Here is a 99,381-nt window from a genome sequence, read left to right as displayed (position 1 = left end):
CGCCACCATGCACAACCTCGCCATGGCAGGGTGAAACAGCAGGTCAGCCATCACCCAGCCATGCCCGCCGCCAAGCCTTCTGCAACACCCTTTAGACCCGCAGGTGACAGGACGCCGACGTAAGGCGGACTATTGAAGGTCTGTACTCGGCTGGCGACGCCAGTCCCATCCGGGGTGACGGTCCACCAGCGTGAGGAAGTCCCTGGCCGGCAGGATCTCGTGGTGGTTGGTGTCGACAAGACCGTCCACGCCAGGCAGGACGTCGCGGAGGAAGACCCGGGCCGCGTCCATGGACTGGCACGACACATAGACCGCGTACGGTTCACCGATTCGGCTCCTCACCTGCTCGAGCTCCTCCGGCTCGTAGTCCGCCAGGATCCCGCCCGATAAGTCGATGTCATACGAGTACCCGTGCTGGTGCAGCCTTTCGTCGCCCGTCACGGGATCCGGCACGAGCTCAAGGGAACGGATTCGCCCTTCGAGCGACGGGCGTCGCTCCGCGGGGACAAGAACGATCACGGATGGCCAGGACACGCGTCCACCTCCCCCGCGACCGTAGTCGAGCGATCCCCTCGGGTCGCCCAATTTCCCGTCCAGCGGGGACGGCTCTTTGTCAACCGCCCGCCCTTCCGCCACTGCTGGACCACAGCGAGTCCCTGCCCCTCAGGGTGAGGCCGCCACAGGCAGGTCCGGCTGCTGTGGCCGCCGCCCCGGTGCCGTCCGTACGGTGAGCACCAGGGTGAGGCCGCCGCCGGGTGTTTCCTCGGCGTGCAGTGTGCCGCCGATGGCCTCGGTGAAGCCGCGTGCTACCGCGAGGCCGAGGCCGACACCGGCGCCGCGGGGCGCGTCGCCGTAGCGCTGGAAGGGTTCGAAGATGCGGTCCTTGGCCTCGTCCGGTACGCCGGGCCCGCGGTCGACGACCCGTACCTCGACGCGGTCGGCGAGAGCGCTCGCGGACACCAGGACCTTCTGACCGGCAGGGCTGTACTTGACGGCGTTCTCGACGACGTTGGCGACGGCCCGCTCCAGCAGGCCCCGGTCGACATGGACCATGGGCAGCGTCTCGGGGATGTCCAGTTCGACGCTCTCCTCGGGCACCCCGCCGAGCGCCATGGGCACGACCTCGTCGAGGTCGGTCTCGCGGATGATCGGGGTGACCGTGCCGGTTTGCAGCCGGGACATGTCGAGCAGGTTGCCGACCACGTGGTCGAGCCGGTCCGCGCCCTCCTCGATGGCCTCCAGCAGCTCGGACTGGTCCTCTTCGGACCACTCGACGTCCTCGGAGCGCAGTGACGACACGGCGGCCTTGATGCCGGCGAGCGGGGTGCGCAGGTCGTGGCTGACGGCGGCGAGCAGGGCGGTCCGTATGCGGTTGCCCTCGGCCAGTTCCTTGGCGCGGTCGGCCTCGAGCCGCAGGCGCTGGCGGTCCAGGACGACGGCGGCCTGCGCGGCGAACGCGGCCAGCACCCGGCGGTCGGAGGCGGGCAGCACGCGGCCGCGCAGGGACAGGGCCATGTGATCACCGACCGGGACGTCGACGTCCGCGTCCTCGGGATTCTCGGCGGGCCGGGGGCCCACGCTGCCTGCGCAGGACCAGGGGGCCGTCTCGCCGGTCCGTTCCAGCAGGGCCACCGACTCCATGCCGAAGGTCTCGCGGACCCGTTCCAGCAGCGCCTCCAGCGTGGTCTCGCCGCGCAGGACGTTCCCCGCGAGGAAGGAAAGGATCTCCGCCTCGGCACGCAGCCGCGCCGCCAGGTGGGTGCGGCGGGCCGCGAGGTCCACCACCGACGCGACCGACACGGCGACCCCGACGAAGACCGCGATGGCGACGATGTTCTTCGGGTCGGCGATCGTCAGGGTGTGGACGGGCGGTGTGAAGTACCAGTTGAGCAGCAGGGAGCCCACCATCGCGGAGGCCAGCGCCGGGAAGAGCCCGCCCAACAGGGCCGCCGCCACCGTCAGTGTCAGGAAGAGCAGCATGTCGTTGGCGAGGCCGACGTCCGGGGCGGCAGTGGTGAGGAGCTCGGTCAGGAGTGCGGGGCCCGCTACGCCGACGAGCCAGCCCCCTATGACCCGGGAGCGTCCCAGGCGTGCTCCGCGCGGCAGGGACAGTCCGCGTCCCTTGCCCGCCTCGTCGTGGGTGATGAGGTGGACGTCGAGGTCGGGGCCGGAGTCCCGGGCCACCGTCGCTCCGACGCCGGGCCCGAAGACGTACTGCCATCCCTTGCGCCGGGAGACACCGAGGACGATCTGCGTGGCGTTCACCCCGCGTGCGAAATCCAGCAGGGCCGCAGGTATGTCCTCCCCGACGACCTGGTGGAAGGTGCCGCCGAGGTCCTCGACCAGCGTGCGCTGGACGGCCAGTTCCTTCGGGGAGGCGGCGGTGAGGCCGTCGCTGCGGGAGATGTAGACGGCCATGACCTCGCCGCCGGCGCCCTTCTCGGCGAGCCGGGCGGCACGCCGTATCAGGGTGCGGCCTTCGGGGCCGCCGGTCAGGCCGACGACGATGCGCTCGCGCGAGCCCCAGATGGCCGAGACCTCGTGTTCGCTGCGGTACTGGGTGAGGTAGGCGTCGACCCGGTCGGCCACCCACAGCAGCGCCAGCTCGCGCAGGGCGTTCAGGTTGCCGGGCCTGAAGTAGTTGGAGAGGGCGGCGTCGACCTTGTCCGGCTTGTAGATGTTGCCGTGCGCCATGCGTCGGCGCAGGGCTTCCGGGGACATGTCGACCAGCTCGATCTGCTGAGCACGTCGTACCACCTCGTCCGGCACGGTCTCACGTTGCCGCACACCGGTGATCGACTCGACGACGTCCCCCAGTGACTCCAGGTGCTGGATGTTGACGGTCGATATCACGTCGATGCCGGCCGCCAGCAGTTCCTCGATGTCCTGCCAGCGCTTGGTGTTGCGGGAGCCGGGGACGTTGGTGTGGGCCAGTTCGTCCACCAGGGCGACGGCGGGAGCGCGCCGCAGGACGGCGTCCACGTCCATCTCCGTGAAGGTGCCGCCCCGGTAGTCGATCTCCTTGCGAGGGATCTGTTCCAGGCCGTGCAGCATCACCTCGGTGCGCGGCCGGTGGTGGTGTTCCACGAACGCGACCACGCAGTCGGTGCCCCGCTCGATACGGCGGTGTGCCTCGGAGAGCATGGCGTAGGTCTTGCCGACGCCGGGGGCGGCGCCGAGGTAGATCCGGAGCTTGCCGCGTGCCATGTCATCCCTCGAAGCGGTAGCCCATGCCGGGCTCGGTGATCAGATAGCGGGGGTGGGAGGGGTCCGTCTCCAGTTTGCGGCGCAGCTGGGCCATGTACACGCGCAGGTAGTTGGTCTTGCTGCGCTGCGAGACACCCCAGATCTCCTGGAGGAGGTGCTTCTGCGTGATCAGCCGACCCGGACTGGTCACCAGGATCTCCAGCAGGTGCCACTCGGTCGGGGTCAGCCGTACGTCCTGCCCGTCCCTGACGACCTTCTTGGCGATCAGGTCGATGCTGAAGTCCGTCGTCTTGACGAGCATCGCCCCGGGCGCGCGCGGGGTGTCATCGGTACGGCGGACCGCGGCGCGCAGCCGGGCCAGCAGCTCGTCGATGCTGAACGGCTTGGTGATGTAGTCGTCGGCGCCGGCGTCGAGCGCGGCCACTTTCTCGTCCGACGCCTGCCGGGCGGACAGGACCAGGATCGGGACCCGGCTCCAGCCCCGCAGCGCTTTGATGATGTCGACGCCGTCCATGTCGGGCAGACCGAGGTCGAGCAGTACGGCGTCGGGCTGACGCGCGGCGGCCAGACGCAGGGCCGTGGCGCCGTCTGGGGCTGCGTCCACACCGTAGTCACGTGCCTGCAAGCTGATGACGAGGGCCCGTACGAGCTGCGGGTCGTCCTCCACCACGAGCACCCGGGTCATGGGTGTGTGCCTCTCCTCTTGTACGGACTTCACGGTGGCGGAAGCCGGCGGAGGAGGAAGGTTTTCGTCTCCGTCGGCTCCCGCTCCTTCAGCTCGTCAGCCCTTGGCCACGAGGTCCTTGAGCGCGATGTTGAGTGCGAGCACGTTGACCCGGGGCTCGCCGATGAAGCCGAGGGCGCGGCCCTCGGTGTGGTCGTCGACGAGCTTCTGCACCTGGGCGACGGTGAGGCCGTTGCGTTCGGCGACGCGGCGGACCTGGAGGTCCGCATAGGCCGGGGAAATGTCCGGGTCGAGACCGGAGCCCGAGGACGTCACGGCGTCGGCCGGGACCTGGGACGGCTTGACCTCGTGGCCGGGGGTGGAGTTGTCCTTGACGACCTTCCCCTTGGCCTCCTCCACCGACTTGACGAGCTTCTGGTTGTCGGCGGACAGGTTGGTGGCGCCCGAAAGGAGCAGCTTGTACTGGGTGTTGACCGAGTTCTCGCCGAGCCCGTTCGCCGGGCGCGGCTGGAAGTAGTCCTGGCTGTAGCCCTGTTGCCCGATCAGGGACGAGCCGACGACCCTGCCGTCCGCCTTGACCTCGGAGCCGTTCGCCTTGCCGGGGAACAGCCCCTGGGCGACGCCGGTGACGACCAGCGGGTAGATGACGCCGGTGACCAGGGTCAGCACGAGGATGGCGCGCAGGCCCGCTCCGAGCAACCGGGCGGTGTTCACAACGGAGTTGTTCATGGCTCTCAGCCGATCCCGGGGATGAGGGAGATGAGCAGGTCGATGAGCTTGATGCCGATGAACGGGGCGATCAGCCCGCCCAGCCCGTAGATCGTCAGGTTCCGCCGCAGCATCCGGTCAGCGCTGACCGGCCGGTACCGCACTCCCTTCAGGGACAGCGGTACCAGCGCGATGATGATCAGCGCGTTGAAAATGACGGCCGACAGGATCGCGGAGGCCTGTGAGGACAGGCCCATGATGTTGAGCTTGTCCAGGCCTGGGTAGACCGCGGCAAACAGCGCGGGGATGATCGCGAAGTACTTCGCGACGTCATTGGCGATGGAGAACGTCGTCAACGCGCCCCGGGTGATCAGGAGTTGCTTGCCGATCTCGACGATCTCGATGAGCTTGGTCGGGTCGGAGTCGAGGTCGACCATGTTGCCGGCCTCCTTCGCGGCCGACGTGCCCGTGTTCATCGCCACGCCGACGTCCGCCTGGGCCAGGGCCGGGGCGTCGTTGGTGCCGTCGCCGGTCATCGCGACGAGCTTGCCGCCCGCCTGCTCGCGCTTGATGAGCGCCATCTTGTCCTCGGGGGTGGCCTCGGCGAGGAAGTCGTCGACACCGGCCTCCTCGGCGATCGCCTTCGCGGTCAGCGGGTTGTCGCCCGTGATCATGATCGTCTTGATGCCCATCCGGCGCAGTTCCTCGAACCGCTCCCGCATGCCGTCCTTGACCACGTCCTTCAGGTGAATGACGCCCAGGACGCGGGCGCCCCGCTCGTCGTCCACCGCGACCAGCAGCGGGGTCCCGCCCGCCTCGGAGATGCGCTGGGCGATCCGGTCGGCGTCGTCCGTGACCGTGCCGCCCTGATCCTCGACCCAGGCGATGACCGAGGCCGTGGCCCCCTTGCGGATCTTGCGGCCGTCGACGTCGACACCCGACATGCGGGTCTGGGCGGTGAACTCGATCCACTCGCCGCCGACGAGCTCGCCCTGGTGGCGCTCGCGCAGCCCGTACTTCTCCTTCGCCAGGACGACGACCGAGCGGCCCTCGGGCGTCTCGTCGGCCAGTGACGACATCTGGGCGGCATCCGCGACCTCCGCCTCCGTCGTGCCGCCCACCGGGAGGAACTCGGCGGCCTGCCGGTTGCCGAGGGTGATGGTGCCGGTCTTGTCGAGCAGCAGCGTGGAGACGTCACCGGCGGCCTCGACCGCCCGGCCCGACATGGCCAGCACGTTGCGCTGCACCAGCCGGTCCATGCCGGCGATGCCGATCGCGGACAGCAGCGCGCCGATAGTGGTCGGTATCAGGCAGACCAGCAGAGCGATCAGCACGACCATCGTCAGGTGGGTGCCCGCGTAGCCGGCGAACGGCGGCAGCGTGGCCACCGCGAGCAGGAAGACAATGGTGAGCGACGCCAGCAGGATGTTCAGGGCGATCTCGTTGGGCGTCTTCTGCCGTGCGGCGCCCTCGACCAGGTTGATCATCCGGTCGATGAAGGTCTCGCCCGGCTTCGTCGTGATCCTGATGACGATCCGGTCGGACAGCACCTTCGTGCCGCCGGTGACGGCCGAGCGGTCGCCGCCGGACTCGCGGATGACCGGGGCCGACTCACCGGTGATCGCCGACTCGTCGACCGACGCGACCCCCTCGACGACGTCCCCGTCGCCCGGGATGATGTCGCCGGCTTCGCACACCACCAGGTCGCCGACACGCAGCTCCGTACCCGGCACCCGCTCTTCGGTGTCCCCCACGAGACGGCGGGCGACGGTGTCGGTCTTGGCTTTGCGCAGGGTGTCGGCCTGAGCCTTGCCGCGGCCCTCGGCGACCGCCTCGGCCAGGTTGGCGAAGATCACGGTCAGCCAGAGCCAGGCGCTGATCGTCCAGCCGAACCAGTCGCCCGGGTCCTTGAAAGAGAACACCGTCGTCAGCACGGAGCCGACCAGCACGACGAACATGACGGGCGACTTGACCATCACCCGCGGGTCGAGCTTGCGGAAGGCGTCCGGCAGCGACTTCACCAGCTGCCTGGGATCGAACAGGCCGGCAGCGACCCGGCCCTCCGTGGGCCCGGTGGGTACATCGCTGTGCGGCGCCCGGGTGGGAGTGGTGGCGGTGGACATGGAGTCCTCTCGCTTCTCTGCACGGGTGGTCATGACGCCAGCCCCTCGGCGAGCGGGCCCAGGGCGAGGGCGGGGAAGTACGTGAGACCGGTGATGATCAGGATCGCGCCCACCAGCAGGCCGGTGAACAGCGGCTTCTCGGTGCGCAGGGTGCCCGCGGTCACGGGGACCGGCTTCTGCTCGGCGAGGGAGCCGGCCAGCGCCAGCACGAAGACCATGGGCAGGAAGCGGCCCAGCAGCATCGCGAGTCCGGTCATGGTGTTGAACCAGTCGGTGTTCGCGTTCAGTCCGGCGAAGGCCGAGCCGTTGTTGTTCGACGCGGACGTGAAGGCGTAGAGCACCTCGGAGAAGCCGTGCGCGCCGGAATTCAGCATCGAGTGCGGCGGGGTCGGCAGAGCCATGGAGACAGCGGTGAAGACGAGCACCAGCGCCGGCGTGATGAGGATGTAGCAGGCGGCCAGCTTCATCTCGCGGGTGCCGATCTTCTTGCCCAGGTATTCCGGAGTCCGGCCGACCATCAGGCCGGCGATGAACACCGCGATGACCGCCATGATCAGCATGCCGTAGAGGCCGGAGCCGACCCCGCCGGGCGCGATCTCGCCCAGCATCATGCCGAGCATGGTGATGCCGCCGCCCAGACCGGTGAAAGAAGAGTGGAAGGAGTCCACCGCGCCGGTCGAGGTGAGCGTGGTCGACACCGCGAAGATCGAGGACGCGCCGACGCCGAAGCGCACCTCCTTGCCTTCGTAGGCCCCGCCCGCGGCTTGGAGCGCTGGACCGTGGTGGGCGAACTCGGTCCACATCATCAGGGCCACGAAGCCCAGCCAGATGGTGAACATCGTGGCGAGGATGGCGTATCCCTGCTTCACCGAGCCGACCATGACCCCGAAGGTGCGGGTCAGCGAAAACGGGATCACCAGCAGCAGGAAGATCTCGAAGAGGTTGGTGAAGGGCGTCGGGTTCTCGAAGGGATGCGCGGAGTTGGCGTTGAAGTAGCCGCCGCCATTGGTGCCGATCTCCTTGATGGCCTCCTGCGAGGCGACCGCGCCGCCGTTCCACTGCTGCGAGCCGCCCATGAACTGCCCGACCTCGTGGATGCCGGAGAAGTTCTGGATGACACCGCACGCCACCAGCACGACCGCGGCGATCGCCGCCGCCGGCACCAGGATCCGCAGCGTGCCGCGCACCAAGTCGGACCAGAAGTTGCCGAGGTCGCCGGTGCGCGAGCGGGCGAAGCCGCGCACCAGTGCCACGGCGACAGCCATGCCGACTGCTGCGGAGACGAAGTTCTGTACGGCGAGACCGGCGGTCTGCACGACGTGCCCCATGGTCTGCTCGCCGTAGTACGACTGCCAGTTGGTGTTGGTCACGAACGACACGGCCGTGTTGAACGACTGTGCCGGGTTGACCGAGGAGAAATCCAGCGAGCCGGGCAGGACACCCTGGAGCCGCATCAGCAGATAGAGGAACAGGACACCGACGGCCGAGAAGGCGAGCACGCCGCGCACATACGCGGACCAGGTCATCCCGGCATCAGGGTTGGCACCGATGCCCTTGTAGACCCACTTCTCGACGCGCCAGTGCTTGTCGGAGGAGTAGACCCTGGCCATGTAGTTGCCAAGGGGGATGTAGGCGAGAGCCAGCGCGGCTATGAGCGCGAGCAGCTGGAGCACGCCGGCAAGGACGGGACCCATGAGGCTCAGAACCTCTCCGGGAAGATCAGGGCGAGGACGAGATAGCCCAGAAGGGAGACGGCCACCACCAGGCCGACGACGTTCTCGGTGGTCACAGCTTCGTCACCCCCTTGGCGACGAGAGCCACCAGTGCGAACGCCGCGAGCACGGCGACGACGAAGGCCAGATCGGCCATCGCGAACTCCTGGAGTGAGGTTCGGGTGAAACGGACGATTAGAGGAAAGCGCCTCTTCGGCCGGTTCGGGTCCGCCCTTGACGGCTCTCATACGGCGGGACCCACGGCTTTGACGGAACTCTGACGCGGCCTGGCTTCAGAGGAGCCGGAAGCGGAGCCGGCACATCACCGCGTCCGTCTCCCGCCGTACGGCGTGCGCGACGACCACGCCCCGCTGGTTCTGCAGCAGTCGCTGCCACGGCGGCTCCGGCTCGGTCTCCGCGATCAATATGGTGACGCGCGTGCCCGGCTCGGCGGCGGCCACCCCACGGACGTACGCAGCGATCGGACGCCCCAGGCTGCGCCGCTCGCTCGACAGCCGGACCAGAGGCACACCGGGATCCCCATTCCGCCCGGGAGCGCTCCATGGCGTGCATGTGAGCCCGGCCCTCGGGGTCCGGGTAGAGACGGCCACCGCACGCACCTCGTCGCCGAGGGTGGCGGCCGCCGTGAGTGCCTCCGAGATCAGCCTGGACAGGGACGAGACGGAAAAATCACCAGTGAGCATTCACGGCGCAGGTGTCGGTCCGCTGCGTGCCGGCGTCTCCCAACGGCTCCTACTGCGGGACGCCCTGCGGGCAGCGTCGAGATCGACCCCGAGGCCCTGGTGCGCCATCCACAGCTGTGGTTCCGCCTGGACGAAGGTGCACGGAAGTCCGCTGCCGACGGCTTGCTGCTGTGTGGTGTCACCGCCATGCGGCGCGTCTCGCGAAGCGTGGAGCGCGAGACCGCCCGCGCCGTGTTCGAGGCATCCGGTCTGAGTGAGGGCCGACGTGTTCCCCGCACCCCTCCTGCGCTCTGCTCCCTGGGCCCCGGCGCTCACGGCAACGGCAGCGGCCGGGGTGCAGGGCCGGTAAATCATCTCGAAGAGACCGGCCGCGATCAGGGCCCATGCGGCATGAGCCACACTCGACTCGGTGAGGAACCCGGCGGTTCCCAGGGCGGCCGTGAGCAGGAACGGGCCGTACTGGATGCGCCGGAGACCGTGCGCGGGGTCGCCGAAGTGCGACATCGCGTCCTGTTCCCTTTCGGCCGACGGTCCGCCGCGCTTCCCGGGCGGAGGTGACAGGCTCATCCGCCGACGTGAATGCTGGGACGGCGGTCGGGGTCGGGCTCATTGCGGCGGATGATCTCGCGGGTGACCGGGGCGGTGTCACCGCGGCCGAGGAGGAAGTAACGGATCATGTGCACCAGGGGGCTGCCTTCGGCCCAGGCGAAGTAACACTGCGGTCGCACGCCGGTGGCGTTGCGCAGCGCGAGAAGGATGGCGGCGATGGCGTTGGGGGCGGCCGGCGCCTCGGCGCGCAGAACGCGGTAGCCGTCGACTTCGACGCCGTGCACGGTGAGCGTTTCGCTGAAGTCGGACGGGTCGACCACGTCGATCTCCAGGAAGATCACGTCAGCCGGGCCCGGTACCGGGTTGGTGCCACGCTGTTCGCGTTCCTTGGCGCTGTACTCGGCGAAGTCGCCGGCCTGACGGCGGTTGGCGATGATGTTGATGGACTCGTCGTGGGCGAGGGTGTCGGCGATGAACCGGCGAGCGGCCTCGTCGAAGACGATGCGGTCGGCGCGCAGCTCGGTGGTGCGCGAGACGCGGGAGATCAGCGACACGATGATGATGCCCAAGATGAAGAAGCCGGAGATGGCGATGCCGTCGGGCTTGTCGACGATGTTGGCCACAAGGGCGTAGAGCAGGACCGCGGTGAGCAGGGCGAAGCCGACCGTGCTCACGCGGCGACGGTTGCGCGCCGTGAAGACCGTTACGGCGAAGGCGCCGGAGACCATCATCGCCAGGATCCCGGTGGCGTAGGCGCCGGCCTGGGCGTCGACGTCGGCGTCGAAGGCGATGGTGATCAGGATGCACAGAGCCGTGTAGACGATGACGACCGGACGCACCGCGCGTCCCCACTCGGGGGCCATGCCGTAGTCCGGCAGGTAGCGGGGAACGATGTTGATCAGCCCTGCCATGGCGGAGGCGCCGGCGAACCACAGGATGAGGATGGTGCTGATGTCGTAGGCGGTGCCGAACGCCTCACTGACATGCTCGTGGGCGAGCCAGGCCAGCGCCCGGCCGTTGGCGGCACCGCCGGGCTCGAACTCCTTCTCCGGGATGAGGACGGTGGTCACGAAGCTGGCGGCCAGCAGGTAGACGCTCATGATCACAGCGGCCGTGGTCAGAAGCCGGCGGGCGTTGCGGATCCTGGCGCGCAGCCGCTGCTCGGCGTCGGCACCCTCGGCCGCCACGAGCGGCATCATGCTCACACCGGTCTCAAAGCCCGACAGGCCCAGCACCAGCAGCGGGAAGGCCAGCAGTGCCGGACCGGCGAGGTCACCAAAGCCGCCTCCGCCGTCGACCAGCGCGTCGGTCCAGGCCGACAGTGCGCCGTCCGTCGTGAACACATGGACCAGTCCCACACCGATGACCACCGCGTTGAGCACCAGGAAGACGGCGACCAGCGGGATGGCGACACTGACCGCCTCACTGAACCCGAGCAGGAAAACACCTCCCAGGATCAGCAGCAGCCCCACGGTCAGTGCGACCTCGTGGCCGTGGAGGACGGAGGGGAAGAAGGGGTTCTCCACCACGTGTACGGAGGCGTCCGCCGTAGACAGCGTGATGGTGATGATCCACGAGGTGGCCACGAACCCGAGCAAAACCAGAACGAACAGCTTGCCCCACCAGAACGGCAGCAGATCCTCCAGCATGGCCACCGATCCTGCGCCGTGCGGGCTCTCCTTGGCCACCTTCCGGTACATCGGCAGCATCCCCAGCAGCGTCAACGCCACGATCAGCAGCGTCGCCAGAGGAGAGACGGCCCCGGCGGCCAAAGCGGCGATCGCCGGCACGTAGGCCAGACTGGAGAAGTAGTCGACTCCGGTCAGGCACATCACCTTCCACCAGGCATGCGGCTCGGCATGACTCTCACCGGCCGCCGGCCCCACCGGCTGCACCTGGTGACGCAGCAGCCACCGCGCCGCCTTGCCTGTCGGCTGCGTCCGCTGAGCTGGACTGTCCACCGACTCCGGCATTACCGGCCGGTTGCCACCACTCATGTCCCCCATACCCTTCCTTGTCCGACCACCGAATCGGTCGCGGCAGCGGCCACCCTGACGACACCGCAACGATCACCGAGTATGCGGCCTCCCGCCCCGTCATCCAGCACCGAGGCACGTATGAGCCAGCCGGCGGAAGAGCGTCCTTGTTTGTACGGTGCGCACCCGCCGCATCCTTCCTTGACGCCATGTCAAGGGGAAACGCGCCGCCTTCACCGGGCCCGCTCCACACCGATGAACGGTGGAAGGCCATCGAGCGGCCGGGCGGGGCGCCCCGCGGGAGTCCCACTCGCACCTGTGCGACGACTGCAAGCAGCGCACTGGCACCGCTGATCGCCAAGCTGATCACCTCCAGCTTGAGCATCAGGAGCATGGCCAGGCCGTGCCCGATCAGGAGGCTGGCGGTATCTGGCTCTCCGCTTCGGCGGGTGACGCGACCGGACCCGGCTGTCAGTGGCGCTGCGAGGCTGAACGGATGCAGTGAGCTTCTTCGCGCGAGTGAGAGGCGAGTGACACGGCGCCGCGCGAAGCCCCGGTTCGGCGCCCGCCGCCAAAACGCACTCCGTGACCGCAGCCGACGTGCCCGAGGGAACGCTCGGCATCCGCTCGTGCCCGGGTCGCTTTCAGGACCTGCACCTTCGCGAGGCGGTGCGGTCGCACAGGCCCGTAGCCCCGCGCCCGACGAAGTCGCCGAGGCCGCCGTGACGATCGGCGAAGACAAGCCCGATGACTTTCGGTGGCCCGCGGCGGCCACAGCGGAGCTTCCGCAGATCGCGCTGCAGCCCCAACCGCATGACGTCAATCGCCAAAGCCGTCCTCACCCTGGAGCGGCAACGCTGAAGACGCTCAGTGTTCTGACGAGCAAGGGCGACGAGACGGAGGTTCCGCAGCACCCCCGCCAGCCCGGTGGCCCCGTCCTCACCTTCGCTTCTTCACCCCCGGTTGCGTCCGGCTCGGCCTGCCCGCTTGGCGACAACAGGCCCGATCTGTGTTGACTACTCGCCCATTGGTGACCGGCATTGACGAACGGCTTGTGGCCCTGCGGAGCATCACCGCAGGCGCGGGGCCGACTCGCCTGACCCGACGCCTGGCTGCGTCGCGTCGGAATTTCCCCGACCGAAATGAACAACGCTCCTGGCCGGCCGGAGTTCCACGAACCGGAAGGTAGTCCTCGGCCCGACTCCGCCACCGCGTTATCGATGTCAAGGTCGAACCGCCGCAGTCCACCTCCGTCCGGCACTGCCCTGTCACCTGCCTGGCGCCGTCGTACCGGCAGTTCCGCGCACTGTTCCTGCCAATGGCTCGTTGGGACACGCGAGACACCGATCGGCTCACTGCGGCAGACGGTAAGGGCCCGGCGTCCCGAAGCCGGGATGCCGGGCCCTTACCAAGCCGCGCGATCAGGCGGGCCGGATGTTCTCCGCCTGCGGGCCCTTCTGGCCCTGCGTGATGTCGAACTCGACCTTCTGACCCTCCTGCAGCTCGCGGTAACCCTGGCTGGCGATGTTGGAGTAGTGGGCGAAGACGTCGGGACCGCCACCCTCCTGCTCGATGAAGCCGAAGCCCTTCTCGCTGTTGAACCACTTCACAGTGCCCTTGGCCATGACTGTCTCCTTCGAGGGAAACCGGGCCCGCACCCTGCGCGCCCGGGAGGTGATCGCCCTGGTCCGGAGAGGCGCTGAACAGCAAGAACGCCCGTGATGGCGATCACGGGCGAACGAAACTTCGGAACCACGACTGCTGATCACAACGCTATAACGGCATGACGGAAGCCGCTAGCGGAAACGCGCCAGCATCCAGCCCGGAACGAAGGGCTGGATCGCCCGTGAGGCTCGACCGACGGTGATCAAGCAGTTTCGCACCCTTCTTCTGCACAAGGCGGCGAGGCATGGCCTCCCCGCCGCCGACTGTTACCGGGTGGGCCTCACCGATCATGTGTGACCGGCCCCTCCCCACACGAACGAGGATCAGGTCGCCTGGGCCATGCGCTGCCAGGCGGCGAGCTTGGCCACGTCGACGCCTTCGCGCTCAAGGAGATCGAAGACAAGGCGGCGGACGATGGCGAGGTAGGTCGGCACTGCCTGCTCCAGGCGGGCGCGGCCGGTGTCGGTGAGGACCGCGCGTCGTGCGGCGCCTGTTCGGGGAGGATCAGACCGTCCACCGGCTGGGCCTGCACGGCGCGCCCGAGAACCGGCGGGGACACGTGGCACAGGCCGGCCAGGCCCCCGAGCTTCATGGTGTGGTCGGGGGCGTTGCTCAGCGACAACAGGATGAACTGCCCGTGACGAATTCGCCACCGTGGAAGTAGAGCAGCCCGGGCAAGTCACCATCGTGGCCTTCGGGTGTGTAGATCCGCACCGGAACTTCCGGGGCGTCCTCCGGCCCGGGCACGATGGTGTCCCAGCGTCTCGAGGAAAATGCCCGCCGGAGCCGCCGACCGCGAGGCCCCGACCACGACCGGGATGCCGAGCCGAACCCCGTCATGAACAGCGCACGGCGGCGGGAAAGCCCAGCGCAATATCGATGGCGCCCCAAAAACGCACGCGTTGGTGGGCAGCGCGTTCTCGACGCTCCGCTTCAGTAAGCAGGCGTTCGACCTCGGCCCGAACAGGCGTCACGTGTCCCTGCGAGTCACCTTGCGTGTCGTTTCCAGCCACGCGCCCAAGAATCCCACCGACACATCCGCGGTCGATGACAAGCCGACACGTTTATCCGGTGCGGCGTGGTTTCGTGCCGACCTTGTGGTGGGTGGGACGGCCGGATGCCTGAACCGCTCCGGGATCGGTGGAGGCTCTATGTGTTGACTCCAGCCTCCGGTTGGGGCTGAAGTTGAACGTAGTGGTTTGTCTCGTACTCGTGGGGCGGGATGTCGCCGGTCGCGCTGTGGAGCCGTTGGTTGTTGAACCATTCAACCCATTCCGCGGTGGCGAGTTCGACGTCGGCGAGGCCGCGCCTTGCCACTCGCAGTCCGGACCGGCACTCCATTTTCCGGTGCATCGCGTGCGTCAGAACCAGTCGTGGCGCTCATGCCAGTCCTCAGATCCAGTGAGACTCGCGGGACAGCTTTCGGTCCTAGGCAGGCATTCAGGGAGTGATTCAAGGGTGGTGTCAGTGTCCGACACGCTTCCGATGTGCCGACAGGGTGGGCCACCCAGTCGGGACCCCATCGTGGGCGACTACTACTGTTCTGGATTGAGCTCCCCGTATCCCGGGGAATGGATCACCACATCGCATGCACCCCTGGCGTGGGTGCTGCCGTGCGCGCGCCCGCGGCTGCGCAGTCGCCGCCGCGGGCGTCCCAGCCGTCCCTGATCCAGGACTGGTTCCTGATCCAGGACTGGTTCCTGATGCTTCCGGCGCGGTCACCGGTGCGGAACGTATCGCCCCGGGAGAGGCGGCCGACATCCCCTTCTCCTTCCGTGAGCAGACGGCCGCAGTGAGGGGCAGGGAACGCTGCCCCTGGGCGGGGTCAGTGGTGATGCCTGTCGACTGCCCGGAAGCTGCCGACAAGCGCGAACGGCACCACGGCTCCATCGAGAACCACTGTTCCGGGGATTGCGTTGCTGGAGTCTCCGCGCCCGATAGTCGCAATTGCAGCACCGTTGTCGCATGTAATCCCGGTGAAGAATTCGACCCTACTGCCAGTTTCGTTCCGGACGTTGAAGCTGGTCGCCGGACTACTGATTACAGCGATGCACTCACCCCCCTCGACCGAATACATTCGCTCATTGACATAGACCCGTCCGTGATCATCCGAACGGTCGCCGTACCTCGTCCGCCCGTTCCCTCCGGTCTGGCCGTCGCCGCCCGTCTGGCCGTCTCCTCCCATGTCTCCTCCTTGAGGCAAGGAGGCAGCAGCCTCTTGCACCGACGGGGCGGACGCGGAATTTGAAGCCGCCGCATAGTCCACGGTGGTTACAGCCACGACGGTGACGCCCACCGACAATGCGATCCCTACCACGGTACGCGTTCGCATTCCACTTCTCCCTCTCGCAGGCATTTCGCTTCTCCATCTCTCAGGGATGCCAGCCGACCCGGCCGCCTACGAATAAACCTACTCACGCCGAATTCTGTCGCCACTTCAGAAATCCATGAGGGAGACCAGAAAGGGGCCGATCGGGCGTTCAAGAGTTCGGAAGGGGAAATGTGACGAATCGTCACAAAGCAAGATGAGAAGCGACTTGGCTACAAGGCTGAGCCATAAGAGGGAAACCACTGACACCCCGTCACACTTCTGCGCGCGTGTCGGGCATTGACAATGCTCCGCGCGACGACACGGACGCCGCTCTCGGACATCGGGATCTGCCCTGGTCAGCGCCTCACAGCAGGAAGCCTAGCGGGCGCACACGCTCGCCAGGGGACAGACTTGCCTAAGCCCGCCGCAGAAGGACCGGAACGCGGCCGGTTCAGACACGCCCACCGCAGCCGCAGCAAGGGGAAGGCAGCGATCAGGGCCATGGCACCCCAGGTGGCCGGCGACAAGGCAAGACTGGGCCGCGCGCCCTGGGATGACGCGGTGTTCTGCTCGAGATCGGGCGAGCCACAGAGGCCAAGGGCACCTCTCACGGACGTCTGGCCCGAACGCGGTGGCCGAGGAGCAAGAAAGGCTCTGGGCCACTTCGTGGGCTCTGCCGCAAGGCCCGCGGACACTTCCCCAACCCAGACGAAGGCCGCCTTCACGTAAATAACAAGGTTAGGGTGGGATTGTTAACGAATGGGTGTTACTGGGGTAGTTGGGGCTACCGGCGGGCTGCTGAGAGGCGGCCGCCGAAGGTGATGTTGAAAGCGTTCAGAGCGGTCTTCCAGCGCATGGTCCAGCGGGCCTGGCCGCGGCCGGTGGCTTCGAGCGACACGATCGCCATGTAGACGCACTTCAACGCGGCCTGCTCCATCCTGTGCTCCGTATCAGAGGCATAGAACCAGCGCGAAGGCCGTGGTTGTGAGTTTGGGGTGTCAAGGGCGTCCTGCGGGATGCGTTTGCGGAAGTGTCATGCTTCCGGGCGGAGTTGTAAGCGTGTCTGACCGCGCGGGGCGACGCGCTGTTCGAGTTATGCGATGCGCTGTTGCGCACGGACGGGCCGGTGCGGACGCTGGTCGATCTGGCGCTCGCGCCGGAACACCGCCGCGGTCACGGCGCCCTCTATAGCGGCCTCAACAACGGACGGATCGACGTCGCCCGGCTTCGTGGCGCGCTGGCGGGGGTGCCGCTGCCGAGGGCTGCGGCCGGACGCCAACACCTGCCCCGACCGGTCCTTCTGCCACACCTTCGGCCGAGGTGAGGGCTAGCACCAGATGATCCCAGGCTGGCCGTACTCGATCGTCGCCCCACTGGAGACCGGTCGGACGTCGTGGACGGCGGTGCGACGCGGTCCGCATGGAGCCAGGTGCGGACGTTGCCGCGGTGACCACGGTCCAGCTCCGCGAGCTGCTCGAGCGGCTCGTCGCCGCCGGTCAAGGGAAGCCGGGCGACCCCGAAGTCTTGGTCGTGCTGGACGCCGGATACGACACACCTCGCATCGCGCACTTGTTGAACGACCTGCCCGTCGAGATCCTTGGCCGGTTCCGCTCCGACCGTGTGATGCGCCGGCCCACACCAACGGCGGGTCTGCGACCCCAAGGGCGGCCGACCGCCCAAGCATGGCGCGAGTTCGTCTTCGGCGATCCCGCCACCTGGGGGGCACCGAGCAGGCCGTGACCGTCACCGAGACCGGCCTCTACGGCAAAGCGACCACGCAGGCGCGGGAACGGCTGCACCCGAGGCTGACCCGGCGGGCGGCCTGGCTCGACCACCACGGACCGCTGCCCATCATCGAGGGCACCGTCATCCGCCTGAACGTGGAGAAGCCGCCCAGTGGCGGGGCGAACAAGCCGGCCCGGCTGTGGTGGTCGGGCACCGCCGCCACCAAACCGACGTCGACCGCTGCCGGCAGTCCTTCCGCCGCCGCTTCGACCTGGAGCACACGTTCCGCCTGTTCAAGCAGACGCTTGGATGGACCAAGCCCCGTCTCCGCAGCTCGGAGGCAGCCGACCGATGGACATGGCTGGTGATCGCCGCCTACGCCCAGCTGCGGCTCGCCCACCCGCTGGCCACCGACCTACGGCGGCCCTGGGAGAAACCGGCACCGCCGAACAAACTCACGCCCGCCCGGGTCCGCAGGGGGTTCGGAAACCCGCGTGTGAAGACCAGCTCCCCGGCCGGTGCACCGAAACCGTCCCGGCCCGGCCCCGGTCGACCGCTCGGCTCGAAGAACCGCCGCCCAGCCACCTGGCACGACGTGGAACGTGTCCTCGCCACCGGCGAGGCATACAGCCGCCCCGTACACCACAAGAAGGGATCAAGCCCCGCCGAACCCAATAGGCGAACACCAACTGCCCATACGCTGCCACGATGCGTCCATGGATGCCGAGAACCTCAGCGGGCTTCAAGTGGACCGCGCGGATCCATCGGACTGGCCCGCGTTAGCCAAGATCGATTCCATCGCGACAGCAGGCGACCACACAAGACAGGACAGCATCCGGCGCTGGTGCGAACAGTCGCCCCACACTCGGGGCACTTCGGATTCGTCCTGCTCCCGCCGCTGGGTCGCCGAACGCTCGCTTGCGTGGATCATGCAGGCCCGACGGCATGCCCGGGAATGCGACCGGCTCGTCCAGCACGCAGAGCCTCCCATCACCTGGGCCGCGATCACCCTGATGACCCGCCGTCTCACCCACAAAACCGTCCGACAGAGGGACACGGCCACCCCGGCCGCGACGGCGGCCGCCGCCTGACCGGCAACGGATGCGAAACCCTTAGGCGAGGGGTCCGGCTGCAGCCCTCGATCAAGTTCCGACGTACTTGTCGAAGGCGCTGAGCATCTTGGAAGAACACGGGTGGGGGACCCCCGGTTCAGGGCATCACACCCATGCACCAAGTGGCCGATGGCATGCACTCCGCCACCGTCCACGCCACCATGCCAGAAACCACTGACACATCGCCCGCAGAGACGGTTCCGCACGCACGACGGATGCTCGATGTCGGCGTCTGCTGCACGCCGGATGAGACCTCCGCCGCCGATGCCGCACAAGGGCATCACTGCACCATGATCTCCTCGCCGATGGCCTGCTGGCGGGCGGCGGTGAGGACCAGGCTCGCGGCCGCGGCGTCCTGCACCGCCACACCAACAGATTTGTAGAGGGTGATCTGGTCGGTCGAGGCACGTCCCGGTTTACTGCCGACGACGAGTTCACCCAGCTCGGCGTGCACGTGCTCGGCCGTGATCAGGCCATCGTGGATCGGGATCAGCAGGTCGTTGCTGCCGGCGGGGAAGGGGGCGAGCGCTGCCTGCCGCGATTCGACGCATACAAGCGCCTGGGCGACCGTGGCATCGTCGACCTCGCGTCCGGCTGGGTTGTACCCCACTGAGGCGATGTGCACCCCGGGCGCCAGCCAGGAGCGGCGGATCACCGGTTCGAGGGAGTGGGTGGTCGCGGCGGCGATGTCAGCGCCGTCGAGCGCCTCGGCGTAGGTGGACACCGCCCGGACGTCTGTCTCCAGTACGGACGACAGTTCCTCGGCCAGAACGGTTGCCTTCGCCGGGTCCCGGCCGGCCACGCGGATCTGCCGAATCGGGCGGACCCGGCACATGGCGCGGGCGTGGGACCGGGCCTGAACGCCGGTGCCCAGGACCGCCAGCACCGAAGCGTCCTCGCGGGCCAGCAGCCGCGCGGACAGCGCCGAGCAGGCGCCGGTCCGCGCCGCGGTGATGGCCGTACCGTCCAGCAACGCCGCAGGCTCGCCGGTGTCCGGATCGAACATGACGATCAGCGCCTGGTGGGTCGGCAGCAGTGTCCCGGCATTACGCGGGAACAGGGAGACCAGCTTGCTCATGAGCGCCCCAGCCGACGGCACGAAGCCGGGCATGGCCGCCAGGAACCCGTCCCGTTCGGGTACCAGGGCGGCGACGCGGTCGGGGGCCGACGCGTGGCCCGCACTGAGGTCTGCCATCGCCGCGGCCAAGGCATCGATCAGGATGTCCACATCGAGCAGAGCCTCGACCTGCGATCGCCCGAGAACGAGCATGCGACGCAACCTCCCGAACGCGGTCATCCGGCCGACGACCGCTCCGCCGAAGCTTTGACCGCCGAACCCAACTCCCCGACTCCGACACGCCGTCTTACGCGGCACATCCATCTCCGCGCGCTTCAGCACATCGGCATGTACGCCGCCACCGAGAGGCATCGCGGTGGCGGCGGCCACGGCTGAGGGGAGGCCGAGCTGGTAGGCGCGCGAGCAGGAAGGCGGTGAAGCCGATCCAGCGCCCGGCGGTCGGATGGTCGGCCACCAGGTCGCCGGGAGGGCCATGGCCGCGTTTGCGAGCGCCCCGAAGGCGGTCCTCACCATCAGGTACCCGCCGACGAACTCGATGGTGCGTGCGGCCGGGGTCCAGCCGGAGGACTGCCGGCCGATCCCGCCTCCCCACTGAGCGCCACGAGCAGGAGCAGCAGCGGAAGGTCCGACGATCTCCAGCGCTTCGTTGACGACCCCGGCCGCAGGGGGGAACGTCGGTCTATTCGATTCGCCACGGCGCCGAGCATGTGCTCAGCGTCGTCTCCCCTCCGCCGACCCGTGGCGCAGCTGGGCCGCTGAGGGTCCGGCAGCACGGACTCGCGATTGCCCTCTGGGGCGGTGCCGGCCGTACCGTTGCTGCTCGCTGACCACAGCAATAGGCGGCGCCGCCGCGCGACTGGGCGGCAAAGATCAGGAAGCGGGGAGCGGCCACGTGGACAGCACGTGGGTGGTGGGTTCGGGGGAACCTGTGCTTGGTTCGACCGTGATGGCCAGCGAAGCGGCGGTACCGGGCGGGGGGAGCGCCACGGCCTGGATGCCGGGTTTGGCGGGGATGAGCCCGGCGGAGCGGACTTTGTCCGAGGGAGCGGCGGTGTACCACAACTGGTAAGTCCTCCCCGAGGGCAGGGGAGCCAGATCTTGGCAGAAGTACGCGGCCTGGTTCAGTCGGCGTGAGACCGTGAGGGTGCCGTAGCCGCCGTAAGGGATGCGCTTCTTGACGAAGGTCGTGTCGGGGGCCGCGAGAAGCCCGGCGAGGTCGGTGGCGCGGCTCTGGGCTTCCTGGCGAGTCTCTTGTCCGTCCTGGTGCTGCCAGACCGCGATGCCACCGAACGCGGCGGCCGCGGCGAGACTGGCAGCCAGGGCGACACGCAGCAGCCGTGGCCCGGACCGCCGGGCGCGATGCTCCTCTGCCTGAGGCGGGGGCCCCGGCGGGAACTGGGAGGCCCGGGCCGCCTCGCCAAGGACACGTTTCTTCAGACTCGGCGGCGGGGTGCGGGCCACCGCGAGGGCGAGCCAGGCGGCCGCCTCCTGTTGGCGTGCGGTCTCGTGGGCGCAGTCGGGGCAGTCCGCGACGTGCCGCCGGAACCTCTCCCGCTCATCCCTGCTCAGGGCGTCCGCAGCGTAGGCTCCCGTGAGGTCGTGAGAGTCGTCGCTCGTTCTTCTCATAGCGGGGCTCCCAGACAATGCCGCAGGCGACTCAGCGCGGCGCGCAGGCGGCTCTTTACGGTGCCCAGCGGCAGTGAGAGCGCTGAAGCGACCTCGACATGGGTCAGGCCCCGGTAGTAGGCGAGCATCACAGGCTGCCGGAGCTCGGGGTCCAGCTTGTTCAAGCAGGAACGGACCTGTTCCCATTCCACGAGCCTCTCCACAGCTTCCGCGACGGCGTCGAAGGCGGGAGTCGATTCGTGCTGGGAGACGAAGCGCTCGCGCTCGGCGGACCTTCGCGCGGTGCGGACGCAGTCCACGGCGCGATGGTGGGCGATGGTCATCATCCAGGTCATGGCGTGCCCACTCTCGGGCCGGTAGCGGGGGGCGGTCTGCCAGACCTCCAGCATGACCTCCTGGGCGACCTCTTCGGCACGGGCCGGGTCCTGCAGAACCTGGCACGCCATTCCGTAGATCGGGCCGGCGACCGCGTCGTACAACCGGGCGAAGGCGTCCTGGCTGCCGGCGGCCACGGACACCAGCAGGCGGTCCGTCTCGGATGTGCCGATGTGCCGGGCCCCGGGGGCCTGTCGCTGCGCCACACCCTCTCCCGCCTGCATGTCCGCCCCGGCCCCCCGCCGGGCTCACCTCTCCCCCTTCCCAGTCTGTGAGGCCCGGCTGTCGTCCGCATCCGGCACCGGGGCGGAACCGGCTGTCCAGGAATCCGGTAGCGGCCTGTTCGGGCCTGCGGTGCTGGTGCGGCCGGCCCCGGCTTGATCCTCCTTGTACTGGTGGCGCGCCGGCGGGCCCTGCCACGACACGGGCGGTGCGGAGCGGGCGGCTCCCGAGGCGGCGGTGGCCGGCTGACCCGAGTCGAGTACGTCGTCGCCGTAGAGGGCCCGTACCCAGTTGTCCTGGTAGACCGTCTCGAGGTAGCGCTCGCCGAGGTCGGGGGCGATGGCCACCGCGGTCAGGGCACGCGTGTCATGCTGAGCCAGCCAGCGCATCGCGCCGCTGACCACCGTGCCGGTTGAGCCACCGAACAGGAAGCCACGTCGGGCCAGGCGCTGGCAGACACGAATGCTGTCCGCTTCCTCGACGTGCACCGCCTCATCGACAACGGACTCGTCGAGCAGCGGAGGGCGGACACTCATGCCCAGGCCGGGCAGCATCCGGCGTCCCGGAGCGCCGCCGAAGGTCACCGAGCCGACGCTGTCCACTGCGACGATCCGGACCGGCCGGTGCCATTCCCGGAAGTAGCGCGCGCAGCCCATCAGCGTCCCGGTGGTGCCTGCCCCGACGAACAACACGTCCAGCCGCGGGAACGAGCGGGCAATCGCCGGTGCCGTCCTGAGATAGTGCGCCCTCCAATTGCCCGGATTGGTGTACTGGCTGAGCCACACGTACCGGTCGTCCAGGGCAGTCAGCATACGGACGTAGTCGATGCGGGCACCGAGGAATCCGCCGTCGGGGCTCGGCTCTGTGACGACGTGCACATGGGCGCCCAGAGCCTCCATCAGCAGCCTGGTCGACAGATTGCACCGGGAGTCCGTCACACACAGGAACCGGTAGTCCTTGCTGGCCGCGAGCATGCTGAGCGCCACACCCATGTTTCCGGACGAGGACTCGAGCAGGACCGACTGGGGCGTCAGGGCCCCCGCCTGCTCGGCGGCCTCCACCATCTCGGTCGCGGGCTTCAGCTTGATCGAGCCGGCGAAGTTGAAGCCCTCGCACTTCAGATAGATCCGACGGCCCAACACCGGCCCTAGGTCGACGTACAGATCCTCCTCGTTGAAGGTGTAGGGAACGGATATGACTGGCACGGTGGCCTCCGCAGGTTGAAGAGTGGCCCGGGCCGGATGGTGTTCATCCGTACCTGCGCAGCTCATGGAAGAAGCCGTCGACGACCTGCAGGTCTCCGGAACCGGCCACCTCGTCGTAGACGAACTTGCCGACCGCAAGGTCGAGCACACCGAGACCGAAGGGTGAGAACACCACCGTCCGGTCCGCCGGCGGCGTGACGCGTCCGGCCAGCACGCTTTCCAGTGTCCCGGTCAGGAAGTCACGGTTGCCCGTGCGGCGTTCGGCGAGGTGGAGCGAGGTTTCGGCCCTCAGACAGTGCTCGGCGTCGTCGACGATGTTGGCCGAGGCGAGCACGATCTCCGGAGCCAGGTCGCGCAGCGACACGTGCAGGACGAGCGGACGGTGTGCGAACCACGACGGATCGTGGACGTGCGGCCGGCCGGCGACCGTGGCGAAGACCACCAGGTCGCTGCTGCGGATCAAGTGCTCGGCGCTGTCGTGCACGGCGATCCAGCCGGTGGCGCCCGACTGCTCGAGGTAGCAACGGAAACCGGCAGCACTGTCGGCGGACACGTCGCACACGCCGATGGTGTCGAAGGACCAGCCGGTGCCGGCGAGGAAGGTGTGGATGTAGCGGGCGATCAGGCCCGTCCCGACAAACCCGATGTGCGCCGGGCGCGGTCGGCCGCGGCTGAGCCGGTCCGCCGCCAGTGCCGCCGAGGCGGCCGTCCTCGTGGCGCTGATGATCGAGGCTTCCATGCAGGCGAACGGGTAGCCGGTGTCGTGGTCATTGAGGATGAGCACCGCCGCGGCCCTCGGGAGGCCGTCCGCCACGTTCTGCGGAAAACTGGAGATCCACTTCACCCCGTCCACCCGTCCCTCTCCGCCGATCGAGGCGGGCAGCGCGATGATCCGGGACGACGGGCGGTCGGGGAAACGCAGGAACACGGACGGGGGATTCACCGACTCTCCGGCGGCGTGCAACCGGTAGGCGGCCTCGACCAGCTTCACGATCTGGTGCTCGCGCCCCTGCAGTGCCTGCTGAACCTGGGCACCCGAGATCACCGCGAAGGGTGGCACGGTGACCGGCCCGGCCGGTGGGGGCTGCTGTGCGGTGGAATGGGTGAAGGTCATGCGGTGGTCACCTCCACGGTCGGCGAGCAGTCGGCCAGGCGCACCGCGTCCGTCATCGCGACGAGCACCTCGCGCAGCCCCTCGTATGGCTCCCTGCTGTGCGCCGTGCGGACGTTGTCGACGAGCATCAGGTCACCGGCCTGCCACGCCTCGCTCACGGTGTGGGACTGGTAGACGCCGTTCAGCAGTCGCACGGTGCCCTCGCCGATCGGTGCGCCGTCCCCGTAGCGGGTGTTGAAGGGCAGTCCGTGGGGGCCGTAGATGTCCACCAGGTACTCGCGTATCTCGGGAGCCAGCGTCCACTCGTTGAGGAACGCGATCTGGTTGAACCAGCAAGCCCGGCCAGTGACCGGGTGGCGCACCACGGCGCTGCGGCGCTGCCGGGTCCGCAGCCCGCCGTCGGGTCGCCACTCGAAGTCGATCGCAGCCGCGCGGCAGTAGCTCTCGACCGCGCCGCGGTCGTCAGTGCCGAAGGCGTCGGCGATGGACGCCCCGATCTCGTCGTTGTAGCTGCGGGTGAGCAGCCAGCCGTCCCGCAGGAACCGTTCGACGAGGTCGGAGGGCAGCGCGTGCAGCACGGTCGGGGCGTCGGCCAGCGCGGTCGCCCCGCCGGCGGTGGGAGCGGTGAGGCAGGCGAACATCATCAGGCCGGGGAACGTCAGGGTGTAGCTGAGTTCGTGGTGCATGCACATCTGCTGGTTCGGCGGCCACTTCGAGGAGGAGTACACGCCTTCGGAGTAGGTCCGCCGGGATGCGAAGGACTCCTTCTCGGTCATCAGACCGTCGGCCAGCCGCCGGAAGACGGCTTCGGTCTCGGCCTGGCCTCCCAGCCCGAGGCCGCGGACCAGGAGCGAACCGTGTTCGGCGACGACGGCGCGCAGCGCGTCCCGGTGTTCGGCTGCCCAGTTCGCCGCATCGCTGGTGGCGCCGACACGCGGTTCGGCATACAGGATCGGGGGTTTGCCGGGCCGCAGGTCGACACCTGGCAGCGTCATGGGGGACGAGGACGGCATCTCGGTCTCCTTTCGTCGCAATTCAGGAGGGAGCCGGCGCTCCCGCGCGCGGCACCGCCTGCGCCGCCTCGGTCGGACGGGTGGTGTCGTCGACCAGACGGGCCAGGTCGGCCAGGACCGGGTGGCGCGTGAGGTCGGTGATGTCCACCGCACGATCCAGGGCGATCGCGAGCCGCACGGCCGCGAGAGAGGTGCCGCCTCGGTCGAAGAAGTGGTCGTGCCGGCGGATCCCGTGCACCGGGACGTCGAGCACCTCGGCCCAGGTGGCGGCCAGCCGCCGCTCGGTCGGTGTGCGCGGCGCGTCACGGTCCTCATCGACCGCGTCGGGGGCGGTGGCGTCGGAGCTTACGAGGGGTGCGGTGGCGCCGAGCTGTGCGGCGAGTGCGGTCAGCGCCTTCCTGTCGACCTTGCCGTTGGCGGTCACCGGCAGACTGTCCTGCCAGTGGAAGTCCGACGGCACCATGTACGCGGGCAGCGACTCACCCAGTCGGTCTCTGAGGACGCCGTTGTCCAGCGGGACCTGACCGGAGTAGAAGGCCACGAGACGGCCGCCCTGACCGGCTCCGGCGACGGCCACCACCGCACCCTCGCGGACACCGGGCACCCGCAGCAGGGCGCTCTCGACCTCACCGATCTCGATCCGGAACCCGCGGATCTTGACCTGGGTGTCCCGGCGGCCGAGGAACTCCAGCTTGCCTCCGGGAAGCCAGCGGCCGTAGTCGCCGCCCCGGTAGAGCCGTCGGCCCTCGTGGTGCGGATCCGCCAGGAACGCCTGCCGGGTGCGCTCGGGGTCGTTGACGTAACCCCGGCCCACGCACACCCCGGAGAAGACGATCGCACCGGGGGCGCCGAGCGGCACCGGTGACAGGTGCTCGTCGACCACGTAGACGTGCACGTTGTTGATGGGGCGACCGAGCGGTACCCGATCGGTGTCCGGTACCCGGTCCATCACCTCATGGTTGGTGTCGTCCGAGGTCTCGGTGAGCCCGTACGCGTTGACGAGCTTGATACCGGGCTGGGACGCGAACCAGCGCCGTACGAGCTCCTTCTTCAGTGCCTCGCCCGTGACCGACACGTACCGCAGGTCCGGTAGCTCGCGCGGGTCCCGCTCGAGGTAGGACGCGACCGTCTCGAGGTACGACGGCACGACCTGCAGCACCCCGACCCCGCCCCGGGCGATCGTGTCGACGAACCGCGGGACGTCCAGGATCGCCTCCTGTTCCACGAGCAGGGTTTGCCCGCCGACCATGAGCGCGGCAGCCAGCTGCCACAGCGAGATGTCGAAGCACTGGGGCGCGCTCTGGGCGACCACCTGCCACTCGTCGATCCTCAGGTCGTCGATCTTGGCGTGCAGGTGGTTGAGCAGGCCCGCGTGCTCGCACATGGCTCCCTTGGGCTCTCCGGTGGAGCCGGACGTGAAGTAGATGTAGGCGAGCTGGTCCGGTGCGACGTCGACGCCGAGGTCACGGTCCGAATGGCCCTCCGCATAGGCCGCGTCCACTGAGAGCGCCGGGGCCGCGCGCAGCGTGTGGAGGGCCCGGTTGAGCATGGCGGTGCTGCCCGGCTCGGTCAGCACGAGTCCGCACCCGGCACGGGTCAGCATGGCCGCGATGCGGTCGGCCGGGAAGTGCGGCTCGATGGGCAGGTACACCCCACCGGCCTTGAGGACCGCGAGGACGGCGGCCACCCAGTCCAGGTTCCGCTCGGTCACCACCGCGACGACGTCTTCGCGGCGCAGCCCCCGCGCGAGCAGCGCCCGCCCCAACTGGTTGGCCCGGGCGTTGAGCTGCCGGTAGCTCCACCGCCGGTCACCGCATACGGCCGCGACGGCGTCAGGGCGCGCCCTGACGCGCTGTTCGAACAGCTCGTGGAAGCGGTGGTCGGGCAGCTCCCGGCGGGCTCCCGCGAGTCCCTCGATCTGGAAGCGGCGTTCCTGGGCGGAGACCAGGCTCTGCCCGCTGTGCGCGGCGTCCGGATCGGCAGCGATCAGCCCGAGCGCGGTGAGGTGGTAGCCCGCGATCCTGGCGACGCAGTCAGCGTCGAGCGCGTCGGTCCGGTACCGCGTCCGCAGTGTGAGCCGACCGCCGCGCCGCTGGACCCCCACCCGCACTACGGCATCCTCGACGAGCTCCCCTCCGTCGTCGGTGGGATCGAAGAGGGCCTCGGTCGACGGTCCGGGCAGGCCCAGCTCACGCCGGAGACCCTCAACCGGGAAGTCCTTGTGCAGCAGCAATTCCGCCTCGGCCCGGTGGGTGTGCAGCACCAGCGTCCGCCAGGACGGGGCTTCGGTGGTCAGTCGGCAGGGCAGAGGCCCGCTTCCCGCCACGGCCACGTAACCGGTCGTGACCTCATGCTCGCCCGACAGAGCGGCGAGCACCTTGGCGTGCGCTGCCAGCAGCACCGATCCGAGCGGTACCGCCAGATCGTCCGCCAGGCGGCTCAACACGGCCAGCAGGTCCTCGGGGAGCATCGCGTCGTGCTCGGCGACGCCGGTCACCGGGTCGGCGGTCCACCGAGGGACCGTGGTAACCCCGCCGGCGGTGAGTACGCGCCGCCAGAACTCCCGGTCGGCTTCCACGGGCGTTCCCATGCGCCCTACCTCCCCTCACCCTCGCTGTGCGAGCTGAGCGGCCTGGCCGGATTCCCGCCCCACCGCGCGTCCTGCGGGATGACCTCCCCCTTCATGAGGAAGGAGTCAGGGGCTAGCACCGCACCGTCACCCACCGTCACGCCGTAGTGGACGAAGGCGCCGACGCCAAGGGTGCAGCCGGAGCCGATCGTGCTGCGGTCGGACTTGAAGGTGCCGTCCTCCTGCGAGTGGCATTGGATGACGCTGCCCGAGTTGAGCGTGCAGCCGTCCCCGATCGTGGCCATGGCCCGCTCGGTCAGGTAGCAGCCGTCGTCGAAGACCCGGCTGCCGAGCCGGGCCCCCAGCAGCCGCCAGATCATGTTCTTGAACGGGGTGCCGTCGAAAATCCGGAGGTACGTCTCCGACGGCACCTTCCAGTAGCGCTCGCGCTGCCAGAAGCGCTGGTCGTAGATGGAGCACAACAGCGGCTTCAGGGGCGCGAAGGCCGTGACGACGCGTTCGACGAGCACGAAGTAGGCGAGGGTGAACACGACAGCGAAAACGTCGGCCAGCGCGATCGATGCAGCGCCGAACGAACCGTAGAACTCCGCGGCTCCCGAGGTGAGCAGGAAGATTCCGCAGGTGTAGATCCACCGCGTCAGCAAGTACCACCCCATGGTGGCGACGTTGTGTCTGTTCTTGGCGGCGAGGCCGCGCCGCAGCTCGTCGGGGCTCTTGAACCGGTCGAACCTGCTGTCCCGGAGAACGGACCGGGGTATCTCGAAGCTGGGCGAGCCCAGCAGCCCGACGCCTTCGCGGACCTCACCGTCGACCGGCACCATGACCTTCGTCGCGAGGAGGCAGTTGTCACCCGTCCTGCCCCGCGTCGGGTACGCGATTCTGTTCCCGAGGAAGTTGTGCGGCCCGATCGACACCTGGGACACGCGAAAAGCGGTGCTGGAGAAGTCGGCGTTCATGATCGAGAGCCCGTCGGCGACCATGGTCCCGCGCCCGACCGCGCTCAGGAACGGCGTCTCGTGCTTCATCTCCGTGCCGAAGTTCGACCCGGTCTGCTCGACCTGGGAAAGCCTGTACCCCAGGTACCGCAGGTAGTGGACGATCGCGGAGCTGTCTCCGAACAAGCGCTTGAGGAACCGCCAGTTGGTGAGGAGCGCGATCGTCCGGTGCACGCCGTGGTGAAAGCCGTACAGACAGTAGACCCGGCCCGGCGTGATGGTCCGGCCGAGCAGACGGGGAACAGTGGACAGGACGAGGAGACCGGCGGGCACGGCACCGAAGACGAGCGCGGAGGAGATCACCAGGGCGTCGCGGTAGAACGTCCAGTCGGCGAAGACCGCGGGCCCCGGCTCCAGAGCTGTGCTGAGCTGGGGGACCCCGACAAGCAGCGCGAACAGGCCACCGACCGCCAGCGGCACGTACAGCACCAGCACGGCCAGCATTTGCAGAACACTGTGGACCGCCCTGCGCACCGCACCGCAGTGGGCCGCCCCCACCGCCTGGAAGTCCACATCGGTCCGATGTGCCGGAGACCCGTGCCAGTGCTCGCCGCCGGGCACCGCCTGCCCGCGGTGCAGCGAGGACGCGTGCCCGAGTTGAGCCCCGTCACCCAGCGAGGTGTCGATGTCGATCACCGTGGACTCGCTGACCAGCACATTCCTCCCGAGAGCGACCGGGCCGATTTGGATCACTCCGGTGTGGGCCCGGTAGCAGGCGAAGGACGAGTCCTTGCTGATGACCGTGCCGTCACCGATGGCGAGCAGGTCGGTGCACACGGGCACGCTCCGGGACAGGATTACGACTCCCCGCCCGACCTTCGCGCCCAGCGCCCTCAGGTAGAGCAGGTAGAGCGGCGAACCGCTGAACAGCACCAATGGATCCGACCGGACCAGCGTCTTGACGACCCAGAAGCGGACGTACGCAAGGCTCCAGACAGGGATCTCCCGAGGCTTCCACCGGCCGATGAGTGTCCACTTCGCGAGGACGGGAAGGGCGCACAGCCCCAGGAAGGCCGCACCGCCGAAGAGCGCCGACCTCAGGTACACATCGACGATGCCGGCTCCGGCGGAGATCCACTCGTAGCCTCGTGCGGCGGCGAGGGCGATGACATAGGAGTACCCGAGAAAGGCCAAGAACTGCAGTGCGCCGCACAGGACGTACTGCGGCATGCTCGCCGGGAGCCGGGCCGGAACCGGGGGCGGGGCCGGCGCCAGGAAGGACTCCGGGGCCGGGGCCCGGGTCGACGGCTTGAGCGGGGCAGCGGCCGGGTCGTCCGTAAGGGCCTGCGCCAGGCTCCTGATCGTCGGGTGCCGATAGACGTCCTTCATCGAGACCGACGGCAGGTCCGTCCGCTTCCGGACCCGGGCGCAGAAGTGCGCCATCACCAGCGAATCGGCGCCCAGTTCATTGAAGAAGTGACCGTCGACCGGCACCTGCTCGGTGCGCACGACGTCGGCCAGCATCGCGCTGAGGATTCCCTCGATCTCGGCCGGGTCACCGTACCCGTCCAGGACGGCCGTGGAATCCTCCGAAGAGGAGGGCAATGTTTCCACTGGCTTGTCCGCCATGTCCGGCTCCGTGGATCGTTTCGGAGAAGTGCGGAACCCCACAGACTTGATTCGGCGCCGGAACGGAGACGGATCTCCGCACATACGCATTTCTGGACCGTTCTCGAGTGACGTCGTACGTTGACCACGTGGTGACGGACATCGCTGGCGGCGGGATGGTGTCGCTGTGGCTCGTCGACGCGCTGCATCTGGGGGAAGGCGCGGCTCGTCTAGCTCCGGGCGTGCTCGAGGCGGCGGAGCGACGACGTGCGGCTGCCTTCGGCTGGCCTGAGGATCGTCGGCGCTACGTCGTTGCTCATGTGGCGGCGCGGGTGCTGCTGGGTGCTCGTCTGGGAGTCACCGCCGCCGCGGTGCGGTTGGTTCGAGAACCCTGCCCTTCCTGCGGTGCCCCGCATGGGAAGCCTGCGGTGCGCGGCGGAGGCGCGCACTTCTCGCTGTCCCGCAGTGGCGATGTCGTGTTGATCGGGATCGCCGATGTGCCAGTGGGTGTGGACATCGAACAGGTTCCTCGGCCTGATGTGGTCCCGGAGCTCTCGTCCTGCCTGCACCCGAGGGAAACGGCGGAGTTGGCCGCTGAATCCGACCTCACCAGACCGGTGGCTTTCGCCCGCGCCTGGGCACGCAAGGAGGCATACCTCAAGGGAATCGGTACCGGCCTCTCGCGAGATTTGGCATGGGACTACGTCGGTGCCGGCCCGAGGCCCGGCACTGAGGGCCTGCGGGGTTGGGCGCTCGGGGATGTGGCGGTGCCGGAGGGGTACGCGGGAGCATTCGCATTCTGGGCAGGCCCAGAGGTGGGCGCAGAGGGGCCCGGGAGGAGACACCGCGGCGGCCCCTGGTCGCTTGCCCATGGTGAAGGTCTTGCCGCCGCTCGTACTGCGGGCCCCCTTGCCGAGCGGACAACTCCTGGTGGGTGAGCAGGCATGCCAGTGTACGTACAGCACCAGGCTGCACAGCTGCTGGGCGGCCACCTGCAGGCCCAGCCGTATCCCCGGGTGTGACACCTGGGGCCTGTGGTGCGTTGTAAGCAATGAGCCGCAGGTCGGCTCCCGTGAGTCCCGCTTCCCCTGCAAGCGGTGCTCGTGCGGGGGCGGGCAGGCACGCCCCCCGTTGCCTACCTGCCCCCGCGCACAGTTCGGCCAACTCGCAACAATCGCGGCCTGGGACCGGGGAGGCCGGAGAAGTCGGCTTACCTGTGGAGCGGGCGGGTGGGTCAGCAGCACTTTGCGTGATCTCAAGGACCATCGCTTCGGCATCGGCCTGGCTCACGGCAGACGCGTGATCGTCGCCGCGATCTCCTCGTTGCCGGTGGGAGCGGCGCGCTGTACCCGGGGGCGACTCGGGTAGATCTCAGGACTCTTACCGAAGAACAAACTTTCACTGTGCTGCGCCGCTACTCCCAGGAGACAACATCAAGTGCGTGAGGTCGCCCGGCAAGTGTGCTCCCCCGGCTCGCTGCCGAACCCAGGGCCCCTGGGCCGGTCCGACCCCCATGGGGAGCGTCGTCGACCCGCCCCTGCAGAAGGAGTCCCACGAACTACGCCGCCCACATACGCGCCCCACCCGCTCCCCCGGCAAAACCCTAAGGCCCGCAGAGCGGGTCAGGCGATCGACGGCTCATCACAGATCCAACGTGGGTCCGCTCAAGGGGCCGCGGGGGAAGTCGGCCGGTGGTGTGTCGGGGATCAGGTGGGAAAGTTCGAATGCGGTGGGACGCACCTCGGCGGCCAAAAGCAGCAGCCACAGCGGCTGACGGTTCAGTCCCGTCACGGTCGTGCGGCGGCCCGGGGCGCTGTCGTGCGGCGCAGGGGCGAAGAGGAAGTTGAGGTTGGTGACGTCCATGAAGGCCGTGCCAGTCAGGTCCCATTGCACGTCGGTCACCTGCGGCGGCAGGGCGTCGACGGTGGCTCGAAGCGGGGGCAGGGTGTCGAAGTCGATCTCTCCGCTCGGGGAGATGCGTGCGGACGTGCCGTCGATCGTGGTCGTGATGCTCATGCGGGGGGGCGCCCCCCTTTCGGGGGTTGCGAGCCCAAAGGCGAAGCACCCCCTTAGCAGGGGATGAACGACGATGGCGGGGGCCGAGTGCCCGGGGTGGCGGCAACGCCCGACTTCCCAAAAGTCCGGCACCCGCAGGCGGCCGGTCGGTCTCGTTGTCCACCCACCGTCCCACAGTTCGCCCCATAACTGCGACCGGTCAGCACCGGGACTTCGATGAGCGGGCCGACGACGCCGGACAGGGCCTGGCCGGAGGTGACGCCGAAGGTGGCGATGGCGACCGCGATGGCCAGCTCGAAGTTGTTGCCCGCCGCGGTGAAGGCAAGGGTCGCGGTGCGGTCGTAGGCCAGGCCCAGGCCCTTGCCAAGCAGGAACGTGCCGAAGAACATGACCGCGAAGTAGACAAGCAGCGGCAGCGCGATCCTGGCGACATCCAGCGGCTGCGAGGTGATGGTCTTCCCCTGGAGAGCGAAGAGGATGACGATCGTGAACAGCAGCCCGTACAGCGCCCACGGTCCGATCTTCGGCAGGAACTGCTGCTCGTAGTCGGCGCGGCCGAGCTTCTGCTCGCCCAGGCGGCGGGTGAGGAAGCCGGCGGCGAGCGGGATGCCGAGGAAGATGACCACGTTCAGCGCGATCTTCCACATGGAGATGTCCAGGTGCTCGCCGTCCCCGAGGCCGAGCCAGCCGGGCAGCAGGTCGAGGTAGAACCAGCCCAGCAGACCGAAGGCGAGGACCTGGAAGACCGAGTTCAGGGCGACGAGGACGGCGGCGGCCTCGCGGTCACCGCACGCGAGGTCGTTCCAGATGATCACCATGGCGATGCAACGGGCCAGGCCCACGATGATCAGGCCGGTGCGGTACTCGGGCAGGTCCGGCAGGAAGATCCACGCGAGCGCGAACATGACCGCCGGGCCGACGATCCAGTTGATGACCAGAGACGACGCCATGAGCTTGTGGTCGCCGGTGACGGCGTCGAGCCGGTCGTAGCGGACCTTCGCCAGCACCGGGTACATCATGATCAGCAGACCGAGCGCGATCGGCAGGGAGATGCCGCCGATCTCCACCTGCGCGAGGGCGTCGTTCAGCCCCGGGATGAGCCGACCGAACCCGAGGCCGACGGCCATGGCGAGCAGGATCCACACCGCGAGGTAGCGGTCGAGGGTGGAGAGCTTCTTGACGATCGAGTCGTCCCCGGCCACCTCAGCGCTCTGGGCGCGGGTCGTGGTGGGCTCGGTGGAGGTCACGGGCAGGCCCTCTTGTTCTCGGCGGCGGTGCAGGCGGAGTCGGCGAGTTCGGCGAACTGGTCCGACAGGCCGGCCAGGACGTCGGGCTTGAGCTTGTAGTAGGTGAAGCGGCCGCACGGCTCGGTCTCCACCAGCCCGGCCTCGCGCAGAACCTTCATGTGGTTGGACAGGTTGGTCTGCTTGGCCCCGGTCTCCTCCACCAGGTGCGTCGTGCACAGCGTCTCGCGCGCCAGCAGGGTCACGATCTGCAGCCGGAGCGGATCGCCCAGCGCCCGGATCACATCAGGATCGACTGAAGTCAGCATGCGTTGATACTGTCACATCACTGTTCGCTGATACCAGCGGATACTGATGTCATGGGTGGCGTGCAGCCGCCGCGAGACGAGAGAGCCCCTCATGCCCGAGAGCCCCGGCACGAAGCCGTCCGTCCTGTTCGTCTGCGTCCACAACGCCGGCCGCTCCCAGATGGCCGCCGCGTGGCTGACCCACCTGGCCGGGGACCGCGTCGAGGTCCGCTCCGCCGGCTCCAACCCGGGCGAGCAGGTCAACCCGGCCGCCGTCGCCGCGATGGCCGAGGTCAACATCGACATCTCCGCCGAGGTCCCGAAGATCCTCACCGTGGACGCGGTGAGGAAGTCCGACGTGTGCATCACCATGGGCTGCGGCGACACCTGCCCCGTCTTCCCCGGCAAGCGCTACCTCGACTGGAAGCTCGACGACCCGGCCGGCCAGGGCGTCGAGGCCGTCCGCCCGATCCGCGACGAGATCAAGAACCTGGTCGAGGGCCTGATCGCCGAGATCGCCCCGGCCAAGCCGGAGGCGACCGCGTGAGCGAGATACGCGACGTCGTCATCATCGACTCCGCTCCCCCCAGCCGCTCGATCCAGCCTTGAACGCTACGGAGACCGAGAAGGGCGTCGGGCTGCGACTCCCAGGCCTGGTTGGCACCGGCAGGAGCAGGGCCCTTGTCCCGGGCCCTGCTGACGTACGAACACCGCAGCGTTGGAATACGTGCCTGGTACCGGCTCCCCGCACCGACTTCTCCTCCACCGACATCCCCCTGGCCGCACCGCCGTGAGGGGGCTCGCTGCGGTGGCATCGCACATGCTGCGCACACGACTTGCTCGGCAGTCGGGCACCGGCCTGGGCGGGCAGTCAACATTGCCTCCACCATCAGCATGCCGACGGAGTCGTTCACTCCCCTGCACATCGATCCTGTGGAACGGCACGTCCTTGAAACCGTCTTGCTCGCCACGGCGGGGAGGGCGCTACCGAAACGATCGCGTACGGGCAGACGGCCGTAGCCCTGGGGTGGGAAGCCGTCGTCGTGGAAGCGGCGCTGCGGGACATCGACATGGGCAGCTGGCGCGACCGCACACTCGCCGCGGTCGCCGCCGATGACGAGGCCGGGCTCGGCATGTGGATGACGGACCCGGATGCAACGCCGCACGGTGGCGAGTCGGTAGCTCAACTGTGCCGTCAAGGTCGCCTCCTGGCTGAAGGCACCGCCACCGAATAGAACAGGTTCTCGCCGTGGTCGAGCAGGGTGTGGCGCGCGCGGCCGTAGTGCATGCGCTGGACGCACCGCTGCCGTCGTTCTAGCGCATTGATGTTCCCCCCTTGTCCAGCGTCCAGCTCAGCGACCGGGCAGGACGCTGGAATCTGCGGATGGGGACCATTTCTGCTGATGAAAATGCGCGAAGACGACGGACTGTGAACACGCTCCGGGAGGAGGCGCAGTTCGCATTACTCGATCAGCGCTGAAGCCGAAACGATTCGCCCGACAGTTCCTCCGGTGGCAGGCGGTACGGCGTTCCGGGTGAGGGCCGAGCGCCCGGGGGCTCACACGGAACACGAGACTCGATGGCAGAAGGCTCCCTGCGAGGGGACGCCGTCTGCTCCCGGTCCCGGCCGCCCCAAGGGCGTTTCCGAGGTCTTCGTCGTTCCAACCAGCGCATCATCGCGCGCAAGTCCTGCGCGTCCTGGGCTGTGCCGTTCTCGTCCTGGCCGTCGCCGGGGTTACCGCTCTCGGCGGAAGCGCCCCGTCGGAGCGGCCAGTGGAACAGCCGTTCCGGCGCAGTACCGAGTCTCAGAGGAACCCGTCGTCACAAGTGGAGGTCGGCTTCGCCCACGACGCGGATGCCCGTCTCCTCCCCCGGACTGACCGGCAGAGGCCCCGCGACCCGGATGGCGATCGGGGTGTCGTGCCCCTCGACGGATACGGTGACCATGGCGTCGTGGCCGTAGTAGCAGATTTCGGTCACCGTGCCCTTGACCGCGTCGCGGGAGTCCACGTCGGCCAAGCGGAGTTGTTCTGGGCGGAGCAGGACCGTGCCGGCGTGGAGTCCGGTGGGCGGGGTCGCGAGGCGTACGGGGCCCAGGGCGGTCAGGGCCGTGCCGTCGGTGTCGACGGTGCCGGGGAGCAGTACGGCGTCGCCGACGAAGTCGGCGATCCAGGGGTCGGCTGGGCGGTTGTAGAGGTCCTGCGGGGTGGCGCATTGGGCGACCTGGCCATCGCGTACGACGGCGACGAGGTCGGCCGTGGACAGGGCCTCCTGCTGGTCGTGGGTGACAAGGACGGCGGTGGCGCCGGTAGCGCGCAGCGCGGCCCGTACGTCTGCCCGCACTCCCGTCCGCAGTGCGTTGTCGAGGGCATTGAACGGCTCGTCCAGGAGCACGAGTTGGGGGCGCGGGGCGAGCGCGCGGGCCAGAGCGATGCGTTGCTGCTGGCCGCCGGACAGCTCGTGCGGCATGCGGTCGCCGTATCCGGCGAGGCCGACCAGCTGCAGCATCTCCTCGGTGCGGCGGCGTCGTTCGGCCCGGTCGGTGCCGGTCAGCCCGAAGGCGACATTGCGGGCGACGCTCAGGTGCGGGAAGAGGGCGCCCTCCTGGGGCACGATGCCGATGTGGCGGCGCTCCGGTGGCAAGTGGACGCCGGGGCCGCCGAGGAGGCGGTCGCCGAGGCGGACGGTGCCCGCGTCGGCCTGCAGGAAGCCGGCGATGATCCGCAGAAGGGTGGTCTTGCCGCAGCCGGAGGGACCCAGGACCGCGGCCAGCGCGCCTGGGGGGACGGTGAGTTCGAGTCCGCGCAGGACCGGCTCTCCGGTGCCGTAGGACTTGGTGAGCCCTTCGATGTGCAGTGCGTTCATGTCCGGTGCCTGCCTAGGAGGTATGCGGGGATGGCGGCCAGCAGGATCAGTGCGGCGGCATAGGGGGCGGCGGCCGCGAAGGATCCGGCACCGGTCTCCGTCCACAGCCGGGTGGCGAGGGTGTCCATGCCGGTGGGGCGCAGTAGGAGGGTCGCGGGGAGTTCCTTCATGCAGACCACGAAGGTGAGCGCGGCTCCGGCGGCCACCCCGGGCGCGGCCAGCGGCACGGTGACCTCGCGCAGCACCTGCCACGGCCGTCGTCCCAGCGAGCGGCCCACGTCCTCCAGGACGGGCGGCGACTGAAGCACGGCCGCGCGGGTGGCGGCCACCGCAATGGGCAGGAAGAGGACCGCGTACGCGCAGATCAGCAGCGGAAGTCGCTGGTACAGCGGGTAGGCGTAGCGCACGGCGAAGAAGACCAGCGCGAGGGCGACCGTGATGCCGGGCAGCGCGTGTCCGGCGTACGCCGCCTGCTCCAGCAGACGTGCTCCGCGGCCCTGGTACCGAGCGGCGATCACCCCGACCGGCAGAGCGAGGACCGTGGTGAGGCCCGCGCCCGCCGCCGCGACCCCGAACGTGGCCCAGGCGGTCTCCGTGAGAGTGCCCAGGTCCCAGGTGGCCGAGCTGCCGACGGCCAGCCAGTACCCGAGTGTGCCCAGCGGGAAGGCCACGGCGACGGCCGTCACCACCCCGCACCACAGCAGGGCGAGGGGCCGCCACCGGCCGAGGGCGACCGGAACTGGCGGCCGGGCGGTGCCCGTTCCGGTCCTGGCGTGACCGGCCCGGCCGCGCGTGCGGGCCTCTGCGGCGACCAGCGCGATCGTGATCACCACGAGGACGACGCTGAGCGCGGCGGCCGGGGTGCGGTCGAAGGAGGCGCGGTAGGACGTGTGGATGGCCCGGGTGAAGGTGTCGTACCGCATCAGTGAAACCGCGCCGAAGTCGGAGAGCACGTACAGCGCGACCAGGAGGGCGCCGCCCGCCGCGGCCGGGCGCAACTGCGGCAAGGTGACACGGAGGAACGCACCCAGCGGGCCGTGCCCGAGGGAGCGGGCGGCCTCCTCCTGGGCCGGGTCGATGCCCCGCAGTGCGGCGGCGACCGGCAGATGGACGTACGGGAAGCTGACCAGCGTGAGCGCGAGTGCGGCGCCGCCGAAGCCGGCGAGGTCCGGCTCGGCCGACAGCCAGGCGAAGGCGGCGACATAGCTGGGCACGGCCAGTGGCAGCGAGGCCAGCGCCGACCAGAAGCGGGCCCCGGGCAGTCGGGTGCGGACGGTGAGCCAGGCCAGCGAGACGCCCAGCACCAGGCAGGCCGCCACGACCACGACGGTCAGACCGAGGCTGCGGCCGAGCAGGTCCAGGGTGCGCTCGTCGGCGACGACGTCCCAGGCGAAGGCAGGACCGCGTTCCAGGGCACGCACGGCGAGATAGCCGAGGGGCAGCAGGGCGAAGAGGGCCGCGACGCAGGCGGGGACAAGCAGGACCAGGGGCGGCCTGGCGCCCGGCACGCGGAGCGAACGCGGTGCACGGGCGGCTGTTGCGCCCTCGCGCCCGGCCGGGACGGGGGCTCCGGCCGGGCGCGAGGTGGGCGATGTGGGCACGGCGGGTCAGACCAGTCCGACGTCCTGGAGCATGGCCAGCGTCTCTCGGAGGGATTCCAGCTTGCCGAGGTCGATTTCGGGGGACTCCAGGGACTCGAACGGCGGCAGGTCCTCGACCTTGCTGGTGACGCCGGCGGCCAGCGGGTACTCCTTCGTCTCGTCCGCGAAGTAGGTCTGCGCCTCCTTCGACAGCAGGTAGTCCACGGCCTTCTGCGCCGTCGCGCTCTGCCCGCTGTCCTTGAGGATGCCGGCGCCGGCGACGTTGATCAGCGCGCCGGGGTCCTTGCCGGGCAGGAACTTGAGCTTCGCGCTGACCTTGTCCTCGCCCTTCTCCGCGACGCGCTCGTACCAGTAATAGTGGTTGACCAGTCCGAGCTCGACCTCGCCGGCCTCGACGGCGTCCAGGGTGGCGAGGTTGTGGGCGTAGGTCTTGGCGCCGTTCGTCTTCAGGTCCTCCAGCCATTTGCGGGTGGTGTCATCGCCCTTGAGGACCCGCATGCCGGTGACGAACGCCTGGAACGAGGCGTTGGTGGGCGCGAAGCCGACCTTGCCCTTCCACTCCGGCTTCACCACGTCGAAGACGCTGTCCGGGACCTTGTCCTCGGTGACCTTGTCCGGGTTGTACGCGATCACGCGGACGCGCCCCGAGAGGCCGACCCAGTCGCCGTCGGAGCCGCGGTAGGCGTCGTCGACCTCGTCGAGGGTCGCCTGCGGGAGCTTCTGCAGCATGCCTTCCCTGGACAGGGCACCGAGCGCGCCGGCGTCCTGGGAGAAGAACAGCCCGGCCTTGGTGCGGTCGCCCTCCTCCAGGATCTGGGCGGCGAGTTCCGCGCTGTCGCCGTAGCGCACCTCGACCTTGGCGCCGACGGCCTCCTCCAGCTTGTCCAAAAGTGGCTTGACCAGCTTCTCGTTGCGACCGGAGTAGATGACGAGGGAGGAGTCGCCGCTCCGGCCCGCGTCTTCCTTGTCCTCGGAGCCGCACGCGGCGAGGGCGGGGAACAGCAAACCGGCCGCGACCAGCGCGGTGATCCGACGAGCCGTGGGGCGTCGCATGGTGTGTGCCTTCCTACGGGGCTCGCCTGCACGCCGCCGGTCCTGTCGGTGGAGAGCGATGGGCGAAGCGATCCTGTGACCTTGCCGTGGCTTGTTTACGACCATGCTATGAATAAGGTAAACCTTGCCTAATCGTCAAGGGTTGTTAAAGCGGACGTTGCCGCGGAAAGGGCGCGCCCCGTGCTCCACCTCTCCGGATCCCTCCCGGCACCTGCCGTCCCCGACTCACCCTCCGCACCGTGGCCGAAAACCGTTCCGTTCGCGCGCGGACTCGCGGCGTACGGCGACCGCGTCGCGCTCATCACCGCGGACGGGGAGATGTCGTACCGCGAACTGGCCGAGCGGGTGGCCGCCACCGCCGAGCGCCTCGGGCCCGTACGGCGGCTGGTGCTGCTGGCCGGCGCCAACCGGACCGACGCGCTCGTCACGCACCTGGCCGCCCTGTCCGCCGGCCACCCCGTCCTGCTGGTCCCGGGAGACAGCGACAGCACGATCCGCTCGCTGACCGAGGCGTACTCCCCCGACGTCGTGGCCCGTCCACACGCCGACGGGACCTGGACCCTCGACGAGCGGCACCCCACGAGTGCCCACACCCTGCACCCGGACCTGGCCCTGCTGTTGAGCACCTCCGGCTCGACCGGTTCACCCAAGCTCGTACGTCTCTCCCACGACAACCTCCAGGCCAACGCCGAGTCCATAGCCACCTACCTCGGCATCGACGACACCGACCGGGCCGCCACCACCCTGCCCATGCACTACTGCTACGGCCTGTCCGTCATCCACAGCCACCTGCTGCGCGGCGCCGGACTCGTCCTCACCGAACGGTCGGTGTCCGACGCCGCCTTCTGGGAGGAGTTCCGCACCGCTCGCGGCACCTCGCTTTCCGGAGTGCCGTACACCTTCGATCTGCTCGACCGGGTCGGGTTCGAGCAGATGGAACTGCCCCACCTGCGCCGCGTCACCCAGGCCGGGGGTCGACTCGCGCCGGAACGCGTCGCCCGGTACGCCGAGCTGGGCCGCCGCTCAGGCTGGCAGCTGTTCGTGATGTACGGCCAGACCGAGGCCACAGCCCGCATGGCCTACCTCCCGCCGCAGCTCGCCGCCGAACGCCCCGAGGCCATCGGCGTCCCGATACCCGGCGGCTCCTTCCGGCTGCAGCCTGTCGATGGCCATGGTCCGGATGTCGGTGAACTGGTCTACTCGGGACGAAATGTGATGCTCGGTTACGCCGAGAGCCCTGCCGATCTCGCCCTCGGCCGGATCGTGGAGGACCTGCACACCGGGGACCTCGCCCGGCGCACGCCCGACGGGCTGTACGAGATTGTGGGCCGCCGCAGCCGCTTCGTGAAGATCCTCGGCCTGCGGATCGACCCGCAGCAAATCGAGACCCTGCTGGAGGAACACGGCGTCGCCGCGTACTGCGCGGGGGACGGGGAGACCCTCGCCGTCACCGCGCTCGGGGAGGCGGGCGGGGAAGGCGGCATCCGGCGGCTGATTGCGCACGACTGCGGACTCCCGGCCCGCACGATACGGGTACGGGCCATGGCCGAACTGCCCCGGCTGGCCTCGGGCAAGCCCGACTACGAGGCCGTACGACAACTGACGCGCCCCTCCGCGCAGGCGGCGCCCGACCCGGGGGAGGATCTGGTCCGCCTGTACGCGGAGATCCTCGACCGCGCCGACGTCACCGAGGAGAGCAGCTTCGTCAGCCTGGGTGGCGACTCCCTGTCCTACGTCGAGATGTCCCTGCGCCTGGAGGAGGCGCTGGGCCACCTGCCCGCCGACTGGCACACCAGAGCCATCCGCCAACTGCGGCCCCTGGCCGCACCCCTGGGGCAGCGCCCGGGCGCACAGGACGGATCGGTGCCAGGGCGGGACAAGGGCATCCGTGGCGCACTGCGGACCTGGACGAGTGCGCACTCCTGGCGGACCCGCCGCACCCTGGAGACAGGCGTCGTCCTGCGCGCCGTTGGGATCGTCCTCATCGTCGGCTCACACATCCGGATCTTCGACATCAAGGGCTTCGCCCATATCCTCCTCGGCGTGGCGGGCTACAACTTCGCCCGCTTCCTCCTGACCGACACCACACGCCACGAGCGCATACGGCGCCTGTGGCGCAGCATCGCCCGCATCGCCCTGCCGAGCATGGCATGGATCACCGGCGCCGTACTCCTGACCGACTTCTACGACCCCGCCAACGCCCTGCTGCTCAACACCCTCCTCGACCAGGGCAACGACCGCTTCGACTGGGCCTACTGGTTCGTGGAGGCCCTCGTCTACTTCCTGGTCGCCCTGGCCCTCCTCATGGCCGTACCGCTGCTGGACCGGCTGGAACGGCGTTACACCTTCGGGGTACCCCTGACACTCATGGCTGTCGGCCTGGTCGGCCGCTACGACCTGCCCGGCCTGGCGTCCCTCCGGCCCCAGCTGAGTCCCACCGTGGTCTTCTGGCTGTTCGCGCTGGGCTGGGCGGCCGCCCGGGCACACACCGTGCGGCAACGGGCCCTACTGACGACGGTGCTGCTCCTCACCGTGCCCGGCCTCTTCCCGGACCAGCCCCTGCGCACAGCCCTCGTGATCGCCGGGCTCGCACTGCTGATCTGGGTACCGACTCTGCCCAGCCTCGGCCCTGTCAGCGCGCTCACGGGCCTCCTGGCGAGCAGTTCCCTGTACATCTACCTGACGCACTATCAGGTCTACCCCTACCTCCAAGAGGACTTCCCGCTCACCGCCCTGTTCGCCTCACTGGCGGTCGGCGTCGGCTACGCGACGGTCGTCACCCGCGTGGCGCGTGTGGCGTAGAGGGCGATCTTCTTCTGGAGGTTGTCGTCGTGCGGAGCGCGCCCGACGACGGTGCTCGCCGCCGGCACTGCGGCGGCCTCCGGGAGGACGCCGACACGGCACACACTGGTGGCGTTAGGAACACGCACGGCCACACATCCCCACATGATCTCGCTGAGTGTGGGCTGTGACGTCCCCGACGCAGAAGCTCAGCCGGCTGTCGTGGCCAGGGCCTCCTCGGCCTGGCGGACGCGCCACTCCTCGACCCTCTCCTGCTGCTGGCGGGCTCGTTCGAGCAGCGTGTCGAGCCGGGCCGGGTCCAGGCGCTCGTCGACGGCGCTGAGCCGGCGCAGGGTCTGCCAGCCGGCCGCCTTCCCCTCGACTCCCAGCCGCAGGGCTTCGAGGTCCAGTACGGTGCCGAGCGGGGAGGGGCGTACCAGGTGGCCGTTGGGCTTAAGCCGTCCCAGCCTCTCGCCCGCCCAGCCCGCGCACACCTTGTAGCGGCGCACGGGGACGCCAAGGTCTCGCATGATGTCCAGCAGCGCTTTCCGGTCCTGGGCGATCTCGGCCGCTACGGGTTCGATCGCGCGGCCGAGCGCGGAACCGCGGGCGGTGCGCGCCAGGTGGGTGGCGCGTTCGGTGCCGGCCGTGGCGCCGGCGAGGTGGTCGTTGAGCGCTTCGTCCGGTGGGGCGGCGCTGGGCGACGCCGGAATTCGGAAAGGCGTTCATCTGCGGTCTCCTCGGGTTGCCGAGCCTGCCGGTATGCGAGCGGTGGATCAGCGCGGAGCCGGGCATCACCGGGGGTTCAGTCCGGGCCGCGGGGGAGGTAGTAGGTCTGTCTGAGGAACGCGGCCATGTCCTGCAGGGCCTGTCTGTATCCGGCTTTGTATTGCGCGTCGACATCTGTCCGGCGGCTTTCGGCCTCCGCCCAGGAGTCGAGGTGCCAAGCGATGAGCAGGTGGTTGCGGTACAGGGCGCCGTGCCTTCCGCCGAGGGCGGCTCGCGCGCGGTCCTCGTCCCAGTCCTCCAGGTCGCCGGTGTCGAAGGCAAGTAGTTGATCGTCGGTCTGCGGCACCGTTTCCCTCCTCGGGTCGGTCCCCGCCGTCACGGGTACCGCGGCAGCTTCCCGGAATGTTCGAATCAGCCAAGTCCGTGCCACTCTCGCGGTGACGGCTCACCGCTTGCACCTACCGACCGATGAGTCCCCCTGTCATGCCCCTCGTGAACGCTCGTCCGTGCAACCGGGCACGGACGTCGTTCCGCGTTGTACCGGGCCCGCCCGGGTACCCGGGCGGGCGTGGAGATCCGGGTAACCCCGGCAGGCGTCGCGGCCCGGCTCGGAAGCACCCATTGGAGCGGCCATGTCGAAGACCATCAAGGACCAGACCGTCGAGCAGCTCGGTGGAGGCAGCAGCATCCTGGTGCGGCAACGCCGTGAGCACGAGGAGATGGACCGGCTGATGGAGCAGTACCTGACCATGGACGACCTTCACCAGCGGGAACAGGTCCTGAAGCAGGTGGTGCAGCTGGTCTTCAGCCATGCCTTCGCCGAAGAGACGGTGCTGTGGCCCGCGGTACGAGCCTCGGTCCCGGACGGCGAGGAACTTACGGCCCGGGTCGAGGAAGAACATCAGCAGATCAATGATCTCGTTGCGGACATCGAGCGCCTTCCTGCCGGCGATCCCAGGCGGAAGGACAAGGTGCAGCGGGCCTTCGCGCTGATACGGCAGGACATCAGGGATGAGGAAGACCTCCTCCTCCCCCGGGTGCAGGAGACGATGAACACCGCCCGACTGCGCACACTCGGCACCACCTGGGCGGCGGTACGACAGACCGCCCCGACGCATCCGCACCCCGTCATCCCCCGCCGGCCTCCCGGGAACGCCCTGCTGGGTGTCCCGCTGAGCCTCTACGACCGCGTGCGAGACGCTCTCGGCATCGGCAGCTCCGCGTCACGACAACCTCATCATGAGGGAACCACTCCTTCGGAGTGATGCGCCGGTCGGCCAGCTGCTTGCACAGACTGTTGGAGATCAGCCGTGCGACGACCAGGCACGCGCCGTCGCGCGCTTGTGGAGGCTGTCGGCCGGCACTCGGCTGTCGGCTCCATGAGCCCCTTGGAAGGTCGGCCCGGCAAGCGAGCCCCGGGCTCGATCACTCGGGCGCGCGCTGGCCGTAGTCCCGCCGGCAAGTTGTTTGTCGCCGCCCGCGAGGGGTGACCCGGTCGCAGTCACCGGCGGAAAGGACAAGCGATGAGCGCGCAGTTCCCCGTGGACGACGAACCTCGACGTGAAAAGGCGGCGGAATTGCCCGACGACGATGTCGTCGCGATTCTCCTGCGGCAGCATTCCCGCGTCAGGGCTTTGTTCGGAGAGGTACGGGGGGCCGAGGGGGCCCGCAAGCAGGATGCCTCCAACGAGCTGCGGGCTCTGCTGGCCGTCCAGGAGACGGCCGAAGAGATGATCGCGCGCCCTGCTGCGAAGGACACCGCGGGCGAGGGCGAGGCCCACGCCCGTAATGCGGAGGAACAGAAGGCGAGCAAGGTGCTGGCCGAGCTGGAGAAGATGGACCTCTCCAGTCAGGAGTTCGACGTTCGGTTCCCGCAGTTCCAGCAGGACGTGCTCGCCCACGCCGGACGCGAGGAGGCGGTGGAGTTCCCGGCCCTGGAATCCGGTTGCACCCCAGAGCAGCGGCAGACCACGGGCAGGCGCCTCCTGACGGCCGAAAGGGCGGCTCCCACGCATCCGCACCCCACCACTGCCGGTTCGCCCGTGGCTAGTCACTCTCCTGCGCAGCACCTTTCGGATCGGACACAAGCGGCGCTGCCGACAGGCAGCGGTGACAGCGGAATCTTGTTGAACCTCCACAAGGCGGCCGTGTGAGCGACGCCGCCCCTCCGCATCGCTTGACTCGACCGTCAGCCAGGTCAGCATCGGTCCGGGCGCCGCCGAACCTGCAAACGCCTACACGAGCGCTGCAACTGGGAAAAGAACCTCGCATCCCAGCCTGACGAGGCGTCAGCGAAGTCAGCATCAGGTCAGCAAGAGTCCTGTCACAGCCACCCACAGAGAGCCACACCGTGGAATCGCCAACCGCACGAACCTGAGCCAGCCGGCTGTCTGGACGCCTTCCGGCAAGCAGGTTGAGATAGCGAGAATGGCCCGACCGCCTTCCGCCCCGCGGCCACCAATGCTGACGCGTTTCCGCAGGTCAGCGTGCCCTCCCCCGCGGCTTCAACGGCACCGGCGGCAGTTCCGGTGCGGGCAATGGTGCCCCGTCGTACCCCTTCACCTCTCCGAACCGGGAGCCTTCCATCCAGTCCCGACGCGCCTGCTCGATCTCCCCCTGTGTCCGCCCGATCCAGTTCCAGAACATGATCAGTTCCTCCTCGAACGGTTCGCCGCCCAGGAGCATCAGGCTCGCGTCCGATTCCGCCCTCAGGGGCAGCTCGCTGCGGCCGCAGCCGAGGTAGAGCATGGAGCCGGGCAGGACGGGGACGCCGTCGACGTGGGCCTCGCCGGACATGGACAGGACGGCGTACTCGAAGTCCGGTTCGAGGGGGAGGCGGACGTCCGCGCCTCGGGCCAGCGTCAGGTCGGCACCGACGATCGGGGTGTACGCGGTGCCGGGTGAGGTCGCCCCGTCGAGGTCGCCGAGGATCAGCGTGGCCGTGAGGCCGGGTGCCGTGACGACCGGCAGATCGGCGTGGTGTTCGAAGCGCGGGTCGGTGTGGCGGTGACTGTCGGGGAGCGCGACCCACAACTGCGCGCCGTGCAGGAAGCGGGCGTGCGAGCGCGGGCTCTCCTCGGAGTGGCTGATCGCCCGGCCGGAGGTCATCAGTCCCAGTTCGCGCGGGCGGATCGTCTGGAGGCTGCCGGTGGAGTCGCGGTGCAGCACCTCCCCCTCGTGCAGCCAGCTCACGGTCTGCAGACCCATGTGGGGGTGCGGCGGAACCTGCATGCCGGGCTCGTCGGCGATGTCGTCGGGACCGTAGTGGTCGACGAAGCACCAGGCCCCGACCATGCGGCGGCCGAGGTTGGGCAGCAGTCGGCGGACCTCGCTGGACTCGCCCAGTTTCACTCGGCGAGGGCTGAGGAGTTCACGCACCGGCTCCGCCACCACGAAGCCACGGCCGCCGCACAGGGAGGGGGCCGCTTCGCGCTCAAGATTGCTCATGGCGCACAACCTAGTCCGGCGCACGGGCCTGCGTCAGCGTCATGTTCGGGCCGTGGCGCGAGGGCGCGTCGCGGGCACTCCACAAGACAGTAGCCATGTACATAGTAGCCATGTACTGTATTCGGCATGAGCGACGGTTACGAGGGCGCGACGCCCGGGTTCCTGGTGTGGCGGCTGTCGATGAAGTGGCGGGTCGCGGTCGACCGCGCGGTGGCCCCGCTCGGCCTCACGCACGCGCAGTACTCGCTGGTCGCCTCACTGCACGGCATGCAGCGCTCCGGCGAACGGCCCAGCCAGCGCCGCCTCGCCGACCGCACCGGACTCGAACCGCTCTATGTGTCGAAGCTGGCCCGCGCTCTGGAGACGGCCGGCCTCCTGGAGCGCACCCGGGACCCACGGGACCCGCGCGCGGTGCAGCTCGCCCTCACCGAGCAGGGCCGTGCCGTCACCCGGCGGGCGATCGAGGTCGTCCACGGGCTCCTCGGGCAGCTCCTCGATCCGCTCGGCGGCCTCGGCAGCGCGCGTACCCGGGAATTCACACGCGAGCTGACGGCCCTGCTCGACGCACCTCTTGATCCCTTCAGCGAGAACGAGACGGAGCAGCCATGACCATCACCACGCCCCTCGCCGACCCCCGCGTCATCGCCCTGGCCCACTACGCCGGCCGGGCTCTCCTGGAGAACGTCCTGGCCCGGCACGGCATCACCTTCCAGCAGTCGGTCACCCTCCGGCTCGCCGCCCTCGCCGACGGCCCGGTCGCGCGCGAGCGGCTCGTCGACGGCGTCGCCGGCGCGCTGAAGATCGACGCGTCGGAGGTGCACGGCGTGCTCGACCGGCTGATCGACGCGCAGTTGCTGGCCCCGGACGGGGCGTCGGAGGTTCGGATCACGGACGCCGGGCGGGATCTGTATGCCACGACCTCCGGCGAGACGGCTCCCGTCACCGCCCGGATCTACGACGGCATCCCGGCGGAGGACCTGGCCGTCACGGGCCGGGTGCTGAGCCTGATCACCGAGCGGGCCGGTGCCGAGCTGGCCGCCCTCACCCGCTAGCTCCGAACCCCGTCCGGCCAGTGGAATATCCGGCCGCCGGGCCCGGTTGTCGGCCTCGAAGGAGGCACCGAGTGAACACGACCCAGGACACCACGTACTACGCCCACGGGACCCCGGCCGAGCGCTGGGAGCGCGCGCGGCTGTTCTTCGACGCCAAGGACTACGCCGCCGCCGCGCGTGTCCTGATCGGGCTGGTGGAGGAGGTGCCCGAGCAGACCGGGCCCCGGCTGCTCCTGGCGCGTTCCTACTACCACTCCGCTCAACTGCACCGCGCCGAGAGCGAGTTGCGGACGATCGTCGAGCGGGACCCCGTGGAGCACTACGCCCGGCTGATGCTGGGCCGCACGCTCCAGCGGCAGAACCGGCACGAGGAGGCGGAGTCGCACCTGCGGATCGCCTCGGCGCTCGCGGGTGACTTCGAGCAGCGCTGACCCGCCGCGCACCTGACGATGCCCCGCTCCGTGCGGAGCCGGGCGTCGTCGTCGGTCCCGCTACGAGACCGGCGTCCTGTACGACCGCCGTCCCCGCCGGTGGGCGATCTCCCCGAGCAGGATGTCGACGGCGAGGAAGGCCGCCAGCGGGATGCCGAACAGCGGCAGGAAATACCCGAGTACGGCGACGCCCGCCAGCAGCGGCACCAGGATCTGGGGCGGAACCTGCTGCCAGGCGCCGCGCGGGATCGGACGACCGAACGAGGCGCCCCGGCCCCGCTGCCACCACATGCGGTAGCCCAAGACGATCAGCAGGATCAGGGAGGCCGCGAGCAGCATCAGGGCGATCTGGTTGGCCAGGCCGAACATGACTCCGGTGTGCAGGTCGATGCCCCACCGGGTGAGCTTCGCGAGCACCGGATGATCCGCGAAGCGCACCACGTCGGTGACCTCGCCGTCGGCCGGGTCGATCGCGACGGCGTCCTGCTTGGTGGGCCAGCTGCGCTGCACCTGCTTGACCACGTACGCCGAGTCCGCATCCGCGGGCGGCACGATCTCCACCGGGTCGCCCAGCCCCTCGGCCCGCGCCGCCGACAGGACCTTGTCCAGACCCACCCCGTGCGCGGCGTCGCCCGCCTGCCCGGCGGCGGAGCCGTGGCCGGCGTGTTCACCGCCGGCGGCCGCCGACACCGACGGGGTGGCCTGGCCGAGCGAGGTCCGCAGCTCGTCGATGGTGGCCCCGGCATAGGCGGACCAGGTCAGGCCGGTCGCCGAGATGCAGAAGAACCCGATCGCCGCCCATGCGCCGACGGTGCCGTGCAGTCCGAGGGTGCGGCGCCGGCCCTTCGTCCCCCGAACCTTGCCCAGCGCGCGGCGCCGGGAGAACCACAGCACCAGCCCGCCCGCCGAGATCACCCACAGCCAGCTGGCCGCCAGTTCGCCGTACAGCCGCCCCTGCTCCCCCAGGTGCAGGTCCCGGTGGAACTCGTCGATCCAGGTGCGCAGCGGCAGCGCGCCGGTCGAGCCGTACTGTTCGAGAGCGCCGCGCACCTTCGCGGTGTACGGGTCGACGAACACGGCGAGCGCGTGGCCCTCGCCGACGCCCGGGACTCCGGACAGCATCACCCTGGTCGTGGCGTCGGCCTCGGGTGAGGGGCGCACGGCCGAGACGGTGCCCTCGGGGTGGGCCTTGCGGGCGGCGGCCACCTGCTCGCTGATCGGCAGCTTCTTCTCGCCGACGGGGACGGTCAGTTCGTGGTCGTACACGAGCTTCTCGGCCTGGAAGGAGCCGGCGTACAGCAGGCCGGTGACGGCGGCGACGAGGAGGAACGGCGCCACCAGCACCCCGGCGTAGAAGTGCAGACGGAGGATCAGCGGGCGCAGGGTGGCCCAGCCGCTCTTCGGCGGCGCCGGGGCGGCCGGCTGCGGGGCCTCGTCCGTGGTGGTCGAGGGGGCGGTGGTCATCGGCGGGCTTCTCCGGGTACGTCTTCTGGGCCGTTGCGGTGTGAGCGGTGGCCGTTGCGGTGCAGTAGTCGGGGCGGCGGGGCGTTCAGTTCCCGGGGAACATGCGTGACGTGCATCACATAGAGGTGGAGGGTGTCGTGCCATCCTGACGCGATGGGAACGACGGGCGATCGCGCACCCCTGGCCGAGCGGGTCGGGCAACTCCTCGACGGGGGACTCCCGTTGACCATTGTCGCGGCCGGCGACCCTGTGCTGCGGCAGGGCACGGAGCCGTACGACGGTCAGCTGGAGCCCGCCCTGCTGGCCCGGTTCATCGAGGCGCTGCGGGTCACCATGCGCGCGGCACCCGGGGTCGGTCTGGCGGCGCCGCAAGTCGGTGTGCCGCTCAGGATCGCGGTGATCGAGGATCCGGCGCCGGTGCCGGAGGAGGTGCGGCTGGCGCGCGGGCGGGTGCCGCAGCCGTTCCGTGTGCTGGTCAATCCCTCCTACGAGCCGGTCGGGGACGCGCGGGCCGCGTTCTTCGAGGGCTGCCTGAGCGTCCCGGGCTGGCAGGCGGTGGTGGCGCGGCCCGCCGAGGTGCGGCTGACCGGGCAGGACGAGCACGGACGGGCACTGGACGAGGTGTTCAGGGGCTGGCCGGCACGGATCGTGCAGCACGAGACGGATCACCTCGACGGCGTCCTCTATGTGGACCGTGCCGAGTCGCGTTCACTGTCGTCCAACCAGGCGATGGCGGAGCGCTGGGCCCAGTCGACACCTCAGGAGGCGGCGCGGGCACTGGGCTTCGAGCTGCCGTAGCCCGGGCAGGCCGTCCGGCCGAAATTCGGAGGCGCTCGGCGCGGTGCCTCCGTTACCGTGGCCGCATGTCTACGCCCCGAATTTCCTAGCCGAGGACCCACTTCCACGCCACCCGTGTGTCCTCTTGCTTGTTCGGAGCGTTTTCTCATGATCACCGTTCGTGATGTCGACGTGCGCGTGGGCGCGCGTCTGCTGCTGTCCGGCGTCTCCTTCCACGTCTCCCCCGGCGACCGCATCGGCCTGGTCGGCCGCAACGGCGCCGGGAAGACGACCCTGTTGCACACCCTGGCGGGCGAACTGCGGCCCGCGGCCGGCTCTGTCGTCCGCGCGGCCGGTGTCGGGCATCTCCCCCAGGACTCCCGCGCCGCCGACCAGTCGGTCACCGTCAGCGACCGGCTCCTGTCCGCGCGCGGTCTGGACCTGGCCGTGCGGGCGCTGCGCGGCGCCGAGGCCGCCATGGCCGACGGGACGGAGCGGTCGATGAACGCCTATGTGCGGGCCGAGGCCGAGTTCCAGGCCCGCGGCGGGTACGCGGCCGAGGCGGATGCCGCCCGGGTCGCCGCCGGGCTCGGCCTGCCCACCGCCCTGATGGACCGGCCGCTCAGCGCTCTGTCGGGCGGTCAGCGTCGGCGCGTGGAACTGGCCCGCATCCTGTTCGCCGGGCACGGCACCCTGCTGCTGGACGAGCCGACGAACCACCTCGACGCGGCCTCGATCGCCTGGCTGCGCACCTTCCTGACGAGTCATCAGGGCGGCCTGGTGATGATCAGCCACGACACGTCACTGCTGGCCGGCACCGTGAACCGGGTCTTCCATCTGGATCCGGGGCGGGCCGCGCTCGACCTCCACAACACCGGCTGGGACACCTACCTGGCGCAGCGGGAGGCCGACGAGCGGCGACGGGCACGCGAGCGGGCGAACGCCGAACGCAAGGCGGCAGCGCTGCACGCCCAGGCCGGCAAGATGCGGGCCCGGGTGTCGACCGCGGTGGCCGCGCGGAACATGGCACGTCGTGCGGACCGGCTGCTCTCCGACCTCGAACCGGCCCGGCGCACCGAGAAGACGGCCAGGATCCGGCTCCCCGAGCCGGCGCCCTGCGGCCGCATCCCGCTCGGCGCGGTGAGCCTGAGCAGGTCGTACGGCGGTCAGCACGTACTGCGGGGTGTCGACCTGGCCGTGGACCGGGGCAGCCGGCTGGTGGTGCTCGGTCCCAACGGCGCCGGGAAGACCACCCTGTTGCGCGTCCTCGCCGGCCAGGACAGGCCCGACGGCGGCCGGGTGGTCCACGGGCACGGTCTGCGCCTGGGCTACTTCGCGCAGGAACACGACACCCTGGACCCGCGGTCGACGGTCTTCGAGCACCTGGCCGGTGCCGCCCCGCATCTCACCGACGGTGAAGTCCGCCAGGTCCTGGGCGCGTTCCTGTTCACCGGCGACGACGCCGGCAAGCCGGTCGGCGTCCTGTCCGGCGGCGAGAAGACCCGGCTCGCCCTGGCGGGTCTGGTGCACTCGGGCGCGAACGTCCTGCTCCTCGACGAACCCACCAACAACCTGGACCCGGCCTCCCGGGCCGAGGTCCTGGCAGCGGTGGGCACCTACCCGGGCGCGATCGTGATGGTCACGCACGACGAGGGCGCCGTGGACGCGCTGCGGCCGGACCGGGTGCTGCTGCTGCCGGAGGCCGAGGAGGACCTGTGGGACGACGACTACCGGGAGCTGGTGGTGCCCGCGCACGCGTGAGGCCGGCCGGCGCCGCTCGGGCGCCGGCCGGTGCGCGGGTCAGGCGTCCCGGTACGCCTCCAGCAGCCGCAGCCACACCTCGCTGATCGTCGGGTAGGACGGGACGGCGTGCCACAGGCGGCTGACCGGGACCTGGCCGGCGACCGCGATGGTCGCGGAGTGGATGAGTTCGCCGACGCCGGGCCCGACGAGGGTGACGCCGCGCAGGATCTCTTCCTCGAGGTCGACGACCATGCGGGCGCGGCCCTGGTAGCCGTCGGCGTACAGGCCGGCCCCGGCGACGGTGGACAGGTCCACGTCGACGGCTTTCACCCGGTGACCCGCCTGTTCCGCCTCGGCCAGGGACAGGCCCACGGCCGCCGCCTCCGGGTCGGTGAAGACGACCTGGGGGACGGCCGCGTGGTCGGCCGTCGCGGCGTGGGCGCCCCAGGGCTCGACGACGGAGGGCTCCCCCGTGGCGCGTGCGGCGATGGCCGCGCCGGCGATGCGGGCCTGGTATTTGCCCTGGTGGGTGAGGAGGGCACGGTGGTTCACGTCGCCGACGGCGTACAGCCAGTCGTGGCCGGACACGCGAAGGCTGTCGTCGACCGGTAGCCAGGAGCCGGGGTCGAGGCCGATCGACTCAAGCCCGATGTCGTCGGTGCGCGGGGCGCGGCCGGTGGCGAAGAGGATCTCGTCGGCCTCGATGCGCTCGCCCGTGCCGGTGACGACCACGACCGTCCCGTTCTCCCGCGTCACCGACTCCACGGACGTGCCCGTACGGACGTCCGCGCCGGCCTCAGTGAGCGCTTCGGCGATCAGTTCCCCGGCGAAGGGCTCCATCCGGGGCAGCAGGCCCTTGCCGCGGACCAGCAGGGTGACCTTCGAGCCGAGGGCCTGCCACACGGTGGCCATCTCGGTGGCGACGACGCCGCCGCCGATCACGATCAGCCGGCCGGGCACCGTCTTGGAGCTGGTGGCCTCCCGGCTGGTCCACGGCTTGACGGCGTCGAGCCCGGGCAGGCCGGGCAGGGCGGCGCGGCTGCCGGTGCAGACGGCGACGGCGTGCCGGGCGGTCAGGACGCGCTCGCCGCCGTCGGGTGCGGTGACCGTCACCGTGCGGGGGCCGGTCAGACGCCCGTGGCCGCGGTACAGGTCGGCGCCGATGGAGTCGAGCCATCCGACCTGGCCGTCGTCCTTCCAGTCCGAGGTGTAGTAGTCCCGGTGGGCGAGGACCGCGGCCGCGTCGAGGGGGCCCTGGACCGACTGGCGCAGGCCCGGCACGCGGCGGGAGTCCGCGCGGGCGATGACCGGCCGCAGCAGGGCCTTGCTGGGCATGCACGCCCAGTAGGAGCACTCGCCGCCGACCAGCTCGCTCTCCACGACCGCGGTGGTCAGTCCGGCGGCCCGGGTGCGGTCGGCGACGTTCTCCCCCACGGGCCCGGCCCCTAGCACCACGACGTCGTACGCGTTGGTTTCCGTTTCCGTCATGGGGTCAGTCTGGTGGGTGGTGTGCGCCCTGGCCACATGGGTAGGGGCGCGGAATACGTGTCCGGTCGGCCGTGTTGTGCCGACGGCTTGACCCCACACCAGGAAGAGGGATGTACGCCATGAGCAGCACCGTGGAGCTCACCAAGGAGAACTTCGACCAGACGGTCACGGACAACGAGTTCGTCCTGATCGACTTCTGGGCCGACTGGTGCGGGCCGTGCAAGCAGTTCGCCCCGGTGTACGAGAAGGCGGCCGGGGAGAACCCGGACCTGGTGTTCGGCAAGGTGGACACCGAGGCGCAGCCCGAGCTGGCCGCGGCCTTCGGTATCCAGTCCATTCCCACGCTGATGATCGTCCGTGACCAGGTCGCCGTGTTCGCGCAGCCGGGCGCCCTGCCCGAGGCCGCCCTGACGGACGTCATCGGGCAGGCCCGCAACCTCGACATGGACGAGGTCCGCAAGGCGGTCGCCGAGCAGCAGGCGCAGCAGCCGGCCGAGTGAGCCGGCCGGGGGCCCGGACGACCGGGCCCTCCGGGCCGGCCTCCCGTGCACGGGGCGCGGGAGCTCTAGAAGGGATACGGGGCGACGTCTCCGCGCACCGTCGTCCAGCGCAGTTCGGTGAAGGCCTCCAGATTGGCCTCACCTCCGAAGCGCGCGCCGGTGCCGGAGGCGGCGACTCCGCCGAAGGGCGCAACGGCCTCGTCGTTCACGGTCTGGTCGTTGATGTGGACGATGCCGGTCGCGATGCGCTCGGCCAGGTCGAGGCCGCGGGCCGGGTCCCTGGTGACGATGCCCAGGGAGAGGCCGTAGGGGCTCTGCGCGGCCAGGGCCGCCGCCTCGTCGGTGGTGCTGAAGGAGCGGACGGGCGCCACCGGGCCGAAGACCTCCTCCGTGTAGGCGGGGGTGCGGTCGTCGACGTGGGCGAGGACCGTCGGCCGGTAGAAGAGCCTGTCGTGGGTGCCCCCGGCGGCGAGCTTCGCGCCCGCGGCCGTGCTGGCCTCGACCAGGCCGCTGATCTTGGCGAGCTGGCCCGAGTCGATGATGGGGCCCAGGTGGACCTGACCCCGGTACGGGTCACCGACCGCGAGTGAGTCCGCCTTCGCGGCCAGCCGCTCGACGTACTCGTCGTAGAGGGACGCGTGCACCAGATGGCGCCCGGTGGTCATGCAGATCTGGCCCTGGTGGAAGAACGAACCCCAGGCGGCCGTGGATATCACGGCGTCGAGATCGGCGTCCTCCAGCACGATCATGGCCGAGTTGCCGCCCAGTTCCAGGTGGGCCCGCTTGAGGTGACGGCCGGCGGCCTCGCCCACGGCCCGTCCGGCGGCGGTGGAGCCGGTGAACGAGATGATCGGCACGCGCGGGTCGGCGACCAGGGCCTGTCCGGCGTCCGGGCCGCCGGGCAGCACGTGGAGCAGGTCCTCCGGCAGGCCCGCGGCGGCGAAGACCGCGGCCAGGGACAGCCCTCCGCAGACGGCCGTGCGCGGGTCCGGCTTCAGCAGGACGGCGTTGCCCAGCGCCAGCGCCGGTGCGACGGAGCGGATGGACAGGATCAGGGGCGCGTTGAACGGCGAGATCACGCCCACGACGCCGGCCGGGACGCGGCGCGTGTACGACAGGCGCGGCGCCTCGCTGGGCAGCACCTGTCCGGCCGGGCGGGAGGCGAGCGCGGCGGCCTCGTAGCACTCCTGGGCTGCGACGTGCAGCTCGAAGTCGGCCTTGCCGGGGACGGAACCCGATTCGCGGACGAGCCATTCGCGCAGTTCGGCGGCGTGCGCGGTGAACAGGTCGCCGGCCTTGCGGAGCACGGCGGCACGGGCGAAGTGCGGGGTGCGGGCCCACGCGGTCTGGGCGGTGGCGGCCCGTCCGGCGGCGGCCTCGACGTCCTCGGGGCCGGCGAGGGCGAGCGTGCCGAGGGCTTGGCCGGTGGCGGGCTCGGTGACGGTGTACCCGGGCCCCGCGAGGCTGCGGGGCTGCCAGGTCTTCGTGTCGAGCAACGGCATGACGGCTCTCCGATCGATCGGTCACCGGCTGACGGGCGAGCGGAACTCCCGTGCGTGCGCGGCCGGTTCGGCGGTCACATGGCGGAACGCGCCGAGCGGGCGCGGCGGTGCGCCGCGGCCCGCGCAGGAACGCGCCCCCGTTTTGTTGAGCATGCAACATCCTAGCCGTGCCGCGCACGCGGACGGGACCGCCCGCCGATCGCCTTGCGTCTATCGCCGAGGGACATCGGGCGTACGTCTGACGCTCGCCCTCTCCCGGATGGCGGCCGGCGACTGCCGTCCGGCACCTGGCAACTGACGGAGGGTCACAAACGCCCGGTCAGCTCGATTCGCGGTGCAGCACGGTCGCCCCCAGCACCTTGTGCGTCTCGGGCTCGGTGGCGGGATTGCGCACCGCCCGGTCGACCAGTTCGGCGAGTTCGCGCCCGGACGGCAGCCGCAGGCGGACCGTGCTGAGCCGGGGCCGCAGCAGCCGCCCGAGCACCAGGTCGTCGGCCCCGATCACGGCCGTCTCCTCGGGGATGCGGATGCCCTCGTCCAGCAGGGCACGCATCAGCAGCATCGCGTACTCGTCGTTGTAGGTGAACACCGCGTCCAGGCCCAGCGCGCGCCAGCGGGCGGCGAGACGCGCGGCGGCCTCCTCGTCGTAGGCGAGGGGCAGTTCGGTCACCGTGGCCTCGGTGCCGCGCACCGACTGGCGCACGCCGTCGAGGCGGGGTGCGGAGAACGCCTCGAGGCCGGGCTCCTGAGGGACGACGACGCCGATCCGGCGTCTGCCGCGGTCGTAGAGGTGGGCGCCCGCGCTGTGGCCGACGACGTCGTGGTCCATGAGCAGCGCGTGCGCGCCCTCGATGGTCTCGGGGCCGAGGGTGACCACGGCTCGCGCTCCGGAGCGCTTGAGCACCGCCACCCCGCGCGGGCCTAGCCCGGAGCCGGGCACGAGCACGGCCACGGGCCGCAACTCGGCCCAGACCCGGGCGGCTTCGTCGCCGTGCGGGCCGCCGGTGCCGTGCTGCACGACCGTGTAGTCCAGGGCGGCGAGCGACCCCTGGAGGTCGGCGAGGAAGCGGCTGTAGAGCGGGCCGACCGGGAAGGTCGGCGCGGGGATCAGGACCATACGGCTGTGCCCGGCGCGCAGACTGCGGGCCGCGGCGTGGGGCACGTAACCGAGTTCCTTCGCGGCCTCGTGCACACGGCGGCGGGTGGGTTCGCTGATCCGTACGGCGCTGGTGTTGTTGAGGACGTAGGAGACGGTCGCGCGCGAGACGCCGGCCAGGCGGGCCACATCGGCGCTCGTGGGCACGGAGCGCGACGGTGCGGGGGACGGGGGCGCGGGCGTTTTCGGTATCTGCACCATGACGTAGGGCATCTTGGCAGAAGCCCCAATGCGCCCGTCCGGCGGGGGAGTTGTGAGAAACCCGTGAGCGCTCACGGGTTACGGGGGGTGTCTAACGGCAGGCGGTGCCCGTGCCCGTGACCCGGTCGACCAGGTCGACCCACGCGGCCTCCAGCCGGGCCATGGGGATCCCGCACTGCCTGGTCAGATGGTGGATCAGGGCCGGGTCCAGCTGGCCCATCAGCGCGTGGGAGAGAAGATCGCAGTCGGCGTCGGGGACGGCCTGGCGCAGCAGCATCTCGATGTGGTGCCGCAGCACGCGGCGGGCGGGTGCGACGAAGCGGCGGTTCGCGCCGGGCTCGGCCGCCAGCTGCAGCTCCAGGTCGTCGGCGGAGCGGCGCAGCATGGCGCAGCCGAACGCCCGCAGCCGCTCCACGGGCGGCGCTCCGGGTCCGAGCGGCGGCGGGCCGCCGAGGAAGGCGGCCTGGAACTTCTTCTCCGAGTGGTCGAGCAGTGCCGTCAGCAGGCCGGTACGGTCGCCGAACCTGCGGAAGACGGTGCCCTTGCCGACACAGGCCTCGGCGGCCACGGCCTCCATCGTGACCGCCTCCGCGCCGCGCTCCGCCACCAGCCTCCCCGCGGCCTCCAGCAGCCGGGCGCGATTGCGCGCCGCGTCGGCCCGCAGGCACGGCTCGTCACCCTCCAGGGCGGTGCCGAGCTGAAGCAGCTCGGGATGGTCGACGGGCTCCTGGGGCGTCGGGAAGGGGGGCGGGGCGGTGGACATGAAGCCAGCGTAAAGCATCGGGAACAAAACTGGACCGGGGTCCGTTTAGGATGCTAGAAAGTTAAACGGACCCCGGTCCGGATCGTCATCAGTGTCTCAGAGCAGTGCCTCAGATGTGGGAGTCAGCATGTCCGTTCGTATCGTCGCCCTCGTCGGCAGCCTCCGCGCCGGTTCGCACAACCGTCAGCTCGCCGAGGCGGCCGTCAAGCTCGCTCCCGAAGGGGCCGAGGTGGACCTGTTCGAGGGTCTGGCCGAGATCCCCTTCTACAACGAGGACATCGACGTGGAGGGCAGCGTCCCGGCCGCCGCCGCGCGGCTGCGTGCGGCCGCGAACGCCGCCGACGGCCTGATCCTTTTCACCCCCGAGTACAACGGCACCATCCCGGCCGTGCTGAAAAACGCCATCGACTGGCTGTCCCGCCCGTACGGTGCCGGTGCCCTCAACGGCAAGCCGGTCGCCGTGGTCGGCACCGCGTTCGGCCAGTACGGCGGTGTCTGGGCGCACGACGAGACCCGCAAGTCCGTCGGCGTGGCCGGCGGCAAGGTCCTTGAGGACGTCAAGCTGTCCATCCCCGGTTCGATGACCCGCTTCGCCGAGACGCACCCGGCCGACGACGCCGAGGTCGCCGAGCAGCTGACCGAGGTCATCGCCCGGCTGCACGGTCACGCCTCGGAGCCCGCCGCGGCCTGACGCCCCACCTCGCACCCACGGAGGGGCCCGGGCCGGAAACGGCCCCGGGCCCTCCGGCATGTCGGCGGCAGTCGCCCTGGCCGGCTGCGGCTCGCACCAGACCGGCTGCGGCTGCGGCTACGGCTACGGCTACGGCTCGCACTCAAACCGACTGGGGCTGTGGCTCGCTCGCAGGCCGGTGGATCGGCCTGCCCGAGCCGGTGAGCGACTCCCCCGTGCCGCCGTGCCGTACCGCGACGATCTCCGCCGCGATCGACACGGCGGTCTCCTCGGGCGTACGGGCGCCCAGATCCAGGCCGATCGGAGACCGGAGCCGGGCCAGCTCGCGCTCGCTCACGCCCGCGTCCCGCAGCCGCCGTCGGCGGTCCTCGTGGGTGCGGCGGGAGCCCATGGCGCCGATGTAGGCGACGGGCAGCCGCAGCGCCTCCGTCAGCAGGGGGATGTCGAACTTCGCGTCGTGGGTGAGCACGCACAGCACCGTGCGCCCGTCGGTCCCGGTGCGCCGCAGGTAGCGGTCGGGCCAGTCGACGACGATCTCGTCGGCCTCGGGGAAGCGGGCCCGGGTCGCGAAGACGGGGCGGGCGTCGCACACGGTGACGTGGTAGCCGAGGAACTTCCCCGCCCGTGCCAGGGCCGCCGCGAAGTCGATCGCACCGAAGACGATCATGCGGGGCGCAGGGGCGGCCGACTCGACGAGCAGCGTGAGACCGCCGGGGCAGTGCGACCCGTCCTCGGAGAGTTCCACCGTGCCGGTGCGCCCGGCGGCGAGCAGGGCCCGGGCCCCGTCGAGCGCGGCGCGGTCCAGGTCCGGCGCGCCGCCGAGACCGCCGTCGTACGAGCCGTCGGGGCGGACCAGCAGGGCTCGGCCGAGGAGGCCGGACGGGCCGCGGACCACCCGGGCCAGGGCCACGGGGTCCTGCCGGGCGGCGGCCGCCAGCGCGACCGTCTCGGCCGGACGTCCGCCCCGGAACGGTGTGATCATGACGTCGATCGTCCCGCCGCAGGTCAGTCCCACCGCGAAGGCGTCCTCGTCGCCGTAGCCGAACCGCTCCACCACGGTCTCGCCGTCCTCGAGAGCCTGGAGGCACAGCTCGTACACCGCTCCTTCCACGCAGCCCCCGGAGACCGAGCCGACGGCCGTGCCGTCGGCGCACACGGCGAGCGCGGCGCCGGGAGGGCGCGGGGCGCTGCCGCCGACGGCGACCACCGTGGCGACGGCGAAGTCCCGGCCCTCCTCGATCCACCCGTGCAGGCTCTCCGCGAGATCAAGCATCGCCGCCCGCCAGCACGCGGTCGGGCCGGATCGGCAGGTTTCGGTGGCGTACGCCGGTCGCGTGCCACACCGCGTTGGCGACCGCCGCGGCGGCGCCCACGATGCCGACCTCGCCGATGCCCTTGATGCCCACCGGGTCGTCCGGGTCGGGGTCGTCGACCCAGTCGGCCTCGATGTGCGGTACGTCGGCGTGCGCGGCGACGTGGTATCCGGCGAGGTCGGCGCCGTAGAGGCCGCCGCTCGCCCGGTCGCGGACGGCTTCCTCGTGCAGGGCCATGGAGATGCCCCAGATCATGCCGCCCACGAACTGGTTCCGGGCGGTGAGCGGGTTCACGATCCGGCCGGCCGCGAAGATGCCCAGCATGCGCCGGACGCGGATCTCCCCGGTGGCGGGGTCGACGGCGACCTCGGCGAACTGCGCACCGAAGGAGTGCCGCTCCTTGCGGGCGAGGGCGCCGACGGCCTCGGTCGTGTCCGACCGAACGGTGATGCCCTCCGGCGGGATGTCGGCGCCGGGCACGAGGCTCCGGCGCAGCTCCCCGGCGGCCGCCGTGACGGCCCAGCCCCAGGAGCGGGTGCCCGCCGAGCCGCCGGCGATCATCGCGGGGCCGAGGTCGCTGTCCCCGATCCGCACCCGGACACGGTCCGCGGGCGCCTCCAGGGCGTCCGCGGCGATCAGGGTGAGCGCGGTCCTCGCGCCGGTGCCGATGTCCGCGGCGTTGACCCGCACCGTGAAGGTGCCGTCCGCCTCTGCGGTCACGGCCGCCGTGGACGGCATGGCCATCGCCGGGAAGGAGGCCGCCGCGATCCCCGTGCCGAGCAGCCAGCGGCCCTCCCTGCGCAGGCCGGGCCGCGGATCCCGCCCGTCCCAGCCGAACCTGCGGGCGCCTTCCCGGAAGCAGGCGATCAGGTTGCGGCTGCCGAACGGCAGCCCGGACACCGGGCCGACCGCGGGCTCGTTGCGGACCCGCAGCTCGATCGGGTCGACGCCGCAGCGCTCGGCGAGTTCGTCGAGCGCCGACTCCAGCGCGAACGAGCCCGGCGCCTCGCCCGGGGCACGCATCCAGGTCGGGGTGGGGACGTCGAGCTTCACGAGCCGGCTGGCCGTGTGGTGAGCATCGGCGGCGTACATCGACCGGCTCGCCGCGGCGCTCGGCTCGACGAAGTCGTGCACGGTCGAGGTCTGGTTCAGGGACCGGTGCTCCAGGGCGCGCAGCCGCCCGTCCGCGTCGGCGCCGAGCCTGACCCGCTGGGCGGTGGGGCTGCGGTGGCCGGCGAGGGAGAACATCTGCCGGCGAGTCAGGACGACCCGGACAGGGCGCCGCAGCACGGTCGCGGCCATCACGGCGGCCACCTGGTGCGCCCGGGTGCCCTTGCTGCCGAAGCCGCCGCCGACGTGCTCGGAGCGGACCCGCACGGACGCCGGGTCGAGGGAGAAGAGGTTCGCGAGCTCGTCGGCGACCCAGCCGGTGCCCTGGTTGGAGTCGACGACCTCCAGCCGGCCGCCCTCCCACCGGGCCGCCGCCGCGTGGGGCTCCATCGGGTTGTGGTGTTCCTCGGGAGTGGTGTACTCGGCGTCCACCAGGACGGCGGACGCCGCCAGTTCGGCCTCCAGGTCGCCCTTCGCCACCACGGCCGGCAAGTGCCCGTCGAGCGGGTAGGCCTCGGCCTCGCGCCGCGCGGAGAACGCGACGTCGTGCGGCTCCGGGTCGTAGTGCACCACGAGGGCCCCGGCGGCCTCCCGGGCCTGCTCGGACGTCTCGGCGACGACCAGGGCCACCGGCCAGCCCATGTGGGGCACCCGGTCGTGCTGGAAGAGGCCGGTGCTCGGGTCCGGCGCGACGCCCATCATGCCGGTGAAGGCGGTGTCGACGCGCGGGGCGTTGCCGTGGTGGAGCACGGTGAGGACGCCCGGCATCGCGAGCACGGCGTCGGTGTCCGGGGCGCGGACGCGGCCGCGGGCCACGGTCGACAGCACCAGCCAGCCGTGGGCGAGGTCCGCGAAGGGGATCTCGCCGGCGTAGCGGGCCGCGCCGGTGACCTTGTCGCGGCCTTCGACGCGGGTGTGCGCGGTGCCGGTGTTGCCCCGGGTGGCGGTGGTCATCGGGCGGCCTCCTCGGCGAGTTCGCTCAGCACGGCCACGACGAGGTTGCGCATCAGGGTGACCTTGTATCCGTTGTGGGGCAGGGGCCTGGCGGCCGCCAGTTCGGCGTCCGCGGCGGCCGCGAAGTTCCGGGCGTCGGCCGGGGCGCCGGTCAGGACACGTTCGGCCGTGCGGGCGCGCCAGGGGTGGGAGGCGACCGCGCCGAACGCCAGTCGCACGTCGTGGACATGGCCGTCACGGACGTCGAGCGCGGCGGCGACGGAGCCGATGGCGAAGGCGTACGAAGCCCGCTCGCGCACCTTGCGGTAGCGCGAGTTGGCCGCCGTGGCAGTAGCCGGGAGGGTGACGCCGGTGATGAGTGCGCCCGGCGGCAGGGCGGTCTCCAGATGCGGGGTCTCCCCCACCGGAAGGTAGAAGTCGGCGAGCGCCGACTCGCCCGCTCCGGCAGCCGTTTCGTACGACACGCTCGCATCGAGGGCGGCCAGTGCCACGCCCATGTCGGAGGGGTGGGTGGCCACACAGTGGCCGGAGGCGCCCAGGACGGCGTGATTGTGGTGCTCGCCCGTGATGGCGGGACAGCCGCTGCCGGGATCACGCTTGTTGCAGGGGGAGTCGACGTCGGCGAAGTAGCCGCAGCGGGTGCGCTGGAGGAGGTTGCCGCCGACGGTGGCCATGTTGCGCAGCTGCCCGGAGGCTCCGGCCAGCACCGCCTGCGCCAGGGCAGGGTAGCGGCGCCGGACCTCGGGGTGGGCGGCCAGGTCGCTGTTGGTGACCGTCGCCCCGATGCGCAGCCCGCCGTCCTCGGCCGGCTCGACACGGTTCAGGGGCAGTTCGCGTACGTCCACGAGCCGGGCGGGCCGTTCGACGCCGGTCTTCATCAGGTCGACGAGGTTGGTCCCGCCGCCCAGGTACCGGGCCTCCCCGTCGCCGTCGAGCAGCGCCACGGCGCCGGAGACGTCGTACGCCCGCTGGTAGCCGAACTCCCTCATGCTGCCGCTCCCTTGGTCTCTTCGGCGGCCCGGGCCACGGCCTGGACGATCGACACGTAGGCGCCGCATCGGCACAGGTTGCCGCTCATGCGTTCGCGGATCTCCTCGGGGGTCAGCGGCGGTGGTCCCGCCTCGGGCCGGACGTCGCCGGTCACCGCGCTCGGCCAGCCGGCCGCGTGCTCCTCGATCACGGCGATGGCCGAGCAGATCTGGCCCGGTGTGCAGTAGCCGCACTGGAAGCCGTCCAGGTCGAGGAACGCCTGCTGCACGGGGTGCAGTCGCTCTCCCTCGGCCACGCCTTCGATGGTGGTGACCTCGCGCCCCTCCGCGGCCACGGCGAGCTGGAGGCAGGCCAGGCTGCGGCGGCCGTCGAGCAGGACCGTGCAGGCACCGCACTGGCCCTGGTCGCAGCCCTTCTTGGTGCCCGTCATGTCGAGTCGTTCGCGCAAGGCGTCGAGCAGGGTGGTGCGGTGGTCGACGGTCAGCGTGTACTTCTCGCCGTTGACGGACAGGGTGAGGTCGCTGGACGTCGATGGGGGCATGGAAGCCTTCTCTCTGACATCGCCGGGTAAGGGGCGGGCGCTGCGGGTGGTGGTGCCGGTCCGCGAAGGGGCGGATGCGGGGCGCGCCCGCGCGCGGCGCGTCCGGCACGGGCTGTCCGTCGGCACGGGCTGTCCGCACGGGTGGCCCGCCGATACGATGAAGCAAGCGGACAGTTGTCCGCTCCTGTGGAAACGTAACGGACAACTGTCCGCTTAGCAAGGTCCGGTTTCGGCCGCGGCCCGCGAGGAGTACGAGTGCGGCAGAAGAAGGACGCCCCTCTGCGCTCGGACGCGCAGCGCAACCGCGAGCGCATCCTGGCAGTGGCGCTGGAGGAACTGACACGTTCGGCGGACGTCCCGCTGAGCGCGATCGCCAAGAAGGCGGGCGTCGGGCAGGGCACCTTCTACCGCCACTTCCCCACCCGCGAAGCACTCGTGCTGGAGCTCTACCGGCACGAGATGCAGCAGGTCGCCGACACCGCGGCACCGCTGCTGGAGAGCCGGGAGCCCGACCGGGCGCTGCGCGAATGGATGGACCGGCTGGCGCGGTTCGCCCTGGCCAAGGCGGGCCTGGCCGATGCGATCCGCCAGGCCACCAGCGCACCGGGGCAGCCGGCGAAGCCCGGGCACGCACCGGTGACCGAGGCGGCCGAGCTGCTGCTCCGGGCCGCGGAGGAGGCCGGCACAATCCGCCCGGGGATCACCGCGGACGACCTCTTCCTCCTCATCGGCGGGCTCTGGACGCTGCCCGCCGGCACCGACTGGCAGCCCCGCGCCACCCGCCTGCTCGATTTCGTGATGGACGGGCTGCGCGTGGGGGCGGCTGCCGGACGTCAGGGACAGTCGTAGGTGAAGCCGGCGGTGACCGTGCGCGGAGCCCCGGAGAGGATGCGCAGTTCCGCCCGGGCCGCCCGGTGCCCCGTGCCCTGGAAGGTCCAGCGCAGGTGCAGGCGTGCCTGTCGCTGCCCCGGGGCCAGCACCTCCTTGAGCACGCCCGAGGCGGTGCCGTCGCTCCGGATCCAGCGGTAGGACAGCGTGCCCGGGCGGCCGTTGGTGGTGACGAGGGCGACGAGGTCCGCGGTGCCGTCGCAGCCCAGGGACGTCGGCCGGGCCGTGACCGACGCCGTGCTCACCGCCAGGGGCGGCCCGAGGCGCTGCCACGCGAGGAACGTGAGGACGCAGAGGACGACCAGCGCGGGCAGGGCGTGCCTGCGCAGCCGTCGCTCCCGGGGCGCGGGAGGCGGCGGGACGGCGGGGAGTGTCCGGTGGGTGCGGTGGTGAACGGCGGCGCTCACACCCGGGCCAAAACGCAGCACGGTTCCCTCGGCCCGGTCGGGGGACGTCGGCCGGGCAGGCGGCTTCTCCGTCGCCGCCTGCTCCGCGGCGGTCTCGTCGGCTCCGGGCCGCTGGATCCAGTGACTGGCGAGGACGGTGGCGCTGTACTCCCCCTCGACCCCGAGCGTCCGCCTCCCATCGGCGGAGCTCCCCGGCACCTCGGCCTGTTCACCGGCGGGACCGAGCACGGCGGTCTCTTCGCCGGCAGGACCGAGCACGGCGGTCTGCTCGCCGGCAGGACCGAGCACGGCGGTCTGCTCGCCGGCACGACCGAGCACCGCAGTCTCTTCGCCGGCGGGACCCAGCACCGCGGTCTCTCCGCCGGCACGACCCAGCACCGCGGTCTGCTCGCCGACGGGGTCCAGCACCTCTGTCCGCTCACCCGCGGAGCCCGGCACCGCTGTCCGCTCGTCGTCGGTCGGCTCGGTCGTGCGGTCGTCGTGGTGTGCGGTCATCGCAGGTCGCACCGCCTCGTGAGGAGTTGCTGCGAGGCGCCGCCGTCGGCGGCGGCCGGAGTCGTGGTGGCCTGCACCGTCCAGTAGCAGCCGAGGTTCAGGAAGGTGTGGTCGACGCTGAGCGTGTACTGGGTGGCGCCGCTGCGCTCGAAGGTCTGGGACGCGCCGTCCGCCGTGCCCGGCTGCCCCGCGGTGTCGCCCGTGAACCACGAGACGGTGATGGAGACCGGGCCGGTGCCGTCCGTGGTGATGCCGAGGGTCGCCGTGGCGGTCGTGGGGCCCGTCTGCCGGAAGGCCGACACGGTGACGTCCTTGACGGCGGGACCGGTGGGCGGGGCCGTGGTCGTCGGCGTCGTCGCGGTGGGGGGTGCGGTGCTCGTCGCGGCGGGAGCGGTGGCCTCCTCGCCACCGGGCGGGGCGGCGGAGGCCGTGGGGGCACCGGTGGCGGTGGTAGTCGGGGCCGAGGCCGGCGGGGTGGGGGACGGCGACGGGGTGACCGAGGCCGTGGCGGTGGCTGACGGGGAGGAGTCGGCCGGGGCGGCAGATGCCGCCGGGCCCGCGCCGGACCCTGCGCCGGTGGTGGCCAGGGCCTGCGCCGTCTGCGCCGCGGCCCCGGGGTCGTACGGCAGCCCGTACGTCAGGAGGGCACCGAGGAGTACCGCGGCGGCGGACACGAGCACTCCGGGGCGGCCGGGCAGCCAGGGGTGGGCCCGGCCGGGGCCCGGCGTCCGGCTCAGCACGGTGCGAGCGGTGTCCGTGGTGCTCCGGGGGGCCGTGCGGGCCGAGGGAAGGAGCAGCGGCAGCAGGGCCGCCAGCGCGGCGAGCCTTCCACGGCCCCGCTCCTCCCAGTCGCTGCCGTAGGCGGCGCCGGCGACCGCCTCCAGTTCGAGGACGAACGCCTCGGCCTGCGCGGGCCGTCCCGCCGGGTCCTTGGCCAGACCGCGCCGTACCAGCTCCCGCACCGCCTCGGGGGCCTCCTCGGCGGGGACGGGCGCGTCGAGGTGCCGCAGCGCCAGCTCCGCGAGGTTGTCGCCGTCGTACGGTTTGTGCCCCGTCAGGCACTCGAAGAAGGTGGCCGTGGCCGCGTAGACGTCGGAGGCGGGCGAGGCGGGTGCACCGGTCCACTGCTCGGGGGCCATGTAGGAGGGGGTTCCCGCCACCCCGGCGCTGGTGCCCGCGTCCACGGCGATGCCGAAGTCGACGAGCTTGGAGGACCCGTCGGGTACGACCAGGACGTTCTCCGGCTTGTAGTCGCGGTGGACGACGCCGAGGCGGTGCGCGTCGGCCAGGCCGAGCAGCGATCCCTTGAGGACGACGAGCGCGGCCTCCGCGGCGAGGGGGCCCTCCCGCCTCAGCAGCGTGCGCAGCGGGACGCCGTCGACCAGCTCCATCACGATGGCGGCACCGCCCGGGCTCTCCACGTACTCGTACAGCCCGGCGACATGAGGGCTCTCCAGCCCGCCGAGCAGCCGTGCCTCCGCCCGGAAGTCGCGCACGAATCCAGGTCGGGTACGCAGCGACTCGCTGAGGTACTTCACGGCTACCGGCACGCCGGTCTCCTCGTGCACGGCGAGGACGACCCGGCCGCTCGCCCCGGCCCCGAGTTCGAGCGACTCGGTGTATCCGGGCACCGCCCATGTGTTCATTTCCAGCCCCCCAAGGCGGCCGCTCCCCAGCGGCCGGCCACGTTCGGAGACACATTTTTCAGCCACTTCGGTTGCGTGGCCAGAAGTGTGCGCGATGCGTGCCCGGACCGTGACAGAGACGCGGTCGTGCCGCCGGAGACCGTGCGCCGGTGGCGCCCGCTCAGGCTCGGAGCCCGTTCGTTTCCGGGCCGGGCACACCGAGCAGGAGCAGCGTGACGTCGTCGTCGGAGGTGTCCGTGTCCGCGATGAGGGTCCTGACCAGGCGGTCCGCCGCTTGGTCGAGGGTGCCCGGGTCGTCCACGGGGGCGCCCTTCAGCGCGATGTCGACGGTGCGCGTGAGGACGTCGACCTGCGCCTCGATGTCGGTGCCGGGCCTTTCGACCAGCCCGTCGGTGTAGAGCACGAGGGCACTGCCCGGGGGCAGCGGCCTGGTCGCCTCCTCGAACGGCACGCCGTGTCCGGCGTCGTTGACGCCCAGGGGCACGCCGACGGGTGAGGTCAGCCGGCAGGCCGGACCGTCGGGCGGCAGGGCGATGACCGGCAGGTGGCCCGCCGAGCACAGGGTGACCTCGTGCCTGCTCTGGTCCAGGACCAGGTAGACGCAGGTGACCAGCTGGCCCGCCAGGTCGCCGACGAACGTGTCGAGGGCGCTCATCAGCCCGCTGGGCGTGGCGCCCGTGCGGGCCAGGGCGTGGGAGGCGGCGCGCAGTTGCCCCATGACGGCCGCGGCTTCCAGGCCCCGGCCCATCACATCGCCGATGAGGACGCCCGTGCGGCGCCCGTCGAGGGGGATGACGTCGAACCAGTCGCCACCGACTCCGGGGTCCTGGACGGACGCCAGGTACCGGTAGGCGCACGGCAGGTACGCCAGGCGGGGCGGCTCCCCCATGAGGCTGTGCTGCAGGGTGTAGGCGATACGCCGCTGCTGCTCGTAACGCTCGGCGCGTTCGGCCTCCAGCCGTCGGCGCTCGGTGATGTCCCGGACGGTCAGGACCACCAGGGTCTCCTGTTCGGACCGCAGGCTGCTGACGCTCACCTCGACGGGGAACTCGGAGCCGTCGCCGCGCAGCCCGAACAGGTCCGTGTCCAGGACCGTCGGCTTCGGAGCACGCCGGCGGAAGTACGCCTCCAGGAGGGCACCGTGCCGCCGGCGCCGGGCGGCGGGCACCAGGCCGATCACGTCGGTGCCGACGAGGTCGCCCGGCACGCGTCCGAACAGGCGTTGCACCTGCGGGTTGGCCATGAGGACGGTGCCGCCGCCGTCGGTGATCAGGGTGGCGTCGGGAGCGGCCTCCAGCAGGGCGAGGAACCGCCGGTGCGAGCGCTGGACCTCGCGCTGCGCCGCGACCCGTTCGGTGATGTCGGTGACGACCCCGCACAGGGCGTAGGGCGTGCCGGAGGCGTCCTTGAGCGGGAACAGGGTGGAGAGGACCTCCCGCGGACCGCCCGGCAGGGCGAGTTGTTCCTCTCGTTGCACGGGCCTGCCCTCCGCGAGCATCGCGAGGTCGGCGGCTCGCGCCTGGCGCGCGAGGTCGGACGGCATGACGTCGTCGTCCCGGCGGCCCAGGACCTGGTCCCGGGACAGGTCCAGGCTCTGCTCGAACGTCGTGTTGACGGCCAGGAAGCGGCCGTCCAGGTCCTTGATGAACACCACCGCGGGCGTGTGGTCCATGAAGGCCTGCAGCAGCTCGTTCTGGCGCACCTGCCATTCGAGTCGGCCGTGCGCCACCTCGACACGACGGCCCACGGCCAGGGTCGCGAAGATCACCGCCGTGAACACGGCCACGTGGCCGCAGACGAGCAGCGCGGTGCCCAGCCGCGACCCGAAGACCCCTTCGTCCTCACCCGCCAGGGTGGCCAGGCCCAGCAGCGGCGGCACGATCAGGACGGTGACGAACAGCCATCGTCCCAGGGCGCCCGTCGTCCCCGCGTTCAGCAGCAGCCCCGCGCAACCCTCTCCCGGACGGGCCAGGAAGAGCGCCGTCCCCAGCAGCACCAACGCCACCGCGGTGTGCAGGGCCATGCCGGAGTAGGGGCCGAACTGCTCCAGTTGTGGCACCGCGTAGGCGGCCCCGTACAGCCTCAGCATGCCGAGAGCTCCGACGGCCAGTCCCAGGATCTGACTCACCCAGGCGGGAACCCGGGGCGCGCCGGCACAGAGGGAACCCGCGCCCGCGGCTATCAGCGCCGCGGTCGTGTTCGGCGCCATCCGGCCCGGCGGGTCCGTTCCCTGGTGGGCGGTGTCGTCCGCGAAGAGCAGCTCGTCGATCCCCAGGTCCGCCCCGGTCGCGTACTCCGCGAGGGTGAGCGCGCCGAGCAGGGCGACCAGGACCGCCGCCACGCGGGAGACAGCGAGCGTCCCCGGGCGGGCGCCGCCTCGTACGACCGCGTACAGGGAAAGGCCGAGCGCCATGAGAGCCACGGCGGTGTTGGCCTTCATGGCCACCGCGGCGCCGGGCAGCACTTGCTTCAGGCCATCGGCCCCCGAGATCCATCCGATGAGGCTCACCAGGCCCAGCAGACCGGCCGGCAGGGCCGCGGCTCGGGCCACCCGGTGCGCTGTGGCGAGAGCGCGTGGGCGGAACGGCAGCCCGTCGGCCTGCTCCGCGCCGTGCGCGCCAGGCAGCCCGGGCGTCTGCTGCTCCGTCGTCACCGCATTCTCATCCCTGCTGAATGACTACCAAACCGCATCAAACAGCCTAAGTAATAGGAAAGGGTATAGCTGTGAAGGGCGGCGGGCCCTGTGAGACGGGTGGGCTTTATGAGACCGCTGGGTCCTGTGAAGTGGCTGAGCCGCGAGGGGTGAGGTGGGCTGCGCCCGGCGAAGTGGCTGGGCAAGGCAGGTGGCTGAGTCATGCGAGGTGGCTGGGCCCCGAGGGGGCTGGGGCCTGCGAGGGCGGCTGGCCATGCGAGGCCCGTGGCGCGAGCCCTGTAAGGGGCGGATCCGGAACAGGGGGACTCACCCCCCGTGGGCCGTCGCGGCCACTGAGTCTTGGAGGCCCGCCGCCGAGTCGTGAGACGGTTCAGCCCGCCGAGGCGGCTGAGCCACGGTGCTGAACCGCGAGAGGTGCTGAGCCCCTGGTTGAGCCGCTCGTTCCCGCCGCGTGGGTTCGGCAGGCCGCTACCCTGACCGCCGAGTCCGGCGGCGGACACCCGCAGTCGCTGCCACGCTCGCCCCGGCCCGTCGCCCGCCCCCGTGGCACCACCCGCCGTGCGGCGGGCGGTTTCCGCCGTCCGGCGGCGTCCCCGGATCTGCCACGGGCCCGACCATGGCTGCACGAGCCGCCGCGACCTCGCGTGAGGAGACGCCATGACGCATGTTCCGCCCCCGTTCGACCCCGAACTCGCCGCCGCCCTGGAGCTGATCAAGGACGTGATCAGCCCGGGGCTGACCCCCGACGAGATCGCCGAGGTGCGTCAGGGTCCTGGCATCCAGCTGCTGGCCGAGCTCGACCTGACGATGGGCGGGGTGTTCGAGGTGGAGGACCGGCGGGTGCCGGGGCCGCAGGGTGAGCCGGACGTCTCCCTGCTGATCTGCCGCCCCGCGGCGCCGGAGAGCGCCGGGCCGCGCCCCGTGATCTACCACGTGCACGGCGGGGGCATGGTCCTCGGGAACAACCGGGTCGGCGTCGACGTACCGCTGGCCTGGGCGCAGGCGATGGACGCGGTCGTGGTGTCCGTGGAGTACCGGCTGGCGCCGGAGCATCCGCATCCCGCGCCGGTCGAGGACGTGTACGCCGGGTTGGTGTGGACGGCGGACCACGCCGCCGAACTCGGCGCGGACCCGGAGCGGATCGTCATCGCGGGCGCGAGCGCCGGGGGCGGGCTGTGCGCGGCCCTGGCCCTGCTCACCCGGGACCGCAAGGGGCCGCGGCCGATCGGGCAGGTGCTGATGTGCCCGATGCTCGACGACCGCAACGACACGCCCTCGACGCATCAGATGGCGGGCCTCGGGGTGTGGGACCGCACCGCCAACGAGACCGGCTGGAGCGCGCTGCTCGGCTCGCGCCGCGGTGGCCCCGACGTGCCGGCGTACGCGGCACCGGCCCGCGCCGAGGACCTGACCGGCCTGCCTCCCGCCTTCCTCGACGTGGGCTCGGCGGAGACCTTCCGCGACGAGGTCGTCGCCTATGCCTCGCGCATCTGGCAGGCCGGCGGAGTGGCCGAGCTGCATGTGTGGCCGGGTGGCTTCCACGGCTTCGACGGGTTCGCACCCCAGGCGGCGGTGTCACAGGCGGCACGGGGAGCCCAGGTCGCCTGGCTTCGGAGGTTGCTCGGCGTATGAGGGGGCTGCGGGTCAGGCGAAAGCCCCCGCACTCCGACCGACCGCGAAAGCGGCCGCGTACCGCACCATGGCTCTATGAAAGAGCTGGCCGGGCGGCTGACCGCCCTCGACCCGGATGCCGGTGCGGCGGTCCGGGTCATCGCCTACTTCGACCGCCTGGCCGAGTCCAGGGCGGGTGTGGAGGCACTCGTGCGCGGCGCCGCCGTGCTGGCCGGCTGCCCGGCGCGGCTGGTGGATCCGGAGCGGCGTGTGCACATGAGGGTGGAGGCCGACGGCACCCGGCGTGACGGAGAGGCCGCGCCGGACCCGGCCTGGCCCTGCGCGCGGCTGAGCCCCGACAGTGCGGCGGTGCTGTGGCTGGAGCGGGGAGCGGGCGAGGCCGAGCCCCGGGGCACCGCGGCGAACGGACTCGACGCCGAATACGCCCGGGCTGTGCCCGAGACCGCCGACGCGCAGCATGTGGCGGTCGCCCCCAGCGTCGTCGACGCCGTGATCCTGGAACGGGCCGCCGGTGCCGTACGGCTCGTCCTCGACCGCACGCGCGGCCGGGCACCGGCCGACGATCCGGCACTGGTCGAGACCCTCCTCGACGCCACGGCCCCCGAACAGGCCCGGCTGCACGCCGCGCGCCGCCTCGGTCTGGACCTCGCCGCCCACGCCCGGGCTCTCGCCCCGCTGAACGGCCGGCCCCGGGTGGTACCCGCCGATGCGGGGCCCGTTCCGCAGACCGGTCATCCGTCCGCGGAAGGCAACGGCCGGCCCGGACGCGGCCTCACGAGCCCGGCGGCGGGGGCCGTATCCGATCCCCGGGGCGGCGCAGGGGTGCTCCCTCCCGCAGCTCGACCGGCCACCCCGGTACCGAACGCCGCGCGTCCCGGGGCCGGCTCGACCGCGTCCTCCGCCGGTCTCCACCCCACTCCGACCCGCCTCGACCCCCCTTCCGAGGGACCCCACCGCACTCCGGCGGGCTCCCGCTTCCCCGCCGGGCGCCTCGGTGTCGGGCCCGCCGTGCCCGTGCTGGAGCTGCCCAGGTCCTGGGACGGGGCCCGTACCGCCCTGCGGTTCACCGCCGAGGGCACCCCGCAGGATCCCGGGCCCTCGGTCGTCCACGCCGACGAGCTGGGCGGCATCGCCCTTCTCGCCCGTCTCGTCGCGCCGGGTTCCGAGCCGCCGGAAGACGTCCGTGCCCTGGAGACCGCCGCCGCGACCGCCCCCTGGCTGCCGGCCACCCTGCACGCGGTCGCGTCCACGTCGAGCCTGCGGGCGGCTGCCGCCGAGATCAACGTCCACCACTCCACGCTCCAGGACCGCCTGTCCCAGGCCGAACACCTCCTCGGCTGGCCGGTCCGCACGCCACAAGGACGGCTGCGCCTGCAACTGGCCCTCACGATGCGCAGGCTGGCCCGGCCATGAGCGTCGCGGGTTCGCCGTGTCCGCCGCATCCCCGGCCATGGGCATCGCGCAAGCCCTCACCGTGCCCCCGCGCGCTGGTGAGGAACTCGCAGGGCCGCCGTGGCCGCCACCCGGCCATGACCACCCGCACGCCCACGAACCGCACGTCAGCGACATCGCCGCCCTCCGAAACCGTCCGTCGGCGTGATCCGGATCGCGTCGGCGGCATGCCCTCCGGCTGTCCTCCTGGGGCAGACTGTCCGGGCGCCCTCCGTACACGATTCGGGAGCTTGAGGCATGAGCGTGCAGCGGTACCCCCTGGCCGGGGTCACGGTGGTCAGCCTGGAGCAGGCCGTGGCCGCGCCCTACGCCACACGGCAGCTCGCCGATCTCGGGGCCCGGGTGATCAAGGTGGAGCGGCCGGGCGGCGGTGACTTCGCCCGCCGGTACGACACGACCGTGCACGGGCACTCCAGCTACTTCGTCTGGCTCAACCGCTCCAAGGAGTCCCTCACCCTCGACCTGAAGGACCCCCGCGGTCACGAGATCCTGCACGACCTCCTCGACGGCGCCGACGTCTTCGTGCAGAACCTCGCCCCGGGAGCCGCCGCCCGGCTCGGTCTGGACGCCGCGACCGTCACCGGCCGCCGGCCCAACCTGATCCCGTGCACGATCTCCGGCTACGGCACGACCGGCCCCTGGTCCGACCGCAAGGCCTACGACCTGCTCGTGCAGTGCCAGACCGGGCTGGTGTCACTGACCGGAACCCCCGAGGGCACCGCCCGGACCGGGATCTCCGTCGCCGACATCGCCGCCGGGATGTACGCCTACAGCGGCGTCCTCACCGCCCTGTACACCCGCGCCACCACCGGCGAGGCCCACCCCGTGGAGGTCTCGCTGTTCGAGGCGCTCGCGGAGTGGATGGGCCAGCCCGCCTACTACACCCGGCACGGCGGCACCCAGCCCCCGCGCCTGGGCACCCAGCACGCCACCATCGCGCCGTACGGCACATACCCCGCCGCCGACGGCAAGGACGTGCTGTTCTCCATCCAGAACGAGCGGGAATGGGTCGCGCTGTGCGCGGAGTTCCTCGGCCGCCCCGAGCTGGCCGAGGATCCGCGGTTCGCCACCGGCTCCGACCGCGTCGCCCACCGCGAGGAGCTCAACGCCGTCGTCGCCGAGCGTTGTGCCCGCTCCGGTTCCGACGAGCTCCTCAAGGACCTGGAGCGCATCGGCATCGCCTGTGCCGGGGTCAACGACGTGGCCGCCTTCCTGGACCATCCCGTACTGGCCGCCCGGGGCCGCTGGAGCGAGGTCGAGGTGCCGGGCGCCACCGTGGAGGCGCTGCTCCCGCCCGCCGACCTGGCGGGTCTGCCCGCGCGCATGGACCCCGTACCGGCCGTGGGCGAGCACACCGGGGCGATCCTCGCCGAACTGGGCCGCACCGAAGAGGAAGTGGCGGCCCTGCGCGCGGACGGGGTCGTCTGACGACAGCCCCCTGCCCCGCCGCCTAGCGGGTCTCGGCGGCAGCGTCTCCCGCAGCCTCGGCCTCCTGCTGCTTCGACGCGCGCAGGCTCGTGAACGTCGTGACCGCCAGGACCAGCACGATGAAGCCCAGCGAGAACGGAATACCGATCTCGGGAACGTGGACGCCCGACTCGTGCAGCGCGTGCAGCACCAGCTTCACGCCGATGAACCCGAGGATGATCGACAGGCCGTAGGAGAGGTGGACCAGCCGCTTCAGCAGGCCGCCGATGAGGAAGTACAGCTGGCGCAGGCCCATCAGGGCGAAGGCGTTCGCGGTGAACACGATGTACGGGTCCTGGGTCAGGCCGTAGATGGCCGGGATGGAGTCCAGGGCGAACAGCACGTCGGTGGAGCCGATGGCGAGCATCACGACCAGCATGGGGGTCATGATCCGCTTGCCGTTCTCGGTGATGAACAGCTTCGTGCCGTGATAGCGGTCGGCCACGCCGAAGCGCTGCTCCGCCATCTTCAGCAGCTTGTTCTCCTGGTACTCCTCGTCGTGGTCCTGCTTGCGGGCGTCCTGGACCAGCTTCCAGGCGGTCCAGATCAGGAAGGCGCCGAAGAGGTAGAAGACCCAGGAGAAGGCGGAGATGATCGCCGCCCCGGCCGCGATGAACACCGCCCGCAGCACCAGGGCCACCAGGACGCCGATCATCAGCACCCGCTGCTGGTACTGCGACGGCACCGCGAACTTCCCCATGATCAGGACGAACACGAAGAGGTTGTCGACGCTGAGCGACTTCTCGGTGATGTATCCGGCGAAGAACTCGCCCGTGGGCCCGCTCCCACCCGTGAACCACAGCCCCACGCCGAACAGCACGGCCAGGACGACCCACACCACCGTCCACGTCCCGGCTTCCCTGATGGACACGTCGTGCGGCTTGCGGCCGACGAAGAAGTCGACGGCGACGAGCACGCACAGGGCGGCCACGGTCAGCAGCCACACGGCCGGCGAGACGTTCACTTGTTACTCCTGATGCAGGTGTGGGGAGGGGACATCCTTGTCCGCTGTGGCTGGTTTCCGCCACCCCTGTCAGGTGAACAGCGGGTCAAAGCTGCACGTGCAGCGCTTCCATCACGTCCTCGTCCGTCAGCTGGTCGAAGTTCTCGTACCAGAGGCCCACGGCCATGAACGCGGCCGGCCGGTGCAGGCAGATCACCTCGTCGGCCTCGGCGCGCATCGAATCGGCGCCCTCCGGGGAGCAGACGGGCGCGGCCAGCAGCACCCGCGCGGGGGCCTGGCGGCGTACGAAGCGCAGCGCCGCGCGGGCCGTGGAACCGGTCGCCAGGCCGTCGTCGACGACGATCACGGTCCGTCCGCGCAGGTCCGGGGCCGGCCGGCCCTGCCGGTACAGCCGTTCGCGGCGCCGCAGTTCGGCGCGCTCCCGCTCGATGACGGGGGCGAGGGCGGCCTCGCCGATACCGAGATACCGCAGCGCGTCCTCGTCGAGGAGCGGCACCTCGTCCCCGGCCATCGCGCCGACGCCGAGTTCCTCCTGGTGGGGCGCCCCGATCTTCCGTACGACGAGCACGTCGAGCGGGGCGTCCAGCGCGGCGGCCACCTCGCGCGCCACGGCGACCCCGCCGCGGGGCAGAGCGAGGACCAGCGGGTCGGGCAGGTCCCCCGCGCGCTGCCGGGTGCGCAGCGTTTCGGCCAGTTCCCCACCGGCCTGCCGGCGATCACGGAACCGCATGACGGTCACCTCCGCTTCCCTCACGAAAGAGGCCCCCGGCCGGTTCGGCCCCGCTCCCGTCCGGTCCGGCTGCCGTCCTGGGCCCGTCCGGCTGCCCCTCCGGTCCAGCTCCCGCGTACCCCCGCGCCCACCGGACGATGCGCGCCTTGCGGACCGGCGGTCATCGGCCCGTGGCCGTCCTCAGCTGCTCGTCGCACCACTGCCGGGCGGCCTCGGTGACCTGGTCGAGTGCGCCGGGTTCCTCGAACAGGTGGGTGGCGCCGGGTACCACATGGAGGGTGTGCGGGGCGGGCAGCCGCCGGGCCGCCTCCTCGTTGAGCCGCAGCACATGTGTGTCCCGGCCGCCCACGATGAGCAGCACCGGGACGCGCACGGCGTCCAGGGCGCCGTCCGCCAGGTCGGGCCGTCCGCCGCGTGAGACGACCGCCCTCACCCCCTCGGGGCGTCGGGCCGCGGCGACCAGGGCCGCGCCCGCACCGGTGCTGGCGCCGAACAGGACGACGGGCAGGCCCGAAGTGTCCGGGTCCCGCGCCAGCCAGTCGAGGGCGGCCACCAGCCGGCGGCCCAGCAGGGGGATGTCGAAGCGGAGTTCGGCGGTGACGACGTCCCGGCGTTCCTCCTCCTCGGTGAGCAGGTCGATGAGCAGGGTGCCGAGCCCGGCGGTACGCAGGCCGGCGGCGACCTCGCGGTTGCGGGGGCTGTGCCGGGAACTGCCGCTGCCGTGCGCGAACAGCACGACTCCGCGGGCGCCCGGCGGCACGATCAGGTCGCCGGTGAGGCCGGCGCCGTCGGCGGGCAGGGTGACCGTCCGGGAGATCATCGTCAGCCTCCTCTCCCCCGCTCCTCGTGGTACCCACGCCTGGCCGGACGTCCCATGGCGCGATCTGTGGGATGCGTGTCGTTGACGCCGCAGGGAGCCCCGGTGGAGCGTGAGGGCGTGACCGATCGCCGCACCGTCTTCGTCGTCTTCGACGGCTTCCAGCCGCTCGACCTCACCGGACCGCACGAGGTGTTCCACAGCGCGGGCGGGTACGCCTGCGAGGTCGTGGGGACCAGGGCGGGGCCGGTCCGGTCGGTCAGCGGACTGGTCATGGAGGCCGCGCACGGCGTGGACGATGTCGACCCGGCCGGCACGGACACCCTCGTGGTGGTCGGCGGTCACGGCGTCGACCGGGCCCGGCAGGACAGGGAGCTGGTCGCCTGGGTCACCGCCGCGGCGGCCGGTGCCCGGCGGGTGGCCTCGGTGTGCAGCGGGGTCTTCCTGCTGGCGGCCGCGGGGCTGCTGGACGGGCGGCGGGTCACCACGCACTGGGCCCGCGCGGAGCAGCTGACCCGGGAGCATCCCGAGGTGCGGGTGGACTGCGACCCGATCTTCGTCCGGGACGGGCGGGTGTGGACCTCGGCCGGAGTGACGGCGGGGATGGATCTGGCGCTCGCCCTGGTGGAGGACGACCTCGGCCGGGACGCCGCACACGAGGTGGCCCGTCGGCTGGTGCTCTTCCTGCGCCGTCCGGGCGGCCAGTCGCAGTTCAGCGTGGCGCTGTGGTCGCGGCAGCCGGCGACCGACCCGGTGCGGGCCGCCGTCACCGCGGTCCACGCCGACCCCGGCGCCCGGCACGACGTCGCCGGTCTCGCCGCGCACGCCGGGCTGAGCCCGCGTCAGCTGCAGCGCCGGTTCACCGCCGAACTCGGTGTGCCCCCGGCGGCCTACGTCGAGCAGGTGCGTGTCGAGGCGGCCCGGCGGGCGCTCACGGAGGGGGACGAACCGGTCGACGCCATCGCCCGCCGCTGCGGCTTCGTCACCGCCGAGACCCTGCGCCGCACGTTCCACCGCCGGCTCGGTGTCGCGCCGTCGGACTACCGCGCCCGGTTCCGCTCCGCCACACGGCCCTCGGGGCCTCCGGGGCCCCGGGCAGATTCCGCAGAGGAAGGACGTACCGCATGACCACCTACGGACTGCTGGTCTTCGAGGACGCCGAGGAGCTCGACTTCGTGGGGCCCTGGGAGGTCTTCACCGTCTCCGCCCGGCTCCGGGACGGCGCCGACACGGCCGTGCTCGTCTCCGAGCACGCCGGGCCCGTGCGCTGCAACAAGGGCCTGCGTGTCCTGCCCGACCACACCCTCGACGACCATCCGCCGCTGGACGTGCTGCACGTCCCGGGCGGGCTGGGTGCCCGGGAGACACAGTCGCGCAACCCGGTGGTCACCGACTGGATCGGGAAGACCGCGGAGCGGGCCGCGTGGGTGCACGGCGTGTGCACCGGCACGTTCCTGCTGCACGCCGCCGGACCCGCCCGCGGACGCCGGGTGGCGACGCACTGGAGCCAGGAGGAGACCCTGGAGGCGCGGGGGGACGTGACCGTGGTCCGGGACGCCCGCTACGTGGTCGACGGCAACCTGGTCACCAGCCAGGGTGTCTCGGCCGGTATCGACAGTGCGTTGTGGCTGGTCGGGCGGTTGCACGGCCGGGAACACGCGCGGGCCGTGCGGCGGTACATCCAGTACGAGCCGGCGCCGCCGTACCTCGCGGACGAGCCCGTCTGATCCGCCGGTGCGGCGTGGGGCCGCATGGGTGGGCGAGCCTCGGGCAGGCGATGTTCATGGGCGGTGACACGGGCGACGGAGGGCAAGGGCGGCAGCCGGGCGAGTGCGGGCACCGGGCGGTGCCGCATCCCGGCGACATCCGGATCGAGGCGTGGGCGGCGTGCAGAGAGCACTGTCTGGCGGAGGCCGTCCTGGCGATGGTGGAGTGCTTCGCGGACGTCTCCCGGGTGCGGCCCACCGCCGTGGACCGGGTCCGTCTGCCCGAGGCCAGCGACGACGATCTGCTCGCCGGGCTGTTGGACGAGGTCATCTTCCGGCTGGAGGCGTACGGCCAGGTGCCCGTGGACGTGGAGGCCGACGAGGCCGACGGCGGCCTGGACGTACGGCTGGCGGTCACCGGCCTCGCCGACGTGGAGATCACGGGCGCGATCCCGACGGCGGTGGCGTGGAACACGCTGCGGATCGGGCCGGATGCGTACGGGTGGTCGTGCGCGGTGAGGGTCGACGCCTGACTCCGGCGGCCGGGGTGCGCCTACCGTGGAGGAGTGGGCGGCGCGGTAGTGACGCTGTTCCTGTGCGGTGACGTGATGCTCGGGCGCGGCGTCGACCAGATCCTCGCGCATCCCGGTGACCCGGCACTGCGGGAGGCGTACGTCGAGGACGCCCGGTCCTACGTCCGGCTGGCGGAGTCGGCGCACGGCCCGGTGCCCGTGCCGGTGGCCGCGTCGTGGCCGTGGGGTGCGGCGCTGCGGGTGCTGGACGAGGCCGCTCCGGACGCACGGATCGTGAATCTGGAGACCTCGGTTACGTGCGCCGGTACGTTCGCGTCCGGCAAGGAGATCCACTACCGGATGCACCCGGCGAACCTGCCGGCGCTGGCGGTGGTCCGGCCGGACGTGACCGTTCTCGCCAACAACCACGTCCTGGACTTCGGCCGGACGGGACTGCTGGAGACCCTGGACGCCCTGGCCCGGGCGGGGCTGCGGACGGCGGGCGCGGGACGCGACGCCGACGCGGCGTACGCGCCCGCCGTCGTCCCGCTCGCCGGCGGCCGCCGCCTGCGGGTGTTCGCCCTCGGGGCGGGCTCCAGCGGCATCCCGTCCGGCTGGGCGGCGAGGGCGGACCGGCCGGGCGTCGCGTATCTGCCCGATCTCTCGCCGGCCACGGCCCGAGCCGTGGTGCGGCGGCCGGGCCGGTCCGGTGACCTCACCGTGGTGTCCGTGCACTGGGGCTCGAACTGGGGGTATCACGTCCCCCGGGAGCAGGTCCGCTTCGCGCACGCGCTGATCGACGGCGGAGCCGACGTCGTCCACGGGCACTCCTCGCACCATCCCCGCCCGCTGGAGGTGTACCGGGACCGGCTGATCCTCTACGGCTGCGGCGACTTCGTCGACGACTACGAGGGCATCTCCGGCCACGAGGAGTACCGCGACGACCTGCGCTTGGCCTTCCTCGTGTCGGTCGAGGCGGACAGCGGGCGGCTGGCGGGGCTGCGCATGGTGCCGCTCCGGGTCCGGCGGATGCGGCTGGAGCCCGCCTCCCGCAAGGACCGTTCCTGGCTGCGCGCCACGCTGGACCGGATCAGTGGCGGGGCGGTGGTGCGGGAGGCGGCGGACGGTTCGCTGATGCTGGCGGCGCCGGACGCCTGACGTGGGCGGCCGAGCGAGAGCCGGCGTGGGAACCGACGTTCGAGGTCAGCCCGCCCATGCCACCAGCCGTTCGCGGCTCTCGGGCTCCCGCAGGCGGGCGAGCGACTCCTTCTCGAGCTGGCGCACCCGCTCCCGGGTGAGACCGACCCGTCCGGCGACCTCGTTCAGCGTGCGGGTGTGCCCGTCGTGCAGCCCGTAGCGCAGGCTGAGGATCATGGCCTCGCGGGGCGCGAGCGTGCCGACGGCCTCACGCAGTTCCTCGGCGAGCGCCCGGAACTCGGCCACTTCCGGGGCCTGGAGGACCTCGGTGTCGGCGATGAGGTCGCCGACGACGGTCTCGCCCTTCTCGTCGACCGGAGTGTCGAGGCTGACCGCGTCCCGTCCGACGTGGCGCAGCCAGCCGATCCGGTCCTCGGCGAGGCCGCTCTCCCGGGCCACTTCCTCGATGCTCGGCTCACGATCCAGCTCGAGCCGCAGCCGCCGCTCGACCTTGGCGATCTTCTGCAGCTGCTCCACGACGTGCATCGGCAGCCGGACGGAGCGCGCGTGCGCGGCCAGGCCCCGTTCGATCGCCTGCCGGATCCACCAGGTGGCGTACGTCGAGAACTTGAAGCCCTTGGTGTGGTCGAACTTCTCCACGGCCCGGATCAGCCCCAGGTTGCCCTCCTGGATGACGTCCAGCAGGGGCAGACCGCGGTGTGCGTGCCGTTTGGCCATCGACACCACGAGGCGGAGGTTGGCCCGGACCATGTGGTCCTTGGCGGCCTGCCCGTCGCGGACGGCCCCCTCCAGTTCCCGGCGCCGCCTCGCCGTGAGGTCGTGCTCGCCGGCGTCGGCCCGGTCGAGTTCCTCCAGCGCCCGTACGCCGGTCTCCATCCGCCGGGCCAGGCGTACCTCGTCCTCCGCCGTGAGCAGCGCCGTCGCCGAGATCTGTGCGAGGTACTGGCCGAGGAGGTCCGGCTCCTCGTCCGGCTCGGGGATACGGCTGCGCAGCCGGGCGGTGCGGGCGGGGGCGCGCCGGTCCTCGCGGACGTCCGCGGCTGGGTCTTCTGCCAGGGGAGACATCGTCGGGTTCCTCCCTCTCCCGTCTCGTTCCGGCTCGCCCTGGCGGGTACCCGGGCGAATCGGCCCGAACCGTGTGCCCCGGCACCCTTAGGGGTACCCCGGGGCACATGACCGGCATCGAACTCAGCAGCAACGCGTTCAACGACCATGCCTTCATCGCGCGCCGGTACGCGTACGAGGGGCCCAACGTCTCTCCGCCGCTGGCCTGGAGCGGCGTACCGGACGACGCGGCGGAACTGGTCCTGCTGTGCGAGGACCCCGACGCCCCGTCGGGCACCTTCGCGCACTGGGTCGTGGTCGGCATCGACCCGCACAGCGACGGCGTCGAGGCCGGGCAGATCCCACCGGGCGGTACGGAGCTCGTCAACGGCTACGGCCAGCACGGCTGGGGCGGCCCGCATCCCCCGCCGGGTGACGACGCCCACCACTACTTCTTCCGCCTCTACGCGCTGTCCGAGCCGTGTGTCCTGCCCGACGCACCGGGCGCGGACCAAGTGCACGAGGAGGTCGAGAAGCGCCGCCTCGCGGACGGGACGCTGGTGGGGCTGTACCAGCGCTGAGCCCTCCACGCCCGGTACCGCGCATCACAACGGTCGGTTGTGGCGCGAATGCCGGGCGGTTGTTTGCCCGGCCCGCCCACTCTCGCTTGGATGACAGCCGGACAACGCCGGGTTGTCCACGGGAGCGGGGAGTGCGCCGGGTATGGCGGGCAGACGGTCGCTGGGGCGGCGGTTCGGGTGGCTGTGGGGCGCGTACGCGGTCAGCACGGCCGGGACATGGCTCGCGTTCGACGCGTTCGCCCTGATCGCGGTTCTGGCGCTGGATGCCGGTCCGGCGCAGGTGTCGCTGCTGGCCGCGGTGGGACCGGCGGTCGGTGCGGCGGTGTCCGTGCCTCTGGGGCCATGGGTGGAGATCCGCCGCAAACGACCGGTGATGATGGCGACGGACCTGGTCCGGTGCGCGGTACTGCTGAGCATCCCCGCGGCGTTCGCGCTCGGCCGGCTCACCTTCGGCCAGTTGCTGCTGGTGTCGATCGCCGTCGCGGCGGCCGACATCACCTTCAACGCGGCGGCCGGGGCGTTCCTGAAGGACTTGCTGCCGCGGCAGGACCTGCTGGTGGCGAACGGGCGGTTCGAGGCGACGACCTGGACCGCCAGCATGCTCGGCCCGCCGCTGGGCGGCGCCGCGATCAGCCTGTTCGGTCCGGTGACGACGGTGCTGGCCGACGCGGTGAGCTATCTGCTCTCGGCGCTCGGCCTCCGGGCGATCGGCGACGGCGGGAAGCGCCCCGTGCGACCGCACCCCGCGGTGACCCGGCCGGGGGACCTGCTGGAGGGCTGGCGCCACATCCTGGCCGATCCGGTACTGCGCCCGCTCTTCTGCAACTCGCTCCTCGTGAACTCCCTGATCATGGCGGCATCCCCGCCACTGCTGATCCTCATGGTGGACGATCTGCACTTCGCCCCCTGGCAGTACGCCCTCGCCTTCGCGGTGCCCTGCACCGGCGGCCTGCTCGGCTCCCGCCTGGCCCCGCGCCTCGTCGCGCGCCACGGCGGGTACCGGGTGCTGCTCACCGCCGGGGCGCTGCGGGCCTGCTGGCCGGTCGGCCTGGCCTTCACCGGCCCCGGCACGCCCGGTCTGGTGCTGGTCATGCTGGTCGAGTTCGGCCTGATCACGTGCTGCGCCGTGTTCAATCCGGTCCTCGCCACCCACCGTCTCGATCGCACCCCCACCGGCCGGGTCACCCGCACCCTGGCCGCCTGGTCGGCCATCGGCAAGGCCACCACAGCGACGGTCACCGCCCTCTGGGGTGTGGTGGCCGCCTGGGCCGGTCCCCGGGCGGCCATCGCGCTGGCCGGTGCACTGCTCCTGTTCACGCCGCTGCTGCTGCCCCGCCGGGATCACACGCCGGGGGCCGGCCTCGAACGGGCGGGCGTCGCTGTGGAGTCGGAGGGCGGCTGACCGGCGGCCTGGCCCGCTCACCGGGTGGGTCCGGGACGGACGCGGCAACGCCCCGCCCCGGACCGGCCGGGTCCGGCTCAGACCGCCCCGGGCACGTCCTCGGTGACACCGTTCAGCGCGGAGGCCGGATCCGTGCCGTAGGGGCGGGTGAGGATCTCCAGGCCGTGGCCTGCCGGGTCGAGGAAGTAGACACCCCGGCCGCCGTCGTTGCGGTTGATGCGGCGGGGGTGGTTGCCGTGCGGGTCGGCCTGGATGGGGATGCGGGCCTCGACCAGGCGGGCCAGGGCCTGGTCGAACTCTTCCTCGGAGACGAGGAAGGCGTAGTGCTGCATGGGGATGTCGGCGTCGATGGTGAGGAAGTCCAGCGTGACGCCGTTGGCGGTGGTCACCGGCAGGAAGACCCCGGTCGGTGCCCCGACCTCCAGTCCCAGGATCTCGGCGAGGAAACGAGCGGACTTCTCCCGGTCACGGGACAGGACGATGGTGTGATTGAACTCGACTGACACGGTTGAATGCCTCCACGGGCATCTCCGCGGCGCCTCCATGCCTCACCCGGACGGTGACCGGCACGCGATGCCGCGCGGTGGATCGTAGACAGCGGTCGTGGGAGTCGTCGAGCTGTTTTTTCGGCCGTGTTCGAGGCCGTCGGCGGGTGCTCCCTCCCTGCCGTCCCAGCCCGGTCCTGACAATTGTCAGGACCGCGTCGGCGCGGGGCTCCCTACAGTTCTGAACGTCGGCGAGCCGCCCGCCCCGGTGGCCGTCCGAGCCGGATCAGGACCACGTCCGGCACCCCTTTCCCGCCTTCGTCCTTCGGGGGACAGACACATGAAGCGACTGATCAGCCGTACCGCCATGGGCCTCGCGGTGACCGCGCTCGCCGTCGGCGGTCTCGCCACCACGGCCCAGGCGGCCCCGGCCACCGCCAACGGCGGCGACCCGACGCTCACCGACGTCTACATCTGGGCCACCGACGTCAATCTGCGCCAGCAGCCGACCACCGACTCCCCGCGGCTCGCGGTCCGTTCGCAGTGGTGGGCGGACGCCCTGTGCCAGAAGCAGGGCCAGACCGTGCACGACCCGGCGGTCGGCACCAACAACTGGTGGACCGCCGTCATGGAGTTCTCGGGCAGCGACATCGCCTGGGTGAACAACCTGTACATCCGGGGCGGCCAGAAGATCGCCGGGGTTCCGGACTGCTGACGCACCTCCTCTCCACACGCCTGCGGCGGGCCACCGTGAGACCGGTGGCCCGCCGCAGGCGTGTGCGAGGTCAGCAGTAGCCCATCGGTCCCATGTCCGTGTAGTAGACGTAGTCGACCTTGACCCAGCCGGTGACGTTGCCCCGGTGGGCGGTCAGGTGGATCCGGTGGCCGTCACTGTTCCAGCAGTGCGCGGTGAACGTCTCGCGGAAGTACCCCTGACCGTGGACGGTGCCGTCCACCGGCCGGCTGCGGATGTTGACGCCGTCGCCGAGGAAGTACCCGCCCCGGGACTGCACGTTCCGGGTGGAGGTGTCCGAAGTGGGCCCCTGCTCCTGCGCGTGCGGCTGGGGCGCCGCAAGGGGGCGGACCGGAGTGCCGGCCGCCCCCGTGTGCCGTGCGATGCCGCTCAGTACCAGCCGGTGTTCACCAGGTCGTGGCCGTCACAGGCGAGCAGGGCGCGGGAGACGCGGCCGTTGAGGTTGTTGCCCATCTGCGTGTAGGCGTAGTTGATGCCGGCGTCGACGGTCTCGGAGACCCAGCCGTCGTTGCGGCCCGCGCCGTTGTCGGAGCGCTGCAGGACGGCCGCGCAGCCGGGCCGGGAGTTCTCGATCCGGGCGAACGAGCCGCACTTGTCGGAGTAGAAGTACTTCAGGGCCATGCCCTCGAAGTACTTGGTGGCTCCGATCTGCCGGAAGGTTCCCGAGCAGAACGTGGTGGTGGGGTACTGCCCCTCCTGCCCGTAGGTTCCGTAGTTGCCGCCCGAGAACGGCTGGGCCTGGGCGGTGGTCGGAAGGAGCGCCATCACCGCGGCGGCGCCCCCCGCGGCCAGCAGTGTCGTGAGTGATCGGCGGCTCATGAGCCCTCTTTCGTGTGTCGGCGGGTGAAACGGTCGAGTACGACGCCCGGCCCCCGGCCGGTCGTCGCTCGCTGCTCGTGACCGTACGGCGCAGCACCGCACCACCGGCACCTGACACTTATCAGGGTCGGCGCCCCGGCTCGCCGCGCTCCGTGGAGCCCTGACATTCGTCAGGACCGCCCGCGCCGCCCCCGCTCCTATCGTGGCTCCGCGGACCAAGGCCCCGTCGGGCCACCGGGCGATCCAGGAAGGGCAACCATGCGCATGCTCCTGCGCGGCGCCGCCGCGCTCGCGGCCGTCGTCACGCTCGCGTCACTCACGAGCGCCGCTTCGGCACAGCCCCGGACGGGCAGGGCGGTGGAGGGCGCCGGGACCGTCCGGACCTCGGCAGCCGCGCAGATCCCGCCCGGCGTCACCGCCGGCGTGGCCGTCTTCGACCGCCGGACCGGCACGTTCACCGAACAGGTCGAGGCGAGCGCGCAGTTCCGGTCCGCTTCGGTCGTCAAGCTCCTGCTGGTGCTGGACTTCCTGTGGGACCGCGGGCCCGATTACACCATCCCCGCGGCCGACCGCGCCCGGCTGGAGCCGATGCTGCGCGGCAGCGACGACGACGCCGCGAACCACTACTGGTCGACGTACGGCGGCTCGGCGATCATCGACCGGATGACCGCCCGGACCGCGCTCGGTCTGCGCGACACGGTGCCACCGCCTCCCGGGTACGAGGGCTTCTGGGGCTACACCGCCATCTCCGCGCGGGACACGGTGGCGATCTACCGGTACATCCTGGAGAAGGCACCCGCGCCCGTTGGGGACTTCATCATGGACAACCTGCGCCGCTCCACCCGCTGCTCCGCCACCGACCACTTCGACCAGCACTTCGGCATCGCGGGGGCGTTCGACAAGCCCTGGGCGGTGAAGCAGGGCTGGGCCGGGAAGTACGCGAAGGGCACGTGCGGCCCCCAGACCACGTCCTCGGGAACACGGGCACAGGCGGAGCCTGCGGCCCCCGCTCCCCGCGCCGCCGCGGCCGTCGATCTCACCCGGCCCGCGCTGCACACCACCGGCACGGTGGGCGCGGACGACCGGACGATCGTGGCCGTGCTGACGCTGCACCAGGCCGGCACGTCGTACGGCAAGGCGTACACCGACATCGGCCGGCTGACCCGCTCGCTGAACGTGCCGGGCGGGGTACGGCCCGCTGGCACCTGGTTCGGCACCTGGGGCGAGTTCGTGAACGTCCGCAGGGGACCGGCCACGGGCGGGGGCCGGATGACGCAGCTCCCCGCCGGGGTCGAGGTCCTGGTGGGGTGCCAGACCCGGGGAGAGACGGTCAGTGTGCCGCCCTACACCAACGACTGGTGGGCCTATCTGCCCCAGTACGGCGGCTACATCTCCAACATCTACATCAGCTCGCCGGACAACCGGCTGCCGAACGTCCCGGAGTGCGGCTGACCGCGGCCGAGACGGGAACGGGGGACGAGCGGTGGGCGGGGCTGCGGCCTCGCCCACCGCTCGCGTGCGTACGGCCCTCACCGCTCGCGATCGTCTGCCCCGCCCCGCTCGCGTTCGCGCGCCTCAGCGCTGGTACTCGGCGAGGTAGCGCATCACCTTGTCGACGTGCGGTTTCACCCGCTCCGGTACGCCGCGCTCCTCGATGACCGTGCGGTCACTGGTGCGGTAGCCGGCCGCGACGAGCGCGGGAAGGTCCTTCTTCGGCAGGCCGGCCTGTTTGAAGCGCTGGTCGAGCCAGCACACGTACAGGCTCATGGTGGAGATCGCGTCCGGCGGCGACATGTGGTCCTTGTCCCCGTCGCCGTCCCCGTCCACCGCCCAGGCGCGGAACACCGACGGCGTCCACATGGCGATGCCGTATTCCTCGCTCTGCGGGCGGGAGGCCTTCGGGTCGAAGTTGCTCTCCGCCTTGATCAGCGCGGCGAGCAGGGCGGGTGTGATCTCCTCGTCGGTGCAGCGGTGGGCCGCGCGGGCGATGACGGGGCGCAGCGCCTCGGGTACGTCGGAATCCTCGGGTATCTCACCGGCCGGCGGGCTGGGCTTGCCGGAGACGGTGGGGGTGTCGCGCTCGTCGTCCTGGGTGCCGCCGCCTCCCCCGAGCAGGGCCGCCCCGGCGACCGCGGCGGCGGTCAGGACGACGAGCCCCGCCGCGACGGCCGGCGCCACGCGTCTTCGGCGGCGGTGGGGGCCGCCGGTGATGGCCGCGATCCGGGCGGCGACACCGGCGGCCGTGTGCGGGAGGCGGGCGGCGTGGTCCGGGGCGAGGCAGTCGGCGATGAGCCGGCGCATCTCCTCGTCGAGGCCGGCGTCGAGCCGCAGGGGCGCGGTGCCGCGTGCGTAGGACTGGGCCGCGAGTGAGCGGGCGCGGGCCGTCGCGCCCGGGAAGGGGTGGAGTCCGCCGGTGAGGACCTGGTGGGCGAGGACGCCGAAGGCCCAGATGTCGGCGGTGGGCCGGACGACGGCGCCCTGGGCGCCGGTGCGCTGCGACCACCATTCGGGCGGCAGGTGGTCGAGGGTCCCGAGCGGCGGCAAGTGGGCGTGGGTACCGTCGAGTTCGGCGGCCAGGCCGAAGTCCGCGAGCCACACCCGGCCGCCCGGGCCCAGCAGGACGTTGGCGGGTTTGAGGTCGCCGTGAACCCAGCCGGCGTCGTGCATGTGGGCGAGTCCCGCGGCCACTCCGCTCAGGACGCGGTCGGCGTCCGCGATCGGCCGGCCGGTCTCCGCGGCGTCCAGCACGTCCCGCAGGCTGGCCTCGGCGCGGTCCATGACCAGCGCGATCGCGCCGTCCAGGGCGGGCAGTCGCGGTGCTTCCACGGTGCACACGGCGTGGGTGCGGACGAGATGGGGGTGGTCGGCCTCCGCGCTGAACCGGACCTCGCGCGCGACGAGTTCGCCGAGCGCCGCGCGCTGCCCGGGGCCGAGGGCGCCGGTCGGGAGGACCTTCACGGCGACGGGCGTGCCGTCGGCGACCGTACGGGCCTCGTACACGGTTCCCCAGCCGCCGGAGCCGATGACCGCGCCCACCTCCCAGCCGTCGATGCGGAAACCCTCCGGGAGGCCGGCCGGGCGGGGCGCGTCCAGGTCTTCGTCCCGTTCCTCCGGCGTGGTCACGCGTCTGCCTCCTGCGGGTCGGTGAGGCGGGCGGCGCCGCGGGCCGGCAGCAGGCCGAGGTGCTCCTCGCGGACCAGGCCGAAGCGCAGGGCGACGGAGGCGAGCCGGGTGCGCTTGGCACCGGTGCGGCCGCCCTCGGCTCCGGCCGTGGCCTCCTCACCGAGGTCCAGGCGCAGTTTGGCGAAGGCGAGGTAGTCGATGTGGTAGTTGACGGCGGAGCGCGTCAGGTCCCGGCAGGACTCCAGGGGCCGCAGCCGCTCCACGATCTGGCCGACGCCGGGCAGCGCCGAGTCGGAGGGGTCGCGCAGCCGGGGCTCGCACAGGGCCACCAGGACGAGGAAGTACTTCGACGTCGGGTCCAGGGCGAAGGGGTGGACGGTCTGTTCGCCGCCGCCCGGCACGGACTGCTCACCGAGGTAGGCGTGCTGGGGTGCGAACACCTTGAACGTGGCGGTGCCGGACAGGGCGGGCAGCACGACGCGGGAGAACTCGAAGGGCACGGGCGCCCCGAGCCGCCCGGGCGCGACGGTGAGGTACTCGCCGGCCCCCTCCAGGTTCTCCACCACGTACGACACGCTGCGGCCGAAGTTGGACAGCCTCCAGTAGTCCCCCGCAGCTTCCAGCTGCCCGGCCCGGCGGGAGATCCCGGGGTCGGCCAGGACGATGCGGACCCCCGCCCCGCCGCGTCCGAAGTCCGCGATGTCCCCCGGCCCCAGGTGGATCAGTTCGGGACTGCCCGTCTCTTCCCCGCCCCACTGGGCGGTACCGGGCAACTGCACGATGATCGTTTCCACGCGGACTCCCCCGCTGATGTCGCCCCCGATTTGGTCGCGAGGATTGTACGGGCGGTCTCGGCGTGCCACGGAGGCGGCGGGGCCGCGTCAGCGGACGCCTTCCGGCCGTCGCGCGAGGAACACGAACTCCCGGCCCGGCCGGTCCGGTGCGTCACGTATGTCCTCCACCACGTAACCCTGTGCGGCGAGTTCCGCCTCGATCTCCTGCCGCTCGCGAAAGCGCAGCGTCGAGTCCGACGTCAGCACCTGCCCGTCCGCGGCGAACACATAGGTCCAACGGAACGTCACCAGCGGCCCGCTCACGTCGAGCAGTTCGACCCAGGATTCGACGGCGCCGACACCCGCAACCTCTGTCACGCCGTGCGTGGCCTCGCGGTTCCACTGCTCCCAGGCGCGGCGGGCCGGTATCCGCGTCTCGAACATCAGGCGCCCGCCGGGCCGCAGCGCGGCCCGGATCCCTCGCAGGGTCCGCTGCCAGTCCTCCGGGCCGGTGATCTCCTGGGCGACGTTGGCCGTCATCGTCGCGAGGTCGGCTCCGAGCGGGGGCAGGACCGTCGCGTCGCCGTGGATCCATCGCACCCGCTCGCCGCCCGGCTTGCCGCGTGCCACGGCCAGGGACGCCTCGGCGGGATCGACGCCGACGACCTCGGTGCCGCGTTCGGCCAGCAGCAGCGCGAACACCCCCGTTCCGCAACCGATGTCGAGGACCCGACGCGCCCCGATGTCCTGCGCCACGCGCAGGTAGGGGTCGAGATCGCGACGGTCGGGGTCGAGCGGGTCGTACACCGCGGCGAGCCGCGGATGCCGGAAGCACTCGTCAGCCATGGACTCGACGATACGAAGGGCGGCTGCGCACGGCCACCCGCCGTCGGCTCAGCCGCCGAGGCAGATGACGAGCAGGCAGAGCTCCTTGGACTTCGGGTCGGAGGGGGACGTCTCGGGCGGAGTCGTCGCCGCGGGCGGGGGTGTCGAGGACGAGTCCGGCTGCTGTGCGTCCGAGCCGGAGGCGGCGGGCGGAGGTGCCGTCGGCTCGGTGGCCGTCGAACCGGAAGAGCCGGATGACCCCGACGAACCCGAGGAACCGACGCTGCCGGTGGCCGCGCCGACGGTGTCCCTGACGGTCTTGCGAGGCGCGGTCGTCAGCGGGAGCTCGCGGGGCGCGGCGGCCGCGTCCGTCCGCGTGTCCGTCGGCGTGGTGCGCGAGTCGGCGGAGCGGGGCTGCTGGTGGCGCGAGGCACGGTCGGTGTGCGACGGGGCCGTGGAGGCGGAGCGCGGGGTGTCCTGCCGGCTGGACGTCGGTTCGGTGACCGTCGGCGCCTCTCCGAGGGCGCCGCCCATGGTGGTGTCCTCCGGCGTCGCGGACGCCTGCACGCCGGGCTTCGCGTTGCCGTTCATCGCGGCGACCGTCAGACCGCCTCCGACGAGCGCGACCGCCGTCGCCACCACGGCCCGGCGCTGGTTCTTCTTCCAGCGGGCCATCTGACGCCGCCGGGCCGCCCGCCCCGCCGGCCGGGCTTCGTACCCCTCGGCTGCGTCGGCGTCCGAGGAGGCGTCGGCGTCCGACGGGTCTTGGGTGTCCGAGGAGTCGTGGCCGTCGACCGAGCCGGGGCCGTGCTGCGGACGCCCGGGCGTCTGGTCCCACACGGTGCCGTCGTGCCAGGTACCGAGGCCTGGCGGGTACTCCCACGAGGCCGGTCCGCCCGGGTCCGTGGCGGGCCCGCGGTCCGGGCCGGGGCGGCCGCCGAGGACGGAGGGGTCGATGTCCGGGGCGTAGGCGCCGCACCCCGGGCAGACCAAGGCGCCGTTGAGGTGCCGACGGCACGACGAGCAGTAGTCCATGTGTGGTGTTCCCGATCTGGCTGTTCCGGCGGCTCGCCGGCCGCGCCCTGGTCACGTTCGCACGTGGGATCGAGCCGTAACGCTAACGAGACTTTGAAAGGGCGGTGTGCAGTCTGTGTGACACCCCTGCACAGATCCTCGGGAGCTCGCGTGTGCCATGAGCGACTCGTGAGTAAAAGAGACGCAACGTGGGAACGCTCGCGCCCCCACCGTCACGGAGCCCGCCCCTCCACTCGTGGCGCGCCTCAACTCCCCCGATTTTCCTGCCAACTTACGCACAACCCTTTGAACACCCGGACGGTCACACCATGCAGGAGCAACCACCTCGAAGAGTTGCATGGGGGAAATATGCGATTCACCCGTTCCGTCCTGGCAGCGTCCGCTGTGGCGGCACTGTCCGTGGGAACCATGACCGCCCTGGCGTCGCCGGCCTCGGCCGCGCCCAACACCACTCCGCAGAAGGTCTGTGGCAGCGGGTACAAGACGGTCAACTCGGCGACCGTCGGTTCGTTGGGGACCGTCTACCTGACCTACAACGCCTCCAACGGCAAGAACTGCGTCACGACCATCCGCAACAACCCGGGCACGAAGGTGAGCATGTCCGCCTGGGTCTCCGTCCCGGACACCGAGCAGAGCGACTACGACGAGGGCCTGTACGCGTCGTACGCCGGACCGACCTACGTCTACGGCAAGGGCCACTGCGTGGACTGGGGCGGCGGCATCGCCAACACGTACGTGCAGGTGTACGGCTCGAACTGCGGCGCTCTGAAGGAGCACCGGGTCACGTTCACCCGCTGACCCCCTCCGGCCGGGCTCCACGGGCGACCGTGGGGCCCGGCTTCTCCGTGCCGGCCCTGTGCCCAGGCCGTCTCCGGCAGGAACGAGCTGCTTCCGGGACGCGTAAGGGCCGTACAGGCATGTGGATCAAGACGGCCGTCCAGGCGACGCCGCCCGCCGCTGCCCCGCCTCGGCTTCGTTCGACCAATCCAGGGCTGCGGGTCATCCGGATGCACCCGCATCACGCGCGCCTCCTGGCTGTACGCCGTGGCGCGCCTGTGTGGTTCCGGCGTGCCCGGAGCGCTCCTGCTGCACGGAGAGCCTATGGCAGATCCCTGGTCGTGCTCGCGACGAGGCGGCCGACCTCGAAACCCTCCAGGTGGGCGGTGTGTGCCGAGGCGGCGCCGGGGACCAGCAGGTCGGCCTGGCCGCCGAAGAGGTCGACGGAGGCGCGGGGACGCTGGTCGAGGTAGACGTCGACGCGATCCACGTTCTCCGCCGTGAGCTTCAGACGGAGCGCGCCGTCGGCGGCGGCGGCCTCAGTGATCGTCACGGCGTGCGGAGTCAGACCCTGCAGGAGCCGGCCCGCCTGGTCCAGGAGATCGATGTTGCCCTCCAGCAGGTCGCGGCGTGTCATGCGATGCAACTCGTCAGGGACGACTCCCAGGTCCTCCACCGGCGTGCCCGAGTTCTGGCCGACCCGCAGGGTACGGCGTATCGACACCCGCATCCCGGCGCCCTTCGGCAGGGACGTGTAGGGCGTGCCCGGGTCGTCCGCCAGGAACTCGGTCAAATGATCGTGCTGCCAGACGTTGGCTCCACCGGCGCCCGTGTTCTCGTCGGTCCCGAGCACAGGGCCGATGTCGTGGTCCTGGAAGCCCGCCGCGAAGATGTCCGTGGCGGAGTAGCACCGGGCGTTGGTGATGAGTACGACGGGCCCGAAGTACTGCTGCCCGATGGCGTTGGCGCCGTTCTCGGGGCTGATCGGGAAGGCGCCGGAGTAGACCGAGCCGGTCTCGACGGCTTGTTCCATGGACGGCACCCAGGGGCCCAGGTCCAGTCCCGGAGCGCCCTGGAGCCGTCGGCAGATCCGCAGATTCAGCGGGGTGTTGACGAACTGCGCCGGTTCGGGGTTGATCCGGCGCGGCGTCAGCGTCTGCAGGGTGAACTCGGCAGCGTGGATGTGCCCTCCGCCGTTGTCCCGGACGTCCACGATGAGACCATCTTGCGGCAGTTGCCGGATGAGCCGTACGAACTCGGCAACGAACGTGCCGGGACTGTTGACGTTGAACGTGAAGATGCGGATGTGGCCGAAGGTTCCGGACGGCGTGGTGACGGCCTGGGCCCGGAACACCTTGGGCATGGTGGTGGCAACGTCACCCGCCCCCAAGTGCGGTGGGGGTTCGTTTGCCTCGGCGGCCCGCTCCTGGGCGACAACCCGGGGCGCGAACAGCAGCACCTTGGCCCGCTGGGTCTCATCGCCGTCGAGGTCCAGGCCTTGGAACACGGCCGTGTCCCGGCCGGCGGAGACGAACGAGGGCAGGTTGTCCACGATCTGCCAGCTCTGCCGGAGTTCCCGGGCCGTTCCGGCGACGTCGATGTAGCTGACCGTCACCCACTCCTCCAGCGGCGGGAGATGTTGGACGAGCGGCCGCACCGTCAGCGACAGCACACCCCGGCTGCGCCGGGCCGCCGCATTGCTACCGGCGAACCGGGCCGCGTTGAGGTCGACGGCGTCCAGGATGGGGATGCCGCTCCAGTGGGTGATCTCGACGCCCGGCTCGAACCCCGGTGCCGAGAAGCCGCTCACCACATGGGTGACCAGGAACCGGGTGCGGTCCTGTTCCGTGCAGGACTCGACCATGAAGGGCAGGAAGGCGATCTTGCCCCTGAAGGGGTCGGGCAGCAGGTAGTTGGTGTGCAGATCCCGCACCGAGTGGAAGATCTCGGACATCTCCGCGTGGAACAGCCACTCCCTCGGCATGGTCTGCGGTGTCTGCCGCTCCAGGCGCCGGCGCAGCAGCCGCAACCGCTGGACCGGATTGACGGCGTGCATCGCGGTCTTCAGCGGCAGATGGACGTAGTTCTGCTCCAGCAGAACCAGGGCCTGGTCGGCGAGGAGTCGGCGGTCCTCGAGGGACAACTGACCGGCGCCGTGCAGGAAGGCGGGCAGGGAAGCCGCACCGAGCAGGTGGTCACGTACCGGTTCCGCCGCGTTCTGGAGGAACTCGGGTGCGTTCTCATGAACCGGTTGGGTCATGGTGATGCGCCAGTCCTTCGTGACGTACGAATGTGGGTTTGGATGCGGGGCCGGTTCAGCCCCACTGAATGTCGGCCGTGGTCTCCAGCGGCGGGCGGTCCGCCGCAGACTCGGGCACATGCAGGGTGTCGCCCTTGTGGAGGGCGGCGGGGAAGCGCACCCGAGTGCGGTCCTCGACTTCGCCGAGGGTGACCTGGAAGACCCGGAACTCGTCCAGTTCCAGCGCTTCGAGCTGGTCCAGGTTCTGCGTGAGCAGAAACGCTCTGGCCTTCAGTTCGCCGTTCTCGGCGAATGCGATGACCTTGTAGAACTCCCGGGGTATGCGCACGCCCCGGTAGCCCCGGTCGTCGTCCTGGAAGATCGGCCCGCCGAAGACGCTGATTCTCAGGTCATCGACTTCGACGTCGGCGAAGACGGCGTCCTCCAGCGCGCCCCACACCCCGTTCTTGGCACTCTGGTTGAAGTCGTCCATCTGCGGGGTGATGTTGGTGTAGAAGAACGAGTCGGTGTTGGCCTTGTGCGCCTCCGGCAGGCTGCCCCAGAGCAGGTCCGCACGGCGGGCAAGGTGCCCCCGGTCGAGTCGGTTGGCTTGGTACAGCTCGTTGCCGACCTGCGCCGTGCCGGGCAACCGCTGGTCCTTGACGAAGGGGATGCCGCTGCGGCTGAGCTTCTTCAGCGAGCCCCCGTCGACGTTCCAGGCCACCCAGAACGGGAAGCGCCGCTTCTTGTTCAGGGTGAGGGAGAAATGCGTGTACGGGATGACCGGCGAGCCGTCCAGGAGGGCGGCGTCCCGCGCGAGGTCGGTGTCCAGTTCCGGGGCCTCGACCCGCTCGCCGAGGAATTCGGCGTCGTAGCCGGCGATGATCTCCAGCTGCTCCGGCGCCGGCTGGCTGAGGGTGATGTCGAGCTTCTCGAACACCGATGTCGACAGACAGGCGAGGGCGTGCTCGTCCGGGTCACCGGTACCCTCGCCGGCGAAGTGCAACCCGGCGAGCACCGAGCTCACCCGGTCGTCGCCCTCCTTGAAGAGCCACACCGCGCCGGAGTCACCACCGCTGCTGACCTCACCGTCCGCCGACGGATGGTCGGGGTCCGGGCCGATCTCGAAGCACCCGATGGTCCGCTGGCCCGTTCCTCCGCCGTAGTCGATCTTCGCTATGGTGTCGATGCGGCGGACGATGCCATGGGTGACCCCGGTGGAACGGCCGCTCTTGACCACCTTGTCGTCCAGCTCGGGCTCGCCCAAGGTGCGGGGGGCGACGTCCAGTTCGAGGACCTCCGCGAGGGAGCCGCGGTCCTCGATGGTCGCCACCGCGCAGTCCCCGGCCACACCCAGGTGGGAGCGCTTGAGCACGCCCAGCCGGTTGCGGTCGATGCGATTGTCGTCCCGTGTGCCGGGCTGCACGACCTCGATCCCCAGCTCGCCGAACGGCCCGTGCAGCACATGCCAGTTGCTGAGTACGTACGGTGTGCCGTCGGCCCGGTCGAACACGATGCAGCCGATGGTGCCGGCCGTCACCGTCACCGCTCCGACGCTGGCCCCGGGCCGGATGGGATCCAGCCGGCTCTTGCGCGGCGGGCTCTCGACCTCGGCGACCATGTGGAAGCTCGGCTTGTAAGTGCGCTCGATGACATCGGTGGGCACCTCGTGGCCATCGACGGTGATGGTGGCCGGGATCAGCTCACTGCCCAGGGACTCCAGCACCTCCGGCTCCGCCTTGGTCGCCACGGTGAACTGCAACGCGACTTCGCCGCCCGGCTGATCGCCGGCGACCTTGCGGCCGACGCCCACCGAGGTGATGTTCGGATCCTCCAGCAGGTGCGGGCCCCGGACTCGGATGTACTGCCGCAGCGACGAGATGAGTTCATCGTCGGAGGGCGAGCCCTTCTTCGCCGAAGCCGTCTTCGACGCGGGCTTCGGTTGCGGCGTCCTCGAGGCGGTCTTCTTCGTGTTCGTGGTTCTGCCGGCCATGCGGGCACACATCCCTTCGTGGGCGAGACGACGCAGGAGGGCCCCGGGGCTCGGCAGGCATCGGCGTGCTTCGGCGCCGCGCGCGGTAGCCGTCCCGGGCGGCGGCGCTCACCAGCTCTGCCTTTTCCGGGTGGGGCGTTCGGTCGCAGCGCCGGTGGTCGGACAGTGCCAAATTGAGGTTCGAACTCCTGCGTCGGCTGAATCACTTGGAGCCTTCATGTGAATCGGACGGTCGCTCATTTCCATCATGGTCGAGCGGCGCGCCGAGGCAAGTTGACATTGGAATCCGACGATTCTGCCTCTTGGTATATTCTCCCTCAGTCAACTACCTCCAGTGAAGCGTCAAATATTGAATTCAGACGCATGCTGGATGTGCAAGATGCTTGCACATGATGCCGGAGCGGGACCGGATGCGTGAGACGGCGACGAGGCCTAACGTTAAAAGCGGCCGCTTGCGCATCGAGTCGGTTCCACCACCAAGACGTGCATTTCTCCGATTACGACTGCCGCTTCTTCATTCACTTCTCCACGGGAACTCCGCACTCCGCCGGCTCTCATCCGGTGTGCGGCGTCACTTTCGCAGTCGACGGTGCGATCGATACCGACTGGCGGAGAGGCCCGCTGAGCCCGCACATCCCGGACCCAGGTTCCTGGACCGAGGAGAAGCAATGGCCGACAACGCACATCTTCCCGCTCCCGCCAAAGTGGTCGCAGCCAGAGACCTGCCCGCTCGTGAACCGGTCAAGGACCCCACACTGGACATCCAAGTCGAGCGGGACTGGGAAGGAGAGCCCGGCCCCCGGCATCGACTCGTCACCATCGGCGATTCGCTCACGCACGGATTCCAGAGTGGGGCGATCTTCAACACCGACATCTCGTTCCCGGCGATCATCGCCCACGAGCTGGGCTGGGACGGAGGGTTCCGCCGTCCCTCGTATCCCGGATACGGAGGTCTGCCACTCAACATCGAATTGCTGCTGCGGGAGTTGGAGAAACGCTTCGGGAAGAATCTCGACTGGTGGGAGGCGCCTCTGGCGCTGTTCCACGCCCGGAGGTTCCTGGACCGAACCGAGGACTACTGGGAACGCGGGCCGGGGAAGGATGTGCCGCGGACCGCCGGAATCAACCACAACCTCGGGGTGTACGGCTGGGACGTCCGCGATGTGCTGTCGAAAACCGCGAAGATCTGCCGGGACGCCATCGACGAACCAAAGGACGACTTCCTGAAGCAGATCGTGCAGAACGACGGTGACCGCGCGGCTCTGCGGGTGCTGCCCTCCGCGGGCATCGACGGCGACGAGAACATGACCGTGCTCGCGGCAGCACAACGTCTCGGTGAGGACCGGAGCGCGGACCAGCAACACGGCATCGAGACGCTGATCGTCTTCGTCGGCGCCAACAACGCCCTTCAGACGGTGACCAAGCTCAAGGTGAAGTGGAGCGGCCCGGACTACCAGGACCTGAGGGGCAAGGAGTCGTACACGGTCTGGCATCCCGACCATTTCGAGGAAGAGCTGCGGGAACTCGCCGACCAGGTACACGGCATCGCGGCCCGGCATGTCATCTGGTGCACCGTGCCCCACGTCACCATCGCGCCGATCGCGCGCGGGGTCGGGCGCAAGTTGACGACGGGCTCGCGGTACTACCCGTACTACACCCGGCCATGGATCAGCGATCAGGACTTCAACCCCACCGTGCACCCACACCTGACGGGCGAGCAGGCCAGGGATATCGACCTGGCGATCGACCTGTACAACAAGGCCATCACCGACCAGGTGAGCAGCAAGCGGCACGCCGGCCGGGACTGGTACCTCATGGATACGGCCGGGCTGCTCGACCGGGTCGCCGCCAGGCGCTACATCGACGACCCCAACGCCCAGCCGACGTGGTGGCAGCCCTATCCCCTGCCGCCGCAGCTGGCGGCCCTCGCCATTCCGCCGAACTCGCACTTCCTCACCAGCGACGGCAATGGGCGCACCGACGGAGGCCTGTTCTCCCTCGACGGCGTCCACCCCACCACCGTCGGATACGGCATCATCGCCCAGGAACTGGTCAACGTCATGCGCCTGGCACGCGTCGAGTTCCGCCATCCGAACGGCACGGTACGACCGGACCCGGTCCTCGTCGACTTCGATCGGCTCATCCGCCGCGACACCCTGATCAACCAGCCTCCGGGCAACCTGACCTCGGGGTTCGAGGTCCTCGCCTGGGCGGAGGCGTCGATCAGTCTGCTGAAGCGCACACTGTATTTCCGGGGCTGACCGGTGGTCGGCCGGGCGCGGCGCCCGAAGGTGCGTGACCCGCGACCTCGGCAGACACATGACTCATTACTTTTCCCGTCAACCGAGATTTTTACCGTTTAATTTCTCATCCGGTAACCAACGGAGCCGCTCACTCCGAGGGTCGCGGTGGAGTCGCATATCATATCCGGCTCCCTCAGACTGAAACAGGTTCCGTCCGGCCTGTAGGCCGCTACCGCAATCTCGGCGGATTCCCGGACTCGACAAAGGAAGCTGACATGCCCGTCGACCTCAATGACACAGTGCCGTTGTCGTGGAAGAACGCCACCGGCGACAACGAGAACATGCTGCAGAACCTGCAGGCGAACATCCTGAAGGGCCATGTCCGCGACCGTCTGCACATCCTCCTCCTGCAATTCGCCGAGGGCCCAGAGGGCGCCGCGGAGGCCCGGGCGTTCCTGGCCGGACTGGCCCCGCTGATGAAGTCGGCCAAGACGGCTCTCGAAGAAGTGGAAGCCTTCAAACAGCACGGCTCGCAGGGCACGCCCTATGTCGGCGTGGGGCTGACGAACGCGGGCTACGGCAGGCTGGGCCTGACAGGTGCGGTGCCCTCGGACCCTGTCTTCCAGCGGGGAATGCGACACCCCGATTCCCTGACCAGACTGAAGGACCCTGATCCCACGCAGTGGGAGGCCGGTTACCAGCAGGAAGTCCATGCTGTCGTCCTGGTCGGCGACGCCGATTCACCTCCTGCCGACGCCCGGCTCGCCGAGGTCGAGGCGTTGCTGACGGGTTCGATCACCGTGCTCGCCAGGGAGACCGGCAAGACCCAGCGCGACGCCGCAGGCCGCGGGATCGAGCACTTCGGGTATGTCGACGGGCGGAGCCTGCCGCTGTTCCTCGCCGAGGACCTGGAAGCCGAGCGTGACACGCTGGACGGAACCTCCGTTTGGGATCCGTTCCTGCCGCTGGGACGGTTGCTGGTCGCAGACCCGGCTGCCCCCAACCCCGGCACAGACTTCGGCAGCTACTTCGTGCTGCGCAAGCTGGAGCAGAACGTACGAGCCTTCAAAGCGGCCGAGGAAGCGCTCGCCACTGCGCTGAAGCTCGACAACCACGACCGCGAGCGCGCCGGTGCCATGCTCGTCGGCCGCTTCCGGGACGGCACCCCGCTCACCCTCCAGGCCGAGGGCGGAGCGGACAAGCCGGTGATGAACGACTTCACCTACGCCAGCGACACCGTCGCCCACAAGTGCCCGTTCCAGGCACACATCCGCAAGACCAACCCACGCGGGTCAGGCGGCTTCGAAACACCGGACGAGGAGAAGCTGCACCTGCTGGCGCGGCGTGGGCAGACCTATGGAGATCGCACCGAGGGCGACGAGCCCGAGGGCGGCGTCGGTCTGCTGTTCATGGCCTTCAACTCCGAGATCGGTAAGCAGTTCGAGTTCATGCAGCGGATGTGGGCCAACAACTCCGGGTTCCCCCATCACGACGCCGCCCCCCAGCCCGGGCTCGACGCGGTGATCGGTCAGGGCGACCGGCCCCCGCAGACATGGCCGAAGGCCTGGGGAAACGACGAGACTCAGGAAGTCCCCGCTCCTGTGCAGGCCGTGACGATGAAGGGTGGCGAGTACTTCTTCATGCCCTCGCTGCCGTTCCTGCGCAGCCTGTGATCAGTTGGTAGAACTCCAGTGCGCCGCTGCACCTGACGGTGCAGCGGCGCCGACGTGCCCTCACCTCACGGCTCGTCCGGAACGTATAGGAATTCCGGCCCGTAGGTCTTGCCGGTCCCGTCGGGCAAGGGGGTTGGCAGGAGGTT

89 protein-coding genes and 2 pseudogenes are annotated in these 99,381 nt (G+C 70.9%); 33 read left to right on the top strand and 58 right to left on the bottom strand.

Annotation, left to right across the window (positions count from 1 at the left end):
• Positions 1–129: 129 nt before the first annotated feature.
• The 9 genes from ABTX60_RS34320 to ABTX60_RS34280 form a co-directional block, all read right to left on the bottom strand.
• Complete coding sequence (locus ABTX60_RS34320) at positions 130–453, bottom strand: hypothetical protein (RefSeq protein ID WP_352100934.1); 324 nt, start codon at positions 451–453, stop codon at positions 130–132.
• 210 nt (positions 454–663) lie between these two features.
• On the bottom strand, positions 664–3,207 hold the full coding sequence (locus ABTX60_RS34315; RefSeq protein ID WP_352100933.1) for an ATP-binding protein: 2,544 nt from the start codon (positions 3,205–3,207) through the stop codon (positions 664–666).
• 1 nt (position 3,208) lies between these two features.
• Positions 3,209–3,892, bottom strand: coding sequence for a response regulator (locus ABTX60_RS34310; RefSeq protein WP_352100932.1), 684 nt, complete (start codon positions 3,890–3,892; stop codon positions 3,209–3,211).
• Positions 3,893–3,988: 96 nt separating this feature from the next.
• Positions 3,989–4,621 carry a potassium-transporting ATPase subunit C gene (locus ABTX60_RS34305; RefSeq protein ID WP_352100931.1) on the bottom strand — a complete coding sequence of 211 codons (633 nt, stop codon included), beginning with the start codon at positions 4,619–4,621 and terminating at the stop codon, positions 3,989–3,991.
• 5 nt (positions 4,622–4,626) lie between these two features.
• The gene (kdpB, locus tag ABTX60_RS34300; RefSeq protein WP_352100930.1) at positions 4,627–6,756 is read right to left on the bottom strand and encodes a potassium-transporting ATPase subunit KdpB; all 2,130 of its coding nucleotides are present in this window, start codon (positions 6,754–6,756) and stop codon (positions 4,627–4,629) included.
• Positions 6,753–8,417 (bottom strand): potassium-transporting ATPase subunit KdpA, encoded by a 1,665-nt coding sequence (gene kdpA, locus ABTX60_RS34295; RefSeq protein ID WP_352100929.1) that lies wholly within the window; start codon positions 8,415–8,417, stop codon positions 6,753–6,755. The genes kdpB and kdpA overlap by 4 nt, the downstream gene beginning before the upstream one ends.
• Before the next feature lie 5 nt (positions 8,418–8,422).
• The gene (gene kdpF, locus ABTX60_RS34290; protein WP_033314594.1) at positions 8,423–8,512 is read right to left on the bottom strand and encodes a K(+)-transporting ATPase subunit F; all 90 of its coding nucleotides are present in this window, start codon (positions 8,510–8,512) and stop codon (positions 8,423–8,425) included.
• A 216-nt stretch (positions 8,513–8,728) separates the two neighbouring features.
• Positions 8,729–9,139, bottom strand: coding sequence for a hypothetical protein (locus ABTX60_RS43335; RefSeq protein WP_502992455.1), 411 nt, complete (start codon positions 9,137–9,139; stop codon positions 8,729–8,731).
• A gap of 563 nt (positions 9,140–9,702) precedes the next feature.
• Positions 9,703–11,661 carry an APC family permease gene (locus ABTX60_RS34280; RefSeq protein ID WP_502992457.1) on the bottom strand — a complete coding sequence of 653 codons (1,959 nt, stop codon included), beginning with the start codon at positions 11,659–11,661 and terminating at the stop codon, positions 9,703–9,705.
• Between the two features lie 780 nt (positions 11,662–12,441).
• On the opposite strand from ABTX60_RS34280, the pseudogene ABTX60_RS34275 reads away from it, so the two are divergent.
• Positions 12,442–12,525 (top strand): annotated as a pseudogene (locus tag ABTX60_RS34275) (IS5/IS1182 family transposase); the annotation flags it as partial.
• Between the two features lie 560 nt (positions 12,526–13,085).
• On the opposite strand, the gene ABTX60_RS34270 reads toward ABTX60_RS34275, so the two are convergent.
• The 5 genes and pseudogenes from ABTX60_RS34270 to ABTX60_RS34250 form a co-directional block, all read right to left on the bottom strand.
• Positions 13,086–13,289 carry a cold-shock protein gene (locus tag ABTX60_RS34270; protein WP_266963435.1) on the bottom strand — a complete coding sequence of 68 codons (204 nt, stop codon included), beginning with the start codon at positions 13,287–13,289 and terminating at the stop codon, positions 13,086–13,088.
• Between the two features lie 876 nt (positions 13,290–14,165).
• The gene (locus tag ABTX60_RS34265; protein WP_352100926.1) at positions 14,166–14,342 is read right to left on the bottom strand and encodes a hypothetical protein; all 177 of its coding nucleotides are present in this window, start codon (positions 14,340–14,342) and stop codon (positions 14,166–14,168) included.
• Between the two features lie 136 nt (positions 14,343–14,478).
• Positions 14,479–14,670, bottom strand: coding sequence for an integrase core domain-containing protein (locus tag ABTX60_RS34260; RefSeq protein ID WP_502992454.1), 192 nt, complete (start codon positions 14,668–14,670; stop codon positions 14,479–14,481).
• Between the two features lie 484 nt (positions 14,671–15,154).
• The gene (locus tag ABTX60_RS34255; RefSeq protein WP_352100924.1) at positions 15,155–15,514 is read right to left on the bottom strand and encodes a hypothetical protein; all 360 of its coding nucleotides are present in this window, start codon (positions 15,512–15,514) and stop codon (positions 15,155–15,157) included.
• Positions 15,515–16,424: 910 nt separating this feature from the next.
• Positions 16,425–16,574: pseudogene (locus tag ABTX60_RS34250) on the bottom strand (IS256 family transposase); the annotation flags it as partial.
• A 129-nt stretch (positions 16,575–16,703) separates the two neighbouring features.
• On the opposite strand from ABTX60_RS34250, the gene ABTX60_RS43330 reads away from it, so the two are divergent.
• The 4 genes from ABTX60_RS43330 to ABTX60_RS43315 all read left to right on the top strand — a co-directional run bounded on the left by ABTX60_RS43330 (position 16,704) and on the right by ABTX60_RS43315 (position 18,456).
• A complete protein-coding gene (locus ABTX60_RS43330; protein WP_502992456.1) occupies positions 16,704–16,964 on the top strand; it encodes a transposase in 261 nt (86 codons plus the stop codon).
• Positions 16,965–17,086: 122 nt separating this feature from the next.
• Positions 17,087–17,380, top strand: coding sequence for a transposase (locus tag ABTX60_RS43325; RefSeq protein ID WP_502992453.1), 294 nt, complete (start codon positions 17,087–17,089; stop codon positions 17,378–17,380).
• A complete protein-coding gene (locus ABTX60_RS43320) occupies positions 17,377–17,733 on the top strand; it encodes a hypothetical protein (RefSeq protein ID WP_502992452.1) in 357 nt (118 codons plus the stop codon). The genes ABTX60_RS43325 and ABTX60_RS43320 overlap by 4 nt, the downstream gene beginning before the upstream one ends.
• Before the next feature lie 348 nt (positions 17,734–18,081).
• Positions 18,082–18,456, top strand: coding sequence for a hypothetical protein (locus ABTX60_RS43315; RefSeq protein ID WP_502992451.1), 375 nt, complete (start codon positions 18,082–18,084; stop codon positions 18,454–18,456).
• A 301-nt stretch (positions 18,457–18,757) separates the two neighbouring features.
• Here ABTX60_RS43315 and ABTX60_RS34235 read toward each other — a convergent pair whose 3' ends face one another.
• The 8 genes from ABTX60_RS34235 to ABTX60_RS34200 all read right to left on the bottom strand — a co-directional run bounded on the left by ABTX60_RS34235 (position 18,758) and on the right by ABTX60_RS34200 (position 30,264).
• The gene (locus ABTX60_RS34235) at positions 18,758–19,747 is read right to left on the bottom strand and encodes an ornithine cyclodeaminase family protein (RefSeq protein ID WP_352100938.1); all 990 of its coding nucleotides are present in this window, start codon (positions 19,745–19,747) and stop codon (positions 18,758–18,760) included.
• Positions 19,748–20,425: 678 nt separating this feature from the next.
• On the bottom strand, positions 20,426–21,181 hold the full coding sequence (locus ABTX60_RS34230) for an anti-sigma factor (protein WP_352100923.1): 756 nt from the start codon (positions 21,179–21,181) through the stop codon (positions 20,426–20,428).
• Positions 21,178–21,762: an ECF RNA polymerase sigma factor SigK gene (gene sigK, locus ABTX60_RS34225; protein WP_352100922.1), complete on the bottom strand. Its 585-nt coding sequence runs from the start codon at positions 21,760–21,762 to the stop codon at positions 21,178–21,180. The genes ABTX60_RS34230 and sigK overlap by 4 nt, the downstream gene beginning before the upstream one ends.
• 42 nt (positions 21,763–21,804) lie before the next feature.
• Positions 21,805–22,983 (bottom strand): 2,3-diaminopropionate biosynthesis protein SbnA, encoded by a 1,179-nt coding sequence (sbnA, locus tag ABTX60_RS34220; RefSeq protein WP_352100921.1) that lies wholly within the window; start codon positions 22,981–22,983, stop codon positions 21,805–21,807.
• 43 nt (positions 22,984–23,026) lie between these two features.
• Entirely contained in the window at positions 23,027–24,097 is a 1,071-nt protein-coding gene (gene sbnB / locus ABTX60_RS34215) for a 2,3-diaminopropionate biosynthesis protein SbnB (RefSeq protein WP_352100920.1), read from the bottom strand.
• On the bottom strand, positions 24,094–25,110 hold the full coding sequence (locus ABTX60_RS34210) for a TauD/TfdA family dioxygenase (RefSeq protein ID WP_352100919.1): 1,017 nt from the start codon (positions 25,108–25,110) through the stop codon (positions 24,094–24,096). The genes sbnB and ABTX60_RS34210 overlap by 4 nt, the downstream gene beginning before the upstream one ends.
• A gap of 22 nt (positions 25,111–25,132) precedes the next feature.
• On the bottom strand, positions 25,133–27,700 hold the full coding sequence (locus ABTX60_RS34205) for a non-ribosomal peptide synthetase (protein WP_352100918.1): 2,568 nt from the start codon (positions 27,698–27,700) through the stop codon (positions 25,133–25,135).
• A gap of 5 nt (positions 27,701–27,705) precedes the next feature.
• A complete protein-coding gene (locus ABTX60_RS34200; RefSeq protein WP_502992450.1) occupies positions 27,706–30,264 on the bottom strand; it encodes a Pls/PosA family non-ribosomal peptide synthetase in 2,559 nt (852 codons plus the stop codon).
• A 155-nt stretch (positions 30,265–30,419) separates the two neighbouring features.
• Here ABTX60_RS34200 and ABTX60_RS34195 point away from each other — a divergent pair, with 155 nt between their 5' ends.
• Entirely contained in the window at positions 30,420–31,181 is a 762-nt protein-coding gene (locus tag ABTX60_RS34195) for a 4'-phosphopantetheinyl transferase family protein (RefSeq protein ID WP_352100936.1), read from the top strand.
• A 703-nt stretch (positions 31,182–31,884) separates the two neighbouring features.
• On the opposite strand, the gene ABTX60_RS34190 is transcribed toward ABTX60_RS34195, so the two are convergent.
• The 3 genes from ABTX60_RS34190 to ABTX60_RS34180 are packed head-to-tail and all read right to left on the bottom strand — an operon-like array spanning position 31,885 to position 33,811.
• Positions 31,885–32,259 carry an STAS domain-containing protein gene (locus ABTX60_RS34190; protein WP_352100917.1) on the bottom strand — a complete coding sequence of 125 codons (375 nt, stop codon included), beginning with the start codon at positions 32,257–32,259 and terminating at the stop codon, positions 31,885–31,887.
• Between the two features lie 53 nt (positions 32,260–32,312).
• Complete coding sequence (arsB, locus tag ABTX60_RS34185; RefSeq protein WP_352100916.1) at positions 32,313–33,506, bottom strand: ACR3 family arsenite efflux transporter; 1,194 nt, start codon at positions 33,504–33,506, stop codon at positions 32,313–32,315.
• On the bottom strand, positions 33,503–33,811 hold the full coding sequence (locus ABTX60_RS34180; RefSeq protein ID WP_352100915.1) for an ArsR/SmtB family transcription factor: 309 nt from the start codon (positions 33,809–33,811) through the stop codon (positions 33,503–33,505). Before ABTX60_RS34180 ends, arsB begins: the two co-directional genes overlap by 4 nt.
• Before the next feature lie 91 nt (positions 33,812–33,902).
• Here ABTX60_RS34180 and ABTX60_RS34175 point away from each other — a divergent pair, with 91 nt between their 5' ends.
• Positions 33,903–34,337, top strand: coding sequence for an arsenate reductase ArsC (locus tag ABTX60_RS34175; protein ID WP_352100914.1), 435 nt, complete (start codon positions 33,903–33,905; stop codon positions 34,335–34,337).
• Between the two features lie 496 nt (positions 34,338–34,833).
• A complete protein-coding gene (locus ABTX60_RS34170) occupies positions 34,834–35,025 on the top strand; it encodes a histidine phosphatase family protein (protein WP_352100913.1) in 192 nt (63 codons plus the stop codon).
• A gap of 586 nt (positions 35,026–35,611) precedes the next feature.
• Here the strand turns inward: ABTX60_RS34170 and ABTX60_RS34165 are convergent.
• From ABTX60_RS34165 to ABTX60_RS34155, 3 genes are read right to left on the bottom strand one after another with little or no spacing between them, the layout of a single operon-like run.
• Positions 35,612–36,655, bottom strand: a complete 1,044-nt coding sequence (locus tag ABTX60_RS34165) for an ABC transporter ATP-binding protein (protein ID WP_352100912.1) — start codon at positions 36,653–36,655, stop codon at positions 35,612–35,614.
• Positions 36,652–38,256, bottom strand: a complete 1,605-nt coding sequence (locus ABTX60_RS34160; protein ID WP_502992449.1) for an ABC transporter permease — start codon at positions 38,254–38,256, stop codon at positions 36,652–36,654. Before ABTX60_RS34160 ends, ABTX60_RS34165 begins: the two co-directional genes overlap by 4 nt.
• A 6-nt stretch (positions 38,257–38,262) precedes the next feature.
• A complete protein-coding gene (locus ABTX60_RS34155; RefSeq protein WP_352100910.1) occupies positions 38,263–39,309 on the bottom strand; it encodes an iron ABC transporter substrate-binding protein in 1,047 nt (348 codons plus the stop codon).
• A gap of 180 nt (positions 39,310–39,489) precedes the next feature.
• Between ABTX60_RS34155 and ABTX60_RS34150 the strand changes: the two genes are divergently transcribed.
• Positions 39,490–42,111 (top strand): AMP-binding protein, encoded by a 2,622-nt coding sequence (locus ABTX60_RS34150; RefSeq protein WP_352100909.1) that lies wholly within the window; start codon positions 39,490–39,492, stop codon positions 42,109–42,111.
• Here the strand turns inward: ABTX60_RS34150 and ABTX60_RS34145 are convergent.
• From ABTX60_RS34145 to ABTX60_RS34135, 3 genes are all read right to left on the bottom strand, one after another.
• Complete coding sequence (locus ABTX60_RS34145) at positions 42,072–42,239, bottom strand: hypothetical protein (protein ID WP_352100908.1); 168 nt, start codon at positions 42,237–42,239, stop codon at positions 42,072–42,074. The genes ABTX60_RS34150 and ABTX60_RS34145 overlap by 40 nt on opposite strands.
• A 60-nt stretch (positions 42,240–42,299) precedes the next feature.
• On the bottom strand, positions 42,300–42,803 hold the full coding sequence (locus tag ABTX60_RS34140; protein ID WP_352100935.1) for a hypothetical protein: 504 nt from the start codon (positions 42,801–42,803) through the stop codon (positions 42,300–42,302).
• 92 nt (positions 42,804–42,895) lie between these two features.
• Positions 42,896–43,165 (bottom strand): hypothetical protein, encoded by a 270-nt coding sequence (locus tag ABTX60_RS34135; protein ID WP_352100907.1) that lies wholly within the window; start codon positions 43,163–43,165, stop codon positions 42,896–42,898.
• Between the two features lie 286 nt (positions 43,166–43,451).
• On the opposite strand from ABTX60_RS34135, the gene ABTX60_RS34130 reads away from it, so the two are divergent.
• Positions 43,452–44,084 carry a hemerythrin domain-containing protein gene (locus tag ABTX60_RS34130; RefSeq protein WP_352100906.1) on the top strand — a complete coding sequence of 211 codons (633 nt, stop codon included), beginning with the start codon at positions 43,452–43,454 and terminating at the stop codon, positions 44,082–44,084.
• 258 nt (positions 44,085–44,342) lie between these two features.
• Positions 44,343–44,972 (top strand): hemerythrin domain-containing protein, encoded by a 630-nt coding sequence (locus tag ABTX60_RS34125; protein ID WP_352100905.1) that lies wholly within the window; start codon positions 44,343–44,345, stop codon positions 44,970–44,972.
• A gap of 328 nt (positions 44,973–45,300) precedes the next feature.
• Here the strand turns inward: ABTX60_RS34125 and ABTX60_RS34120 are convergent, their stop codons facing one another.
• Positions 45,301–46,266 carry a pirin family protein gene (locus ABTX60_RS34120; protein WP_352100904.1) on the bottom strand — a complete coding sequence of 322 codons (966 nt, stop codon included), beginning with the start codon at positions 46,264–46,266 and terminating at the stop codon, positions 45,301–45,303.
• Positions 46,267–46,392: 126 nt separating this feature from the next.
• Between ABTX60_RS34120 and ABTX60_RS34115 the strand changes: the two genes are divergently transcribed.
• The 3 genes from ABTX60_RS34115 (at position 46,393) to ABTX60_RS34105 (ending at position 47,749) form a co-directional block, all read left to right on the top strand.
• Positions 46,393–46,875 (top strand): MarR family winged helix-turn-helix transcriptional regulator, encoded by a 483-nt coding sequence (locus ABTX60_RS34115; protein WP_352100903.1) that lies wholly within the window; start codon positions 46,393–46,395, stop codon positions 46,873–46,875.
• On the top strand, positions 46,872–47,318 hold the full coding sequence (locus ABTX60_RS34110; RefSeq protein WP_352100902.1) for a MarR family winged helix-turn-helix transcriptional regulator: 447 nt from the start codon (positions 46,872–46,874) through the stop codon (positions 47,316–47,318). Before ABTX60_RS34115 ends, ABTX60_RS34110 begins: the two co-directional genes overlap by 4 nt.
• Positions 47,319–47,389: 71 nt before the next feature.
• Positions 47,390–47,749, top strand: a complete 360-nt coding sequence (locus tag ABTX60_RS34105; RefSeq protein ID WP_352100901.1) for a tetratricopeptide repeat protein — start codon at positions 47,390–47,392, stop codon at positions 47,747–47,749.
• A gap of 60 nt (positions 47,750–47,809) precedes the next feature.
• Here ABTX60_RS34105 and ABTX60_RS34100 read toward each other — a convergent pair whose 3' ends face one another.
• Positions 47,810–49,213, bottom strand: coding sequence for a PepSY-associated TM helix domain-containing protein (locus tag ABTX60_RS34100; RefSeq protein ID WP_352100900.1), 1,404 nt, complete (start codon positions 49,211–49,213; stop codon positions 47,810–47,812).
• Positions 49,214–49,366: 153 nt separating this feature from the next.
• On the opposite strand from ABTX60_RS34100, the gene ABTX60_RS34095 reads away from it, so the two are divergent.
• Positions 49,367–50,011, top strand: a complete 645-nt coding sequence (locus ABTX60_RS34095) for a peptide deformylase (protein ID WP_352100899.1) — start codon at positions 49,367–49,369, stop codon at positions 50,009–50,011.
• A gap of 147 nt (positions 50,012–50,158) precedes the next feature.
• Positions 50,159–51,751, top strand: coding sequence for an ABC-F family ATP-binding cassette domain-containing protein (locus ABTX60_RS34090; protein ID WP_352100898.1), 1,593 nt, complete (start codon positions 50,159–50,161; stop codon positions 51,749–51,751).
• Between the two features lie 39 nt (positions 51,752–51,790).
• On the opposite strand, the gene ABTX60_RS34085 is transcribed toward ABTX60_RS34090, so the two are convergent.
• The gene (locus ABTX60_RS34085; RefSeq protein WP_352100897.1) at positions 51,791–53,221 is read right to left on the bottom strand and encodes a dihydrolipoyl dehydrogenase family protein; all 1,431 of its coding nucleotides are present in this window, start codon (positions 53,219–53,221) and stop codon (positions 51,791–51,793) included.
• Positions 53,222–53,340: 119 nt separating this feature from the next.
• Here ABTX60_RS34085 and trxA point away from each other — a divergent pair, with 119 nt between their 5' ends.
• Entirely contained in the window at positions 53,341–53,721 is a 381-nt protein-coding gene (gene trxA, locus ABTX60_RS34080; protein ID WP_053673779.1) for a thioredoxin, read from the top strand.
• Positions 53,722–53,786: 65 nt separating this feature from the next.
• On the opposite strand, the gene ABTX60_RS34075 is transcribed toward trxA, so the two are convergent.
• The 4 genes from ABTX60_RS34075 to ABTX60_RS34060 all read right to left on the bottom strand — a co-directional run bounded on the left by ABTX60_RS34075 (position 53,787) and on the right by ABTX60_RS34060 (position 57,343).
• Positions 53,787–55,223 carry a benzaldehyde dehydrogenase gene (locus ABTX60_RS34075; RefSeq protein ID WP_352100896.1) on the bottom strand — a complete coding sequence of 479 codons (1,437 nt, stop codon included), beginning with the start codon at positions 55,221–55,223 and terminating at the stop codon, positions 53,787–53,789.
• A 21-nt stretch (positions 55,224–55,244) separates the two neighbouring features.
• Positions 55,245–55,376, bottom strand: coding sequence for a hypothetical protein (locus ABTX60_RS34070; protein WP_352100895.1), 132 nt, complete (start codon positions 55,374–55,376; stop codon positions 55,245–55,247).
• 166 nt (positions 55,377–55,542) lie between these two features.
• Positions 55,543–56,592, bottom strand: a complete 1,050-nt coding sequence (locus tag ABTX60_RS34065; RefSeq protein WP_502992448.1) for a LacI family DNA-binding transcriptional regulator — start codon at positions 56,590–56,592, stop codon at positions 55,543–55,545.
• Positions 56,593–56,671: 79 nt separating this feature from the next.
• A complete protein-coding gene (locus ABTX60_RS34060) occupies positions 56,672–57,343 on the bottom strand; it encodes a TetR/AcrR family transcriptional regulator (RefSeq protein ID WP_352100893.1) in 672 nt (223 codons plus the stop codon).
• Between the two features lie 127 nt (positions 57,344–57,470).
• On the opposite strand from ABTX60_RS34060, the gene ABTX60_RS34055 reads away from it, so the two are divergent.
• On the top strand, positions 57,471–58,034 hold the full coding sequence (locus tag ABTX60_RS34055; protein WP_352100892.1) for an NAD(P)H-dependent oxidoreductase: 564 nt from the start codon (positions 57,471–57,473) through the stop codon (positions 58,032–58,034).
• A gap of 142 nt (positions 58,035–58,176) precedes the next feature.
• Here the strand turns inward: ABTX60_RS34055 and ABTX60_RS34050 are convergent, their stop codons facing one another.
• Genes ABTX60_RS34050 through ABTX60_RS34035 form a run of 4 tightly spaced genes read right to left on the bottom strand, consistent with a single transcriptional unit; the run spans position 58,177 to position 62,942 of the window.
• A complete protein-coding gene (locus tag ABTX60_RS34050; protein WP_352100891.1) occupies positions 58,177–59,307 on the bottom strand; it encodes an XdhC family protein in 1,131 nt (376 codons plus the stop codon).
• Positions 59,300–61,411, bottom strand: a complete 2,112-nt coding sequence (locus tag ABTX60_RS34045; RefSeq protein WP_352100890.1) for a xanthine dehydrogenase family protein molybdopterin-binding subunit — start codon at positions 61,409–61,411, stop codon at positions 59,300–59,302. The genes ABTX60_RS34050 and ABTX60_RS34045 overlap by 8 nt, the downstream gene beginning before the upstream one ends.
• Positions 61,408–62,400 (bottom strand): FAD binding domain-containing protein, encoded by a 993-nt coding sequence (locus ABTX60_RS34040; RefSeq protein WP_352100889.1) that lies wholly within the window; start codon positions 62,398–62,400, stop codon positions 61,408–61,410. Before ABTX60_RS34040 ends, ABTX60_RS34045 begins: the two co-directional genes overlap by 4 nt.
• Positions 62,397–62,942 (bottom strand): (2Fe-2S)-binding protein, encoded by a 546-nt coding sequence (locus tag ABTX60_RS34035; protein WP_352100888.1) that lies wholly within the window; start codon positions 62,940–62,942, stop codon positions 62,397–62,399. Before ABTX60_RS34035 ends, ABTX60_RS34040 begins: the two co-directional genes overlap by 4 nt.
• 255 nt (positions 62,943–63,197) lie before the next feature.
• Here ABTX60_RS34035 and ABTX60_RS34030 point away from each other — a divergent pair, with 255 nt between their 5' ends.
• On the top strand, positions 63,198–63,791 hold the full coding sequence (locus ABTX60_RS34030; protein WP_352100887.1) for a TetR/AcrR family transcriptional regulator: 594 nt from the start codon (positions 63,198–63,200) through the stop codon (positions 63,789–63,791).
• On the opposite strand, the gene ABTX60_RS34025 is transcribed toward ABTX60_RS34030, so the two are convergent.
• From ABTX60_RS34025 to ABTX60_RS34015, 3 genes are all read right to left on the bottom strand, one after another.
• Entirely contained in the window at positions 63,776–64,732 is a 957-nt protein-coding gene (locus tag ABTX60_RS34025; RefSeq protein WP_352100886.1) for a hypothetical protein, read from the bottom strand. The two genes, ABTX60_RS34030 and ABTX60_RS34025, sit on opposite strands and share 16 nt — an antisense overlap.
• Positions 64,729–66,378, bottom strand: a complete 1,650-nt coding sequence (locus ABTX60_RS34020) for a serine/threonine-protein kinase (protein WP_352100885.1) — start codon at positions 66,376–66,378, stop codon at positions 64,729–64,731. The genes ABTX60_RS34025 and ABTX60_RS34020 overlap by 4 nt, the downstream gene beginning before the upstream one ends.
• Before the next feature lie 160 nt (positions 66,379–66,538).
• Positions 66,539–69,031, bottom strand: a complete 2,493-nt coding sequence (locus tag ABTX60_RS34015) for a SpoIIE family protein phosphatase (RefSeq protein ID WP_352100884.1) — start codon at positions 69,029–69,031, stop codon at positions 66,539–66,541.
• A 657-nt stretch (positions 69,032–69,688) separates the two neighbouring features.
• Between ABTX60_RS34015 and ABTX60_RS34010 the strand changes: the two genes are divergently transcribed.
• The 3 genes from ABTX60_RS34010 to ABTX60_RS34000 all read left to right on the top strand — a co-directional run bounded on the left by ABTX60_RS34010 (position 69,689) and on the right by ABTX60_RS34000 (position 73,543).
• Positions 69,689–70,663, top strand: a complete 975-nt coding sequence (locus ABTX60_RS34010) for an alpha/beta hydrolase (RefSeq protein WP_352100883.1) — start codon at positions 69,689–69,691, stop codon at positions 70,661–70,663.
• Positions 70,664–70,738: 75 nt separating this feature from the next.
• Positions 70,739–72,076, top strand: coding sequence for a helix-turn-helix domain-containing protein (locus ABTX60_RS34005; RefSeq protein WP_352100882.1), 1,338 nt, complete (start codon positions 70,739–70,741; stop codon positions 72,074–72,076).
• 276 nt (positions 72,077–72,352) lie between these two features.
• Positions 72,353–73,543 (top strand): CaiB/BaiF CoA transferase family protein, encoded by a 1,191-nt coding sequence (locus tag ABTX60_RS34000; RefSeq protein WP_352100881.1) that lies wholly within the window; start codon positions 72,353–72,355, stop codon positions 73,541–73,543.
• A gap of 22 nt (positions 73,544–73,565) precedes the next feature.
• On the opposite strand, the gene ABTX60_RS33995 is transcribed toward ABTX60_RS34000, so the two are convergent.
• From ABTX60_RS33995 to ABTX60_RS33985, 3 genes are all read right to left on the bottom strand, one after another.
• Complete coding sequence (locus ABTX60_RS33995) at positions 73,566–74,546, bottom strand: TerC family protein (protein WP_352100880.1); 981 nt, start codon at positions 74,544–74,546, stop codon at positions 73,566–73,568.
• Between the two features lie 85 nt (positions 74,547–74,631).
• Positions 74,632–75,276, bottom strand: coding sequence for a phosphoribosyltransferase (locus tag ABTX60_RS33990; RefSeq protein ID WP_352100879.1), 645 nt, complete (start codon positions 75,274–75,276; stop codon positions 74,632–74,634).
• A 160-nt stretch (positions 75,277–75,436) separates the two neighbouring features.
• Positions 75,437–76,096 carry a dienelactone hydrolase family protein gene (locus tag ABTX60_RS33985; RefSeq protein WP_352100878.1) on the bottom strand — a complete coding sequence of 220 codons (660 nt, stop codon included), beginning with the start codon at positions 76,094–76,096 and terminating at the stop codon, positions 75,437–75,439.
• Positions 76,097–76,213: 117 nt separating this feature from the next.
• On the opposite strand from ABTX60_RS33985, the gene ABTX60_RS33980 reads away from it, so the two are divergent.
• Genes ABTX60_RS33980 through ABTX60_RS33965 form a run of 4 tightly spaced genes read left to right on the top strand, consistent with a single transcriptional unit; the run spans position 76,214 to position 79,469 of the window.
• On the top strand, positions 76,214–77,221 hold the full coding sequence (locus tag ABTX60_RS33980) for a GlxA family transcriptional regulator (RefSeq protein ID WP_352100877.1): 1,008 nt from the start codon (positions 76,214–76,216) through the stop codon (positions 77,219–77,221).
• Positions 77,218–77,820, top strand: a complete 603-nt coding sequence (locus ABTX60_RS33975) for a DJ-1/PfpI family protein (RefSeq protein ID WP_352100876.1) — start codon at positions 77,218–77,220, stop codon at positions 77,818–77,820. Before ABTX60_RS33980 ends, ABTX60_RS33975 begins: the two co-directional genes overlap by 4 nt.
• A 56-nt stretch (positions 77,821–77,876) precedes the next feature.
• Positions 77,877–78,332, top strand: a complete 456-nt coding sequence (locus ABTX60_RS33970) for an archease (RefSeq protein ID WP_352100875.1) — start codon at positions 77,877–77,879, stop codon at positions 78,330–78,332.
• 33 nt (positions 78,333–78,365) lie between these two features.
• Positions 78,366–79,469: a CapA family protein gene (locus ABTX60_RS33965; protein WP_352100874.1), complete on the top strand. Its 1,104-nt coding sequence runs from the start codon at positions 78,366–78,368 to the stop codon at positions 79,467–79,469.
• Between the two features lie 45 nt (positions 79,470–79,514).
• On the opposite strand, the gene ABTX60_RS33960 is transcribed toward ABTX60_RS33965, so the two are convergent.
• Positions 79,515–80,534, bottom strand: coding sequence for a sigma-70 family RNA polymerase sigma factor (locus tag ABTX60_RS33960; RefSeq protein ID WP_352100873.1), 1,020 nt, complete (start codon positions 80,532–80,534; stop codon positions 79,515–79,517).
• A gap of 107 nt (positions 80,535–80,641) precedes the next feature.
• On the opposite strand from ABTX60_RS33960, the gene ABTX60_RS33955 reads away from it, so the two are divergent.
• Together ABTX60_RS33955 and ABTX60_RS33950 are read left to right on the top strand one after the other, a co-directional pair.
• Positions 80,642–81,094, top strand: coding sequence for a YbhB/YbcL family Raf kinase inhibitor-like protein (locus ABTX60_RS33955; RefSeq protein ID WP_352100872.1), 453 nt, complete (start codon positions 80,642–80,644; stop codon positions 81,092–81,094).
• A gap of 142 nt (positions 81,095–81,236) precedes the next feature.
• Positions 81,237–82,496 carry an MFS transporter gene (locus ABTX60_RS33950; protein ID WP_352100871.1) on the top strand — a complete coding sequence of 420 codons (1,260 nt, stop codon included), beginning with the start codon at positions 81,237–81,239 and terminating at the stop codon, positions 82,494–82,496.
• Positions 82,497–82,573: 77 nt separating this feature from the next.
• Here ABTX60_RS33950 and ABTX60_RS33945 read toward each other — a convergent pair whose 3' ends face one another.
• Positions 82,574–83,002 carry a VOC family protein gene (locus ABTX60_RS33945; RefSeq protein ID WP_352100870.1) on the bottom strand — a complete coding sequence of 143 codons (429 nt, stop codon included), beginning with the start codon at positions 83,000–83,002 and terminating at the stop codon, positions 82,574–82,576.
• Positions 83,003–83,321: 319 nt separating this feature from the next.
• Between ABTX60_RS33945 and ABTX60_RS33940 the strand changes: the two genes are divergently transcribed.
• A complete protein-coding gene (locus ABTX60_RS33940; RefSeq protein WP_352100869.1) occupies positions 83,322–83,696 on the top strand; it encodes a peptidase M23 in 375 nt (124 codons plus the stop codon).
• A 70-nt stretch (positions 83,697–83,766) separates the two neighbouring features.
• Here the strand turns inward: ABTX60_RS33940 and ABTX60_RS33935 are convergent, their stop codons facing one another.
• Together ABTX60_RS33935 and ABTX60_RS33930 are read right to left on the bottom strand one after the other, a co-directional pair.
• Positions 83,767–83,994 (bottom strand): hypothetical protein, encoded by a 228-nt coding sequence (locus tag ABTX60_RS33935; RefSeq protein WP_352100868.1) that lies wholly within the window; start codon positions 83,992–83,994, stop codon positions 83,767–83,769.
• Positions 83,995–84,104: 110 nt separating this feature from the next.
• Entirely contained in the window at positions 84,105–84,554 is a 450-nt protein-coding gene (locus ABTX60_RS33930) for a hypothetical protein (protein WP_352100867.1), read from the bottom strand.
• A gap of 258 nt (positions 84,555–84,812) precedes the next feature.
• Between ABTX60_RS33930 and ABTX60_RS33925 the strand changes: the two genes are divergently transcribed.
• Entirely contained in the window at positions 84,813–86,006 is a 1,194-nt protein-coding gene (locus tag ABTX60_RS33925; RefSeq protein ID WP_352100866.1) for a hypothetical protein, read from the top strand.
• 123 nt (positions 86,007–86,129) lie between these two features.
• Here the strand turns inward: ABTX60_RS33925 and ABTX60_RS33920 are convergent, their stop codons facing one another.
• The 4 genes from ABTX60_RS33920 to ABTX60_RS33905 form a co-directional block, all read right to left on the bottom strand.
• The gene (locus ABTX60_RS33920) at positions 86,130–87,677 is read right to left on the bottom strand and encodes a protein kinase domain-containing protein (protein WP_352100865.1); all 1,548 of its coding nucleotides are present in this window, start codon (positions 87,675–87,677) and stop codon (positions 86,130–86,132) included.
• Positions 87,674–88,471: a serine/threonine protein kinase gene (locus ABTX60_RS33915; RefSeq protein WP_352100864.1), complete on the bottom strand. Its 798-nt coding sequence runs from the start codon at positions 88,469–88,471 to the stop codon at positions 87,674–87,676. Before ABTX60_RS33915 ends, ABTX60_RS33920 begins: the two co-directional genes overlap by 4 nt.
• 87 nt (positions 88,472–88,558) lie before the next feature.
• Positions 88,559–89,296: a class I SAM-dependent methyltransferase gene (locus ABTX60_RS33910; RefSeq protein WP_352100863.1), complete on the bottom strand. Its 738-nt coding sequence runs from the start codon at positions 89,294–89,296 to the stop codon at positions 88,559–88,561.
• A gap of 48 nt (positions 89,297–89,344) precedes the next feature.
• Positions 89,345–90,310: an SCO2400 family protein gene (locus ABTX60_RS33905; RefSeq protein WP_352100862.1), complete on the bottom strand. Its 966-nt coding sequence runs from the start codon at positions 90,308–90,310 to the stop codon at positions 89,345–89,347.
• Positions 90,311–90,658: 348 nt separating this feature from the next.
• Between ABTX60_RS33905 and ABTX60_RS33900 the strand changes: the two genes are divergently transcribed.
• Positions 90,659–91,108, top strand: a complete 450-nt coding sequence (locus tag ABTX60_RS33900) for a spore-associated protein (RefSeq protein ID WP_352100861.1) — start codon at positions 90,659–90,661, stop codon at positions 91,106–91,108.
• Positions 91,109–91,409: 301 nt separating this feature from the next.
• Here the strand turns inward: ABTX60_RS33900 and ABTX60_RS33895 are convergent, their stop codons facing one another.
• Complete coding sequence (locus ABTX60_RS33895; protein ID WP_352100860.1) at positions 91,410–93,347, bottom strand: S41 family peptidase; 1,938 nt, start codon at positions 93,345–93,347, stop codon at positions 91,410–91,412.
• A 55-nt stretch (positions 93,348–93,402) separates the two neighbouring features.
• Positions 93,403–95,319 (bottom strand): DNA/RNA non-specific endonuclease, encoded by a 1,917-nt coding sequence (locus ABTX60_RS33890; protein ID WP_352100859.1) that lies wholly within the window; start codon positions 95,317–95,319, stop codon positions 93,403–93,405.
• Positions 95,320–95,987: 668 nt separating this feature from the next.
• Between ABTX60_RS33890 and ABTX60_RS33885 the strand changes: the two genes are divergently transcribed.
• Positions 95,988–97,580: a hypothetical protein gene (locus ABTX60_RS33885; RefSeq protein WP_352100858.1), complete on the top strand. Its 1,593-nt coding sequence runs from the start codon at positions 95,988–95,990 to the stop codon at positions 97,578–97,580.
• 257 nt (positions 97,581–97,837) lie between these two features.
• Entirely contained in the window at positions 97,838–99,235 is a 1,398-nt protein-coding gene (locus tag ABTX60_RS33880; protein WP_352100857.1) for a Dyp-type peroxidase, read from the top strand.
• Positions 99,236–99,381: the final 146 nt, after the last annotated feature.

This window comes from Streptomyces sp. NPDC126510 (assembly GCF_040302345.1).
In the GTDB taxonomy this organism is placed as follows: domain Bacteria; phylum Actinomycetota; class Actinomycetes; order Streptomycetales; family Streptomycetaceae; genus Streptomyces.
The sequence above is the reverse complement of the archived record's forward strand: the minus strand, read 5'-3'. Positions and strand labels throughout refer to the sequence as shown.

Bases quoted from the DNA above. Each gene is read 5' to 3' on its own strand.
- ABTX60_RS33955 (WP_352100872.1), top strand. From the start codon at position 80,642: ATGACCGGCATCGAACTCAGCAGCAACGCGTTCAACGACCATGCCTTC.
- ABTX60_RS34255 (WP_352100924.1), bottom strand. From the start codon at position 15,514: ATGGGAGGAGACGGCCAGACGGGCGGCGACGGCCAGACCGGAGGGAAC.
- ABTX60_RS34090 (WP_352100898.1), top strand. From the start codon at position 50,159: ATGATCACCGTTCGTGATGTCGACGTGCGCGTGGGCGCGCGTCTGCTG.
- ABTX60_RS34025 (WP_352100886.1), bottom strand. From the start codon at position 64,732: ATGACCGCACACCACGACGACCGCACGACCGAGCCGACCGACGACGAG.
- ABTX60_RS33985 (WP_352100878.1), bottom strand. From the start codon at position 76,096: ATGATCTCCCGGACGGTCACCCTGCCCGCCGACGGCGCCGGCCTCACC.
- ABTX60_RS33890 (WP_352100859.1), bottom strand. From the start codon at position 95,319: ATGGCCGGCAGAACCACGAACACGAAGAAGACCGCCTCGAGGACGCCG.
- ABTX60_RS34040 (WP_352100889.1), bottom strand. From the start codon at position 62,400: ATGAGGGAGTTCGGCTACCAGCGGGCGTACGACGTCTCCGGCGCCGTG.
- ABTX60_RS34060 (WP_352100893.1), bottom strand. From the start codon at position 57,343: ATGTCCACCGCCCCGCCCCCCTTCCCGACGCCCCAGGAGCCCGTCGAC.
- ABTX60_RS33880 (WP_352100857.1), top strand. From the start codon at position 97,838: ATGCCCGTCGACCTCAATGACACAGTGCCGTTGTCGTGGAAGAACGCC.
- ABTX60_RS34075 (WP_352100896.1), bottom strand. From the start codon at position 55,223: ATGCCGTTGCTCGACACGAAGACCTGGCAGCCCCGCAGCCTCGCGGGG.
- ABTX60_RS34205 (WP_352100918.1), bottom strand. From the start codon at position 27,700: ATGGGAACGCCCGTGGAAGCCGACCGGGAGTTCTGGCGGCGCGTACTC.
- ABTX60_RS34190 (WP_352100917.1), bottom strand. From the start codon at position 32,259: ATGAGCATCACGACCACGATCGACGGCACGTCCGCACGCATCTCCCCG.
- ABTX60_RS33950 (WP_352100871.1), top strand. From the start codon at position 81,237: ATGGCGGGCAGACGGTCGCTGGGGCGGCGGTTCGGGTGGCTGTGGGGC.
- ABTX60_RS33900 (WP_352100861.1), top strand. From the start codon at position 90,659: ATGCGATTCACCCGTTCCGTCCTGGCAGCGTCCGCTGTGGCGGCACTG.
- ABTX60_RS43315 (WP_502992451.1), top strand. From the start codon at position 18,082: ATGGATGCCGAGAACCTCAGCGGGCTTCAAGTGGACCGCGCGGATCCA.
- ABTX60_RS34110 (WP_352100902.1), top strand. From the start codon at position 46,872: ATGACCATCACCACGCCCCTCGCCGACCCCCGCGTCATCGCCCTGGCC.
- ABTX60_RS33905 (WP_352100862.1), bottom strand. From the start codon at position 90,310: ATGGACTACTGCTCGTCGTGCCGTCGGCACCTCAACGGCGCCTTGGTC.
- ABTX60_RS34020 (WP_352100885.1), bottom strand. From the start codon at position 66,378: ATGAACACATGGGCGGTGCCCGGATACACCGAGTCGCTCGAACTCGGG.
- ABTX60_RS34125 (WP_352100905.1), top strand. From the start codon at position 44,343: ATGAGCGCGCAGTTCCCCGTGGACGACGAACCTCGACGTGAAAAGGCG.
- ABTX60_RS43335 (WP_502992455.1), bottom strand. From the start codon at position 9,139: ATGCTCACTGGTGATTTTTCCGTCTCGTCCCTGTCCAGGCTGATCTCG.
- ABTX60_RS33990 (WP_352100879.1), bottom strand. From the start codon at position 75,276: ATGCGGTTCCGTGATCGCCGGCAGGCCGGTGGGGAACTGGCCGAAACG.
- ABTX60_RS34100 (WP_352100900.1), bottom strand. From the start codon at position 49,213: ATGACCACCGCCCCCTCGACCACCACGGACGAGGCCCCGCAGCCGGCC.
- ABTX60_RS34310 (WP_352100932.1), bottom strand. From the start codon at position 3,892: ATGACCCGGGTGCTCGTGGTGGAGGACGACCCGCAGCTCGTACGGGCC.
- ABTX60_RS34070 (WP_352100895.1), bottom strand. From the start codon at position 55,376: ATGCTCAACAAAACGGGGGCGCGTTCCTGCGCGGGCCGCGGCGCACCG.
- ABTX60_RS33910 (WP_352100863.1), bottom strand. From the start codon at position 89,296: ATGGCTGACGAGTGCTTCCGGCATCCGCGGCTCGCCGCGGTGTACGAC.
- ABTX60_RS34055 (WP_352100892.1), top strand. From the start codon at position 57,471: ATGTCCGTTCGTATCGTCGCCCTCGTCGGCAGCCTCCGCGCCGGTTCG.
- ABTX60_RS34050 (WP_352100891.1), bottom strand. From the start codon at position 59,307: ATGCTTGATCTCGCGGAGAGCCTGCACGGGTGGATCGAGGAGGGCCGG.
- ABTX60_RS33975 (WP_352100876.1), top strand. From the start codon at position 77,218: ATGACCACCTACGGACTGCTGGTCTTCGAGGACGCCGAGGAGCTCGAC.
- trxA (WP_053673779.1), top strand. From the start codon at position 53,341: ATGAGCAGCACCGTGGAGCTCACCAAGGAGAACTTCGACCAGACGGTC.
- ABTX60_RS34235 (WP_352100938.1), bottom strand. From the start codon at position 19,747: ATGCTCGTTCTCGGGCGATCGCAGGTCGAGGCTCTGCTCGATGTGGAC.
- ABTX60_RS34130 (WP_352100906.1), top strand. From the start codon at position 43,452: ATGTCGAAGACCATCAAGGACCAGACCGTCGAGCAGCTCGGTGGAGGC.
- ABTX60_RS34315 (WP_352100933.1), bottom strand. From the start codon at position 3,207: ATGGCACGCGGCAAGCTCCGGATCTACCTCGGCGCCGCCCCCGGCGTC.
- ABTX60_RS34065 (WP_502992448.1), bottom strand. From the start codon at position 56,592: ATGCCCTACGTCATGGTGCAGATACCGAAAACGCCCGCGCCCCCGTCC.
- ABTX60_RS33885 (WP_352100858.1), top strand. From the start codon at position 95,988: ATGGCCGACAACGCACATCTTCCCGCTCCCGCCAAAGTGGTCGCAGCC.
- ABTX60_RS34155 (WP_352100910.1), bottom strand. From the start codon at position 39,309: ATGCGACGCCCCACGGCTCGTCGGATCACCGCGCTGGTCGCGGCCGGT.
- ABTX60_RS34210 (WP_352100919.1), bottom strand. From the start codon at position 25,110: ATGCCGTCCTCGTCCCCCATGACGCTGCCAGGTGTCGACCTGCGGCCC.
- ABTX60_RS34180 (WP_352100915.1), bottom strand. From the start codon at position 33,811: ATGCTGACTTCAGTCGATCCTGATGTGATCCGGGCGCTGGGCGATCCG.
- ABTX60_RS34095 (WP_352100899.1), top strand. From the start codon at position 49,367: ATGGGAACGACGGGCGATCGCGCACCCCTGGCCGAGCGGGTCGGGCAA.
- ABTX60_RS34200 (WP_502992450.1), bottom strand. From the start codon at position 30,264: ATGGCGGACAAGCCAGTGGAAACATTGCCCTCCTCTTCGGAGGATTCC.
- ABTX60_RS34230 (WP_352100923.1), bottom strand. From the start codon at position 21,181: ATGAGAAGAACGAGCGACGACTCTCACGACCTCACGGGAGCCTACGCT.
- ABTX60_RS34035 (WP_352100888.1), bottom strand. From the start codon at position 62,942: ATGCCCCCATCGACGTCCAGCGACCTCACCCTGTCCGTCAACGGCGAG.
- ABTX60_RS33940 (WP_352100869.1), top strand. From the start codon at position 83,322: ATGAAGCGACTGATCAGCCGTACCGCCATGGGCCTCGCGGTGACCGCG.
- kdpB (WP_352100930.1), bottom strand. From the start codon at position 6,756: ATGACCACCCGTGCAGAGAAGCGAGAGGACTCCATGTCCACCGCCACC.
- ABTX60_RS33930 (WP_352100867.1), bottom strand. From the start codon at position 84,554: ATGAGCCGCCGATCACTCACGACACTGCTGGCCGCGGGGGGCGCCGCC.
- ABTX60_RS33925 (WP_352100866.1), top strand. From the start codon at position 84,813: ATGCGCATGCTCCTGCGCGGCGCCGCCGCGCTCGCGGCCGTCGTCACG.
- ABTX60_RS34115 (WP_352100903.1), top strand. From the start codon at position 46,393: ATGAGCGACGGTTACGAGGGCGCGACGCCCGGGTTCCTGGTGTGGCGG.
- ABTX60_RS34280 (WP_502992457.1), bottom strand. From the start codon at position 11,661: ATGCCGGAGTCGGTGGACAGTCCAGCTCAGCGGACGCAGCCGACAGGC.
- ABTX60_RS34010 (WP_352100883.1), top strand. From the start codon at position 69,689: ATGACGCATGTTCCGCCCCCGTTCGACCCCGAACTCGCCGCCGCCCTG.
- kdpA (WP_352100929.1), bottom strand. From the start codon at position 8,417: ATGGGTCCCGTCCTTGCCGGCGTGCTCCAGCTGCTCGCGCTCATAGCC.
- ABTX60_RS34120 (WP_352100904.1), bottom strand. From the start codon at position 46,266: ATGAGCAATCTTGAGCGCGAAGCGGCCCCCTCCCTGTGCGGCGGCCGT.
- ABTX60_RS33895 (WP_352100860.1), bottom strand. From the start codon at position 93,347: ATGACCCAACCGGTTCATGAGAACGCACCCGAGTTCCTCCAGAACGCG.
- sbnB (WP_352100920.1), bottom strand. From the start codon at position 24,097: ATGACCTTCACCCATTCCACCGCACAGCAGCCCCCACCGGCCGGGCCG.
- ABTX60_RS34005 (WP_352100882.1), top strand. From the start codon at position 70,739: ATGAAAGAGCTGGCCGGGCGGCTGACCGCCCTCGACCCGGATGCCGGT.
- ABTX60_RS34195 (WP_352100936.1), top strand. From the start codon at position 30,420: ATGGTGTCGCTGTGGCTCGTCGACGCGCTGCATCTGGGGGAAGGCGCG.
- ABTX60_RS34165 (WP_352100912.1), bottom strand. From the start codon at position 36,655: ATGAACGCACTGCACATCGAAGGGCTCACCAAGTCCTACGGCACCGGA.
- ABTX60_RS34305 (WP_352100931.1), bottom strand. From the start codon at position 4,621: ATGAACAACTCCGTTGTGAACACCGCCCGGTTGCTCGGAGCGGGCCTG.
- ABTX60_RS33960 (WP_352100873.1), bottom strand. From the start codon at position 80,534: ATGTCTCCCCTGGCAGAAGACCCAGCCGCGGACGTCCGCGAGGACCGG.
- ABTX60_RS34045 (WP_352100890.1), bottom strand. From the start codon at position 61,411: ATGACCACCGCCACCCGGGGCAACACCGGCACCGCGCACACCCGCGTC.
- ABTX60_RS34260 (WP_502992454.1), bottom strand. From the start codon at position 14,670: ATGGAGTGCCGGTCCGGACTGCGAGTGGCAAGGCGCGGCCTCGCCGAC.
- ABTX60_RS34270 (WP_266963435.1), bottom strand. From the start codon at position 13,289: ATGGCCAAGGGCACTGTGAAGTGGTTCAACAGCGAGAAGGGCTTCGGC.
- ABTX60_RS34000 (WP_352100881.1), top strand. From the start codon at position 72,353: ATGAGCGTGCAGCGGTACCCCCTGGCCGGGGTCACGGTGGTCAGCCTG.
- ABTX60_RS34175 (WP_352100914.1), top strand. From the start codon at position 33,903: ATGCCCGAGAGCCCCGGCACGAAGCCGTCCGTCCTGTTCGTCTGCGTC.
- ABTX60_RS33970 (WP_352100875.1), top strand. From the start codon at position 77,877: ATGGGCGGTGACACGGGCGACGGAGGGCAAGGGCGGCAGCCGGGCGAG.
- ABTX60_RS34085 (WP_352100897.1), bottom strand. From the start codon at position 53,221: ATGACGGAAACGGAAACCAACGCGTACGACGTCGTGGTGCTAGGGGCC.